Below are 115,343 nucleotides of genomic sequence, written 5' to 3'. Positions count from 1 at the left end.
GGCGGGGCCGGCGAACAGACGATCATCGCCCGCGTCGGGGAGGGCATGGTGAGCACCATCGGCTCGGCGGCCACGCACAAGGAGGTGCTCGAGAACCCCGATCACATCTCGAAGAACATCCTCTCGCGGGGGCTCGACGCGGGGACGGCGTACGAGATCCTCTCCATCGACATCGCGGACGTCGACGTGGGCGCGAACATCGGCGCCAAGCTGCAGATCGACCAGGCCAACGCGGACAAGCAGATCGCCCAGGCCAAGGCGGAGGAGCGGCGCGCGATGGCGGTCGCGCTGGAGCAGGAGATGCGCGCGCGGGTCGTCGAGGCCGAGGCCGAGGTGCCGCGCGCCATGGCCGACGCGTTCCGCCGGGGGAACCTCGGCGTCATGGACTATCTCCGGCTGAAGAACGTCCAGGCGGACACCGACATGCGCGGCGCCATCGCCTCGGACATGAGCAGCGCCGACGGGACCACGGAGGCGCTCCGCGAGCGGAGAGGGCACCCGTGACGCTGGTGGACCTGCTGCTTCTCGCGCTCTTCTTGCTCTTCGCTCTGATCTCATGGCTCGGCGCGGCGCTCGGCAGGACGCGAGTGCGGCGTCAGGAAGGCGGGGCGCTCCCGCGCGCGCCGTATGGCGGGATGCTGCGTGCGCCGTACGACGAGATAGCAACCGGCCGACCCGCGCCCGCCGCGCCGCCGCCAGCGGCGCAGACCGGGGCGCCGTCGCCGACGGGCGTCTCCGACGCGGGCGCCGGGGCGCGCGTGTCGCGGCACGAGAAACTGCGAAGCGCGCTGCGCCATCGGGACAGCTTGCGACAGGCGTTTGCGCTGGCGGAGATCCTGGATCGCAGGCTGGACCGCGACGGCTGAGCGGACGAGCTGCGCTCGCCGCACGTGTCTGCCGTCGCCGCAGCTTCGTGTTGGTGTGGAGGACGGGCGCGCCGCGCCGTAGGTGACTATCCGGCGGAAGCGGCGACACCGCTGGGGACCGTGATCATCATGCTCGAGCTCGGCACATCCAGACCCGCTCATCATGGGCCCGCCCGAGGGGGACGAGATGCGGCTCGCGCCACCGCGGGCTTGCGAGCGGCGTTCCTACGACGTCAGGGCACGTGAAGCGCGGCGCCTGCGCCGTGGCCTGGAAGGGCGCGCGGGCGCCGGGCCGGCCGGCGTTCGAAGCCGCCGACGCGATGCGGGGCCGCTGTCATAATGCCTCCCATGTCCGCGAATCATCAGCGCCCGCCCGACGATGGACAGCCGAGGTCGTGCGCGGAGGCGGGCGGGACGAGCCTCCGATCCATCGTTCGGAGAATGATCGCGCTCATGGCCGTGCTCCTGTTGCTCTCAGCAGCGGGAATGGGCCTGCTCACCACGTTCCTGCACCGGACGTCGCGCCTCATTGACGACAGCGTCGAGAGCGTACGATTGGCGATGGATCTGCAGCAGCAGATGACGCAGTACAACCGCCTCAGCAACCTCGCGCTGGCGTCGGCGGAGGGCGCGCTCACGTCCGCCAAGGACGCCCGGCCTGCGCTGGGGGCGATCGTCGCCGGCGCGGAGCGGCGCCTCGTCGAGGTCCGCAAATACGTCGGCAGCCGGGAGGAGGAGCTGCTGCTGCACGAGGTGGAGCAGGGCATGCACGAATACTTCGCCTCCCAGAGGGCCCTCCTCGAGCGCCGCGTGACGCCGGGCGAAGCCATCCGGACCTCCGCGCCCCTGCTCGACGCCGCGATGACGAGCCTCGAGGACTTCGTCGACCAGAAGCGCCGGCAGGCCCAGGCCGCGATGCGCCAGGCCGCCGCCTGGGATTCGACGGCGAACGTGCTGAGTATCGGGGTCGCCCTGCTCGCCGCGATCGCGATCGTGGCGTCGCTCGTCGCCCTGGAGCGCTTCGTCCATTCCCCGCTGTCGGAGCTCGAGCGGGCCATCGAGCGCTTCGCGCGCGGCGACAAGACCGCGCGCGCCCGGGCCACGGGGCCCGCGGAGCTGCGCTCGATCGCGGGCGTGTTCAACCGCATGGCGGACAGGCTGGTCTGCCAGGAGGAGAATCAGCTCACCTTCATCGCCGGCGTCGCCCACGACCTCCGCAACCCGCTGACGGCGCTCCAGATGAAGGTCGGCAGGTTCGACCCGACCGGCCCGGCGCCGACCGCGGAGCATGCCCGGCGGGCGAACGATCTCGTCGCACGGCAGGTCGCTCGGATGGATCGGCTCGTCGGCGACCTCCTGGACGCCACCCGGATCCACGCCGGCCGGATCGAGCTCAAGCTGGAGGCCTGCGATCTGCGCGAGCTCGCGCGCGAGGCGGCGGAGCTCTTCCGACCTCTCTCATCGGCTCATGAGATCATCGTCTCGAGCGCCGCGGGACCGGTGGTCGCCCGCTGTGATCCGTCGCGCATCGCGCAGGTGCTCAACAACCTCATCAGCAATGCCATCAAGTATTCTCCTCAGCGAGGAGAGATCACCGTCTCCGTGGGAGAGGACCGCGATCGTGCCTTCGTCACGGTCGCCGATCAGGGCATCGGCATCGAGCCGGAGGACGTCGAGCGGATCTTCGAGCCGTTCCGCCGCGTCGGCGGGTGCCGCGAGCTGGTGCCCGGCGTGGGGCTCGGGCTGTGGCTCGCGCGGCGCATCGCCGAGGCGCACGGCGGATCACTCGGCGTGAGCAGCGCGCCGGGCCAGGGATCGGTCTTCCGCCTCGAGCTGCCCCTCGTGGAGGGCGCGGCGTTGCCCAGCGCCCGGGCGGCATCGACGCCGCGAAGCTGAGCGCGCGTACGCGAGAGATCCGCCGCGACGATGACGACGATCCGCTCGACATCGTCAGTTACCGCTGGACGTCCCCAGCCCGGATGTCCAGGGACATGGCTGACGAGACGCAATCACGCCGGCGCACGGGGTGGCTGAATACTCCGGAGCTCGCCGGTCCCGGTGCTGGTCACCGGGGCTCCGATCGCCTGGTCGATTGGCTGCAAGGCGAGCGCTGCTTGCGCGTCCTGGTAGGGCTCGATCCCTCTGACTCTCCTCGAGCCGCTCTGGGCTGGCTCACTGAGCTCGACGGCGCGGGGCCGCTCGAAGCGCTCGTCGCGACCTTTCACCGAGAGCTCGGCCCCGTGAGCTTCTGGACGCGGTTCGTGTCTGCCGCGGCGACCCGAGGCGTCGTGCATCCCTACCGCGACAGGCCCTTGGCCGGAGCTCGCAGCACGGTTGAACCGCGCTCGCTCGACGGGCCGACATCACAGATCGAGATTATCACCCGTCATCCAGCCGCCGAGCTGCTCCGCCTGGCCTGGCGAGAGCAGGTCGATCTCCTGATCCTCGCTCGCGATCCGTCGCAAGGTCGCCTGTGGCGCGCGCCCGTTTGGCGCACCATCCTTCAGCCGAGCCTGCCGTGCAGCGCCGTGTGCGTGCCCGCGACCTATGCGCCGGCAGAAGCCTCGAACTCGCGCAGCGAGCCCGCGGCTCAACGCATGCGGCGCCGACGCCCACGGGCGCGATGGTCTGCGCGGAGCGCGCGCGGAGATCGGAGAGCCCATGGCGGCATGCAGGGCAGAGCGTAGCCACATGCCAGGGGGGGCGTACCCCGTTCGGCAACAAGGGTTCTCGCATGCTACCGACCCTCGCATGGACGGATCACGGCGAATTTGCGCCTGGACCGCCTCGGCGCCTTCTTCGTGCTGCTCGTCGCGGGCGTGGGCCTCGGCGTCGTCCAGTACAGCCGCGCATACCTAGGACCGAAGGGCAAACCCGCCTACTGGGCGACGCTCCTCGCGTTCATGGGGGCCATGATCGGGGTCGTCCTCTCGGACTCGCTCGTGCTCCTCTACGTCTTCTGGGAGCTGACCACCATCGCGTCCGCTCTCCTCATCGGGATGGACTTCACCGATCCGGAGGCACGGAGCGGCGCGGTCCGCGCCTTCCTGGTCACGGGCGCAGGGGGCCTCGCAATGCTCGCCGGCGTGGTGCTGCTCGGGCAGATGGCCGGCACCTACAACCTGTCCGATCTCGCCCCGCGCGCGGGCGAGATCGTGGCGAACCCGGCCCATGTCACCGCGCTCATCCTCCTGCTCGCCGGGGCGTTCACCAAATCGGCGCAGTTCCCGTTTCACTTCTGGCTCCCGGGCGCCATGGCCGCGCCCGCGCCCGTCAGCGCCTATCTTCACTCCGCCACGATGGTGAAGGGCGGTATCTTCTTGATAGGCCGCCTGTTCCCGGTGTTTCATGCGTCCCCCGCCTGGTCTCCCGTCCTCGTCACGGTGGGGCTCACCACCTTCGTTGTGGCCGGATGGGACGCCGTCCGGGCCTGGGACCTGAAGAAGCTCCTCGCTTACAGCACGGTGGCATACCTCGGCGTGCTGACCGCGCTCTACGGCCTGTATGCGAGGACAGGGACGCGCGGTGAGCTGCTCAATATCGCGAACCACGCGCTCCCTCGTGACCGGCGATCTCTTCAATCTGTTCGTCTTCTTCGAGCTCATGCTCCTCTCGTCCTTCGCGCTGCTCGCGCTCGGCACCCGGGCGGCAGCGCAATCGCATGCGTTCGCATACGTGGTGATCAACCTCGTCGCCAGCGCGGTGCTCCTCGGCGGCGTTGGCGCGGTGTACGGCACGGCCGGCACCGTGAACATGGCTGAGCTCGCGCCCGGCGCGCTCCGCCCAGCGCTCCTGGTGATCGCCGCCGTCACGATGGTCATCGGGGTCGTGGGGGCGCTCGGGCGAAGCACGATGCGCGGCATCCTGTCGTTCCACATCGTCAGCCAGGTCGGCTACATGATCTTCGGGCTAGCGCTGTTCACCCCGATCGCCGTGGCAGCGGGGTTGTTCCACACGCTCCACAACATGGTCGCGAAGACAGCGCTCGTCTTCGCAGGAGGGGTCGTGGAGGGCATCGGAGGGCCGGGGGCGCTCGGCCACGCCCGCGGGCTCGCGCGCACGCACCCGTGGGTGGCCGCGGGCTTCGTCGTCCCTGCCATGCCGCTGGCCGGACTGCCCCCGCTCAGCGGGTTCTGGGGCAAGCTGCTCCTCGTCGTCGCTGGCTTCCGGGCCGGAGCCGTCGTCGCCACCACGGTATCGCTCGTCGTCGGCCTCCTCACGCTCGCGTCGATGCTCAAGATATGGACGGCTGTCTTCTGGGGGGAGCCCACCGGCCTGCCCATGCGTGGCGCCGGCGGCGACCGGGGCATGCTGGGCGCGACGCTCGGCCTCGGCGCGCTGACCGTGATCCTGGGCCTCGCGGCGGCGCCGCTCTTCGCGCACCTCGAGCGGACGGCGACCACGCTCCTGGAAGTGACGCCGTACGTGGACGCAGTCCTCGTGCAGCGACGATGAGCCGATGAACCACCTCGCGTTGAACCTGCTCCTCGCGATCGTCTGGGTCCTGCTCCAGGCGGAGTTCTCTCTGGGGCGACTGGTCATGGGCTTCCTCGTGGGCTTCGGCGCGATTGCGCTCACCGAGCGAGCGCTCGGTAGGACCTTCTACGCGCGCGCTGCGGCGGGCGTGCTCGCCCTGGCCTGGAGCTTCGTCAAGGAGCTCGTCCTCTCGAATCTCACGCTCGCGCGCGACATCATCCGCCCGCGGCCCGTGTTCCATCCGGCGTTCGTCCGCCTCGATGTGCGCGCCCTGAGCCCCGTGCAGACGATCCTCCTCGCCAGCCTCATCTCCCTGACCCCGGGCACGCTGACGGTCGACGTGGGCCTGGAGGAGCAGGCGCTCTACGTCCACTCGCTCTACGCGCGCGATCCCGCGGAGCTGCGCGGCCGGCTGCGCCGATTCGTCCGTCTGATCCAGCGCGCCGCAGGCCGCGGGCTGCCGCCATCGCTGGAGGAATGATATGGGAAGCGTCGATCCGCGGTCCGCCGTCCTCTTCGCCTCGCTCCTCGTGCTCGGCGTCGGCATCGGGCTCTGCACGATCCGCGTCGCGCGCGGGCCAACGAACTTCGATCGATTGCTCGCGTTCGATTGCCTGTTGATGAATGTCGTCGGCGTGGCGCTCGTGGCATCGATGCTGCTCGCTACGGACGCGTTCGTCGACATGGTGCTGGTGACCGCGCTGTTCGGGTTCATCGGCACCATCGCGCTGGCCGCCTACCTGGAGGGCTCCCTTGCTCGCTAGCGCGCTCGAGATCGCCGCCGCCGTGGCGGGGACGTTCTTCATGTTCGTGGCGTCGCTCGGCGTCCTGCGCCTACCGGACTTCTATGCGCGCATCCACGCGCCGACCAAGGCTGCGACGCTGGGGCTCGCGTTCCTGCTCGCCGCGCTCGCGCTGCACTTCCAGGAGCTCACGAGCGTGACCAAGGCGGCGCTGGTGCTGCTCTTCGTGGGCGTGACCGCGCCCGTGGGCGCGCACATCCTCGCACGAGCGGCGTACCGGAGGGGCGTGCGGGCGCCCGGCACGCGGGTCGACGAGTACGGGCCTTCCGTGCAGCGCCTGCGCAGCGAACCCGAGCGTGCGGAGGAGGTGAAAGGAAAGGAGGACGGGTGAGCCAACGCCGACCGGAAGACGCTGGTCAAGGCGCGCCCCCGTCGGTATCGCGCCGCTCTCCCCGGCCCGACGGAGCCGCGTCTCGCGGCTCCTGCGCCGTCCACGCTCCGGAGCGCCTCCAGGATGAGCGCCTTGGCGCGCTCGACGTCGTCGCCGTAGCCGATGCCCACGTCGTACTCGACCGATCCAGGTCATGACGCCCACGACGGCCATGGAGGGCAGCCTCCCGAGCAGCCATCGGCGGAGGAGGTGCCCCATGCCATCGAGCACCGTCGACGCCTGGGCCTGCCGCGCGACGGGGACGAGGCGGAGCAGGCCCTTGCGATACGCCGCGGGCTCGGCCGCGAGGAAGAGGCCCAGGAACAGGACGACCGCCGCGCCCGCAAGGGCGCCGAGCGTGGTCGAGAGCAGGCGTGTGGCGCCGAGGAGGGCCTGCCGCGCGTGCGGGAGGAGCTGGACGTCCGAGAGGCGCTCGGCGAGCTCGCGGCCCCACGCGTACCGCCCGCCGTGACGGCGGCGGCGAGCGCGGCGACGGTGACGGCCAGCGCCCAGCCGCTCGAGAGAGGGATATGGCGGCTCAGCCAGTCCCCGATGCCGCGCAGAACGATGGCCAGGAGGACCGCCGCGAAGACGAGGAAGACCACGTCGAACACGGCCCGGAGCACCCAGAGGAGCAGCACGATCACCGCCACGGTCGCGAGCGCGGCGATGGCGCTCGATCGCGCCTGCCCGGGCCCGTCGGCGTCCGAAGCCGGTTTCCGCTCCACCATATCGGCTCCGCGGGCGCGCCGCTGCGCCTCTGCACACGCCCGTTCCGCCGGCAGGGTCGCACGTCAAGCCACCGAGGGCGCGCTCGTGCCAGCCTGGCGTGCGGCGGGCGTGCGCCGGGGCTCTCGAGTCCAGCTCACGACTGCGCATGACGGTGACGGCGCTCGGCCGTGCCCGGCGCCGCTCCGGGAGCACCGTCGCTTGTAGGCTTGCCCGTCGCTGGACGGGCGTGCGGGGCACCGAGGCGCCTGCCGCAGCGCATATCGAGCCTGTGGTGGCGTCGCCGGCCCGGCGTCTCGTGCCGGCCGATCCCTGCCGGCGAAGCGTTCCGCGGTGTCCCTTGCGTGCGATAGCCGAGCTCGGCGTCGGCAGAGGCACGCCAATCGCAAGATGTCGGGGCATGTTGCGAAAAACCAGCACGCGGATGCTCTGGTCGGGGACGGTTCTGATCGTGGCCGTCGCCGGCTGTCGAACCGATGAGCCGCGCGGAGAGGCCCTCGGGGAGAACCTGCAGAAGGAACCTCCGGCGCAACAGCAGCAGCGAGGCGCGCAGGCGCCTCCGGAGAGCGCAGCGCGGCAGGCTCCTCCGGCCGACGTCGAGGTTGGCGGCGTGCTGTCCTGCCGCCCCGAGGCCGAGATCGAGGCCACCATGACCCGCCTCATCGCGCTGGCGGACGCGAACGAGGACCGGGCGCTCTCGAAGGACGAAGCGCTCGGCCTGACGAACGTCGTGGTCGGCGGCTTCTTCTTTCGCGCCGACGAGAACGGCGACGCGGTGGTGACGCCCGAGGAGGGCCGGAAGGTACGAGCGGAGTTCATGGACCAGAACCCCGCGGCCGCCGCGCTCTTCCAGGAGGCGCGCAAGACGACCGGCAAGAGCCCCTTCGCGACGCTGGCCCGGCTGTTCGACGTCGACTACGGCAAGCCGCTCGCCATCGCCGAGGCGCGCGACGCGGCCCGCGGCGCGGTCGAGGACCTGTACCGCGCGGCCGATCAGAACCGCGACGGGGTCCTCTCGCGCGCCGAGGCCAACGGCGTGGCGTGGGAGGGCGCGCGGGCGCTGGGCCGGTCGGCGTTCGAGGCAGCCGACGGCGACCGGAACGGGGGCCTGACGTCGCAGGAGTTCCAGGCAGCGCTCCAGGGGCCGGCCAAGGTGGCCTTCGCCATGGCCGATACCAACAACGACGGACAGCTCACAGAAGAAGAGGCGGCCAGGGCGATGGGGCAACTCGTGCAGCGGCTCGGCGTCCAGCCGCCCGCGGCGCAGTAGCAGGTGACGCGCTCGCCACGGCCGGCGTGCCCTGCTGGCGCCCGCCTGGATCGCGATCGCGCGGCCTGATGACGCCGTCCAATCCGGGATGTCGCCATCGAGGTGGATGTGCTCCGGCCGAGAGGCACCACCATCGCGCGATCGCGGCGCACTGGACAGCGCCCGATCTGCGCGATCGGGCTGGTTGGGGAGGAAGAGATGATGCGAACGAACCATGGGACATCGGTAGTAGGCCTGGTCCTCGCGGCGGCGGCGACCCTGCTCGCGACGGGATGTGATCGAGAAGAAAGGGCGCTCGGGACGACGCGCCCCCCGGAGGGCCCCCAGGCCCTGCCGCGGACGGCGGTCGCCAGCGCGGTCGATAGCATCGTCGCGGCGCGGTGCGACCGCGAGGCGCGGTGCAACAACGTCGGCCAAGGCCGCGAGTATGCGAGCAAGGACGCCTGCGCCATCAGGATCCGAGCCGAGTGGCGCGACGAGCTCAACTTCGCCGAGTGCCCGGGCGGCATCGATTCCAAGGAGCTGAACGAGTGCTTGCAGGAGATCCGCAACGACGACTGCAACAATCCGTTCGATACCCTCGGCCGGATCGTCGCCTGCCGCTCCAGTGATCTCTGCCGAGCCACTCCCTAGCCGCGCTCTCGCGGCACGGCAATCGCAAGGTACGTAAGGCACGTCAAGCGCACGCAACGGAGCGCGATGCGAGCTCATGAGTCGATCCGTGCAACGTGACCCGGAGAGCGAGCGCCGGCCGCGGCCAGGCCCCGGAGCAGATTGCATCGAACTCGACGGCATCCGGCCGGAGGCGGAAGCGGGCCATGCAGGCACCTTCCAGCTCTCGAACCCCGAGCTCCGGATGCGCGATGGTCACCTCCTGTCCCCCCAGGCGGCCGCCGCGCCGAGGTCTGCTCGTCGAATGCGGGCCACGCGCTGTGGGCCGGCATCGCCGAGCCGGCGAGGGCGAGGACGACCGCGGAGAGGCTGCTCTCGGAGAGCATGTATTCGGGCTGGGGTATCCGCACGCTCGCAGCGGACGAGCAGGGCTACAACCCGATATCCTATCACCGCGGGACCGTGTGGCCGCACGACAACGCCCTGATCGTCTCGGGGCTGCGCCGCTACGGCTTCGACCGCGAGGCGCGCTGCGTGTTCGACGGCATCGTGAGGGCTGCCATGGATTTTCGGATGTACCGGCTGCCCGAGCTCTTCTGCGGCTTCGCGCGCGATGAGTACGCTCACGCTCATGCCCACGCGCACGAGCGGGCAAGCGCATGAGTCTTCTTGTTGTCGGCGAGAGCCCGGGCTCTCCGAGCACGAAGCGCAGAGCGCGCTTGCACCTGCGCTCCGCGATCGAGGGGCGGATGCGGTGGGAGGCGCCCGGCCTGAAGAACCATCCCCGCCATGCGGCAGCCGTGGAGATCGCGCTTCAAAAGGAAGCCGGCCTCAAAAACGTTTACGCCAATCCGGTGACAGGGCGGCTGCTGCTGCGCTGCGACCCCGGGCTCACCCGGGCCGCGATCGAGGCGAAGCTCCGTGCCGCCCTCACGTCTCCCCCGCTGGAGCCCGAGGTGTACCGGCGGTGGCGGGAACAGCAGGCGGCCGCGCGCGAGTCGCGGCAGGGAGGGCAACCGCCGGCTCATGCAGCAGTTCGACATCGCGGTATCCGCCGAGGCCGAGGCGCTTTACGCCGAGCACGCGGCCGAGGGCGAGACCGAGATGTACGTGGCCCACCAGGGCCGACTGATCGGGCTCATCGGCGTGCGCGACAAGATCCGTCCGGACGTGGCGTCATCGCTGGCGGAGCTCCGTCGCGAAGGCGTCCAGCGGCTCGCGATGTTGACCGGGGACATGGAGGAATCAGCCCGCGCGGTCGCCGGCGCCGTGGGGCTCACGGAGTGGCGGGCCCAGCTGCTGCCCGAGCAGAAGTATGCGTGGATTCGAGAGCTGAAGGCGAAGGGGCTCCGCGTCGCGATGGTGGGCGACGGCATCAATGACGCGCCGGCGCTCGCGCTGGCCGACGTGGGGATCGCCATGGGCACGGCCGGCTCCGATGTCGCCATCGAGGCGGCGGACATCGCGCTGGCGGCCGACAACATCGGCGGTGTCGTCACAACGCTGCGCCTCAGCCGCCAGGCGCTCAATGTTATCCGCCAGAACTACGGCATCGCGCTGGGCGTCAACGCAGGGGGCCTGGTGGTCGGGGCGATGGGCGCGCTCAACCCGCTCATCGCGGCGGTGCTCCACAACCTGAGCACGCTCCTCGTCGTGTTCAACTCGGCGCGCCTCATCGGCTACGAGCCGAAGCGCCTGGCCCGCGCGAGCGCAGCCGCCGCGAAGCCGAGGCGAGCCCCTCGGGGCGTCGGGCGCCGCGCCCCGCGCGAGATCGTAAGAGCCTGACGGGGGCGCTCCGGCCGAGGATGCGGTCCCGGAAGCCGGGGGCAAAGCGCTCGATCTGGGCCTCGATCGCCGCGGTCATGTCCAGCATCCCCCCGTGAGGAACATGGCAGTACCCGCCGGCAGCTCGTCGACGGACACGACGCGCCGCCCCACCTCGATCTCTCCGCCGAACGAGCGAAAATAGGCGGAGAGCGCTGCCGTGATCGCCTGCGAGCCGCCGCGCGCGCAGGGCCAGCCGCGCGCGTGGCAGCCGCCGTGATCGCCGTGAGGGCCGTGGCGGCGGTGGCGATACGCTCCCGCCGCAAACACCGGCGAATCTGGTGGTGACGCGGCGCCGCTCCCGAGGAGCTCTCCCTTCAGCTCCAAGAGCCGCAGGGTGAGCTCGACCCAGGGACCGCTTGCCTACCGCGCTCGCGTGGTGAACTGAAGGACGCGCGCTCGCCCGCCGGGCCGAGCGCCTCCAGCCACCGTTTTGCCGCGTCCTCTGTCTTTACGGAGATCTCCTGTTCATCGATGGCACGCCGCGCAGTGGGTGAGCCGCGCCTCACTGGATCCGGAGATCGATCGTCATGTCCTTTCCCCCCCGCTGGAGGGAAATCGCGAGGTTGTTCGCCGAGCGCAGCCGGGCGTAGGCTTGAAGCGCGCTCTGCGGATCGGTCATGTCGAAGCCGTTGATCGAGCGGATCGTGTCCCCCTTGCGCAGGCCGACCGCGGTCAGCAGCGAGTCGGGCGCGACGCGGGCGAGGCGGACGCCGACCACGCGCTCCCCCTCCCGCGCAGGCACGATCCGCGCGGAGCGCATGAGCTCCCCCTGCTTCTCCAGGACCAGATCGATCGCCGTCCGGTCGACCACGAACTCGCGGTCGCTCACCTTCCGGATCTTCGACGCGATCTCCGGCGGGAGCGCGCCGCGCTTCGGCCGCGGCGCCGCGGGCGGTGGCGCGGGCGTCGCGCGCGGCGCGCCCCGGTTGTCGCCGATGCGGACCTGACACCGCGCCCCCGGCTCGGCGAGCCAGACACGATCCCAGCCGATCGCGACGACCGAGCGGCCCTCGACCGCGTCGCCCTCCCGGCGCAGGAGCGGCTCCCCTCGCCCGGCTGCGATCGTGGCGAAGGACCAGGAGGGATCCTCCGAGGCGGCGATCAAGAGGACGCGCGCGCCCTCGCAGATCGGATCCAGCAGAGGATCGGCGCCCACGGCGGACGCCTCGTCCTCCTCCTGGCTGGCGGGCTTCGGCGTGAGGGGCCCTGTCACCGAGTCGAACGGGTTCCGCGCCACGATGGCTGCCGCGCTGGTCGTGTGATCGCCGTCGTCCAGGAGGGGCCGCGGCTGTGACCGCGGTTGCGGCCGCGCCGGCGGCAGCCCGGACAGCCACGCTTCTTCCACCAGGTACGAGATCCCGGACGCCTGCTGGTACGCCGCGACGATGATCATCCCGCCGACGAACGCCGGGAAACATCGCTTGATGAGGGAATCCGGGATCACGTCGTTTTCCAGAGCGAGAGCCCCGCGCGCGCCGGTGCGCAGGCGGCGAGCGGCCGTGGATGGATCGCAGGAGCCGTTCCGGGCGCCCTGCGCGGAGAGGCCCTCGGGCGAGGGCAGCCTGGCCGCGGTGGAGCAGCATCCGTGCCCACGTGGCTTGGGAGTTGCTGATTGCCGGCGCATGAAGAAAAAGACGGCTTTCGCGCCGCTCCGCCGCCTCCTCGCCGCCGTCGGCGGCCCTGCAGCCGCGGGCTGCGCGCCGGAGCCGCGCAGCATGCCGGGCTCCACCTGCGAGGCCCCATGAGGTGCGACATCGTGTCGCATCTGGGACAATGGATCGCATGGCCGTGCACAACCTAGGGGAACGGAGCGCGATGGGGCTGACGCTCCAGCTCTGGCTCATGCTGCTCGTGCCGATCGTCCTCGCCGTTGCGCTCTACGGGGCGGCGATCCACACGACGCGGCACCAGTTCCTCCGCAACCAGGCGTCGGCCGAGCTGCGCCACCACGCGAGCCTGGTCGAGGCGGCGATCGGCGGGGCCGTCGAGCGCGGCCAGGTCGCGCTGCTCAAGCAGCGCATCGAGCGGCTCGCGCAGGCCGATCGCATCCTCGGGATCGCGGCGTTCGACGAGCGCGGGGGCCCGATCCTCGTGACGGATCCCATCGCCGGCGAGTCGGCCGAGCTCGCGGCGCTGGCGCGGCGCGCGCTCGCGACGGGCGCGGAGATCGAGGAGGAGCGGACGCTCGGCGGAGGGCCGGCGCTCGTCCGCACGGTCACGTTCTCGCAGCGGGGTCTGTCGGTCGTCGCCGTCGTCGTCCGGGAGCTCCGCTACCTGGACGCCTTCGCGCGGAGCTCGAACCGGGGCCTGGCGCTCGCCGGGGCCGCGCTGCTCGCCGCCGTCGCGTTGATAGCCGCGTTCGCGAGCCGGGCGACGGTCGGGCGCCCGGCCGGCGCGATCGTGGCGGGCGTCGAGCGGGTGGCGCGGGGGGAGCTCGAGGTGACGGTGCCCGAGGCGGGCGCCGAGGAGCTCCGGCGGCTCGCGCGGGCGTTCAACGCGATGACGGCCTCGCTCACCGAGGCGCGCGCCCGCCTGGAGCAGGAGCAGGCCGCCCGCGCCGCCGTCGAGCGGAAGCTGCAGCAGGCGCACGCGCTGTCGGCCGTCGGGCAGGTGGTCGCCTCGATCGGCCACGAGATTGGCTCCCCGCTCAGCGTCATCCTGGCGCGCGCCCGCCGCCTCGCCGACCAGCCCGGGTGGCCCGAGCCGGCCCGCGGCGAGCTGGAGACGATCGCGACGCAATCCGAGCGCATCTCTCGCGTGGTGGCGCGGCTGCTCTCGGTCGCCCGGCCACCGAGGCTCCTCGGCCGCGGGAGCGACGTGGCCCAGGTCGCGCGCGAGGTGCTCGCGTTCCTCGGGCCGGAGTGCCGGCAGCGCGGGGTCGCGACCCGGATCGAGCACGACGGGGCGCCGCTGCACGCGGTGCTCGACGCGGACCACCTGTTCCAGGTGGCGTTCAACCTGTGCCTGAACGCGGCGCAGGCGCAACCTCGCGGGGGCGAGATCACGGTGCGGCTCCAGACTGTCGACGCCCGCAAGGCGGCCATCGAGGTCGAGGACCGCGGGCCCGGGATCCCTCCCGAGGTCGCCGAGCACATCTTCGAGGCGTTCTTCACGTCGAAGGGCGATCGCGGCGGCACCGGCCTCGGCCTGGCGATCGTCGAGGGGATCGTGCGCGAGGCGGGCGGCTCGGTCGAGCTCGTCCCGACGGACCACGGCGGCGCTTGCTTCCGCGTCACCCTGCCGCGCGGCGCGTCCGCGCCGCTGCCCGCGCGCGCGGAGGCTCGATCGTGAGCGCCCGCGCGAAGGTGCTCATCGTCGACGATGAGCTCGAGATGGTGAAGCTCGTGGCCGACATCGCCCGCGACATGGGCCACGAGCCGGCGACGCTGACCGCGCCGCTGCTCGCGCTCCCGCTGCTCGAAGAGCGGGAGTTCGACCTCGTCGTGACCGACGTGCGCATGCCCGAGATGGACGGGATCGAGCTCATCGAGCGGATCGCGCGCTTCGACCCCCGGACGGCGATCATCGCCATGACCGCGTTCGGCTCGATCGACACCGCGGTCCGCGCCATGCGCGCCGGCGCGTTCGACTACCTGCCGAAGCCGTTCCAGCCCGCGGACATGGCGCTCCGCATGGAGCGGGCGCTCGGGCAGCGGGCGATGACTGTCGAGCTGACCGAGCTCCGCTCGGAGGTCGCGCAGCGGTTCTCGATCGCGGGCATGATCGGGCGCAGCCGGGCGATCGAGGAGGTGATCGCGCTCGTGCGGCGCGTGGCCGACAGCCGCGCGACGGTCCTCGTGAGCGGCCCGAGCGGGAGCGGCAAGGAGCTCGTGGCGCGCGCGCTCCACGGCGAGAGCCGGCGTCGCGGGAGGAAGTTCGTGGCGGTCAACTGCGCGGCGATCCCGGAGTCGCTCATCGAGGCGGAGCTCTTCGGGGTGCGCAAGGGCGCCTACACGGACGCGCGCAGCGACCGGCCCGGGATGTTCCAGGAGGCCGACGGCGGGACGTTGTTCCTCGACGAGGTGGGCGAGCTCGCGCTCCCGCTCCAGGCGAAGCTCCTGCGGGTGCTCCAGGAGCGGGAGGTCCGCCCGGTCGGCTCGGCGTCGTCGGAGCCCGTCGACGTGCGCGTCATCGCGGCGACGAACCGCGATCTGCGCGCGGCGGTCGCCGAGCGCAGCTTCCGCGAGGACCTCTTCTACCGGCTCGCGGTGATCGAGATCGCGATCCCGTCGCTCAGGCACCGCACGGACGACATCCTGCCGCTCGCCGAGCACTTCCTGGCCCGCGCGGCCGCGAACGCGGGCAAGCCGATCGCCGGGTTCTCGGGCGCGGCGGTGAAGCGCCTGCTCGCGTACGACTGGCCCGGCAACGTCCGCGAGCTGGAGAACGCGATCGAGCGGGCGGCGGCGCTCTGCGACGGCGCGCGGATCTCCCCGGACGACCTCCCCGAGGGCGTGCGCGCGCGGCGGGGCGCGCCGGATTTCCTCGATGCCGCCGCGGATCGGCTGATGACGCTCGACGAGCTCCAGCGCGAGTACGCGCAGGTCGTCCTGCGGCGCGTGGGCGGCAAGAAGCAGCGGGCGGCGGCCCTGCTCGGCGTCGATCGGCGGACGCTCCAGCGCTGGTTCGGCGGGGGGAGCGACGGCGAGCAGGAGCCCTGAGGGTCGCCCTGGAGCGCTGCGTCCACTCCCCGCTGGCGGCGCTCGAGCGGGCCATCGAGCGCTTCGCGCGCGGCGACAAGACCGCGCGCGCCCCGGCCAGGGCCCGCGGAGCTGCGCTCGATCGCGGGCGTGTTCTCGGGCCCCCGGGGCTGAGCGCGTTGGCCAGACCGGCACGCCCGGCCCAAATTATTTTGATCTCAAACAATGAGCAGGCTAGAAATTCTGTCATGAGCCTGTCCTTCTCCGGGCCGAAGGGGTGGATCGAGCAGCGCTGGATCGTGTATGCGCTGATGCGCGACAGCATCCAGCACCACCTCGAGGACGGGCGGCCGAGCGCGGAGTTCGCGACGATCCACGGCGCCGCCGCGGCGCTGGGCGGGCAACGCGTGGTGCTCCCTGCGCGAAGGCTCCACGACGAGCTCAGGCGCGCGCGGGCCGAGCTCGCGGGCCGCCCGATCGACGACCTGGCGATCAGCGGCCGGACCCGCTCGGTCCTCAGCCTGCGCTGGCCGCCGCCGGAGGAGATCGAGACGATGCTCGTCACGGACTGGGGGGACTCGGTGCCGCTGCTCGGCGCGCCATGCGGCGACAGCCTCGACGACGTCTTCGGCCACCTGCTCGATGGACTCTTGCGCATCACGGAGGAGGCATCCGAGTCGGATCACGTCGAGATCATGGACCTGTAAGCGCCGCCTCGCCGGAGCTCACTCCTTCGACAGATAGGCGATCATGAAGCACATCTCCTGATTCGTCCCTTCCCCCCAGGGCACGTCCTCTGGCGGGAGGGAGAACTGCCCCTCGCTGTCCACCGTGTTGTCCCATGTGCACTCGGTGACGAAGCGATCCCCGGTCCCCCAGCGCATCGGCTCGTCGAACATGTAGAGCGCCTGGTGGTGGAACTCGAACTCGCCGCGCGCTGCGCACTCGCTCGCTCCGCCGTCGCGCTCGATCCAGGCCCGGTAGGAGCGGCCGAGCACGTGCATGTGCGGCATGACGCCGTACACGAGCAGCGGCGGGCCCTCGTTCGGCGCGGAGCTCTGCTCGGTGTGCGCCTCGGCGCCCGCGGGGATCGTGAAGGGGACCGGGCCGAACACATCCATGTAGACCTCGGCGCGAGGCGCCTCGCGCGAGAGCTCCAGGCGGTAGCCGGACCGATCGCGCGCGCTCGAGTTCCTGCGCCCGAAATAGTGCATCTGCATCACGAGCTGCTCGCCGGGCTCGACGCGGACCCCGGCGCCCTCCGGCAGCCGCGTCACCCCGACGCCGGGCGCCCAGCTGTGGAGCAGCTGCCAGTCGAGCTCGATGACCGGATCGCGGCACGGGAATGCGCGCGTCCCCGGCGCGACGCCATAACCGATGCCCGCGTCGCCGCCGAGATCCCGGTACACGGCCATGTGGTGCACCACGGCCGGATTGCCGACCTCCGCCTCGAACGCCGTGATCCAGGCCGGCTCGGAGAAGGGGTTGTCGACGATCGTGCAGAAGTACTCGTTGCCGTCGTCGTCGAGGGAGACGTCGTGCTCCTCGGGCATCTCGAGCGTGGCGTCGGGCACCTCGATGCTGTCCGCCCGGCCCCGCGGCGGCGGCGAATCGACCGGATCGCCGAGCGGAGCGCCGTCGCGCGCCCATGCCTCGAAGAGGAGGCGCTCCTCTTGACTGAGGCTCATCCTCTCCGCGCCTTCGTAGCTGCGGCAGCTCGGGTCCAGCACCGGCGGCGGCATGTCCCCCGCGCTCACCCGCAGCGACATGAGCGCGGCCAGCCGCCGCGCCGTCGCCGCGTCCGTCAGCGCCACCCCGCCGACGCCCGCGCCGTCATGGCAGGAGGCGCACGAGCGCTCCACGAGCGGCTGGATGTCCCGGTACCACGTCACCTCCGGCCCCGGCGACGCGGGCGCCTCCCCGTCGCCCCCACACCCCATCGTCCCCACCGCCCCGAGCACGAACACCACCGCGCTCCGTGCCCTGCGCACAGCTTCGCCCCTCGTCATCCCACGCCTCCTGTCGTCTTGGCCGGCTCAGGAGCCGCATCTCCGCGAGAGCTCCTATCAATCGACCGTTTCAAACGATTGTTTAATAGCCAGTCGGCGGTGTGTCAAGGGCCGAGCTCGACGAGGACGGCGGCGGTCCTCGAGCGGCGGCGACGTGAGAACGGAGAGGCGCGTGTCGGCGCGCGTGCGGATGCCAGCGCACATCCGGCACGGGGGGCCGAGCCGTGCGCGCTCGGCTAGGATCGCCAGCATGCGCAACCCCCGCCTTCTCCTGCCGCTGGCGACGGCCCTGGTCCTGGGATCCTTGCAAGGTGCCGGCTGCTCCGGCGAGTCGCCCGGCCCCGAGGGGTCGCGCTGCGAGCCGTCGGGCGGCGGGCCGCACTGGCTCCTCGAGGGCGAGACCGTGACGTTCCCCGTGGCGTGCGCGACCGGCCTCGCGCTCCCCGACGGCGCGATCGAGGTCGGCCCGCTCCCCGACGGCGCCACCTATGACCCGGTCGCGCGCGAGGTGACGTTCTCACCCGGGCTCGACCAGGCCGCCGTCTACGAGATCGAGATCCGCGTCGCGCAGACGTCCGAGGTCGGGCGCGTCAAGATCGGCGTCGCCGACGACTGGGCCGATCCGTCGAACGTGCCTGTCGTCGATCCGGCCCGTTATCCCGAGGAGTACGGCCTGCCGGTGCTCTTCCTCTCGCCGACCCCCGAGGCGAAGGAGTACGCGCCGGCCACGGTGGTCTACCGCGGCCGCACGTACACCGCCGAGGCGGAGCTCCGCGGCGAGAGCTCGCTCGGGTATCCGAAGAACAGCTTCACCCTCAAGTTCCCCAAGGAAGACAAGTTCAACGAGCCCGACGAGGCCGGCGGGTTCACCGATCGCCGCAAGGTCGTGCTCATCACGACGTTCGACGACAACTCCTATGTCCGGCAGCGCCTTGCGTACGACCTCTGGAACCGCCTCGATCCGGAGCACATCCAGATCAAGACGTACAGCGCTGTGGTGTACCTCGACGGGCAGTACGCGGGGCTCTACACCGTGGCCGATCACGTCAACGGCTACCTGATGGAGGACCACGGGTACTCGCAGGACGGCAACCTCTACAAAGCGGTCAGCCACGACGCGAACTTCGCGCTGACCGCGCACGGCGACGAGCCAAAGGAGACGCTGCACGACGGCTTCGAGAAGAAAGAGGGGACGCCGCCGGAGGGCGAGCCGGAGGCGTTCGCGGACCTGGAGGAGCTCGTGAGCTTCGTCGCCACGTCCGAAGAGGCCGCGTTCGCCGCCGAGATCGGGTCGCGGATCGACCTGCGCGATTACGAGGACTGGTGGATCTTCGTCACGTTCATCATGGCCGACGACTCGGCAGGAAAGAACAGCTACCACTACCACGATCCGACCTCAGGCGGCGTGTTCCGCTATGCGCCGTGGGACTTCAACGCGAGCTTCGGCCAGACGTGGCAGACGGAGCGCCAGACGGCCTCGACGCGCGTCGAGTACCTCGACGCGAATCTCCTCTTCCAGCGCCTCCTGGAGGAGCCCTCGATCGGCGATCCGCTGCGCGCCCGCTACGGAGAGGTCCTGCGCGGCGCGCTCGGAGACGCCGAGATCCAGGCGATCGTGGACGGCTACGTGGCGCGCATCGATGCGAGCGCGCGCCGGGACGAGGCGAAGTGGGGCGAGGCGTACCGGAGCTACGAGGGCTGGAGCGGGCGCGACGACTTCACGACGTACGAGGAGGAGATAGCTTACGTGAAGGCGTGGATCTCGGAGCGGTGGCAGCACCAGGACGCGCTCTACTGAGCGGCTGGCCGCTCGTCGCGCGGCCGGAGCGGACGTTGACATCCCCCAGCGCGGCGGCGTGAATGCTGCGCGTGGATCCATCACCTCCCCCCTCGTCCTGGCCGCGGGCCGACCTGCCCGGCAATCGCGGCGATCGCGCGGAGCCCTCGCTGACGGTCGCCTCGCTGGTCGCGCAGTCCGTGCCGCCGCCGCCCTCCGCGGCCGCCAGCGCGCCCGCGGTCGCGCCCAGGCCGCGCGCCGCGTGGATGCGGCCGGCGCCGCTGCTGGTCGGCAGCGCTATCCTCCTCGGGATCGACCTGGCGCTCGCGATCACCCCGCGCGCCTCGATGGCGCTGACCGCGCTGGAGACGCTGCTCGTTCCAGCGTGGGTCGCGGCCGTGGTTTGGCTCGATCGCCTGCGCAGGGCGCTCCCGGGCGCGAGGATCGAGGCCAGGCGGCCTCGGCTCGCGCTGTTCCTGCTCGCGTTCAGCCTGCTGCTCGCGTGCATCGGCGAGAAGTGGCTCCTCGTCTGGCAGCCGGCCGACGACCCGGGGAACCGCGGCGCCGTGCTCTACCGCGCGTACACCGCGCTCGCGTTCTTCGTGGCCATCGGCGGGCTGCTCGGGCGCCGGCCGATCGAGCGGCTCCTCGCCACCGCCGCGGAGCACCCGGCGCGGCTCATGGCCGTGTCGTTCGGGGTCGCCACGCTGATCGGCAGCTTCCTGCTCACCCTGCCGCAGTCGCTCCGGGACATCGCCGACGCCTCGTTCATCGACGGCCTGTTCATGTCCGCGAGCGCGGTGTGCGTGACCGGGCTCGCCGTGCACAACGTCGCCGAGACGTACACGCCGTTCGGCCAGGCGGTCCTGCTCCTCCTGATCCAGATCGGCGGGCTCGGGATCATGGTGCTCTCGACGTTCTTCGCCATCCTCGCCGGCAGGAGGCTCAGGCTCCGCGACGCGGCCGTGATGGCCGAGATGATCGACGCCGAGTCGTTCGCCCGCCTCCGCCGCAGCATCGCCGCGATCGTCCTGTTCACGCTCGGCATCGAGGCGGTGGGCGCGCTCGCCCTGCTGTTCTGCTTCCTGCCCCACCACGAGATCGTCTCCGGGCCCGTCGCCGGGGAGCCCCTCTCCGGCGCCGGCGATCACCTCTGGGCGGCCGTCTTCCACGCGGTCAGCGCGTTCTGCAACGCGGGCTTCTCGCTGTTCAGCGGGGGGCTCGTCCCGCTGGTCGGCTCGCCCGCGGTCTGCGGCGTGGTGATGGCGCTCGTGATCCTGGGGGGCCTCGGCTTCCCGGTGCACGACGAGCTCCTGCGCCGGCTCAGGCTCCGGCTCCGCGGCGAGCGGCCGCCGCGGCTGTCGCTGCACAGCCGGGTCGTCCTGATCACGACCGCGGTGCTGCTCGTGGCCGGGGCCGCGGGCTTCTTGCTGCTCGAGCGGCGCCGATCGATGGGGGACCTCTCGTGGCCCGTGACGGTGCTGGCGAGCATCTTCCAGTCGGCCATGACGCGGACGGCGGGCTTCAACACGATCGATCTGGGCCTCATGGGCCCGGCGACGTGGATGCTCACCTGCATGCTGATGTTCGTCGGCGGCGCGCCGGGCTCGACCGCGGGCGGGGTCAAGGTCACGACCGTCGCCGCGCTGTTCGCGGTGCTGCGCGCCGAGCTGCGCGGCGAGGAGACGCCGCGCCTGCTCGGCAGGACCCTCCCGGCGGCCACGGCGCGCCGCGCCCTGGGGGTCGCGTTCCTCAGCGTGGTGCTCGTCTCGGGGTTCTTGCTGATCATGCTCGCCCTGGAGCCGCACGACCCGATGGGCCTCGCGCTGGAGACGGTCAGCGCGTTCGCCACGGTCGGGCTGTCGGCGAACGTCACGCCGTCGCTGAGCGCGCCGGGGAAGGTGGTCATCACCTTGGCGATGTTCATCGGCCGCATCGGTCCGCTGACGCTGGCGCTGGCGCTCGCCAACCAGGCGAGGGCGCGGAGCTACCGGCTGCCGGAGGAGCGCGTCGGCATCGGGTGAGCGCCGCGCTGGTCGCCTCCGCCCCGGCCGGGGACGCCTGCTCGATGCCGGGGGTGCTCGCCGGCGTTGGAGATGGGAGCGCTCCGGGCCCGGGGTCCACCGCCCGTTCCTCCGATCTGTGGCGCTGGCCGCGGATCCGTGAGACGTTCGCGGCGCGGCGCCGTCAGGAGGCGGCGCGCGATACCGGACCATGAGATCGAAGAGCGTCCTCGTCATCGGGCTCGGCCGGTTCGGTACGTCGATCGTCGAGACCCTGTGGAAGAGCGGGGCGGAGGTGATCGCGGTCGACAACAACCCCGAGGCGGTCGACGCGGTCAAGGACAAGACCTCGGCCGCCTTCGTCGGCGACGCCACGGTGCACAAGGTGCTCGAGGGGATCGGCGCGCAGTACGCCGAGACCGCGATCGTGACGTTCGGCGAGCACTTCGAGCCGTCGGTGCTCTGCGTGGCCTCCCTGGTCCGGATGCGCGTGCGCGAGGTGATCGCCCGCGCCGCCACCGATCGCCAGGCCGACATCCTGCGCGCCGTGGGCGCCACCCGCGTGATCCAGCTCGAGACCGAGATGGGCCGCCGCGTCGGCGCCGACATCCTCACGCCGCTCGCCCAGGATCTGCTCGACCTGGCCAGCCACTACCGCGTGGTGCCCTGGGACGCGCACGGGCCGCTCGTCGGGCAGACGCTCGCCGGCTCGAAGATCCGGCAGCGGTACCGGATCAACGTGCTCGGCGTGCGGCCGCACAAGAGCAAGCTGCCCGGCGAAAAGCCGCGGCTCGAGGCGCCCACGCCGGACTACGTGATCCGGGACGGAGACACGCTGCTGCTCGTGGGCGACGGCGACGACGTGAGCCGGTTCGTGGCCGAGGTCGGGGGCTGATCGGCCTCCGTGCCCCCGGCGTCGAGGCGCCCCGAACAGGCCACCCGAGCACAATCCCGGCCACGCATTCCGGCTTTTCCCCTCGACCTCGATGTGCGAGAGCGCCAGGCACATGCGTTCTTCCACAGCGTCCTCTGCGATGCGCCTCGCTGTCTCGGAAGCGCTGCTGCTCGCGGTCGCGATGACCGCCAGCGCAGCGCGCGCGCAGCCCGCCGACGAGCCTCCGCCCGAGCCTCCGCCCGAGGGAGACGTGGGCGGGGCCTCCGTGCCTCGCGGCGGAGCCGGCGCGGTCGTCGTCCCCCAGCCGGGCACGGCCCAGCCGGCGCAGCCCACCGCCGTCAGCCCGCCGAAGCTGATCACGTACGCCCCGCCCGTGTATCCGGTCGAGGCCCAGCGCGCGGGCGTCGAGGGGAGCGTCATCCTCAAGCTCGACATCGACAAGACCGGGCGCGTCACCAAGGCCGAGGTCGCGACGCCGGGCGGACACGGCTTCGACGAGGCCGCGCTCGCGGCCGCGCCCGGCCTCGTGTTCGAGCCGGCGCGGCGGCCGGACGGCACGCCGGCGCCGGCGCGCATCCTCTACCGGTACGCGTTCACGCTCACCCCCAAGCCCGCCGACACGGCGGCGCCGGCGCCGCCCGCCGACGTCGAGACGGTCGTCGGGACCGTCCTGTCCGCGAGCACCGGCGAGGGGCTCCCGGACATCTCGGTCAGCCTCCTCCGGCCCGACGGCGGCCGCGAGGACGTGAAGACCGACCAGCGCGGCAAGTTCCGCTTCAAGAACCTCCCTCCAGGCAAGTACCGCGTCGAGGTCGCCGCCGCGGGGTTCGAGCCGTTCACGGCCGACGAAGACATCGCGGAGGGCGAGGCGATCGAGGTGCGCTACCGCATCTCGCTCGCGAAGCCCAAGGACGGTCAGGCGCAGGGCATCGAGGTGACCGTGCAGGGCGAGCGCCCGCCGCGCGAGGTGACCCGGAGGACGCTCGAGCGCCGCGAGATCGACCGCATCCCGGGGACCGGCGGCGACGCGCTGCGCTCGCTGCAGAGCCTGCCCGGCGTCGCGCGCAGCGGGTTCGGGCTGCTCATCGTGCGCGGGTCCGCGCCGCAGGACACGCTCACGTTCATCGATCGCACCCCGGTGCCGATCATCTACCACTTCGGCGGCCTCTCCTCGGTCGTGCCGACCGAGATGCTCGAGAAGATCGACTTCTACCCGGGCAATTTCAGCGCCGTGTACGGCCGCGCCATGGGCGGCATCGTCGACGTCGGGCTCCGCTCGCCGAAGCAGGACGGCAAGTACCACGGCGTCGTCCAGCTCGATCTCATCGACGGGCGCGTGCTCCTCGAGGGGCCCGTCCCGTACCTCAAGGACTGGAAGTTCATCGCGGCGGGCCGGCGGAGCTGGCTCGACGCGTGGCTCGGGCCCGTGCTCAAGGAGGCGGGCTCCAGCGTGACGCAGGCGCCCGTCTACTACGACTACCAGTTCGTCCTCGAGGGCCGCCCCTCCGCGAGCGAGCGCGTGCGCGCGAGCTTCTACGGATCGGACGACGCCTTCAAGATCACCCTGGACAAGCCGCCGGAGGACGAGCCGGCGCTGACGGGCGACTTTGGGCTGCACACCGCCTTCCAGCGCCTCCAGCTCAGCTACGAGAACCGCCTGGGGAACCGGGACAGGATCCTCTGGTCGCTGGCCCTCGGCAGGGACGTCTTCGACTTCGGGGTCGCGCCCTTCGCCTTCAACATCGTCACGAACTCGCTCGACCTGCGGCTGGAGTACTCGCACCGGTTCGCCAGGTTCCTCACGATGAACGTCGGGACCGACCTTACGAGCGGCATCGCGACGGTCAACCTCCACGCGCCGACGAGGCAGCCGGCGGGCCACCCGTCGAACCAGCCGTTCTCGACGCTCCCCGCGCAGGACCAGTCGTTCGACGGCCCGTACTCCCGGCCGGCCGCCTACGCCGAGTTCGAGGTGGTCCCCTCGCCGCGCGCGCGGATCGTCCCCGGGGTGCGCGTCGACTACGCGCTCGACACGCACACGCTCGACGTGAGCCCGCGGATCAACGCGCGCTACGACATCCGGAGCGGCTTCCCGCGGACGACGGCGAAGGGCGGCGTGGGCCTCTACTACCAGGCGCCCCAGTTCCAGGAGAGCGTCGAGCCGTTCGGAACGGCGGATATCAAGTCGAACCGATCCATCCACTATGGCCTCGGGGTGGAGCAGGAGATCACGCCGCAGATCGACGTGACGGTGGACGGGTTCTACAAGCAGCTCGATCGGCAGGTCGTCTTCTCGGCCGAGAAGGACGGATATGCCAACGACGGCACCGGGTACGCGGTGGGCGGCGAGGTGCTCTTGAAGTACAAGCCAGACGATCGCTTCTTCGGCTGGGCGGCGTACACCCTCTCGCGGTCGGTGCGCACGGACGGCCCCGGCGAGGAGGAGCACCCCACGCCATGGGACCAGACGCACGTGCTGACCGTGCTCGGGAACATGCAGCTCGGCCGGGGCTGGGAGGTCGGCGCGCGCTTCCGCCTCGTGTCGGGCAACCTGCAGACCCCCTATGTCTGCGATCCGGAGCAGAAGGGGTGTGATCCGAACCGGGTGAACGCGATCTACCATGCTTCCTCGGGCAAGTACTCGCCCTTCCCGCTCGGGGGCGACTACAGCGAGAGGATGCCGCTGTTCCATCAGCTCGACGTCCGCGTCGACAAGACCTGGCGATTCAAGAGGTGGCAGCTCGGGCTCTACCTGGACGTGCAGAACGTCTACAACTACCAGGCTGCGGAGGGCATCAGCTACAACTTCAACTACACGAAACGGGAGTACGTGACGGGGCTCCCCTTCCTGCCCACGCTCGGGCTGCGAGGAGACTTCTGATGAAACGGACCCGACTGCCCTCTCGCCGCGCGCTGCTCGCCGCGCTCTCGACCCTGGCCCTCGGCATTCCCTGCTGCTCGGGGAGCGACCTGGCTCCGTCGTCCGAGGTGGAGGGGCTCCGCATCCTGGCCGTGACGGCGGACAACCCATACCCGGCACGGGGCACGCCCGTGACGTTCCAGATGACGTACGCCGACGCGCTGGGCGACGCCGACGGCAACCCGCGGAACGTCGAGGTCACGTGGATCGGGGGCTGCGTGAACCCACCTGTCGGGGTGGACGCGCAGATCGGGTGCCTCGGGCAGTGGCTGGGCACCTACATGGCGGCAATGATCCCGCCGCAGGGAGGCGGAGGCGGCGGCGGCAACGGCGGCGGCAACGGCGGCGGCGCCAACGACGGCGGCGGCGGCGGCGGCAACGGCGGCAGCGCCGACGGCGGCAACCCCGGCGGCAACGGCGGCAGCGCCGACGGCGGCGGTGGCGCCAACGGCGACAGCGGACAGGAGGAGCTGACCGCTCTCTTCAAGCGACAGGAGCTCGAGTCGGCGCTGAGCGGCAAGCCCAACGCAGCGTCGTTCACGTGGACGCTATCCGGCGACATCCTCAGGCGCCCGGACGCAGGACACACCGCGACCGGAACGAAGTACTCGTCGGCCTACGTGTTGTTCGCCGTGTGCGCCGGCAAGACGCGGCCGTCTCCTGCGCTGTCCGCAGCGCTGGAGGCGGTGCTGCCGGCGGTGCTGGCAGGCGCTGAGCCGTCCGAGGCGATGGCCGCGGCGATGGCCGCGGCGATGGCAGACGGGATTGGGATTCCACTGGAGTGCGTCGACGAGGACGGGAGGGTGCTCGGTCCGGACAGCTTCGTCGTGGGCTACACGCAGGTGTTTCTCTTCCAGGATTCGGATCAACGAGCCAACACGAACCCGCCCATCGACGCGTTCACGCTGAAGCTGGACGGCAAGGAGGTCGCGCTCGGCGAGAGCGGCCTGCCCGTCGTGGAGCCGTGCATTCAGCCGGAAACGAAGGCGCAGGGATGCGGCCCGGCAGAGCCGGACGCCGACGACTGCACGACCTACGACATCGACGTGATCGTGCCGTCCAACGCCGCCGACGTGGACGTGGAGGCCACGGGGCTCGGGGGGCCGCCCGCGCACGAGGCGCTCTGGGTCGACTACTACACGGACGGGGGCGGATTCGACGGCGCGAGGCGCCTCGTGAGCGACGCGGTGACAGGCCCCGGCGAGCGCCACGGGACCACCTGGACGCCGCCCTCGAAGCCGGGGCGCGTGTCGCTGTGGGCGGTCGTCCACGACACCCGGGGCGGATCGAGCGTGAAGCAGATGGAAGTCGAGGTGCGGGAGAAGGAGTAGTCATGCCGCCGCTCGATCTGCACGTCGCCCTGTTCGGCGCCTCCGGCGCAGGCAAGACGGTCCTCCTGGCGGCCTTCTACCGGGCGCAGACGCAGCCCTCGTTTCAGATCGAGCACGCGTACAAGATCCAGGCGGTCAACAAGGCGCAGGGCAACCAGCTCCTCGGGCGCTTCTACCGCCTCGAAGAGGGCAGGTTCCCGGACGGCAGCACGCGCTTCGACGCGTACGAGTTCGACTTCTTCCCGAGGGACCTGCCGGAGGCGGCGGTCCGCATCCACTGGTACGACTACCCCGGGCGCTGGTGGGAGGACGAGCCGATCGACGCGGAAGAGCGGGAGGCGATGCGCCAGGGCCTGCTCAAGCTCGGCATGAGCCACGTCGGGATCCTCCTTGCGGACGGCGCGAAGTACCGGAGCGAGGGGACCGGCTACATCCGGTGGCTCTTCGAGCACTTCGCCGACGAGTGCGATCGGCTGCGCCGGACCAGCGCCGCAACGGGCGACGAGGTGAGCTTCCCGCGCGAGTGGATCCTCGCCCTCAGCAAGGCCGACCTGTTCCCGCCGGAGTACAGCGCGAGCGACTTCGAGCGCGAGGTCTGCCGGGACGCCGACGATCAGCTCGCCAAGCTCTGCGCCGTGCTCCGCGCCGAGCGCGCGTTCGGCCACCGCTTCATGCTGCTCTCGTCGGTCGCCGCGCCGGTCGACGCCGACGCGCAGGTCGACCCGGGCACCTCGCTCGGCGTGCGCACGCTCGCGCCCGCGGTCCTTGTGAGCACCGTCGAGGGCGCGGTCCGCGAGGCGCAGGCCACGCGGAAGGAGAGATCGGCTGGTGAGACGTTCTTCCAGGGGCTGCGCGATCTGGTGACGTTCGTCGACTCGCTCGACGATTTCCTCCCGAAGCGATACCAGATCGTGAGCAAGATCCTGCGGTTCGTCTCGATCAAGGACTTCGCGACCACGCGGCTCGACAGGCTCCAGAAGACCCGCGAGGGCGCGATCCGGAGGGGCGACGCGTTCACGGCGGTCCTGAGCGCGATGGCCGCGGCCCTGCGCAACGACGAGGGAGCGCGGGCCTACCACCAGAACCAGTAGGACAGCCATGCTCGCGCCCGCGCCAGCGTCCGTCGTCGAGACCTCGCGCCTCCTCTGGAGGACGCGCGGCGAGCACTGGGACTACGAGTTCATCTGCGTGCCCGAGATCCCGGCCCTCCCCGCCTGGCTCACGGCGCTCGAGGCCATGATCGGCGACGCCGACGCGAGCGCCGGAGAGCTCCGTTATGGCCTGCTCGAGATCGACGAGCCCGGGCCGAGAGGCCCTCTCGTGTTTCCCTATGTGGCGATGCGGTTCCTCGATCCGGCGCGGAAGGACTGGACCGGAAGGCAGGTCCAGCACTTCGCCGTGTGGTTCCCGCCGATCCCGGAGGAGGCGATCGAGGCGCTGCCCGGGGCGATCCCCGCCGACTGGCACCTTCGCGTGCTCGATGGCCTCGCGGGGACGTACGGCTCCGGCGAGGTGTTCGGGCTGCCCGAGGCGGCGATCCGCGCGTCGAGGCGGGGTGTTCCTGAGAGCCGGGCGGCGCGCGCGATGGCGATCGTGAAGCGCACGCCCCCGGTGGCGCTGCTCGAAGGCGAAGCCGCGCCCGCGCGGTGGAAGCGAGTGCCCACCGTAAAAAAAAAGTGCCTGGATCCTCCGGACGCGGTGAGCCTGCAGGTGGCAGGAGCAGGCGATAACGGCAAGCGCCCGGGACTCGGCTGCTTCGCGGTCAGTCTGCTGGTGATCCTCGCCGTCAGTCGACTGATGATCGGATGGGTGGCGGGCTGAGGCGGCCTCGCGGCGCGCGCGCCCTGGAGCTGGAGCACGCACGCGGGGAGCGGCCGCCGGGCGCGAGCTCCAGCCGGCGCGACTCGCCCCGTCAAGGGCCGAGAGGGCGGCCGGAGCGCGAGCGCGGGACGGCGGTCATTGACCGTCCATGGCCTGGCGCAGGCTCAGCGGCCGCATGTCGGTCCAGACCTTCTCGATGTGCTGGAGGCACGCTGCGCGCGTCCCCTCGGTGCCCTCGGCACGCCAGCCGAGCGGCAGATCACGGGTCGCCGGCCAGATCGAGTACTGTTCTTCGTGATTGACGACCACCCGGAAGATGGTCTCGCTGTCCTCGGAGTCGCTCATCGTGCACCTGCGCGGCTGTCGGCCAGCGCGCATGGTAGGAGCGGCCGCGGTGACATGCAAGCCATTCCTGGAGGTGGCCACTCACGCCGGAGGATCGTGGCCCGACCCGCCGGCGCCCACTATGCTCGCCCCGATCGCCGCGCCAGAGGCGGCGCGCCATCAACGCATGACGGAGATCTGCTGTGAATGACCATCCCGCATTGACACCTGGCCGCGCCGCCGTGGTGACCGGCGCCGCCAGCGGCATCGGCCTCGCGGCCGCCGAGCGCTTCGCGCGCATGGGCCTGAAGGTCTGTCTCGCCGACCTGGACGGACCGGCGCTGCACGAGGCCGCCGGGCGCGTCGCCGCCGCCGCGCCCGGCGGCCAGGCCGACGTGCGCGCGGTGCCGACCGACGTCGCCAGGCTCGAGGACGTGCATCGGTTGAAGCAGGCCGCCTACGACGCGTTCGGCGAGGTGGCGGTCCTGATGAACAACGCCGGAGTCGGCGGCGGCGGCAAGCCGTGGAAGGACATCGAGCGCTGGCGGCGGCTCATCGAGGTCAATCTGTGGGGCGTGATCCACGGCGTGCAGGCGTTCACCGAGGCGATGATCGCGCAGGGCACCGCCTGCGCCATCGTCAACACGGGCTCGAAGCAGGGCATCACCACCCCGCCCGGCGACGCTGCCTACAACGTCTCGAAGGCCGGCGTGAAGGTGCTGACAGAGCAGCTCGCCCACGAGCTGCGCAACGTGGCGGGTTGCAAGATCACCGCCCACCTGCTGATCCCGGGCTACACGTTCACCGGGATGACCGCGCGAGGTCCGGAGAAGCCCGCGGAGGCATGGACCGCCGATCAGGTGGTAGATCTGATGCTCGAAGGCATGGCCCGTGGCGACTTCTACCTGCTCTGTCCCGACAACGCGGTCACGCGCGAGATGGACGAGCGCCGCGTGCAGTGGGCGGCCGACGACCTGATCCGGAACCGACCTGCGCTGTCGCGCTGGCATCCAGAGTACGCCGAGGCGTTCGCCGCGTTCATGGCGGGCGCTGCGAAGCCCTGACGGGGCAGGCTGCCCGGAGCGCGCGCCGCTCGCAGGCGAGGCGGGATCGGCCCCGGGCAGCATAAAGATCCGTCGCTGTAACAGGAGAACTGCACAAGTTGTTTTCAGCCGCCCGAATTGAATGTTTCATTTCGCGTGATGGTCGGGCCCCTCACAACACAACAGCGCAGCGATCCTGGCCCGTCGCGCTGCTTCTCCTCTGGATGCAGATGGTGCGACGAGGTCCTCGACGAACGGTCGCCCGCGGCCCAGTGTACCCGCCAGCTGCATGGTCCCGCTCCCCGCCCGCCCGCTTCAGACCCACTGGTGTAGCGAGGGCACGGTAAAGATCTGGTGTCCCGCGCCGGCGCTGATGGTCACGTGTGTCACCGGGGTGCTGGTGGAGGCGGGCGCCGCGGCGATCGAGGAGGTGATGTTGCGGCGGGTCGCCGCGGAGGGCCGACTGCTGGTCTTCAATGACTGGGAGGCGATGACCGATTACGAGCACGTGACGCGCACGCGGCTGACCGCGGCGACGATTTCCGTCCTCCATGCGGTCGAGGGATGTCACTTCCTGCTCCAATCCAGGGTGGTCATCTTCGGGGTTCAGATCGCGAATACCGCCATCCGGAAGCTGACCGTCCATCCGTCGCGTGCGGTGTTCGAGCGCGCGCTCGAGGACGCGCTCCGCCAGCGTGCGCCGGAGGGCGCGGGGTAGTCCTCGGGGCGGCCCGCACAGCTGGCGGGAAGCTACGATCCGGATTGATCTTCATCTGTCGGCGTCCACGCGCTCCAGCTCGCGCCACCGCGTCGAGCGCTCGCCGCGGGGATCCCCGTTGATTTGGGGCATATTTTTTGGTAGCCCGACGGATCGGTAGTAGGGTGTCCCGCCATTCACAGCCCACGATAAGATTGTCGGCGTATTGAAATCGCTTTGCGCGGACCATGCTCTCGGGAGACCCACGTGAACATCAACATGACAAGTGGCGTGGTCGACGGCGGCGCCGATGCAGCCCTCGTGGATGTCGGAACGTGAACCCGCGTGTCCGATTCACCGCCGGAGGAGATTGTTCATGAGCACCTGGAAGACGCCCAGCGCAACCCTTGTCGTCTCTCTCTCGCTGGCCGGGGTCGCTGCGCCGGCCACGAGCAACGCGCAGCCGGCGGAGCCGGCTCAGCAGGCTGCGCCGGGCGCGGCCGCGCCGCTGCCCGTGGAGGAGCCGCGTCCCGCTCCTCCTCCGCCTCCGGTCGAGCAGAAGAAGGCCGACGACAAGCCTCTCGTGCGTGTCTACGGCATCGTCAAGCCCACGGTCGTCGTGGGGAACGGCCTCGAGTCCTTCGGCAACCCGAACTACTCCGCCCCGACGGCCGCGGTGAATCCGCTGTTCCTCGCCGATCCGGATGCCGTCGGCCTCACCTTTCAGGCGCAGCAGACGCGCTTTGGCGTGGCCGTCGGGGAGGGCACGCCCGTGAAGGGGCAGATCGAGGTCGATTTCGTCGATTTCGGCAAGTCCTCGCCGGCTCAGGGGATGAGCCTCCGCGTGCGTCAGGCGTTCCTGGATTGGTCTCCTGCCGACGGGCACAAGCTCACGCTCGGCCAGACATGGGATCTGTTCTCGCCGCTGAACACGCACACGTACAACCTCGTGGGTGGCCTGTTTCAGTCCGGAAATTCGGGCTTCATGCGCCACCAGCTCGCCTACGTCGGGAACATCGGCAGCGTCGAGGTGGGCGCCGCGCTCGGTCTGGTCAGCCAGAACGTCACGGCCATCCTCAACAACGTCGAGTACTCGCGCACGCCGACCGTCTCGCTTCGCGCGAGCTATCGCGCCGAGAAGACAGCATGGGTGGGCGCCTCGGTGATCGGCACGCGGCTCGCCTTCGACGCGAACCTGCCGACCGAAGAGGGGCGGCTGGCGCTCGGCGGCAACCTGTTCGGCGAGGTCACGAGCGGTTCGCTGAACGTGCGGGCCGAAGCGTACGGCGGTAAGAACCTCGCCAACCTGGGTCTCCTGACGCTCGGGCAGGGCTATCGCACGGACGACGTCGCCGAGGTGGGCGGCTGGGTGTCGGGGAAGGTCACGTTCGACAAGCACTCTTTGCACCTCGTCGCCGGGACCGCGATGGTGCTCAGCACCGACGAGATGCAGCTCGGCTACACGCCCGGAACCCCTGCGGCGGGCGGCGCGCCGGCCACCGCTCCCGCGCGCGTGGGCGCCAATGGTCCCGGCATCGAGCGCAACGTGACCCTGCGCGCGGGTTATGCCTTCGCGCCCCTGAAGGGGCTCTCGATCGTGCTCGAGCCTTCCCTGTTGCTCACGCGCCACAAGCTCGATCCGGCGGCGGCAGCGCAGCATGACGCCAGCCGCACGGGCTGGGGCGTCGAGGCGGGCGGGCTCTACCAGTTCTGACAGCGCTGACGGTCCCCGCGAGGAGCGCTCAACGTCGCCCGCTCCGCCGGCGCTCTCCCCGGCGCTCGGGCAAGGGTGGAGCGAAGATCTCCGCGAGAAAATCGACGAACACGCGCACCTTCGGCAACAGGTGCCGGTTCTTCGGATACAGCGCGTGAATCGGCCAGGTGGTCGTCGGGAATTCGTCGAGCACGGTCACGAGCGTTCCGGCGGCCAGCGCGTCCTTCGCGAGGAAGTCGAACATCGCGATGATCCCGCTCCCGGCGATCGCGAGGTGCCTCAGGACATCCACGTCATTCGCGTGGAACGGCCCGGAGATGGGCACCTCGAGCACGGCGTCGCCGTCTCCGGTCAGGAAGCGGAACCCTGTGGGCCGCCCGTCGCGCAGGTACCCGACGCACTCGTGGTGCGCGAGATCGGCCGGCGTCGCGGGCGCGCCGCGCCGCGCGATGTACGACGGCGCCGCGCAGTGGACGAGGCGGCTCGCGCCGAGCCGGCGCGCGACGAGGCTCGAGTCGCCGAGCGGGCCGATGCGCACGAGCAGGTCGAGCCCCTCGGCCACGGGGTCGACGTGTTGATCGCGCAGCGTCAGGTTGATCCGGACGTCGGGGTAACGCGCCGCGAAGCGCGGCAGGCTCGGCGCGATCACGTCCCGTCCGAGCGCCACCGGCGCGTCGACGCGCAGGAGCCCCACCGGCTTCTTGCTCGCGCGCGCGATCGCCTCGGTCGCCTCCCCTAGCTCCTCGACGATGCGGACGCAGCGCGCGTAGAAGGCCTGCCCGTCGTCCGTCAGGCGGAGCGACCGCGTCGTGCGCGCCAGCAGCGCCACGCCGAGCTCCTGCTCGAGGCGCATCACGCGCCGGCTCACCGCGGACGGCGTGACGCCGAGCCGGCGCGCGGCGCGCGAGAAGCTACCGGTCTCGACGGTGGCGACGAGCAGCTCGATCGCGGCGAGCGAGATCATGATCTGTGCTGAAATAGCACAGGTGACGTTCCCTCGCGCGGACTACCGCGCCCGGAGGAACGGATCTACGGATCGGGTGTCCAGGGAAGATTGGAGGACACGCCATGAAGACTGTCATCATTCGGAAGAACGCCTCGGAATCGGACGCGTGGACGCTCGCCGAGCGCCCCGCACCCACGCCCGGTCCGGGGCAGGTGCTCGTGCGCGTCCGCGCCGCGTCGATCAACTACCGTGACCTCATGGTCGTGCGCGGGCTGTACGGCGGGGAGCGCAAGGACGGGCTCGTCCCGCTCAGCGACGCGGCGGGCGAGGTGGTCGCGATCGGAGCGGGCGTGCGGCGCTGGAAGGAGGGAGATCGCGTGATCTCGACGTTCTTCCCGACGTGGGATTCGGGGCCGTTCCGCAGGGAGTATCGCACCACGACGCTCGGTGCGGGCGGGAACGACGGGGTGCTCGCGGAGCTGGTGGTGTTCGGGGAGGACGCGATCGTCCGCGCGCCGGCGCACCTTGGGTTCAACGAGGCGGCGACGCTGACGTGCGCTGGGGTGACGGCGTGGACAGCGCTGTTCGAGTCGGGGCCGCGGCCGGCGCCGGGGGCGACGGTGCTTGTCCAGGGGACCGGCGGAGTGTCGCTGTTCGCCGCGCAGCTGGCGCGCGCGGCGGGGCTGCGCGTGATCGCCACGTCGTCCAGCGCGGCGAAGATCGAGCGGCTGCGCGCGCTCGGGGTGACCGAGGCGATCGATTACAGGAAGCAGCCGGAGTGGCACGAGGAGGTGCTGCGGCTGACGGGCGGCGAAGGGGTGGACCGGGTGATCGAGGTGGGCGGCGCGGGGACGCTGCCGCGATCGATGCAGGCGGTGAAGACGGGGGGCGTGGTGAGCTTGATCGGGCTGCTCAGCGGGCTGGGGAGCCAGATCGATCCGATGCCGATCCTGTTCCGGGCGATCCGCGTCGAGGGGACCGTGGTGGGGTCGCGGCAGGCGACCGTGGAGCTCGGGGCGGCGCTCGAGCTGCACGGGATCCGGCCGGTGGTTGATGAGGTCTTTCCGATCGAGCGGGCGAACGAGGCGCTCGCGAAGCTCGCGGCAGGGAAGCACTTCGGCAAGGTGGTGATCGGGATCGACTGAGCGAAGCGACGGCAAGGAGGGAGTGGCAGCAATGGCCGAGCCACCTCACCCTGGCAACGCCACCAGCAGATGCGCAGCGGTCCCGCGTACTCGATCGCCGCGTCCGAGAGCGTCAGCGGATCGCCGGCTCGCAGCGCAGGTGTTCACCGCGGCTCGTGGTGCACCACCTGCCGTCCGCTGCCCCTTCGAGGATGCCGAGCTCGCCCAGCGCACGCAGAAGGCGGCGCGCCCGCTCCTCTGGCAGGCCACAATGCGCTGCCACTTCGGCCTCTGTCGCAGGCAACACCTCGATGACGCCGAGCTCCACCGCTGCCGCCAGGGTCTCGGTCTTCCAGAGACCCACCAGATCCGCAGAGAGCGCCGCGAGCTCGCTCCGCAAAGGGGCCCGCAGCACGTTCACCGTCCGCCCGGTCTCATCGATGATCTCCAGCGATCCATCGAGGCGCTCGACACGCGCCTGGCCATTGTAGAACGGCTCCACCATGGCGAACCGCTGAGCATACGCAGGCTGCCCGCGGCCATCCACGTGCATCCACCCCCGCTCGTCGCGGGCGCGCGCAAAGCCCTTGTGGAACACGTCCAGGTCGAGATAACGGCGACCGTGGACGAGCTCGCCGCGCGCATCGATATGCGTGGAGCGGCCATCCTCGCCCTGTGCGACCGCGGCGCCGTCGCGGTAATCGCCCGCGTAGCGCCACCGCGCCGCATACAGGGGACGCCCGGCCTGATCGATGTGGCTGTAGAGTCCCTCGCTGTCGCGGACCACGCACCGACCGTCCTGGTAGTTGCCGCACCAGGAGTACCGCTCTGGATAGAGCTCGGCGCCATCCGGCAGGATGTGATGCCAGCCCTCGGGAGCCGAGACGGCAGCGCGCCCTTCATAGAAACCGAATGTCCGCTCGAACCTCCGCGCATAGGCGGGCTCCCCGCGCGCATCGATGTGCCAGGCCGTGCTGCCGCACCGCGCGGGCGAGAGGCCCGGGGCGTGGAACGCGAGCACCTCCTCGAAGCGTGCGGAGTACATCGGCTCGCCGTCCACGAGGTGGTGCGTCCTCGCCGGGGCGACCCGGGCACATCGCCAGTCGTTCATGGCTCACCGGCCGGCCGCCGCATGTTGCACCCAAGGCAGAGCGCGCGGCTCCGGTAGGTCTTGAGCATCCGCTGGTAAGGCTCGCCGTTCCATATCTCCATCAGCCCCGCCTCGTGGAGATTGCCGAAATCGCCGAGCGTCCTGCGCTCCGCGTCGGGTGCGCAGCACGGGTCGAAGCGTCCCTCGGCGCTGATCCACACCTCCTGCCCAAGAAACGGGCAGCGACCTCCCGGGGCCAGGTCGTCGGGGGCCGACTCGTCGAGCAGGAAGATGTTCTCCAGCAGCACGTGCTTGCCGTTCGGCAATGCGCGCTCCGACGCCGCCTCTCGCGCGGCCAGCACGGCCTCGTTCCAGCGCCGGATCGCCCCGGCATCGCGGCGCATCGAGAGCGGCTTGATCTCCTCGAAGTGCGCCCACAGGTGATGTCCCTTGACGCGGTCCACGCCGAGGCGGATCGCGAGCCGCACGATGTCGGCGAGCTCGGCGACGTTCGCCTCCAGGAACGTGAGCTGGAACGTGACCCTGCAGCGGTTCCCGCCGTCGGCGGCGTGCGCGTCGCGGACGGCGATGAACGCCTGCACGTTCTCGAGCACGGCTTCCCAGCGGGCTCCAAGCATGATCAGCTCGTGCGTCTGCCGCGTGGCCCCGTTCCAGGAGATCTTCACGTCGGAGGTGATCGGCACGAGCCGTTCGGCCCATTCCCGGGCCCCCCGTCGCGGGAAGGTCCCGTTCGTTGTCAGGTTGAGCTTGACCCCGTGCTCCCGGCAGATGTCGACGATCTCGTCGAAATGGTCGTACAGGAGCGGCTCACCCATGGTGGAAGGGATCACCTCGCGGAGGCCACGGCCGGCCGACTGGGCGATCACGCGACGCACGAGCTCGATCGGCATCAACCGGCGCGGCTTTCCAGCAGCCTTCCGCGCCTCCTGCAGAGGGCTGTAGGGCGAGTGCTCCTCGCACATGATGCAGCGGAGGTTGCAGGTGTCCGGGTTCGTGTCGAACGTGATGCGCCACGGCCCCTGGCCGGGCTCGATCCGAGCGGCGTCGCGGCGGGCGATGACCTCGGCGTAGATGCGCTCCATCGCCTCGACGTGGCCTGCAAGGTCGGGCACGTGTCCGGACTCGGACTGCGCGTACCCGCGCTGGCCGAAGCGGCGGGCGAGCGCCGGATCGTCTGCGAGGCGCTGCATCTGGCGCGCCATCGAGGAAGGGTCGCGGTGCTCGAAGAGGAGGCCGTTGACCTCGTGGTGCACGTACTCGGCCATGCCGCCGGCGTTCGCGGTGATCACCGGCACGCGCGCCTCCAAGGCCTCGTGGATGACGAGCGGCGAGTTCTCGACCCAGATCGATGGCACGACGATGCAATCGACCCTGTCGAAGACGTCGCGCACGATATCCTTGTTGCGGTACTCGGGCAGCCACTCCACACGAGCGCCGGCGTCGCCCGGAAGTCGTTGCGCGATCGCGCGGAGCGCTTCGGTGTCCTGCCCGCGCGGCCGGCCCCAGATGCGGAGCCGAGCGTCTCCCCTCACCTGCCCAAAGGCCTCGAGGAGCTGGTGGATGCCCTTCGCGGGGATGTGCGTCCCGATGTACCCGAAGGTGAACGGCTCCCCCGGGGTTCGGGCGCGCCCGACGAGGCGGGAGAGATCGAAGCCATAGTCCAGGTAGACCAGCTTGCGCTCGGGCAGACCGAACGCCTCCCGGTACCGGCGCTCCAGGTAGCGCGCGGGCGCGATGAACACGTCGACGAGATCGGCCATCTCGCGCACGTGGCGCATCCGGCGCGCGACCCAGCCTGTCCAGTACGCGACGTCTTCCTCACGCTCGTCCGGCGCGCCCGAGAAGAAGCGCGCGTAGCAGCGCTCGGCGCATTTCCGGTCCTCTTGGCCGTCACACGCCGCCCAAAGATCGTCCGGGTTCGCTGGGTGCGTCTGCATGAACTGCCCGCGCGGGCACATCACCCAGTAGTCGTGCAGCGTGTACACGATGGGGATCCCTCGCCCGGCGGCCTCCGTGACGAGCGAGGTCGAGAGGTGATTGAGGTGGCCGATATGGACCACGTCGGGACGGAGTCGGTCGCAGAGCTCGGCGAAGCGCTGGTCGACGCCGGCGTGCCGGTAGCCGTCTCGAACGCGCGGCGTGTTGACGAGGTGGAGCGAGATGCGCGGATCGTCGGTGTCCTTCTCGTGGCGGAGCGCGAAATCCGGCGCGAACGGGTCCTCCTCGCGCGTGAATACGTGGACCTCGTGGCGGCCGGCGAGCCCGCGACAGAGCGTCTGCGTGTAGACCTCCGAGCCTGCGTTGTAGCGCATCGGGTAGCCGTGGATGACCTGTAGGATCTTCATGAGCTCTCCTCGACACGGCCGTAGGATTCCAGCTCTCGCCAGAAGTCGCGCCTCTTCAGCCCCATCTCGCTCGCTTCCTGACGAGCCAGGTCTGCCTGCCGGCGCGCGCCGATCTGGTCTCCTTGTGCGCAGCAGAGCCGTGCGCGAAGGACGTGGAGCCATGCGACACGGACGCGATAGCGCATCTCCAGCAGAAGCGCCTCGGCCGCATCGAGCTGCCTGGCCGCCTCGGGAAGAATGTTCTCGACGAGGGCTACACGGGCCGTGGTGAGCGCCGCGGCGGCTTCGCTGAGGCGGAAGCTACGGCCTTCGGAGATCCGGCGCGCCTCATCGAGATGCTTCCGGGCCAGGTGAGTATCCCTCTCTGCCCAGAACGATGCACAATCGACGAGACAAGAGGCGAGGTGGTCCCAGCGCCCGGCATCTCGGACGAGCGACACGGCTTCCTCGAAGCGCCGGCTCGCCTCGTCCGGCCGCCCAAGCGCAACGAGCGTCCGGGCGAGCACGCGGGCGGACAGACCGCGGTTGAGCAGCGAACCAGCATCGGGATCATCACCGTGGGTCAGCTGGTAGGCCCGCACCGCGCGGTCGTGGGCGAGATCCACCTCATCAAGGTCGAGCAGCAGCGCGGCGTGGCTCGCGAACGGGTAGTGCGCCACACCCATCTGACCCGCCATCTCCCGATCCCGGATCTGCTCGATCGCCTCGTAGGCCGCGCGGGCTTCGTGCAACCGACCGAGCCGGTGCATGAGGTAAGCTCGGAAGTCACGCACATTGAGGCGAGGACGCAGCTCACCAGAAGCATCGGCGTGGCGCACAGCGCTCTCCGCGGACTCGAGCGCCCCCATGAGGTTGCCTCTCAGCGAGTATACGGAGGCCAGGTTGCGCGCAGACTCTGCTGCTCCTGCTGAATGGCCGGCATCAACCGCCGTCCGAACGGCGCGCTCGAGGAGGCGCACGGAGTCGGACGTCTCCCCGTGCACACGGAGGAGCACCCCCGCGCTGTTTTCGAGCCAATATCGCTGCGAGGGGGGAAGGTCCCCCAGAACATGAAAGGTGTTCCGAGCGAAGAAGGCGAAAAAGGCGCGCCGGTCTTCGGCCACTGCGCCGTGCAGCTTGAGGCTGGTGTGGCGCTCCCCCTGTCGAATGCGGTCGTGCAAGACTTCGAACGATTCGGCCCATCGCCGAGCTTGAACGCCGTGCGCGACGGCTGCATAGAGTAAATCGAGTTCCTCGCGGCGGACCGCGCCCCCGACCGCGGGAGATGCCAGGCTGCGAAACCGCTCGAACAGGCGCTCATGTGCGGAACGGACCCCGGCGGGATCGCTCGCCTCGAGCCGGCGTCGCCAGTAGCCGCGCACGAGAGGGTGCTGATCCCAGGCACCCGCTTCGGTCTTCAGGAGGAGCGCAGTTCTCTCGAGACGCGCGCAGGTTCGCCTGAGATGTTCGGGTGAAGCATCGCCGAGCGCCGCCGCAAAGCCCGGGACACTTGGCGGGGCGCCGAGAGCGGCGAGCGTGGCGAGATCGGTGGGCCGCTCGCAGAGCGCGACGATGCCGAGCACGGCGCGCTCCTCGGGCTTCAAGCGCTCTTCATAGAAGGAGAGGATGCGCTGGATCCGGCCGCCGTCGTCGATATCCTCCGCGCCGAGATCAAGACGGTCGGCCACGAGGACGTCGCCTCCGTGCGCCTCGCTCAGGTAGTCGGCCACGAGGGCGAGCGAGAGGGCGTGGCGGCGCAGGCGATCGGCCAGGCGCCCGAGATCCTCGTCGGACCCGCGCACGTCTCGGCTCCGCAGCACCTGGATGGCAGACGCGCGGTCGACGGGGCCGAGTTGGATGCGGCGGACGCCGGCACCTCCGAGCTCGAAGGGGGGACGCGTGGTGATCACGCACAGCCCGCCGTACATCTGAGATGCCAGATCGCGAACGAGGATCCCCATGTGCCTGTCGATCAGCTTTCCTCGGGCGTCCTGCAGCGGCTCTAGCCCATCGATGACCACGATCGTCCGGCGATCGCGCACGCGCCGGACCAGCCGGCTCACGTTCTCCATGGGATCTGCCGAGGGGGTCTCTCCGATCGCAGCGAGCAACACGGACACCGCCGCCGACGCAGACGGCGCTCCCCCGCCGTCCTGATCTTCGATGGAACAAGAGATCACGGCTTCGACCCCGCCATAGACCGGTTGCATGCCGTCGAGCCAGGTTCGGACGAGCTGCGTCTTGCCGGCCCCCCCTTCGCCGATCACGACGACGACTTGGACGGCGTCATTCACGAGCGCGTCATCCAGCGATCGCTTCTCCTGCTCGCGGCCCACGATCGCTCGTTCAGGCGGAGGGAGGCGGCCGAGCGCGACACACCTCGGACCGAGTCGCGCCGCCCGCAGCGCCTCGCCGACGCGACGCGCGATCGCGACGAGAGCTTCGCCGGCGTCGGTGACGGTCGCCACCGCGGGATCGAGGATCGGCCCGAAGCGACGGAGTACCTGGTCTTGGTCGTCGACGCAGGCCCTCCAGCGCACGAGCGAGACTTCGGCGCGCCTCCGGTGAATGAGGGCACGATGGGCGACCCTGCGCCATGCAGACCAGTCGAGCAGCCGCGCGGAGACAAGGATGACGACATGGGTCGCCGCGCGGAGGCGCTCCTCGATCCCGTGCTCCACGTGCTCGCCGCCCACGAGGCAAGAGTCCAGCACCTCGCCACCTTCTCCGCGGCACACCTGCTCGATGTGAGGCCGGAGAGCCCTCGCGCCGTCGTCGTCCTCCGGGCAGTGAAGCAGAAGCAGCTGCATGCGGACGAGAGATTCGCACGGAACACACTCGGCAGGACACCCTGCCGTGCGTTCCGTCCCCTGCGCAAAGACCTCGCCGGCTTCGTTCGAGAAGCGTGCCTGCTCGCTGCACGCCCGCTCGCCTACCTCGCCCACCAGCGCGACGTGATCCTAGCCTAGCGCCAAGGTCCGCCAGCGGAGCGACGACAGGATGTGCTTCGACCAGACGACGGCCGGGCCGCTCGGTCAGGCGCGACAGACCGCGCCGCGTCGAACCGCTGGCGAGGGTCCGATCTCGGAGGCTTCGTGGTACAGGAACGTCTTCTGCCATGCCGACGAGTCCCCTCAGCCCGCTCAGCTGGACCCTGCGCGAGATCGCCCGACTCGAGCGCGGTGGCCCGCGCCCGCCTCGGGAGGGCGGCAACATCGCAATGACCGACCCGCAGGTCGGCGCGCTTCAGGCCCAGCTCGCGGCGCTCGGCAGCTGGCCGGCGGGTCTCGCGGGCACCCCCCGCGCCCCGGTGCGCGACGCGCGGACCGCCAGGGTCACCGTGCTCGGCCAGCCCTCCTTGCTCGGCCCGCTGGGTCTCATGGCCTGGCTCTCCGGCTTCTACGAGCGCGCCCGCGGCGGCAAGCACGGCCTGGCGGTGCTCGCGGTGCCCGGCGGCATCCACGAGGACCGGGTGTGCCTCAACGAGAAGTACAACCTGCCGTACACGCCCGACATGGCGGCCGTGTACCTGGAGACGTCGTGATCACCCGCATCTACATCGACAACTTCCGCACGCTCGTCAATTTCGAATGGAAGCCGGGGAAGCTCGCCCTGCTTCTCGGCGAGAACGGGTCCGGCAAGTCCTCGGTGATCGATGCCTTGTGGGGCATCCGCGCGCTGGTCGCGGAGCAGGGTGAGCTCCGGCGCTGGTTTCCCGGTGTCTCTCGCGCGCGGTGGGAGAAGAGGTTCGACCTGAGCATCGAGCTCGACGTGCAGATCGAGCAGCACGCTTATACCTACAAGCTGACGATCGAACACAGCCCACACGAACCGAACAAGAGCCACGTGAAGCGTGAGACCCTCCAGCTGGGGGACCGGCTGCTCATGGAATTCGCCATGGGGGAACTGCAGCTCTTCCATGACGACGGCGCCCACGGTCCCCGCGTCAGCGGTGACTGGGCCCGCTCCGGGCTGGGCGCCATCGCGGCCGGAAAGGACAACAAGCGCCTCACGGCGTTCAAGCGATGGCTGCGTGACGATCTGTGGTTTCTTCGACCGGATCCGCGCGCGATGTCCTCGCGCACGGACGAAGAGGCGGACGAGCTCACCCCGGACCTGTCCAACTTCGCTTCCTGGCTTCCTCGATGGATAGCACAGGATTTCAGCGGGGCGATGCGCGCCACCCAGGCTCTCCAGCAGGTGCTGGATGGCTTCCAGGCGCTGCAGGTCAGTCGAACGGCGCCGAAGCTCGAGGCGACGTTCCTTCTGGAGGACAGCAGCCCGTACGTGGTGGACTTCTCCGAGCTCTCCGAGGGGCAGCGGCAGCTCTGCAGCCTGTACTTCCTGAGACACGCCGTCCTGCAGCCGGGCAGGCTCGTCATCTTCGATGAGCCCGACAACTACGTCGCGCTTCGCGAGATCCAGCCCTGGTTGAGCGAGGTGCTCGAGCTCTCGTTGTCGGCGAGCGGGCCGCAAGTATGGTTCATCAGCCACCACCCGGAGCTGCTCAACCAGCTCGCTCCGTCGCACGGGACGAGGTTCTTCCGCGGTCGAGGGCCCACGCGCGTCGCGCCGTTCGCTGGCGCCGAAGGATTGACTGCTGCCGAGACGGTCGCGCGCGGGTGGGACGGTGAGTGATCGCGCGCAGTTCGTCGTGCTCTGCGAGGACTTGCAGGCGCAGGTGTTCATCTGCCGGGCGCTCGTCCGGGCGGGCGCGAACCCCCGGCGCATCCGGAAAGTGCCTCTCCCGTCGACCGTCAGCGGGGGAGCCGGTCACGGCTATGTCGTCGCGAGCTACCCTCGCGAAGTGAAGGCGTTTCGCAGGCAGAACGCCAGCGCCTCGACAGGGCTGGTCGCGCACATCGACGCGGACCCTACCCATACGGTCGCCGCGCGCCACGCGCAGCTCGCGGCGGAGCTGAAGGGATCCGGTGAGGCGCCTCGCGGCGAGAAGGAGCCGATCGCGGAGCTGGTGCCGAAGCGCAACATCGAGACATGGATCTACGCGCTGGACATGTCGCGGTCTGTTCCTGAAGGGCAGCCGCTCGATGAGGTGGAGGCGTACCCCAAGCTCCCTTTCGAGAGCGAATGCGCCGGCGCTGCCGAGGCGTTCGCGGACCACGCTCGCCTGAGCACGATTCCGCAGCGGGCGGGTTCGGTCCCGTCGCTGCTCGACGGCATCGCCGAGTTCCGGAGGCTCCCGTGAAACCCGAGACCTACAGCGCGCTGCTGAAGGACCTGCAGAAGCTTCAGAAGGCGATGGTGGCCGCGCAGATCGAGGTGGTGCGGCGCGATCCGGCCGTCTTCGGGAAGCTCGCGCGCCTGCACGCCGAGGCCGAGGCCGGCGGGCGGCTCGACGACTTCGTGGGCACCGCCGTGCGCAAGAGCGCAATCGAGGGCGCCACGGCTCGGGGCGTCGTACACGGGCGACGTCGATCCCGTCGAGCAGCATCGCCAAGCCGGTCGAATCCATCTCGACCGCCGTACCGTCCTTGCTGACCGGCGGCACTCGAAAGCAGCCTCGCTCGAGGCGCTTGTAGTAGAGGGCGCCGCCCTCCACCTCCGCCACCAACTGCTCCCAGAGTTGCTGCTCTCGGTGCTGACCCATGCTCGCCTCCAGCCAGCCAGGTCACGCCGACGCTCAATGCGTCGCCAACTGGACGGTTACGATCATGCAGTTCCACGGCGGCATGGGCGACGACGCCCGCGACGAGGTGCAGCGGGCGTTCAACAGCGCGCCCGACGAGCACCCCGTGCGCATCCTTGTCGACATGAAGGGTCGCGACGCTTCCATCCAATCGCGCCAGCTCCCTCCTCGGCCCCAGCTCAAGGCCCCGGACGTCGGCGCGAGCACCACGGCGTTCTTCCCGTCGAGGATCGCCTCGCCCGCCATTTCCTGGACGGGCCGCAGGCTGGTCCAGCCCAGGCGGGACACGATGGCCTGCTGGAGGCGGGCGGGAACGCGCGCGAACGCCGTCATGTGCGCCCGCGGTCCGCGCCGCCCTCCCGCGTGCGAAGCCGGACCCGGCGGGCGACACGAACGAGATAGTTCTCGAGCCTCGATGGGAGGACGCGAGGGCCGAGTGCGTCGCGCGCGAGGGCCAGTTTGTCCTCCGCCAGGGCTCCTCGGCGCGGGTGAGGGAGGTCGAGTCCCTCGGCGACGGAGCACGCGCGCTTCGCAAGAACCTTCGAGACGCCGGGGTACTCGTGCCGGCCAACGGGAACCCGAACCTGTTCCGGTTCACTCAGGAGTACGCCTTCGATTCACCTTCTGGAGCAGCGGCCGTCGTGTCTGGCACCGGGCTCAATGGGCGTGTTGCCTGGAAGCTAAAGAACGAGGGGATCTCGTACAAGGAATAGCAGGAGAAGCTCGTCGCTTCGGAAGCAAGCGATGCCTCGTAGGCCGGCGAACATGGATGCACCCGAGCGCAGCTTCCTGCGCCTTCCTGTCGTCCCACCAATGGCGGCCCGGAACGACCTGCTTGTGGTTCAGACTCCCGCGGCAGTTCGAGCTCCGAGCAATGCCGAGACGAGAGCCGGCGGGTGGGTCACTTTGCAACGCGCACCGCAGGCAAGCACTTTGTCCGTAGAAGCGGACAAGGTTCCCCTCACGCCACCGCCGCGGCGAACGACGCGAACAGGTCCCCCGGCAGCGCATGCTTCAGCCGCCACGTGATCGCCATAGGCAACTCCGACTCGTGCCGCACATAGCTCGCCGGCCCCAGGAACCAGAAGGCCCGCTCGTCGCTGCGCAGCCGCGCGAACAGCATCACCGCCGTGCCGAGCTCCTCGTGCTGCTGGTAGCGCTGCCCCGTCTCGCTCTCGGCGCGGGTGGTCGACTGGCTCTCCCAGTGGATCAGCTGCCGGTTGATGGCATGGTCGCGGTAGCGCGTCGTCGGCGAGAACTGCCCGTTCGTCTTGTCGAGCGTGAACGCGAGCAGGTCGGCGCGGGCGTCCTTCGCCCAGTACACGCCTGTCTGCCAGGGCGCGACCTTCGCGCTGCCCCCGACGCCGAACGCCGCCAGGATCTCGATGCGCGAGTAGCGCGCGTGCACCTGGAGCGGCACGTCCGGATGGGTCGCGAGCTCCCGGTGAACGTGGTCCACGCGGGCAGCGAGCACGTCCATCACCTCGACGAGCTCCGCGCGCACCTGGGGGTGCGCCCAGACGAGAGCGCACGCCTGCGCAAGGGTGGTCGCCTTGTCGATGGCGCGATCGGCCACGGTGGCGACGAGCATGCGCAAGAGGCGGCGCTCCCGCAGGCTCATCGCCCCCGGATCGGGACACGCGTCGGACGCGAGCAGCCGGCGAACCACCTCGATTCGCACGAAGTCGTCGACGTGGAGCAGCCGCCCGCACGCGCGCCGCAGCACCTGTTCGTGCGGGCCCACGCCCAGCGACGCGAGCCCGGCGTCACCACGGAGGTCTGACCACGAGCGCTGCCCGGCATAGACGTCCTCGAGCTCAAGCCCGGTCTCTTCGAGGAACTGCGCAAGCCTCACGTCGCCGCTGCGGGCGAGCCGCCGCAGCTCGTCGACCTTGGCCGTCCACCCCGACGGCACCGCTTGCCGGATGTTGTCGAGCACGAGCTCCGATGCCTTCTGGTCGAGCTCCATGTGGCAGCCCGCGGGCAAAAACGGGAACCCGCCTTCGATCTGCTGAACGAGCTCCTTCCGGCTCCCGCCGAGCAGGGCTGCGAAGCGGCGATCGAAGCGGAACTCGCGCCGATGGTGCCCGACGAAGTCGAGCACCGTGCAAACGGTCTTGCCGGCGCTGCGCCGCAGGCCGCGCCCGAGCTGCTGCAAGAAGAGCGTGGGGCTGTCGGTCGGGCGCAGGAGGATCAGCGTGTCGACCGCAGGGACATCGATGCCCTCGTTGAACAGATCCACGGAGAAGACAACGTTGACCCGCCGCGCGCCGAGATCCGCGAGGGCCGCGCGCCGCTCGTCATGGGGGCTGTCCCCCCACACCGCGGTCGCCGCGACACCGGCCTCGCGAAAGACGCGCGCCATGAACCGCGCGTGCTCGATGCTGACGCAGAAGCCGAGCGCCCGCATCGTTCGCGTGTCATCAACATGCGCGGCGAGCTGGGCGACCACCTGCCGGGCCCAGACGTCGTTGGCCGTGAGCAGCTTGGAGAGCCCCTCCACGTCGTAGCCGCGCCCGCGACGCCAGGGCACATCGCGCAGGTCCAGCCCGTCGTGGATGCCGTAGTAGACGAACGGAACGAGCCGGTGCTGATCGATCGCGTCCCAGAGCCGCAGCTCTGCGGCGATCCGGTCATCGAACCAGCCGAGGAGCGGGAGCCCATCGCTCCTCTCGGGCGTGGCCGTGAGGCCGAGGAGCTCGACGGGACGCACGCGCTCCAGCAGCGCGCGGTACGACGGCGCGGCGGCGTGGTGAAACTCATCGATGATCACCACGTCGAAATGGGACGGATCCAGCTCATCGAGCCCTGCTGCCGAGAGGCTCTGGATCGACGCAAAGACATGCTCGAAGCGCCGCGGGTGACGGCCGCCGACCCACAGCTCGCCAAAGGCATGATCGCGCAGGCCGTGACGAAACGTCGCGAGGCTCTGCTCCAGGATCTCCCCGCGGTGCGCGACGAAGAGCAGGCGTGCGCGGGGGAGCGCCTCCCGGAGCCGGGCGTAGTCGATGGCGGCCATGACGGTCTTGCCGGTGCCGGTCGCCGATACCAGCAGGTTGCGGTGATGCCCGCGCTCGCGGGAGAGCGCGATCTGCTCGAGCAGACGCTCCTGGAACGGCTCGGCGCGGAGCTCGATCGGGCTGAGCATCACCAATGGCGTCGCGTTCGTCGCCAGATCGACGCGGTCAAGGAACTCCGCGCGGTCGTACGGCACGAAGTCGCCGCTGTTCCAGTAGCTCTCGAAGACGGCGGCGACCTTGGCGATGACATCCGGGTTGCGCGCGCCGGACACGCGAACGTTCCACTCGAGCCCGCTCGTTTGCGCGGTGTGCGTCAGGTTGGAGGAGCCGATATAGGCGGTCGAGAAGCCCGACGCGCGATGAAACAGCCAGGCCTTCGCGTGCAGGCGAGTCGTCCCCGTGTCGTACGACACGCACACGTCGGCGCCGATCTTGCGGAGCGCCTCGAGCGCCGTCGCTTCGGTCGATCCCGTGTACGTGGTCGTCAGCACACGCAGCGCGCGGCCCTCCTGACAGTGCACGCGGAGCGCATCGAGCAGCGGGGCGATGCCGCTCCGGCGGACGAACGCCATGACGACGTCGATGCGGTCCGCCGAGCGAACCTCGGTCAGGAGCTGGTGGCCCACCCTCGGCTCGCCAGGCGCGTTGGTGAGCAGCGCCGTGTCGAGGAGCGGGATGAGCGGCTCGGGGATCGTCTCCGGCCTGCCGTCCGGCTGGCGCCCGACGATGGCGTGGAGCACCGTCGCCGGCTCGACGGGCGCCTCGGGCTGGAGCTCCGCGCCGGCGATCACCTGATCGATCTGCTCGACGAGCCTCCGCGCCAGACCCACGCCGACGGCCACACGCTCTGCATCGGGCACGCCGGAGATGGCGCGCTGCACGAGGCGACCCAGGTGCAGTGCGATACGGTCGGCGGCCTCAGCGGCCCGGAGCGCCGCGGTGTGGACCTCCAGGCTGGCGTCGAGCTCGCGCAGGCCGGACGCCAACGCCTCGGTGATCAGATCCTGGTAGAGACCCCGCCGGCTCGCCGTCATGGCCAGCGAGTCTACGGCAGGCGAGCGCACATCCAAGAGGCATCACAAGGCAAAGGCTCGTCCACCGCCGGGACGAGTGCCGCTCGTCTTTTCTTGGAGGTGCGTCCACCGGGAGACGAGTGCCACTCGTCTTTTGCTGGAGCCACGTCCACCGTGAGACGAGTGCTACTCGTCTTTTGCTGGAGCCACGTCCACCGGGAGACGAGTGCTACTCGTCTTTTCTTGGAGCCACGTCCACCGGGAGACGAGTGCTACTCGTCTTTTGCTGGAGCCACGTCCACCGGGAGACGAGTGCACCTCGTCTCCCACGTGGAGGAGCCGGCTCACCCGGACGGGTTCACGGCGTCCCGCCCGCCCCGAGCGGTGGCGCCGGGACGGCTTCGGGCTTTGTCGCGGAGGCTCTTCGACGGGGCTTCGCGAGGTCGTCGACCATCTCGACGTAGGGCGCCAGCAGGAACGCGGCGAGCGCCTCGCTCCCCGGGATCTCCGGGTCGGCGTGGCTCTCGATCTTCTGGATCAGGCTCCGCAGCGCATCCCGGGCGGCGCTCCACTGCGGCCGGCCATCGGTCGGCCCGCCTTCCTTGGCGAGCACCACGGTCGTGAAGCCGTACGCCTCGCCGAAGCGCGCATGGGCGGCGACGAGCTGCCGGAAGTGCCGGGTCCCGCCGAACTGCTCGATCACCGCCTGGGCGCGCTCCTCCTCCAGCGTCTTCATCCGCTGCACCATCGCGGCCCACTGGACCCGGGGCCGGCGCGTGATGAAGCGAAGCCCCTCGGGCGCCGGAAAGAGCTGCCCGTACAGCCAGCGCGCGTCGGACGGCGACGGCGTCTGCCCATCCTCGGAGAGCCCGGCGGCTCCCGCGTTCCACTGCTCGAGCGCGCGCCATCGGTCGTCGCTGTCGGTGTTCGCCGCGCTCCGCTCGGCCTCGCTCGTCCCAGAATGGCGCTGGTCGGCCTGCGCGCTCGCCCGCAGGCCGCGGAATCCCTGAAGCTCCGTCGCGGCCGCCTCGAACCGCTTCCACGGTCTGTCGATGTGCGGCGGCAGCGCCGCGACGGGCTCGACCCCCTTGGGCAGCGGCGCGTCGCCCTCTTTGCGCTTACCGCCCTTCGGCCGGAGCACCGCCGCGATCCGCGCGCTCATCTGATCTCGGAGACCGATCACGTCGTCCGCGACGAGCTCCTGGGGGAGGACCATGGTCGAAAACATCGGTGATTCACTCACGGGGGAAACCTCCTGGGATGTCTGATGGGTTCTGGCCTGCCGCCGTGGCGACACGCCGTGGTTTCGTTGCGGCGTGGCTGCACGGCAACCCACGTGCCGGCGCGAGATGCGTGAATGTCTCGGCGAAACGTCTCAGACAGCGAGGAGCTGAGCGCAATGCCCCGTCAGGATCCGCAACGGATTGCGCTGTTGCGCAACGCTTCCGTCGGAGCGTGTCAAGCGACAGTATCTTTTTACTGACGCTCTACACAGGGAAGTACTCGGCGAATCGGACGATGGCCTTGACCGCGCGTGTCTCCCTCGGGACGAGCACGTTCATGCGGAGGGATGCGGGCCAGAGGTTCGGGCGCTTGTCCTCGGGCTCCTCGCCGCCGCCCTGGTTCTCCTCCTCGGGCTCGTCGGGCCCCGCACCGAGGCTGTCGTCGGCGGTCTCGTCGTCGGGAGGCGTCCGGGGACGAGAGGACATCATTTGCCGCGCCCGGGGTCGCCGATCCAGAGGCTGGGGGCGCCGGGTCGGCCGTAGACACGGAGCTCACGCCGCGAGAGCCGTCGCGCGTCCTCGTGGAGAGGGGCGCAGAAAGCAGGCAGTTCACTCGGCAAGGGGCGGTCCTCGATGGGCTTGGGAGTCCGAAGGGAGAACGTCGCGCCCGGCGCGGCGCCGAGGACAACACGGAGCGCTTGCACGAGATCGGTGAGCTGCGCCGTGACGACGACCGTGCGCGGCCGCCCTGCCGCATAGAAGATGTCGCTCACCTGCTCGTAGATCTCGAACTCCTCGCGTATCCAGACGGAGGCATAACGGTCCGTACCGGACCCGAGCACGGGCACATGGAACGCCTCCGCCAAGGCTCCGCCGACACGCTCGAACGTCTCGAGGGAGAACGGGCGGGACGGAGAGACCCGCCCAGCGGTGAAGACTCGTTCGAAGTACCTGGACCAGGATGCAGCGACGGGCGAGGGCGGCAGCCCGATCTCTCTCGCGTCCACGTACAACGTGCCTTCTCGATCCAGGTAATAGTTGCTGTCGGTGTCCGTCGCATGGCCGACGTGCACGAGCCGCGTAGCCATCGACCCCTCGATGGCTCGCAAGGCGAAACCGCGCTTGACGTGGGAATAGATCCCCCAGGAGAGCCCAGCGAAGGTCAATCCACCGCACGTCTTCTCGAACGCCGCGATCGGCTCGGACAGCTCCATCCCCGCGGCATGGAACAGCCCGGCGAGCTCTCCAGGCGAGCAGGTATCGCCCGCGTTCCACCGGAGATCGATGGTCGCGTAATAGGCCAGCGTGCGGTCGGAGAGGTACGGGCGCAGCGCCTCGAGCGGGTTCGCATAGTCGAGCACCATGCGGCCGTCGTGGTAGAGCTGCTCCGCCTTGAGGACGCGCCCTGCGTGCTCACGCAACACCTCGATCTCGACGTCACGGCCCGAGCGTTTGGCGTAGACGTATCCGGCCTGCCCCGGCTCCTCCGATAGGGTCCGAATGGCACCGCGCGCGCGCCGCTCCTCCGGAGAGAGCGGCCGGGGTGCCTCCTCCGGCGGGCGAGCATCCACCAGCATTTCGAGCCCCGCCACGTCGACGCCGGCCTCCTCGGAGGCGGCACCGCGAGCCGTCTCGATGCAACATGCCACGTCCGCGAGCGAGCTCGTCCAGACGAAGGTCTCGCCTGCAAGATCGTCACGGAGAGGGTGACCATCGGCGATCACGCCCCCCGGATAGACCCAGAAGGTGTGGGAGGTGTCGCTTGCTTCCACCACCGGCAGCGCGGCCAGCGCCCCCGCGAGCTGTGCGCCGAGGCGCGGGAGAAAGGCGGCACGGATGCGGTGCGCCTCGAGCGGCTCGCGAGCGGCGAGCAACGCGAGCACCTCGATCAAGCCGCGGGCTGACCCGGCCGCAGGCGCGCCGCTCGCGTGCAGCAAGGCGCCTCGCTCATCGGCGAGCAACGGGAAGGTCCGGCCGCCAAGCATCGCCAGGCCGACGGGGACGGCGAGGATCGCGCCGGATCGGGCACGAAGCGGCGGAGCGAGCATCGCCGGATCGTCGGCCCCCGGGAAGAGGCATAGATCTGCCTGTCCGGGCGCGCGCCGGGGACCGATGCCAGCGAGCTGCGCGTGAAGCTCGAAGAGGACGTCCCACGCCGGCAGCCTCGCTCCAGCGAGATGGCGGCGGAGCTCGTCTACGCTCATCGACGCGGGCGCGTCGCGGGGACCGAGATCGAGCGTGGCGAGAGCGCGCGCCGACAGGCTCTTCAGGAACTCGTGCTGTTTGGGCTGGACCATCATGACGCCGCCGTGTGATCCTCGCGGCCACTCCCCCGTTCGTAGTCTATTGCTGCGAGCGCTGATAGGTATTCCCGAAGTCGTCCTGCACCACGACGGCGCTCCCGTCCACCGCCTCCACCTCGAGCCTTTCCTCGATCACCCGCGTTCGAAAGGCCCAGCCGTCGGGAAGCGTCAATGTCTCGCCGAGCTTCGCGAGCGACGCCTCGTCCTGCTGCACCTCCTGCACGCTGTACGACTGCATATCGTAGATCGCGCCCTCCGGATCGACGAGCTCGTAGACGGTTTTGCCCGCGTCGTAGCCCCACGTCGTGTCGCGCCGCACGGTGCGTGTCTCGTAGGGCTTCGCCTTGCCCGCGGCCTCGGCGAGGGCGACGGTGAGCGTGCCAACATCACCTCTCCGCGGCCCGGCGACGCCCCCTCTCGCCGCCCCCCTCGCTCCGGCAGATCCGGCAGCTCCGATGGGCGCCTGTCATCGCGGCGCAACACCCGCTGTCCCGCGCGGCCGTCACCTGTAACGCCGCCGTACCACCTCGCCGGGAGACGCGCCGGCGATCCGCCGCCGCCGCGCCGCTCCCACGCGTGGCACGGCGCATGCTCCTTGTCCCCGGTACGCAGCGCGGCGATCATGGCCGCTTGTGTCCACGCTCGGCGAGCTCGCCGTTGCCGTGAACGAAGGCTCGAAACTCTCTGGACGAGGAGATCGCGATGAAGCGCTCAGTCGGTGCGCACGGGATGGTGATGGGCGTCGGGCTCCTCATGGCGGCTTGCGGGCCGGCGTCGGAGTCGGAGATCGACGTCGAGCTCGCCGGGCCGGGGCTCGAGGCGACGGGGATGAAGCCCGGTATCCCGGACACCAACGGGACCCCGAAGCTCGCGTGGCACACCTGGAAGTACGCGGTGGTCGCGGCGCTGCGGGGCCCGCTGCTCCAGGGGGACCAGATCCACCCGGACATCCTCGACACCAAGATCCTCGACGCGGCGGCCCCCGGGGGCGTGGACGGCAAGGAGGTCTTCGCTCACACCGTCCGCTGCGCCGCCGCCGCCGGCACCGTCGTGCACCACGGCGGGGAGGTCTACCTGGGGCGGGGGATGGTGAGCAGCGCGTCGGCCTGGACGGAGGAGGGGCTCTCCGATGCCGTGATCGGCAACGTGCTGGAGTGCGTGATCGCCTACGTCAACGACGTGACCGACGGCCTCAGCGTCCTGCTCACGGGCACCCACGTGACCGACGACGGGGATCCTCACACCGAGTACATTCACCGCGAGGCGCTCTGGTGCGCGGTCCCCTCGACCGCGTTCGGCGCCATGGTGTTCGTCTATGCGACGGCCCCGTTCATCGCCCACTGCGATGTCGACCCTGAGTCGGCGCTGAAGCAGCGGTACTGCTACAAGGAGGGGGCCTGCGGCCTCAACTACATGGGGCCCCTGGCGGACAGCATCGATGACGGCACCTGCCAGCCCGTCGGGCTCCCGGGGCACGGCCAGTTCATCTGCAACGAAATGCCGTGCACGATGACGTGGCTGACGGACATCGAGCCCGACTGGTGCCGTGAGCCCAGGCGCGAGCGCACGATCGATCCCGCGCTGTTCCTCCGGTGAGCGCCGTGGGCCGCGGGGGCGGTCAGGGCGGCGCGGCGGAGTCGGGCGCCTGGCCCGCGAGCCGCCGCGCCTCCGCGAGGCGGGCGCCCTCGGTCCGGGCGCGCAGCGGGTTCGCCCGGAGGGCCGCCTCCAGGGCCTCGGCCCCGCGCCGGGCGGCCTCCCGCCGGGCCGCCGCGCCGGGCGCGGCCGCGGCGCGCAGCAGCCAGAGCCCGCCCTGGGCCACGAGCGCCCGGTCGAACCGCGGGTGGAGCCCGAGCGCCGCGTCCGCATGCCGGAGCCCCTCCGCGATGTCGGCGGCGGCGTCCCCCCCGCGGTCCGCCCGGTGGGCGGCGCGGGCCTCGTGGATCTCGGCCAGCAGCGCGGGGAGCCGGGGATCGGCGCGCTGCCCGCCGAGCAGGGGGTCGAGCACGGCGAGCGCCGCGTCGAGCCGCGCCGCGTCCGGCCGGCCACGCTGCGCGCTCCACCGGTAGGCGAGCAGCTCCACCTCGGCGCGCTGCAGCCGGTCCGACACGTCCCAGGGCGCCACCGCGATCTGGCGATCGAGCGCCTCGCGCGCGATCCGGATCGAGGGCGACGGGTCCTCACCCCGCGCGACCCCGACGCGCGCCTCGAGCACCGCCAGCATCGCCCGCAGCGACTCCGGGAAGGCGGTCGCGTCCGGCGCCACCGCCAGCGCGCTCTCCCGGACGCGCGCGAGCGCCGGGCCGGGATCCGCGCCCGCGTCGAGCGCGTGCAGCGCGAGCGCATGATCCAGCCAGACCCGCCAGTAGGGCGCCCAGCCCCAGGAAGGGTCCTTTTGATGCATCGTATCAATCACCCGGTGTGTCCGCTGGACCGCCTCCTCGGGGGAGCGGCCGGCGCGGACGAGGTGCTCTGCCTCGTAGACGCCGGTGACGAGCCGCGAGGTGCGCGCGCCGTCGAGGCCCGGGTCGAGCGCGAGGACCTGGTCGCAGCGGGCCCCCGCGCGCTCGAAGGAGCGGCTCGGGTCGCGGCCGTGCAGGGAGTCGTGGCGGCCGAGCTCGGCGTGGACGGAGCAGAGCTCGGCGAGGGCCCAGGCGAAGTCGGGCTCGCGCTGGAGCGCGGCCTCGTAGCCCTGGATGGCGCGCTCCAGGTCCGCGCGCTGGTCGCGGCCGAGCATGTCGGCGTGGTACGCCCGCGCGCGGGCGACCGCGGCGGCGACGTACCGGGCGAAGGCGTCGTCCGGGCTCCTGTCGAGCGCCGCCTCGGCGCGCGCGGTCGCGGCGCGCAGGGCGGCCTCGGCGTCCTCGCCCGGCTGCATGCCGCTCGCGGCCCACCAGGCGAAGCAGTTGTGGACCCAGGCGAGCTTGACCAGCGCCTCGGGGCTCCGCGGGCTCGCCTCGAGCGCCCGCTCGCAGGCCGCCCGCGCGCGCTCGAAGCTCGGGCGCATCGAGTCGCCGCGCTTGCCGGCGGCGTTCATGGTCTGGGTCCAGAGCTCGCACGCGGCGGCGTGGACCGAGGGGTCGGACCGGCCGTGCTCGGCGGCGATCCGGTACGCCTCGGCGGCGCGGTCGAAGTGGCCCTTCATCCGGTCGAAGTCGAAGGCGGCGGCGTCGTGGCGGTGACGGCTCCCGAGGGCGAAGAGCACGTCGCCCTCCAGCTTCTTCGCCTCGTGGAGCCACGGCGCCGCCGCGAACGCCTCCCGGGCCCTCTCCAGCGCCTCGTCGTGCCTGCCCTCGGCGAACGCGAGCAGCCCTTCCACGTAGGCGGGCGCCTCGATGGCGCCGTGCGCCGGCGCCTCGCCGGCGCCGCCCAGCGCCGCGCGGAGGTGCCGGACCGCCGGGGCCTTGTACTCGACCTCGAGCGCCGCGATCCGGGCCTCGCGCTGCGCCGGGTCGCGGATGCGGCGGGTCTCCTCCAGGGCGCGGCGGTAGAGCTCGGAGAGCGCCACGCCGGCAGCGTGGTCGAGCCCCGGCGATCGGTACCCGGCCCGCTCGGCCGCGCGGAGGTGGTCGAGCGCGGCGCGCGGCTCCTGGAGCACGAGCAGGCCGCGGCCGAGCGCGTACTCGCCGGGGCCGCGGCCGACCTCGCCCGCTGTCGCCATCCGGGCCTCGACGGCCGCGAGCCGGGCGCGGACCACGTCGCGCTCCCGCTCGACGTCGTGGAGCGGCATCGCGTGCGCGGCGCGCAGGAAGAGCTCCATCTCCTTCACGGTCTCGCCGAGCTCGCGGGCGAGGTTGGCCTGCTCCGCGGCGGCGCGCCGGCCGCGGACGAGGAGGCCGGCGACGACCAGCGCCGCGAGCAGCAGCGCGGTCACGCCCGCGACGGCCGCCCGGTGCCGCCGCGCAGCCCGGGCCAGGCGGCGGCCGAGGGAGGCGCGGCGCGCGAGCACGGGATCGCCGTCCAGGAAGCGCTGCAGATCCTCGCCGAGCGCGCGCGCCGACTCGTAGCGGGCGCCGGGCTGCTTCTCTAGGCAGCGCATCACCACCGCCTCGAGATCCTGGGGGATGTCGCGGTCCAGGGTCCGGAGCGGCGGCGCGTCCGCCTCCAGCACCTGGCGGAGCACGTCCATCACGGTGCCCCCGGTAAACGGAGGGCGGCCGGCGAGCAGCGCGTAGAGCGTCGCGCCCAGGCCGTAGACGTCGGTCCGCCGATCGAGGGCGTGCACCCGCCCCGCGGCCTGCTCGGGCGCCATGTACGCGGGGGTTCCGAGCAGGGCGCCGGTCAGGGTGGGCCCGCTCTCGCCCGCCTCGCGCGCGATGCCGAAGTCCATGAGGTAGGGGCGGTAGGCGCCGTCCACGCCCCGCTCCAGCATGACGTTGCTCGGCTTCACGTCGCGGTGCACGAGGCCGAGCCGGTGCGCCTCGTGGAGCGCGGCGGCGATGGCCCGGGCCACGCGCACCTTCTCCTCAAGGGTCAGGTCGCCGCGGGCGTCCTGGAGGGAGAGGCCGTCGATGCAGCGCATGACGAGGAAGGGCACGTGATCGGCGACGCCTGCCTCGTAAACCTCGCAGACGTTCTCGTGGCGGAGCCGCGCCTGGGAGCGCGCCTCGCGCAGGAAGCTCCCGTCGATCTGCGCACCCGCCGAGAGGAGCTTGATGGCGACGCGCCGGCCGAGCCGGAGATCCCGGGCCCGGTAGACGACGCCCATGCCGCCGCGGCCGAGGAGGTGGAAGTCCTCGAAGCGGGCGTGGAGCGAGGGCGGTATCGGCGAGGGTGGGATCGACGAGGGCGCGGCGGGCGTGGACCCGCGCGCGTCGGCGGAGCGCCGGCTCTCCTCGCCGAGGCCAAGATCGGACGTGGCCTCGAACGCAGCGGGCGAAGCCCCGGGCGCGGCGGGTGGAGCCCCGGGCGCGTCGGGTGGAGCCCCGGGCGTGGCCGGGCCGGTGACGGTCGCGTCGTCGCGGCCGCGCCGCGGCCACGGCGGGGCGTCGACGCGGGGCTCGTCGCCGTCCACGGGCACGATCATCGGGCGCGGAGGCCGTGGCGCTGGAGCAGCCGGTGGACGAGCTGGCGGGAGACGCCCATCGCGTCGGCCGCCTGCGAGATGTTGCCCCCGTGCTGGCGGAGCTTCTCGGTGACGTAGGCGCGCTCCAGCTCCTCCAGCACGACCTCCCGCGCTTCGGGCAGCGGCAGCTCGAGGAGCCTGCGGAGGCGGGCGTCCCCGGGCCCTGCCGGCGACGCGCCGGAGGGCGCCGCGTCCGACGGAGCCGCTCCGGAGGGCGCCGCGCCCGAGGGATCGGGCCGCATTGCTTCCGCGCTCAGGCTCCCCTGCGGCGCCGGCGGCGCGGCGCCGATGACCTCGTGGAGCAGCTCGGGGAAGAGGACGAGCCGCGCGACGGTGTTCCGGAGCTCGCGCACGTTCCCCGGCCAGTCGTACGCCTCCAGCAGCGGGAGCGCGCCCGGCGGCAGGTCCGCGAGCGCGCGCGGCGGATCCCGCGCGACGAGGAAGCGCTCGACGAGGAGCGGGATGTCGTCCTTGCGCTCCCGGAGCGCGGGGACGTGGACCTCCACCACCGAGAGCCGGAAGTAGAGATCGGCCCGGAACGAGCCGTCCTGGGCCTTCGCGCGCAGGTTCCGGTGCGTGGCCGCCACGATCCGCGCGTCGAAGGGGAGCCACTCGTTCGAGCCGAGCCGCCGGATCTCCCGCCCCTCGATGGCGCGGAGGAGCTTCGGCTGGAGCTCCAGCGGGAGCTCGCCGATCTCGTCGATGAAGAGCGTGCCGCGGCTCGCCTGCTCGAGCAGGCCCGGCCGCGCCGCCGCGGCGCCCGTGAACGCGCCCCGGGCGTGGCCGAAGAGCTCGCTCTCCACGAGGTTCGGGGCGATGGCGCCGCAGTCCACGACCACGAAGGGGCCGTCCTTGCGGCGGCTTTGCGCGTGGATCGCCCGCGCCAGCACCTCCTTGCCGGTGCCGGACTCGCCCAGCAGGAGCAGCGTCTCGTCGGTCGGCGCCGCGCGCTCCAGCCGGGCGAACAGCGCGCGCATGGGGAGGCTCCGCCCCGCCGCCTCGCCGAACGCGTCCGCGCCGGAGAGCGGCAGGACGGCCGCCGGCCCCGCAGGGCCGACGACGATCTCGGAGCCGCCGACCGTGGCGGGGACGCGCGGCGGGAGGAAGGCCTCGCGGATCCGGACGTCGCGGATCAGCGTGCCGTTCTTGCTGCCCAGGTCGCGCAGGAGCACGCCCTGCTCGGTCAGCCGGATCTCGCAGTGCCGGCGCGAGGCGCGTGGATCGGCGAGGACCAGATCGCAGTCGGCGCCCGCGCCCACGAGGAGGGGGCGCAGATCGAGCGGCGCGGTGAGCGTGCGCCGGTCCGGGAGGGTGACGGTCACCGAGACGGCCGGGAGCCGGAGAGAGCGCCCCTCATCGAAGCTCGTGAGCGTGCAGGCCTCCCCGGGATCGTCGCCCATGATCGCCATGGTGCCCCTGGAGGGGGCCGCGTCAACCCGGAACCGGCGCGCCCGCGAGCCGCGCCCGCGCCTGCACCGCACGCGCACGCGCACGGGTGGAGCGCCTGCAGGACGGCTGTCACGCCGCCGCGACAGCGCCCGTCGCGCGCGCGTGACAGCTGTCCCGGCGGCGTGTCGGCGCGGGGCGAAGCGCTCGCCGGAGACGCGCGGATCCGCCTGGAAACGCGGCGATTCGCGCTGCTGACCGATCCCGGCACGTGCGTTGCGATGCGCCCCTCGAACGCGGCGAAACGCGGATTGAGGAGGATGCGGACATGACGTCTCGAAACAGCGGCGCGGGCAACGTGGATCACCAGGGGATCGCCGTCGCGCGCCGATCGGCGCGGCTCGGGCTCGTCGCGCTCGCCGTGCTGGCGAGCGCCGTCTCGGCGAGCCGCCCTGCGGCCGCGGTGAGCGCCGAGCCCGGGCTGCGCGAGATCCCGCTCGACACGACCGGCGCGACCTTCCGCGCCGAGGTGATCGGCGACGAGCACTTCGACTACCTCCGGATGGCGGACGGCACCGCCGTCGTGCTCAACGACCTCTCGGGCGACTACGAGGTCGCCGAGCTCGGCTCGGACGCGCGCGGCGCCCTCAGGCTCGTCCCCTCCGGGGTGCTGGTCCGCGATCTCCGCGGGCAGGGCGGCCCCGTGGATCCGGCGTTGCTCCAGCGCATCGACGACGAGGCGCTCGATACCCTCTGGGAGGCGGAGATCGCACATTCCCGGGGCGCGCTCTCGTTCGCGGCGAATCCGACCGTGATCTCCGGGATCCGGCGCCCCCTGCTGACCATCCTGCTGGAGTTCACCCAGGGGGGCGGGCTCGCCACGCCAGGCGCGTTCACCGGCAACTTCGCCACCGACTTCGCGTACTGGAAGCAGACGATGTACGGGAGCCTCCCGGGCTCGGTGAACCATTATTACGCCGACATGTCGCGCGGGAAGTTCTCCTTCACCCGCGCGAAGGAGACCCAGGGCACCGCCAACGACGGCATCGTCCGGATCAAGCTCCCGTTCGCGCACCCCAACAGCAAGAAGGATTTCTCCCTCCTCCAGCTCTACCTGAAGGAGGCGCTGGTGCTGGCGGATCCTTTCGTCAACTTCGCCTCTTACGACACCAACGCAGACGGCAAGGTCCGCGGCGACGAGCTCAACACGGTCTTCATCGTGGCCGGCTACGAGACCGCGAACACGAGCAAGACGCCCTCGATCTGGGCCCATGCGAAGGGCTTCGAGGACCCGATCACCCTCGACGGGAAGGTCCTCACCGGCTATGCCGCGCTCGGCGAACGGCAGGTCCACTCCGTCGGCGGCGTGCCCACGACGATGCCGGCCACGGTGGGTGTCATCGTCCACGAGCTCGGGCACTCGGCGGTCGGCCTCCCGGATCTCTACAAGGGCCCTACCCCGCTCGGGTCATGGTGCGTGATGGCGAGCGGGAGCTGGGGGAGCACGAGCGGCTCGCCCGCGGGCTCGGTGCCCGTGGCGATGGGCGCCTGGAGCCGGATCAAGGCCGGATTCCTGGCGCCGACGGTGATCGAGCCCGGGTCCCCGCCGCAGGACATTGCCATCGTCCGGACGGCCGGCGCGGAGTTCCTCGGGCAGGGCGTCGCGCCGACGATCTACAAGATCGAGACCTCGGATCCGGACCAGTACTTCCTGATCGACAACCGCCAGAACGAGGGATACGACCGCGGCCTGCAGCGCTGGCTCGACTTCGATGATCTCCCCGGCGGCGTGGCAATCTACCGCGTCGACGAGGCGAAGAAGGCGGGCGCCGGGAAGATCGCGTTCATGGCGAGCAACCCGAGCTCGCCGAGCTCCCTCGCCAACCTCTACAACGAGGAGGGAGGCCGGACCTTCACGCCGTTCACCGACCCGAGCAGCGACGACGCGGACGGGCAGTTCACCGGGCTCTCGGTCACGGACTTCAACATCTCCGGGCCGATCATGCTCGCGCACGTGAGCTACGTCCCCTTCGCCTGCAACGCGATCACCGCGTCCGTGGCGGAGCACGAGATCCACGGCCGCGCCCACAAGCAGATCGTCGACCTCGGGGACGACCAGATCTTCCTTGGATACCGCACAACGGGCGTGCAGCAGGCGCTCGGGTTCGACGAGGACGAGATCGTCACGCTCCACGTGGAGGCGCCCGGGATGTGGAGCGCCGGGGAGTGCGACTGAGCGGCTTGGCCTCCCGCCCGCGGAAGCGAGTGACCGTCTCGGGATGTTGCATCTTCCGTCGTGTGAGGGGCGCAGCGCCCCGGGCAACGAAGAGGAGATCCCCATGGAAACGAGCAAGAACGAGCGGGTGTGGTTCATCACGGGCGCGTCGCGCGGCATCGGCGCGGAGATCGCGAAGGCGGCGCTGGCCGCCGGCGATCGGGTGGTCGCCACCGCGCGTGATCCGAAGAGCATCACGGACCGCTTCGGGCGGCCCGAGGCGCTCCTCCCCGTCGCGCTCGACGTGACGGACGAGGCGTCGGTCGCCGCCGCGGTGGAGGCGGCCGTCGCTCGGTTCGGCCGGATTGACGTTCTCGTGAACAACGCCGGTTACGGCGTCATGGGCGCGATCGAGGAGACCTCGGGCGACGAGGTCCGGCGCATCTTCGAGACGAACGTGTTCGGCCTCCTCGCGGTGACGCGCGCCGTGCTCCCGCAGCTCCGGAAGCAGCGCGCCGGCCAGATCCTGAACATCTCGTCGCTCGGCGGCTACCGGTCGGGCGCCGGGTTCGGCGTGTACTGCTCGACGAAGTTCGCCGTCGAGTGGATCTCGGAGGCCCTCCACGCCGAGCTCGCGCCGCTCGGCGTCGCGGTGACGGTCATCGAGCCGGGCTACTTCCGGACGGAGTTCCTGGAGGCGAAGTCCGTCGTCGAGACGGGCACGGTCATCGCAGATTATGCGGACACCACGGGCAAGGTCCGGCGCCGCGCGAAGGAGGTCAGCCTCCAGCAGCCTGGCGACCCGGCGCGGCTCGCGCGCGTGGTCGTCGAGCTCACCCGCGCGAAGAATCCCCCGCTCCGCCTCCCGCTCGGCAGCGACACCGTCGCTGCGATCGAGGCGAAGAACGCGTTCGTGGCGCAGGAGCTCGCCGCGTGGCGCGCCGTCGCGGAGTCGACGGACTTTCCGAAGTGAAGCGAGGTTGACGCCCCCGGAGGCGCGAGCACGGCCAGAAGCACCCGTCGACGACGAGCATCGCGGCCGACAGCTCGAAGCGCATGTCTGCCCAGCAGAAGCCCATCCCTCCCCTCGCCTCGTCCGGCAGGAGGTCGCGACGCTTCCCGGTGTCGAGCTCCACCACAGTCGGGCCCTGGTAGTCCTCGCCGGCTTGCCCCGGGCGCCAGGATCCGAGCTGTACCAACCGCGCGACTGACACAGTGCTTTCGCGCGGCGCGGCCCCTGTGCCTTCACCGGCGAGCGCCGCCTTCCTACGCTCCGCAGCCGCTCTGGCTCTTCAGCACCTATGAGCGGCTTTCCTTTGGGCTGCCAGGCAGCAGCGACCAACAGCAGGTGAACCTCAGCACTTTCGCGGTCTCACTGACCGCCTTTATCCTCTTGTCGGGGTGCCTGAAACGGCGATCGAGGGGCGCCTGAAACAGCGATCGGCGCGAGCTTTCCCGCGTGACGCCGCTCCAGAAGGAGAAGGATCGCCATGGTGGCGAGCCCAATCGGAACCGCCCAGAAGGCCTTGCTCAGGTCGAAGGCGTCCGCCGGGCGTCCCAGGAGCAGGGGCGCCGAGTCAACTTGCCGTCCCGGCCAGTGTGCACCTGTCGCGGGTGCCCAGCCTGGCGACTACGTTCATCAATGTGGTACGCTCGACGGGCTTGGGGATATGCATCTCGTATCCCGCCGATAAAGCCTGTTCGCGGGCGCGCTGGTCGGCGTAGGCGGTCAGCGCGATCGCGGGCGTTTGACCGCCCTGATTGACGGGCAGCGCCCGAACCGCTCGAATCAGCGCATAACCGCTCTCGTCCGGCAGCCCGATATCGCTCACGAGGACGTCCGGGCGCCACTCTTGGAGCAATTCAAGGCCTTCCCGAGCTGCCGCCGCCACGCGTACCTCCGCCCCTGCCTCTCCCAAGATGCACGTCAAAAGCTCCCGCACGTCGGAGTCGTCGTCCACCACGAGCACGCGCAGTCCGGTCAGCATTGAGGGGAGCAACCCGACGCCGCCTTCCCCTGCGCCAGCCAAAGGCGGCGTTGCGGTCTCCTCGACCACCGGCATCAGAGGCAAGTCGACGGTGAACACCGCGCCCTGACCCTCACCGCCGCTCTCCGCGCGAACCGTGCCGCCGTGCATTCTCACCAAATCCCGCACGATTGCGAGCCCCAGGCCAAGTCCGCCGTGCCGGCGCGTGGTCGAGCTATTGGCCTGGCGAAACTGGTCGAACACATGGGGAAGAATATCTGCGCTTATTCCCTCGCCGGTATCGCTGATGCGGAGTTGAGACATCGCTCCCACCTCCTCCAGCGACACAGCCACGCGCCCGCCTGGGGGCGTGAATTTGATGGCGTTGCTGAGCAGATTTCCCACGATCTGCTCGAGGCGGCCGCGATCGCCCCAGACCCTGCTGGTCGCCCCGCCGAGCGATAGCGAGAGACAGACGCGCTTCGCTTCCGCAACTGGAGTTACAGATTCGAGGACCGCCTGAATGACCTCGGCCATGCTGACCGACTGCGGCTTCAGGTCCATCTTGCCGCGGATGATGCTGGAGACGTCGAGGAGCGTCTCGACGAGCCGCAGCTCGGCCATGCTATTGCGCTCGATAACCTTGAGCCCGCGCTGCACCTTGGACACGTCGCGATTGTCCATGCGGAGGAGAAGCTGCGCCCAGCCGAGGATAGCGGTCAATGGGGTTCGCAGCTCGTGGCTGAGCGTGGAGAGGAATTCGTCTTTCAGCCGGTCGGCGGTCTCGGCCTTGGAGCGCGCCGCCTGCTCACTGGCTAAAAGCCTCTCCCGCTCTCCCTCTGCCCGCTTGCGTTCGGCGATCTCATGCCTCAGAATCTCATTGGCCGCGGCGAGCTCGGCCGTGCGTTCCGCCACTCTCCGCTCCAGCTTATCGTGGGCGCGCCGCAGCGCGGCCTCGAATCGCTCGCGCTTCTTGATTTCCCGCCGCAGCTGCGCGTTCTGCACCTCGAGCTGCGCGCGCAGCGAATACAAGGCCAGGTGTGTCTTGATTCGCGCTAAAACCTCATTGATCTCCAGCGGCTTGACGACGTAATCGACGCCGCCAGCGTCAAACCCGGCCACTTTATGCGCCGTCTCTCCCAGAGAGGTCATGAAGATCACGGGGATGCCTTTGGTGCGCTCAGATGCTTTCAGGCGCCGGCATGTCTCAAAGCCATCCATTCCCGGCATCAATATGTCGAGGAGGATCAGATCGGGCGTACGGAACTCGACCTGCTCCAGCGCATCTTCACCATCCTGGGCGACTGTCACCCGAAAGCCTCGCTCTTCGAGCTGAGCCATGACCTCAGCCACGCTGGCGAGCACATCGTCAACAATCAGGATTGTATACGACTGAGCACAGGGCTTTGAGGTTCTGGTCATCGGGAAACCCACAACAAAGTAGCGGCAGTGTGGACCGGCGCAACAACCGTACACCCCAGCCAGCCGCAGGGGTTTCGGCCTGGGCGCGCCCGCCATTGTCCTCGATCGGGAGGCGCGGTCACGGGAGCCGCCGTGACGCCCTGTCGAGCTGTACCCGGAGCAGGGCGCGGAGCCGCTTGGTCTGGAAGCTCTTCGCCACCGCGCGCACCTGGCCGATCCATGCGCCGAGCCGCGAGCCGTCTGCCTCTTCAAGCCGATCGAGCTCGTTCAGCACCCCGGAGATGTACCCTTCATTGGCCAGCTCAAGGAGCCGCGCCAGCTCCTGGGCCGGTGGGGGCGTGAGCATGCAAATCTCCGCCTCGGTCATGGTGGGAAGGGCCACGGCCATGCCCGGTCCCGCTCGGCGTATCCACTCGAGCTGGAGCGTGGCTCGGAGCAGCTCTAGCAGCGCGCCGGCCTGCACCGGCTTGGGCAGAAAGTCGTCGCATCCGGCGCTGAGGCTCGTTTGCCGCGCGGCCTCCGAGATGCTGGCGGACGAGGCGATGATCGCGGCTCGGACGAGCTCGGACCGTTGCCGCAAGCGCCGTGTCGCCTCGTACCCGTCCATGCCCGGCATGGCCAGGTCCATCACAATCACGTCCGGTGTTCGCTCGACGGCCAGCGCGAGCGCCCGCTCGCCGCTGTCGGCCTCCAGCAGCTCGAAGCCCAGCGGCTGGAGCAGCTCGCGCAAGAGCGCACGGTTCTCGGCCTTGTCGTCCACGACGAGAATCGTGCGGCGCTTGCCCTCATACCCGAGGATCGCCTCCCACGACAGCCCCGCGCGCCCCTTCGCCGCCGTCACCTCGAGCAGGCAGAGAGTCACCGTGAACACGGTGCCTTGGCCGAGCTGGCTTTTGACCTCGATGCTGCCGCCCATCCGCTCGACCAGCTCCCTGGTAATGGTGAGCCCAAGGCCCGTGCCCTCCGCATACCGCTTCTCGTCGCCGACCTGCTCGAAGGGCTCAAAGATGCACGAAAGGTGCTCGGGGGCAATGCCGGGGCCGGTGTCCTCGACCTGGAAGCGCACCGTGCGCCTTTGGTCCTCCGACGGGTCCAGCACCTCCACGCGCAACACCACCCCGCCCTGCTCGGTGAACTTGATGGCATTGCCCAGCAGGTTGAGCAGCAGCTGCATCAGCCGCTTCTCGTCGGCGCGCACCTCCAGCCGCTCGGGGCCGATAGGCTCGTAGGCGAACGAGAGGCCCTTCTGCGCGGCGCGCACCCGGCAGAGGCTGGCCACGGTCCGAAGCAGCGCGGGCAGGTCGACCGCGGTCGGGTGCAGGTCCAGCTTGCCGGCCTCGATCTTGGCCAGATCGAGCACGTCATTGATGAGGCTGAGCAGGTGCGTGCCGGCGGTGTGAATGATGCGGGCCGCGTCGGCGGCTTTCGCAGGCAGCTCGGGCAGCTTGCCGAGCACCTGCGCATAGCCGAGGATGCTGTTGAGCGGCGTGCGCAGCTCGTGGCTCATGCTCGACAAGAAATCGCTTTTGGCGCGGTTGGCATTATCAGCCGACTCCTTGGCGGCCATGAGCTCGGCCGTGCGCTGTGCGACCTCGCGCGCGAGCCGCTCGTTGTAGGCGGAGATCTCGGTATAAAACGTCGCGTTCTCCACGGCCGTCGCCGCGAGCGCGCCGAGCAGCGTGACCAGCTCGACGCGCGCTTCGGGAAAGGCGTCCTTCACGCTCGGATGCTCCAGGTACATCACGCCGGAAAGGCGGCCCTGGTGCAGCAGCGGCACGGCCAGCACCGAGCTGGGCCGGTGGGCGAGCAGGTAGGGGTCCTCGTTGAAGCGGCTGTCGGCCGCGGCCTGCCCGAGCAGCACCGGCTCCTTGCCGCGCGCGACGTACTGCACCAGCGTGGCCGGCAGCCGCGTCGAGCCGGCGACGGGCTCGTGCAGCGAAAGCTCCAGTTGCTGAGGGTTGGCGGTGAGCTGGGCGGCGATGACGAGCTCGCCGCCTTGCACAAGGGCGAGCACGGCGCGCTCGGCGCCGGAGTACTCGGCGAGCAGGCGGAGCATGCGGCCGACGAGCGAGCCGAGGTTTCGGTCGCCGGAGAGCGCCTGCGCGGCGCGCAGCGCGGAGGCGATGTCCAGGTACGCGTTGAGCGTGCGGTTGGTGATGGTCGTGCTCGTCGGCAGGGACGCCCCGTCCGGCAGCTCGCCGGGCGCGCCGTCCGCAAGGGCCGCGCGGCCCGAGGTCGCGATGCTGTCCGGGTAGCGCAGGGCGAGCTGCGCGGCGGCCGCGCGCGCCCCCCAGCGCAGGTAGGCGTCGTGTGAGGCCGTGAGATAGGCCCGGCCGAGGGCGCGGTGCCCGCGGGCAAGGCGATGCTCGCCGGCGAGGCGCAGGCCGAGCGCTTCCGTGTTGACCAGGCCGTCGTCGCGGGCCTGCTCAATGGCACGGTCGTACAGCCGCCCGGCCTCCTCGTGCTCTCCCCGGGCGCGGGCGAGGCCCGCCTCCATCAGCAGGCGCATGGCCTCGAAGGTCTCGGGGCAGCTCTGGGCCCAGAGGGTGAGGCGCGCGCCGTGGAAGGCCAGCCGGTCCTCCAGCAGCGCACGCCGCTCGGCGGCGGCGGTGGGGAGGGCATGCGCTCCGGCCACGCAGAGCGTGAACGTGAAGGCAAGGAGCAGGGCGCCGCCCCACGTTATCTGCCAGTCCGGCTCGACGGCGAGGACCGCCTCGACCGCCCACGCGTCGGCGCCGAGGTGGAGCCCGGTAAAGCCCGCCATCGCGCCGGCCGTGAAGATTGTCGGTTTCGCGTCCCGCGCGAGCCGCGCGATTTCCTCGAGCGTCTGCTCAATGCCGTGTGCGGCTGGAGCCTGTGAAAGCGCGGCGGCCGAGCGGGCGAGGATGTTCCGACTGTCCATGGCTGCGAGATCGCGGTAGACCATGCGGTCGAGGTCGCGCGTGACGCGATCAAGGTCGGCTCCGGCGATCAGCTGGAACGTCGCCCCGCAGACCTCGCTGTAGGCCTCGTAAACCAGGTCGCGCTCCTCGGCGGCGGTGCGCCTGGCGCGCGCGAACAGTTCCCCCACCTTCGAAGGCGACGTCCAGTACTGGGAAGCCAGTGTGGCGGTCAAGAGCGCGGTGGCGCGCGAAGCATCGTACTGATCAATGAGCGCCAGCATGGCCTCCATCAGCTGGCGCCCCAAAGGCAGCTTCTCCAGGGCGTACGAAAGGAGCAAAGCCGTGCTCGCGCACCCCGCGAACGAGCTCTTCGTCAGCCCGTGCCGCAGGGTCTCCAGCACGATCATCGGCCGGCAGCACCAGCTCAGTGAGGGCATCCCGAAGACGGCGCAGGTCGCCAGCACGTCCAGGATGCTGCACCGCAGCGCGTGGGCGCGGTCGGTGCTCCTCGGCAGCGCCTTCCAGTCCTCGACGGTCATGCGCGTGAGGGCGGGCTCGAGCTCGGTGATGAGCGCGCCGAACAGCGCCCGCTGCTCCTCCGGGGTCCTCGGCAGCGGGCGCCCGAGCCACGCCATCGCCTCGAGGCCGAGCTCGATGCCCTGCGCGAAGCGGCCGTCGACCTGAAGATATGCGATAAAGATGCTGACCACGCGCGCGCGAGAGAGCGGATCCGGCGCTCGCGCGAGGCAGCGCAGGAAGAGCCGCTCTCCCTCGTCGACCTGCGCCGCGAGCCAGAGCGCCTCGGCCAGGGCCAGGTGCACCTCGAAGGTCGTCTCCGGGGCCTCGGTCCACCCCTCCTCGCCGAGCAGCGACGCGGCCGTCCCGAGGAACGCCACAGCCTGCGCGTCGGCCGCGCTGGCCCTGGCCCGCTGCCCGGCGTGCAGGTTCTGCTCCGAAAGGTCGCGCTTTTCCTGGGCATCCGTCAGCCGCTCGGCGGCCCGGTTGCGGTGGTAGAGCGTCGCGAACAGCTCCCCGCCGGTGCACGCGACGCCGTAACGTGCCCGCAGCGCTCGGCCGATCGATAGGTGCAGCGAGAGCCGCTCCTCTGCCGTGAGCGCCTCGTAGGCGGTCTGCTGCACCCGGTCGTGCACGAAGGCGTAGGTCTCCTGCGCCTGCTCGCCCTCGTGCATCACGAGCCCCTCGCGCACCGCCTCCGCCAAGAGGGCGCTGACCGTCTCCGCCTGCTGCCCCAAGAGATGCGCCAAAAGCTCCCCGTCGAACCGGTCGCCCACGCACGCCGCGGTCTCGAGCGCGCGCTGCAGCGCGGGCGACAGCCGCTCGAGCCTGCGGGTCAAGATCGAGACGACGTTGTCCGTGATCCCCGCCCGCTCGATCGCCTCCCGCTCCCAGCGCCACCGCCCCGTCTCCGCATCGCGCACGAGCAGCTTCCGCTCGTGCAAGAGCTGTAGAAACTGCCCGACGAAGAACGGGCTGCCGTCGGTCTTGTCCTTGATCCGCCGCGAAAGCTCCTCCACCTCGGCCCCGGGCCGATCGAGCATGTCGGCCACCATCGCCGTGACTGCGTCCGCGCCGAGCGGCGAAAGCGCGATCCGTCCGGTCACGGCGCCCGGAGCTGCGGAGGCCGAAAGCAGCGCGTTCAGCGGGTGCTCGGGGCCCACCGCCTCGTCCCGATAAGCCACCACGACCAGCAGGTGCTGGTCCCCTGGCTCCTTCAGCAGCTCGCCCAGGAGCGAAAGCGACGCCGCATCCGCCCACTGGAGATCATCGATGAACAGCAAAAGCGGCTGCTCGGCCGTGGCCAGCGTCCGCACGAAGCGCAGCACCGTCGTCTGGAAGCGGAGCTTCGCCTGCATCGGCCCCAGCTCCACCAGCGGCTTGGGCTCGCCCAGGATGTGCACCAGCTCGGGCATGAGCTCGACCAGGATCTGCCCATCCGGCCCCGCGGCCTCCTGAAAGGCCTGCCTCCAGCGCTCGAGCACCTCGGCCGGGTCCGCCAGCCGTCGCCGCACCACCGACCGCAGCGCCTGCGCCAGCGCGGCGTACGGCGTGCTGCGCTGGAGCTGGTCGAACTTGCCGGCGGCGAAGAGGCCCCGCCGCGCGCGCACCTCGCCCTGCAGTGCCTGGACCAGCGCCGACTTGCCCACGCCCGACGGCCCCGCCACCAGCGCCAGCACCGTCGCGCCGCCGCACGCCTCGTCGAGCAGCGCCGCGAGCGCGGCGCTCTCGCGCTCCCGACCGAACAGGCGTGAGGGCGCGCGGACCCGATCGTCCCAGTCGCGTTTCGCCAGCGGAAACGGCGCCACGGTCCCCGTCTCGACCCAGGCCCGCGCCGCCCGCTCCAGATCCCAGGCCGCGCCGCTCGCGGTCTGGTAGCGGTCCTCGGGGCTCTTGGCCATCAGCTTGAGCACGATCGCGCTCACGGCCTCGGGGATGCGGAGCTCGGGCGCGCGCTCGTGCGGGGGCACGGGCGCCCGGGCGATGTGCGCGTGGATCAGCTCCAGCGCGTCGGTCGCCTCGAAGGGCAGCGCGCCGGTCAGCATCTGGTAGAGCGTGGCGCCCAGCGCATACAGGTCCGCCCGGGCGTCCGGCGCTCGGTTCATTCGCCCCGTCTGCTCGGGCGCCATATACGCCAATGTCCCGGAGACCGCCTCCAGCGACGTCTGCGCGGCGAGCTGGGGCGTCCAAAACGTCGCGAGCCCGAAGTCGATCAAGCAGGTGCGCGTCCGCTCGGCGTTGACCAGCACGTTCTGCGGCTTGATATCGCGGTGGAGGATGCCTCGCCGGTGCACCTCGCCCAGGCTGCGCGAAAGCGCGGCGCCGAGGCGCAGCGCGACCCCGACGGGCAGCGGGCCCTGCTCGAGCACGCGAGCGAGCAAGGTGCCATCCCAGTGCTCCAGCACGAGCGCCGGCTTCCGATCGTGCTCTTCGAGGCCCAAGGTCCGGATGATCCCGGGGACATCGAGCGCGCGCAGCACGGCGTGCTCATGCTTGAGCTCCTCCCGCGCGCGCGGGCTCGGCGGCTCGCCATGCGGCAGCTTGAGCACCACCTTGCCGCCGGTCGTGCCGTGGGTAGCTCGCACGATGCACATGTCCGCTCCGGAGTGCAGGACCTCGCCGAGAACGTACTTCATGGGGAACGATTCTCGATCATGACCTGACGAGCGTCATGCTCCATCGTGTACGAGCTCGCTCGCGCCAAAGCGCTCGATGGGCTCGCCCGCACCTGATAGATCCCCTCGCTTTCTACGGCATTTTCGTCGATTCGCGCGCCGCAGGCATGATGCTCGCATCGATCGCCGACGTGGGCCAATCGTCCACATTGGGTCACGAATTTCTAGGGCTCCGGGTGAGCCGACGACGGACACGTGCGAATTTCTGGTCGCTGGTCGGAATCGTATCCGTAGGAGGCAATCGGCGGGTTCGGAGGAGCGGCCCTCAGCGCGTTGTTGGTGTCGCGCATCCGCGCGAGCAACTCAATCACCAGATCGATGAGGTCGCAGACGGGCCCTTCTGCCGCGAGTTGCTCGAGCTTGCGCCGTACGTCGCGGAGGTCGTCCGCGAGCTGGGTTTTCGATGGGTCCGTGGGAGTCACAGGCCATTGGACATAACCATTGTCGAAGGGGCCAACCAAGCAGCCGGGCTCGCTCGGCTTGACCTGCTCGGTCCTCTGGACCGGCCGCCAGCGCTTGCGCCGCACCGCGCCTGACAGGAGGTGCGAGAATGCAGGGACAGGCGGCCGTCATGCGCCCGCGGTCCCTGCGTCGCTCGCCATCAAGGATCTCGCGCAGGCGAAGGCGTCGCGCATACCAGCGACCGAGTGCGCGAAGAACCTGTCCTCCGCGCGCTCGCCGTCCCTGTAGACGACGTGCGTCTGGCCAGCTCGATGGCGATGGCGATGGGATCTGCTGGCACGTCGCAGCCGGGAGCTGCGGCCACGTCCGATGCGCACCCCGGGCGCCGGGCCCTTCGCTGTACCGGTCGCGCGACTGACACAGTGCTTTCGTGTGGCGCGTCCCCTGTGCCTTCACCGGCGAACACCGCCTCCTTACGCTCCGGTCCATCCCCGACCGGAGCGATCTGCGATGACCGAGCTGCTGCCCCTCCTGACCTATTGCTTCGTGATGTCGAGCACCCCTGGGCCGAACAACATGATGCTGACCGCCTCGGGCGCCAACTTCGGCTACCGCGGATCGCTGCCGCATCTCCTGGGCATCAGCGTGGGCGGCGGGGTCCAGACCTTCGTCGCCTGCCTGGGCCTGGGCGCGCTGTTCGCCGCCTACCCGGCGCTGCACGGCGTGCTGCGTGTGACCGGCGCGCTGTACCTGCTGGTGCTGGCGTGGAAGCTGACCGGCGGCGCCGCGGTCAAGGGCGCCGAGGTGCCGCGGCCGCTGTCGTTCGCGCAGGGGGCGCTGTTCCAGGCCGTCAACCCGAAGAGCTGGGTCAAGGCGATCACGGTGGCCTCGGTGTTCATGCCGGCGGGCATGGGCGTGGCGAGCGGCGCCCTGCTCGTGTCCGTCGTAAGCCTCGTCATCACCTTTCCGTGCACCTCGGCGTGGGCGCTGTTCGGCGTGGCGATCCGGCGATTTCTGACCGATCCGCGACGGCACCGCCTGTTCAATGGCATCATGGCCGGCGCGCTGGCGGTGCTGGCGCTCCTGTTCCTGCGTTGACCCATGTTCTCGCTCGACCGCGACTCCGCCGTTCCCCTGGCCGACCAGATCGAGGCGCGGCTGCGCGCGCTGATCGAGGGCGCGCAGCTGCCGCCCGGCGCGCGGCTGACGTCGATCCGCCAGCTGGCGGGTCAGCTCGGCGTGAGCCCCAACACCGTGGTGACGGCCTACGATCGGCTGGTGGCGGCCGGGCTGCTCGAGTCGCGCGGCACGGCCGGGTTCTTCGTGTGCGAGGCGGCCTCGGCCGTGCCGAGCGAGGCGTGGCTCGAGGCCGGCGAGGAGCAGGAACCGGTGTGGCTGGCGCAGCAGTCCAACGACCAGCGCGCCGGCGTGCTGCTGGCCAGCAGCGGCGCGTTGCCGGCGAGCTGGCTGAGCGACGCCATCCCTGCGACGGTGCTCCAGCGCGCGCTCGCCCGCAACGACGCCGGCATGGCGGCGCGCTGTCCGCCGCAGGGGCTGCCCGAGCTACGGGAGCGCATCGCGATGCTGATGCGCTCCCAGGGCATCGCGGCCGACGCGGGCCGCGTGCTCACGACCTGGGGCGGCACGCATGCGATCGACCTGATCTGCCGGGGCTACCTCCAGCCAGGCGACGCGGTGCTGGTGGAAGACCCGGGTTATTTCCTGCTGTTCGGCCGCCTGCGGCAGGCGGGTTACCGCCTCGTCCCGGTGGCGCGAAGGCCGGACGGCGTGGATCTGGGGGCGCTGGAAGCTGCGTGCCGCGAGCACCGGCCCAGGCTGATGTTCCTCCAGAGCGTGCTGCACAACCCGACCGGCTGGGGATCGAGCGCCGCCAACCTGCACCGCGTGCTGACGATCGCGCACCAGCACGGTGTCCTCATCGCCGAGGACGACGTGCACGGTCACTTCCACCCCGGGCATCCCACGCGGCTGGCGCAGCTCTCGGGGCTGGACGGGGTCATCTATTACTCCAGCTTCTGCAAGGCGCTGAGCCCGGCGCTGCGCCTCGGCTACATCGCGGCCGAGCCAGGGCGGCTGAAGCCGCTGCTGCGCGAGAAGATCTATTCGGTGCTGACGAGCGGCGCGCTGAACGAGCTCGTGCTCCTGGAGGTGCTGTCGGCCGGCAGGTGGCGCAAGCACATCGATCGGCTGCAGCAGAAGCTCGGCGCGGCCCGGAACGCAGCGGCGCGCCGGCTGCGCGACGCCGGCGTGCTGCTGGACCACCCGGGCGAAGGCGGGCTGTTCCTCTGGGGCGCGGCGCCGCGCGGGGTGGACGTCGACGAGCTGGTGCAGGACGCGTACCTCAACAAGATCCTGCTGGCCCGCGGGGCGACGTTCATGGCGGATGGTGCGGGGGATCCGCATATCCGGTTCAATGTGGTGTTCAGCCAGAATGTGCGGGTGGCGGAGTACCTGGGGCAGCGGTTTGCGGCCGTGGCGAGCGCGCGGGGGGCGATGGAGAGGGCGGTCGTGGGGGTATAGCGGGTGGGGAGGGTCCCCGCCTGCGCACCGCGGCGAGCCCTGTCGAGGCGCGGTAGCGGAGCGGCGCGCCTGACCAGGAGGCTTCCCCGGCCCAGCGACGTCAGGAGCGCTCGGCTCGCCGTCTCAGGTGCTTCGCCAGGAACGCGTAGATCTCCTTGCGTGACGCGACAGCGGCGGGCGTGTCGATCCGGTTGAACGCGTGCCCGCCCGGGGCGTCGACGTAGATCCTGTGCTCGAAGCGCTTGCCCGCTGCCTTGAGCGCCTGGATCAGGTGCTCGACTTCGAGCACATGGACGTCCCGATCGTTGGTCGTGCTGTGGATGAGCAGCGGCGCCGAGATCTTGTCGACATGGTAGATGGGCGACCGCCGCTGGTACTCCGCCACGTCCGCGTGGGGTGTCTTGCCGATGTGATAGGGCGCAGAGAACAGATCCCGATAATCCTGAGTCGAGTAGCCAAGCCGCGCAATGAGATCGGTCACCGGCACGCCGGCATAGACCGCCTTGAACATCTCCGGAAAGCGCTCGGCGGCGAGCAGGGCAATGAGCCCTCCGTGGCTCCAGCCGATGATTCCCACCCGGTCCGGGTCGACGAAGGGCAGCGCGGCGACGGCCCAGTTCCTCCCCTCGACGATGTCGTCCACTTCGAGCCCGCCGTAGTCGATGGCCTTGTGATACGCCTCGCCATATCCTGTGGAACCCCGGTACTCGGGGGCGATGACCACGTATCCCTGCAGCATCAGCTCGCGGACGATGTGCGCGCTCTGCGTGTCGAAGCTTGCGTGCACGCCGCCGTGCGGGAACAGGAGGACCGGGTGCCTCAAGGACCTGTCGAGCCCTCGCGGCACGAATACATAAGCCCAGACCACGAATGGGTGTCGAGCGTTGGCGATTCCGTAGGTCTCCTCGCCCCTCGGGTCGGGCGGACCGGTGTACCTGACCTTGTCGATGACGGCGATGTCCCCCACCTTGTGGAACCAGAGCACGTCATCGGTCTTCTTCTGCTCCACGTCACGCTCGAAGGCGGCGTTCTCCAGCTTGCCGGCGATGGCGTCGATCTTCCTCGAGAGGCACTCCTCGCCCGCGGCAGCGTCGGCGGCCCTGGTCACGGGGGAAACGGAGGAGATCACGGCGAGTGCAACCAGTCGGGCGATCGTGTGGCGAGTCATGACGAGCCTCCGTGGACGTGCAGTGGCGCAGCGGGGTCCTCGGGAAGGGATATAGAGCGCAGGGCGCCTTTTGGGGACTGCGCCGTCGCTCGAGAGCTCCCGGCACGCCTGCCGGGAGATGTCACGTATCGCCAGTGCTGTTTGCGCCGGCGCGCTGGTCCTCGCTCTCTCGCGCCTCACGGAGCTCGTAGTGCTTCGCTCGGGCATCGAAACGCGCGAGGATCTGGCGCGCCTTCGCTGGCACGTACGCGGTCTCATGGTCCTCGCCGGCGAACGCCTTGACGGCCTCGATCGAGTCGAACGACATGATCGTGACGAACTCGACCTCGTCCCCGAGCGGGCGCCGGAGCAGCTCGATGCGGCGGAAGCCTCGCACCTGCTTCGCCAGGATTCCCGGGAAGATCTCTGTCTTCAACAGGGCCTCGTACGTGTCGGCGTTCTCCGGGGTTGTCCAGCCGTGCCAGATCCGTCGGATCATGTGACCTCCTGTGGCAGCGCGAGCGGGGTACAGAGTCCACGCTCGGCATCGCGGAGCATACGAAACGTCAAAGCGCCCGCCCGGTCAAGCGCGCCCCGTTCCAGCTTACACGACCATCTGATATGGTCTTCTGTTGCGCTCCATGGCGCGTCCCCAGCGCGGGACGGCCGCCCCTCCCCCAGCTCCTGACGAGGTCCTACATGCTTACCATCGGTCGTCGCCATCGTGGTCTGGTCCCCTTCCTTTCCCTCGCCGCGCTCGCGGTCGCCGGCTGCGGTGCCGGGGCGGAGCCTGAATCCCTAGCCGCGGATGTGCTCGAGGAGGCGGCGATCGAGGTGAGCTCGGCGCCGCTGGCCAACCACCACGCGAAGAAGCACAAGAAGTGCCGCCGCCACGTCGGTGTCCACGCGGAGTGGTCGTCCGTGGCGCCGCTGCCAGAGGCGCGAGAGCGGCACATCGCCCTGCTCATGCCGGACGGCCAGGTGTTGGTCGCCGGCGGCAGCGGCGATTACCCCTACCCCACGACGGTCGATTTCTACAATCCCGCCGCTGACACGTGGACGACCCGTCACACGCTGCCCTACCCCATGTCCCCCGTGGGCGCGGCGCTCCTTCAGGACGGCAGGGTGCTCTTCAGCCCGGGCGGGCTTGTCTACGATCCGATCACGGGCACGACGGCGAGCGTCCCGCTCACGCCCGGCGAGGCGGCCCGTGGTTGGGAGTTCGCGTATACCGCGCTCACCCTCCTGCCGGACGGGCGGGTATTACGCACGGGCGGCAGCGACGACGACAGCACCCTCAAGGAGGCCGTGCTCTACGATCCTGCCACGAACACGTGGTCCAGCGCAGGGTCGATGTCGGTGACCCGCTACCTGCATACGGCGACGCTGCTCCAGGACGGGCGCGTGCTCGTCGTCGGCGGCTACACGCTGAACGGCAACGAGATGCCCCAGGGCCGCACCAGCGTGGAGATCTACGATCCGGCCACGGGCGCCTGGACGGCGGCGGCGCCGACGAACCTGCCCCGCATGCAGCACACGGCCACGCTGCTGCCGAGCGGGCGCGTGCTGGTGGTCGGCGGCGGCGGCAGGATCTACGGCGGCACCGAGGAGGAGATCGAGATCCTCGTCGATGCCGGCGAGACCGCCGAGATCTACGATCCCGCGAGCGACACGTGGACGTTGACCGCGCCGCCGAACTTCCTCCACACGTGGGCGTCCGCCGTCGCGCCCATGTCCCACGGCCGCGTGATGGCCGTCGGCAGCGACGGCGCGGAGATCTACAAGGAGGCGAACGGCAGCTGGACCCCGATCGACGAGCCGACCCAGAGGGGCTTCCACACCGCGACGACGCTGCAAGACGGCTCGGTCCTCATCACGGGCGGGTATGACGCGACGTACTTCAGCAATCCGCCAACCCTCGCGAGCGTGGAACGCTACGGGGGCTGCAAGAAGAAGCATTGATGCGCACGCGCCGCCGCGCGCTGCTCGCCCTCGCGCGAGGAGCGAGGAGCGAGGCGGCCTATCTCACGCCTCGCGCTCGCGCCCGTCGCGGCCGTGCCAGCAGGAGACCTCCAGCCTGTCCCCTAGCGGGATCTCCACCGATCCGTAGCCGCTGCCCGCGCCACGCACGTACTCCAGGTACGGCCGCAGGTCATCCGGCGCGATGTCGAGATCGTCCGCGACGATGAGCGCGCCCCTCCGCAACCGGGGCTCGAGCATCCGGAGCACCGGCAAATAAAGGTTCTTCCATCCATCCAGCAGAACCAGATCGATCGGCCCCTCCACGTCCCGCAGCGTCACCAGCGCGTCTCCCTCGCGGATCTCGACGAGATCGCCGAGCCCGCTCTCATCGAGGTTCAGGCGCGCTCGCCGCACCTTCTCCGGGTGCAGCTCGCTGCCGATCACCCGCCCGCCGCCGCCATCGCGGATGGCCGCGGCCAGGAACACCGTCGAGATCCCGAACGACGTGCCGAACTCCACCACCGTGCGCGCTCGCGCCGCGAAGGCGAGCAGGTGGAGCAGCCGCCCGACCTCGCGGGAGACCGGCAGATACGCGTCGGCGAGCGTGTGGGCGAGCGTCTCGGGGTCGGGGCTCGGGCCGCGGCGCTCCCAGTCGGCGCGGACGCGGGCGATGATGCCCGGATCGCCGCTGTCGGCGTCCTGGAAGAGGCGGTCGAGGGTCCTTTGAACGCGCGGCGAATCGAGCGTAGTGCTCATGATGGCAAATCTCCTCCGGGCAGGCACAGGCGACGGCTCCCCTGCCCTCGCGGCTGCCCTGTTCGACACCGAACCTGCGCCCGAACAGACATGACTTCCAGTGCATGTACGGTAAGTTATTGCTGCGTCCCATGCACTCCATCGATCTGAACCTGCTCCTCGCGCTCGACGTGCTGCTCGAGGAGGAGAGCGTCCTCCTGGCCGCGAAGCGGATGCACCTCAGCCCCTCGGCGATGAGCCGCACGCTCGCGCGCGTCCGCGAGGCCGTGGGCGACCCGATCCTCGTGCGCGCCGGCCGGCGGCTCGTGCCCACGCCGCGCGCCGCGGAGCTGCGCCCGCGCGTGCGCGCGGTGGTCGCCTCGGCCAGCGCGGTCCTCCGCGAGCGGGGCGCGCTCGACGTCGCCGCGCTCACCCGCAGCTTCGCCGTCCGGACCAGCGACGGCATGCTCGGGCTCGTCGGCGCCCCGCTCCTCGACGCGCTGAGGGCCGAGGCCCCGGGCGTCACCGTCCGCTTCCTCCCCGAGGGCGACGAGGACGTCGCCGCGCTCCGGGAGGGCCGGATCGATCTCGACCTCGGCATCATCGGCGACATGGGCCCGGAGATCCGCGTGCAGGCGCTCGTCAAGGACCGCTTCGTGGGCGTGGTGCGCCGCGGCAGCCCGCTCGCGTCCGGCAAGGTGACGCTGGAGCGGTTCGTCGAGCACGCCCACCTCGGCGTCTCCAGGCTGGGCAAGACCTGGGGCCCCATCGACGAGGCCCTCAAGAAGAAAGGGCTCGCCCGGACCACCGCGGCCGTGGCGTCAGGCCATTACGCGGCGCTGTGCCTCCTCGCCAGCTCCGACCTCGTCGGCGCGTTCCCGTCGAAATGGCTCGCGCACGCCGCCCCGCGCTTCGATCTCGTCACGTTCCCGCTGCCCGTGACCACGCCGGCCATCACCATCTCGCAGGCGTGGCACCCCCGCTTCGACGCCGACCCGGCGCACCGGTGGCTGCGCGACCGGCTCCGCCGCGTCTGCCGGTCGCTCGCGGAGCTCGGGGCGTAGCCGCGCCCGGTCCAGCGGCGCCGCTTCGGGGCGTGTGAACGTCGATCACGGCGACCCGTGAGCGAGCAGCGCTGTGGCGTGAAGACGGCTCCCTTCGACACATGAAAAGATGCTGGGATCACGCGACTTTTCCAGAAGAGCCGGATCGCGGTTGTCACGGTGTCCTCTCACCCCGAGGCAGGCCCGGCAGTTGGGACTTGACGCCTCCGAGCGGTTGGATTTCCTTCTCGCCCACCAGCGTCATTACGTGGACATCGCCCAACGATGTCCACGCCGAGCGCGTCCTCAGAGGATGCGAGCTCGAACACGAGGACAGCGATGAACTTGCGAATGCTAACGTCTCCCGTCGCATCGGCATGGTTTGCGGTCACGGTGATCGCCTGCGCGCCCAGCAACCAAGGCACCCAGGTCGGCTCGCCCGATCCGGCGAGCTCCACGAACCCGGCCGGCAGCGCCGCTCCGGCCAGCACCGCGAGCCCGAGCGCCGCGGCCCAGACGCCCGCCCCGGCGGAGCCCGCGCCCCTCGGTCCGCCGCTCAAGCCCGCTGCCAAGGGAGCGTTCGCCACGGGGGAGTATCGCAACCTGTTCGCCGAGCTGGGACACAAGCCCGCCGAGATCGACGCGAAGATCGCGAAGGCCTACGAGCAGCTGTTCCACGGCGATCCCAAGGAGCAGGCCGTCCTGTTCCCGGCGGGAAAGAACGCGAACGGCCCCAAGGCGTACATCATGGACATCGGCAACAACGACGTCCGCTCCGAGGGGATGTCGTACGGCATGATGATCGCCGTGCAGGTCGATCGCAAAGACGACTTCGACGCCCTGTGGAACTGGGCCAAGTCCCACATGTACCACGCGGATCCGAAGCACCCCGGCTTCGGCTACTTCTCGTGGCAGATGCGCCCGGACGGCACGGCCATGGATGAGAATCCCGCCCCCGACGCGGAGGAGTATTTCGCCACGGCGCTCTTGTTCGCGTCGAACCGCTGGGGGAACGGCAAGGGGATCTACGACTACAAGAAGGAAGCCATCAGCATCCTCGACGCGATGAAGAACCGGAAGCCGATCACCGGGCCGGTCAACAAGGACAAGCGCAAGACGACGCTGCACTCGCTCTTCAACACCGAGCACAAGATGGTGCGGTTCACGCCCGACGCGGACAACTTCGCGAAGAACGGCGATCACACCGATCCGTCGTATCACCTGCCGGCGTTCTACGACCTCTGGGCGGCCTGGGGCCCCGAGGCCGACCGCGCGTTCTGGGCCGAGGCGGCCAAGGTGAGCCGCGATTACTTCGTCAAGACGACCCATCCGAAGACCGGGCTCGCTCCGGATTACGCCAACTTCGATGGCACCCCCAAGGGCGCCTCATGGGACGCGGGGACCGCCAACTTCCGTCAGGACGCGTTCCGCACCGCGATGAACTGGTCGGTGGACGCGGCGTGGTGGGCGAAGGATCCGCGGCAGACCGAGCTGAGCGATCGCCTCCTCGCGTTCTTCGAGGCGCAGGGCCCCAAGTACAAGGGCAACTTCACCCTCGAGGGCAAGCCCACCGTCGACTACGACTCGCTCGGGCTCGTGGCGGCGAACGCCGTCGCGGCGCTTGCCGCTACCCATCCGCGGGCCTGGCGCTTCGTCGAAGAGCTGTATCAGCGCGAGGCGCCTACCGGCAAGTGGCGGTACTACGACGGCATGCTGTACACGATGTCGCTGCTGCACCTGAGCGGGAAATTCCGCATCATCACGCCGCAGGCGCAGGCCGCGGCGCCGGCTGCCGCTCCTGCCGCTCCTGCTGCTGGGAAGGCGCCGGCCGCGGCGCCGGCTGCCGCTCCTGCTGCTGGGAAGGCGCCGGCCGCGGCGCCGGCTGCCGCTGCGAAGAAGTAGCTCGGCAGGCGTGGGGGCGCTCGGATCACTTCGGTGATCGCGGGCGCCCGACGCCGACTCCCCTCGCAAGGCCCGTCCCGCCCGGAGGTAGCGTTCCCGGACCTGCACCGCGTCGCAGCGTGGCTGGCCTGCGCCCACCGGATCACCGCGCGACGCCGCGGAGCTCCAGCTCGCCTCCCGGCGAGCGCGCCGCGACCACGGTGATCGTCGCAGAAGCCGACGGCCCGAACAGCTCGAACGCCGAGAGCCCGGGGACCTCGGCCGCCGGCGCCGAGAGATCGGCCGGCCTCCGCCGCAAGGACGCATTGCCGTCCGCAGGCCGCTCCACCCACTCGATGAGCTCGCCGCGGACCTCGGGAAGCACGTACGGCCGGCCCGACTGCTCGATGCTCGCGGCCAGGGCGTCGCCGTCCGCAGGCGCGGTGATGTCCCCGATCCGCAGATCGAACTGCTCGAACTTGGGCTCCGGATGAAACGGCGCCCATTCGAGATAAGCCACCCCCCTCTCTCCGGCGCCGAGCATCGGGAAGGACTGTTTGCCTTCCCGGGAGCGCGGGATAGCGCGCCTCGTGCGCCGGTCATAGACCACGATGTCCGCGAGATCGCGCGCGTCCTCGTCGAAGCGGCCGTCGGGATCCTCGGAGAAGTCAGCGAAGGCGACGTGCGTCGCCGAGATGTCCGGGAAACGCTGCTGCCCCGGGCCGGACGCGATCTGGACCGCCTCCGCCTGGCCGATCTCGTACAGGAACACGTCCGTGTCGCCGCTCTCGTCCGCGGTCAGCCAGCCCGTCAGCACCACGGCGTCTCCCTCCACGCGCGGCTCGCCCGCGTGATCGAACGGGCCGCGGATCGTCTGCGTCTGGCCACCCCGGCGCACGCGCACCACGCGTGCTCCCTGGTCCGTCGCCTCCCAGACCACGACGTCGCCGGCGAGCGCAGGCCGGCGCGGCGTCTCGGCGGCCGGCGCGAGGAGGAGCTCTTCGCCCGTACCGAGATCACGCAGCCTCAGGGCGCCGCTCACGTCGCCGGCCTCGCGCGGCGCGACGTAGGCCAGCAAGCAGCCGTCGATCGCGTAGGGGGGAGCTCCGGGCGCCTGCGGGGCGCCTGTGTCGACGCTCGAGGCGAAGACGGCGACGCCGTCGGCCGCGGAGGCATCACACGCGGCGGGCGAGGGCGGCGCGGCGGGGGCGCCGCCTCCGCCGTCCGGCAGGAGCGCCGGCGATCCGTCGACGGCCGCAGGCGAGCAGCCCGCGACGAGCAGCGCGAGCGCGAACCGCCCGCTCCACCCACGGCGCGAGCTCGGTCCTCGATGGCAGGGGCGCGGGGAGATCGGAAAGACCGCTTCTCCTGCCGCGCGGCCCTGTCGGTGCTCCTCCTCGAGCCTCGATGTGTTCAGTGCTCCGGAACCGCTGCCCTTCATAAAGAGTCCTCCACTGCTGCGTTTGCTTGCCTCTCTGTCAGCGGCACCTTCGCGAGGGGATTCACTCCGCTTTCCTCTGCGATCCGGAGGGAGCGCGCATGCCGAGGCGCGCCATGCGCTTCTTCAGACCGTGGCGCGTGATGCCGAGGCGCTCGGCCGCGCGGCTGATGTTCCCGCCGGTCTCCGCGAGCGCGCGCCGGATCGGCTCGCGCTCGTCGTCCTCGGCCAGCGCGTGGCGCGCCTCGCCCGGGTTTCCCCGCCCCGCGGCCGGCGGCGGGGCGGGTCCGGCCATCGGCGGCCGGGCCGGTGACGCGGGGCGCTCGGCGGCGTCGGGCGTCCGGCGCGCGCTCGCCCGCAGCGCGCTCGCCCGCATCCCCCGCGGGAGGTGCTCCAGCTCGACGCGGCGCACGCCCAGCGCGGCCAGGCGCTGGACCAGGTGCGCGAGCTCCCGCACGTTGCCGGGCCACGCGTAGGCATCGAGCGCCGCGAGCGCGCGCGGCGCGATCTCGATGGGGGCGCCCGTCCGACCCAGATACCCGGCGAGCAGCAGCGGCACGTCGCCCTCCCGGTCGCGGAGCGGCGGCAGGTGGATCTCGATGGCGTTCACCCGGAAGAGCAGGTCCTGCCGGAACGCCCGCTCGGCGACCGCCTGCGCGAGATCCCGGTTCGTGGCCGCGACGATCCGCACGTCGAACGGCCGCTCGTCGTCGCTGCCCACCGGGCGATAGCGCCGTGACTCCAGCGCCCGCAGCAGCACCGCCTGCCGCGCGAGCGGCAGCTCCCCCAGCTCGTCGAGGAAGAGCGTGCCGCCCTCGGCCCGGGCGAGAAGGCCGGGGCGCGCGCGCTCGGCCCCCGTGAACGAGGCCCGCGCGTGGCCGAAGAGCTCCGCCTCGAAGAGCGCGTCGGGTACGGCGCCGCAGTTGATCGCGACGAGCTCGCGCGAACGGCGCGGGCCGAGATCGTGGAGCGCGCGGGCGAAGAGCTCCTTGCCCGTGCCGGTCTCGCCCGCGAGGAGCACGGGCAGATCGCTGTCGATGGCCGCGTCGAGGCGCGCGAGCGCCCGGCCCAGCGCGGCGCTCTGGCCCAGGATGTCGGGGAAGCTCCTCCGCGGCTGGGCCGCGGGCACGACGGTCGTGTCGGCGCGCCGGAGATCGGGCGCGGGCTCCGCGAGCGAGGCGAGGCAGGGAGGCGCCGGGCCTTCGCGGCGGGGCTCTTCCGGCGCGCCGGGGCGGGCGAAGAGCCGCAGGAAGAGCCCCGCGAGCGACGCCCAGCGAGCGGCCCGCGCCTCCGTGACGGCGTCGAAGCACGCCGGGCGGAACCGGTGCTCGACCACGATGAGCGCGCGCGGAGGCCCGGGGAGCGCCGGACCTGGCGAGGCCGCGCTCGCCGCCAGGGCGCGCCCGCCCATCGAGGCGTGGTCTGCGCCGACGCGCAGCACGAGCCGCGAGCCGCGGCCGCCCGGCGTCTCCACGTCGCGCTGGTAGTGGACGGGCGCGGCCTGGCTCAGCGCGAGCTGCGCCAGGTCGGGCGGGATGCGCCGCGCCGCCTCGGCGATCTCCAGCCCGTCGAGGTCGGCGCCCCAGGCCGCGACCACCCGCCCCTGCTCGTCGACCACGGCGAGCAGCGCGCGCTCGGCCCCCGACTGCTGCACGAGGGCGCGCGCGAGCCCGACCGCGGCCTCCGCGGCGCCGTCCGCGGTCGCCACCGACGCGAGCCACGCCCAGAGCGCGCCGTCCTCTCCGCTCGCCGCCGCCGTCATGCCTGGGCCAGCATACGCGCCGCCCGCCGCCGGCGCGCCCTGCCCCGCCGCCGGTGCCCCCTGCGCCCCATGCGCGCCGCCCCGCGCCGTCGCCGCGGCCGGCGCCCGCCGTGCGCCGGGCCGCGCCGAGCGCAGCACGTCGAGCGCCTGCGCCTCCACCTCCGCGAGCATCGCCGCGCGCGCCCGCCGCGCGGCCCGGATCGCCCCCCGCGCCGCCCGCCGGGGCTCCGCCGGCAGCCTGGTGAGGTACGCCTGCGCCTCCGCCACCTGGGCCCGCGCGTCCACCAGCGGGTCGCTCGCCCGCACGCCCGGGTCCAGCGCCGCGAGCGCCGCGAGCGCCCGCCGCCCGTCGCCGTCGAGCAACGCCACGTTCGCCCGCGCGATCACCAGATCGGCCTGGATCGCCGCAGGGAGCGACGCCGCGAGCGCCCACGCCTCCTCGATGCAGCGCTCCGCCGCGCGCGCGTCGCCGCGGCGCACCTCGATGTCCGCGCGCGCCGACAGGCACCAGCCGCGCCCCGCCACCTGCCCCAGCGACCGCGCGAGGCGCATCGCCTCGTCGAGCGCGCCGAAGGCCTCCTCGTAGCGCGACGCCTTCCCGAGCGCGATCCCGAGGTTCATCAGGCACGAGCGCATGCCGGCGCGGTCCCCGAGGGTCCGCTTGACCGCGAGCGACGCCTCGAACGTCCGCACCGCGCCGTCCACCTGGCCGCGGTACAGGGCGACGATGCCCGCGTTGTGGTGGATCCGCGCCACCTCTTCCACGTCGTCCACGCGCTCGCCTTCCACGTCGTCCACGCGCTCGCCCGCCGAGGGCAGCTTCGCCTGCGCCCCCGCGAGCCACGCCTCCGCCTCGCCCCAGTCGGCGCGCATCAGCGCCACGAGCCCCAGCGTCGACAGCGCGAACGCCTCGGCCGCCCCGCCGCCGAGCCGCCGAGCCGCCGCGAGCGCCGCGAGCGCCTGCTCCTTCGCCGCCGTCGCGTCCCCATCCCGCGCGCGCTTCTCCGCGCGCCGCCGCAGCGCGAGCACGAGCACCCGCTCGTCGCGCTGCGCCGCCTCGTCGAGCCACGCCACGACCTGCGGGTGCGCCGCGCCCACGCCCGCGTCGCGCGTCAGCCGCTCGAGCCTGCAGAGGAGCGCCGGGGTCCTCCGGTCCGCGTCCTCGCCGAGCGCGAGCAGCGCCTCGATCTCCTCCGACCGCAGCCCGGCCTCGCGCGCCTGCGCCGCGGCCCGCTCGTGGAGCTGCGCGCGCCGGGCCTTCGTGCACGGCGCCGCCGCCGCCGAGAGGAGCGCCGACGCAGGCGCGCCGGGATCCGCGAGCAGCGCCGCGGCGACCTCCTCGGCGACCTCCGGCGTGGCGAGCGCCGCGGCGAGATCCCTCGCCAGGGCGGGAGCGGACAGCGTGGTGAGCGCGCCGGCCGCCGCCTCCCGCCTCGCGATCAGCGCGCCCGCGAGCAGCTCGCCGAGGGCTCGCTCGCCGGAGGCGCGCGGCCGCCCGCCGCCCCGCGCGTCCGCCCGGCCGCCGCGCCCGAACCCGAGAGAGCAGCGCGCCTCGGGCAGGGCGCCGCCCGCGATCGCGATCGCGGCGAGCGTCGCGCAGGCGTCGGCCGACAGCCCGCGCACGCGCTCGATCGCCGTGTCCTTCGTGAGCGGCACGCGGCCGAGCGACGCGAAGAGCCACCCCGGGTTCTTCCCCGACGCCACGGCGGCCGCTCGCACGCTCGCCTCGTCGTCCACGCCGAGCGCGCGGCACAGCGCGCCGAAGCTCGCGTCGCTGAGCGGCCCGAGCGCCACGCACGCCGCGCCCTCGGGCGCGCTCCGGGCCGTCGCGACCACCTCGATCGCCGCGCCGCCGGGCGCCGCCGGCCGGCACCGGTACGCGTCGAGCGCGGCGCGGAGCTCGGCCGGGGCCTGGTCCAGGTCGTCCAGCAAGAGCAGGAGCGGGGGCCCGCCGCCGGGCGGCGTCACGAACGGCGGCGCCCGCTCGGCGCCCCGGAAGAACGCGATGAGCCGCAGCAGGAGCGGGTCGGCCTCGCGCGGGAACGCCACGTACCGGGCGCTCCGCCCGGCGAGCAGCGCCCGCGTCACGAGCTCGCGCCCGAGGTGGCTCTTGCCGGCGCCGCTCGGCCCCGTGACGTAGCGCACGCGGCCTGACGGTGACGGCGTCTGCTGCAGCGCCTCGAGCTCGCGCTCCCGCCCGATGGGCGCGGGCGGCGCCCCCACGGCGATGCCCGCCTCCGCGGCCGCGACGCCGAGCTGCCGGAGCACCTCGCGGGCCTCGGCAGGGCGGTCTCGCGGGTGCAGCGCGAGCAGCGCCTCGACCACCTCGGCCACGCTCGGCTGGACCCACGACGCGGCGTCGCGCAGCGGGCGCCGCGCGCGAAAGGGCCCGGGCGGGCGGCCCGCGGCCGAGCACCACGCGAGCGCCCCCAGGCTGTAGAGGTCGGACGCGGCCGACGGCGCGCCCCCGGCGAGCAGCTCGGGCGCGGCGAAAGCCGAGGTGAACGCGACGGCGCCGCCCGGCGCGCGCGCCCTCGAGACCGCCGCCCCGAGGTCGAGGAGCACGGCCTCGGCGCCGCCCCCGCCGAGGGGCCGCATCCGGACGTGCGCCGGCTTGAGATCGCTGTGCACGAACCCCGCGTCGTGCAGGGCGGCGAGCGTCCTCGCGACGCCGGCGAGCACGCCCGCGAGCCGCGCCGGGCGCTCGCCGGCCGGGGCCCCCTGCACCCACGCCGCGGCGTCGTCGCCGGCCACGTACTCCTCCACGAGGAAGGGCGCTCCCGTCCGCTCGTCCCGCCCGAGATCGTGCGCCCGCACCACGCCGGGGACGCGCAGGCGCGCGAGCAGCGCGAACTCGCCGAGCAGGGTGTCCTCGCGGAAGGCGCCCTGACGGAACACCTTCGCGACGAGCTCGCGCCCCCGCGCCTCGCGGTCGATCACGCGCCCCACGACGCCCTGCGCCCCCTGCCCGAGGATCTCGCCCGGCTCGTACCGAGCATGGGCCACGAAGGGCTCGCGCCGCGGGGCGTGCATGGCGGAGAGGTTACTCGCGCGCGGCGCTCGCCGTCGCTCCGGCGGCGATGCGGGCGAGCAGGGGCTCGCCGTACGCGGGCTCGCCGAGGAGCGAGAGCGCGCGGCGGAGGCGCGGCTCGGCGAAGCGCCCGAGATCGTCGAAGTGGCGCGCGGCGTCGCCGGCGATGGACGGATCTGCGAGCCGCCTCGCCGCGCCGACGTCCGCTGCCTCCATCTCGGGCGAGAGCACCTCGACGCGGAGCATCATGACGCGCACGACATCGGCAGGCGTGGGAGCGATGGTGATCGGGATCGAGGCGTCGGTCCACGCCTCCGGAGCGAGGTAGAGCACCCGGACGCCGGGCGTCCGGAACCACTGGCGCTTCCAGGTGTTCACCATGGCGACGGCCTCGTCGTGGTACAGGCCGGTCGCGTCGAGGGCGTCGATCATGCTCGCGCCGAGCGACTCGACGAACTCGTCGAGGGGCGGCGCTCCGTCGAGCGAGGGGGCGCGCTCGACGAGCGTGCCGCCCGTGGCGATGCCCTGGGGGTGCGCGACGAACGCCCCCGTCGAGGCGCCGACGTTGAGGACGAAGACGGCGCCGATCGCCTCGTCGAGGGTGTTCTCGGCGGAGATCGCCCCGCCGGTGCCGGCCGTCACGCGGACGGGCAGGTCGAAGTTGCCGAGCCCTCGATAGAACAGGAAGCGCTCGTGCTGGGGCGCCTCCGTCGCGCCGGGCACGCCTGCGACGCGGAGCGGGTTGGCGCCGACCTGGCGCGCGTGGGCCCACGTGAACCGATCGAGCGGCGCCTCGGGCAGAGGGACGTCGCTGTCGCGCCCGAGGATCTCGAACGTACTCCACTGGAGGAGGCCGTTCGCGTTCAGGCCGTACATCTCCGAGCACCTCGGCGAGCCAAAGGGGAACTCGGGGTCGAACGCCGGGTCCGCGTACGTCGTCACGCCAGCAACGGTGTTGGGCGCGATGATGGGCGGGTAAAACTCGCGGACGGCGGGGTACCACTGCGTGAAGATCCCTTTGCGGAACGCTATCTGGACGTGCGCGGTGAGCGGCTCCTCGGCGTAGAAGTAAGTTACCGGCGTCTCCATCTTCACGTTGACGCTCGTCGAGATCGAGCCATCGAGCGTGCCGGCTTCGAGCCGGTCATAGACGAAGGCGGGGAGGTCCTCCTCTTCGTGGTGCAGCCCCGGTTGAAGCGAGCCGTCGGAGCCGACGACCACGGTGTCGGTGCCCCATTCGTGGACGATGAAACCCTTGCCGGGGTACGCGAGATCCGGCGCCGGAGGCACAGCGGGCGCGGCCTCCTGGTCGGCGGGGACCTCATCGTGAGGCGCTGGACCGGGCGGATCGGCCGGCGCGTCGCCGGTCGAGCTGCCGCCGTCGGACGTTCCGGCGCACGCGGCGATCAGGGTGGCGAGGAGAATGGGAAGCGTGAGGCGGTGGGATGTCGGTTCGGTTACCATGGTAAGGTCTCCTGCCAGCCCCTGAAGCAGCTCTCGGGCCATCGCGCCAAGTCATTGAATTTCAATGGATTGTGCGCATCGCAACGGGGCGGTTACCAGGGTACGTGGTAACCGGAACGGCGGGGTGACCAGGAGCTGGTAACCGTGGACGACCGGCCGAGCGAGGAGCGCTCCAACGAGGTCCCCGAGCTCTCCCCGCTCGAAGCGTGCATGCAACTGTCGCTCTTCGGCGGCACCTCTGTGCGCCTCGACGAGGACGGCGTCCCCCTCGCAGAGGCGGACGACGAGGAACGCTCCCGCCCCCGGTGGTGGCCTAATTTGCCCCGGAGTGATTCACACAAAGGTGGTAAAGCGGGAAGATCATCGATCTTTTCTTCCCGCCTTACCGCCTTCATGTTCAGATTAGGCCACCACCGAAACGCATGGCCACTTTGCCGATCGCCGACCGCTGGTTCGAGATCACGCGCGTCAGCGATGACGTCACGCTGCTGATCGAGCCGCACGTGGTGCCGCTGATGCGCTGCAACATCTGGCATGTGCGCGGTCGCGATCGCGACCTGATGATCGACACGGGTATGGGCATCGTCAGCCTGCGGGAGGCCATAAAGCACCTGATCGACAAGCCGGTGACGGCGGTCGCGACACACACCCACACCGATCATGTGGGCAGCCACCATGAATTCGAGCACGCCTTGGTGCATGATCTCGAGGCGGAGAACCTGCGCTCGCCGACCGACCGCGGCACCTTGCTGGCCTCGGTGATGGGCGCCGAGGAGATCCGCAAGCTGGGCGACGCTGGCTATCCGATCGAGGGCGATTTGATCACCGCCCTGCCCCACGCGGAGTACGACATGGCAAGCTACGCCCTGCATGACGCGCCGGTCACGGAGGTCGTCGCCGAAGGCGACGTCGTGGATCTCGGCGACCGTCACTTCGAGGTGCTGCACCTGCCCGGTCACTCGCCGGGCAGCATCGGTCTGTGGGAGGCGGCGACCGGAACCTTGTTCTCGGGCGATGCGATCTACGACGGGCCGCTGCTGGATGAGATCGAGGGCGCAGACATTCCCGCCTACGTCCGCACCATGAAGCGGTTGCGGGAGCTCCCAGTGCAGATCGTGCATGCAGGCCACGACCCCAGCTTCGGCCGGGCACGGCTGATCGAGCTGGTCGATGCCTACCTGGCGAAGCGCGCGTAGCGTGCGCCGGCAATGCAGGCGATCGTCGAGGAGACCGGCTCGCGGCCAGCCGAGGCGGTGATCGGCGCCCCGGCCCGCGCCCCGCTCATGGTATGCTCGCGTCGAACACGACGAACCGAGCGGCGGGCAGCCTCAATCGGGGCTGCCGGCGGCGGCCGCACGGGCGCGCGCGGCGGCCCGCTCGTCGGCCGGGCGAAGAGGCGCTGATGCTTATCAATCAATCGACTCGTCGTATCCTCTCGCTGCTCATCCTCTCCTCGGCCTTGGGGTGCGGTCAAGAACGCCCGCCGGGCCGCGTGGTTTATATGGGCGGCCCCCATGCGGGCGGCCCCGACGCCGGTGAGAGCGCCGGAGCGTCTGCGCCGGAAGAGCCGCCGGAGCCCTACGCGCCTCCGGCCCTGCCGGTCATCCCGGTCATGATCGATCCGGGCGGCGCGCACGGGTTTCGATGCGCGGTGAGGCTCCGCCTGGACGTCTCGCCGGTCGCCGGCGAGCGACGGCTGCTCCGCGTGGTGGCCGAGAACGCGACCGGGCAGCCGCTCGCGCTCGAGCTGCCCGACCGATGCCCGAACGGGCTCGTCGAGCTCGAGGGGCTCGGGCCGGGCTACGACTATTATGGGACGTGCAACGCGGGGCCGTGCCTGGGCGTGAGCTCGGCGCGTCGTATCGAGCTTGGCCCCGGCGAGGCGCGGCCGATCGCGGAAGCGACGATCGCGCTCCGAGGCGCGCCTCCGTGCACCTCGGCGCTGCCGCCAGGCCAGCACGTGGTGCGCGCCGGCGTGCGCACCGCGAACGTGCCCGTCTGCACCGCGGAGGCCGTCCTCGATGTGCCTGGGGCTGCGCGCCCTCAGTCGCCGCCGAGCCCCCCGCCGCCCTCCGTCCCCTCGCGGAGCACGCCCGCGTCGAGCGACCCTTATGCTTGCCAGAGCCCCACCGACTGCGTGCTGTCGTGCCCGGAGCCCGCGGGTTGTTGCGGGTGGCCGTGCGGGTGCCAGCACGCGATCCACCGCGACCATCGCGCCGTGTTCGAGGCGAATTTCGAGAAGACCTGCACGCGCCCGCCGCGCTGCCCGGTCGTCGGCTGCGCCTTCGAGCGCGCCGTGGGCGCGACGTGCAGGAACGGTCGGTGCGTGGCGACGACCACGCTCGGAGGGCTCTGATCGGGCGGGCGCCCCTCGCGGGGAGCAGGCGCTGCATGAACGGCCGTCGGCCCCAACCTGGGTCGGCTGCCCCGTCAGCCCCAACCTGGGTCGGCTGCCCCGTCGCTTGACAAAATAGAACGGTCGTTCTATCCAATCGAGGTGGCGAAAGGCGAAGATACCCGGCAGGCCATCCTGGCCGAGGCGCTGGCGCTGGCGAGCGAGGTCGGGCTCTCGGGCGTGACCGTCGGCGCCCTGGCCGAGCGCGTGAAGATGTCGAAGAGCGGCCTCTTCGCGCACTTCAGCTCCAAGGAAAACCTGGACGTCGCCATCCTCGAAGAGGCCAAGCGCCGCTTCGTCGACGTCGTGGTCGCGCCCGCGCTGCGCGAGCCGCGCGGCGAGCCGCGCGTGCGCGCGCTCATCGATCGGTGGTTCGTCTGGACAGAGCAGGACTTCATGCCAGGCGGCTGCGTCTTCCACGCCGCCGCGGCCGAGTTGGACGACAAGCCCGGTCCGGCGCGCGACGCGCTCGTCGCGTCGCAGAAAGACTGGCTGGCCACGCTCGCCACCGCCGCGCGCATCGCCGTCGAAGAGGGCCACTTCCGCTCGGACCTCGACCTGGCGCAGTTCGCCTTCGAGGCCTATGCCATCGCGTCCGGCTCCCACGCGCTCAGCCGCTTGATGCGCGACAAGGCGTCGGAGCACCGGGCCCGCGCCGCCTTCGAGAGGCTCGTGACCGACGCCCGACGTTCGCCCCGCCGCTCTGCCTGATCCGTCTCGCAATCCCCCGAGGAGGTCCGCCATGCAGGAAGCCAATCAGGTCCATTCGTCGCCCAAGAATAGAACGATCGTTCGTGCTGATCCGCGGCAGGTCCTCCTGCGCGGTGGGATCCGGTTCGGGTTCAAGCTCCTCAACAAGGCCGCGCCGGATCTGGCCTCCCTGGCGGCCGAACGGCTGTTCCGCTCTCCGCGCCGGCACGCGCGCCCGGCCTGGGAGGAGGAGATCCTCGCCGGCGCGGCGCGCTTCTCGCTGCCGTGGGGCGCGGAGGCGCTGCCCGCGTGGTCGTGGGGGCACGGGCCGACCGTGCTGCTCGTGCACGGCTGGGAGGGGCGGGGGAGCCAGCTCGGCGCGTTCGTGAGGCCGCTCGTGGAGCTGGGCTTTCGCGCGGTGACGTTCGACGCGCCGGGGCACGGCGATGGGCCGAGCCGGTCGGCCACGCTCGTGGAGCTGGCCCGCGCGGTCACCGTCGCGATGGACGAGGTCGGGCCCGTCCACGCCATCGTCGCGCACTCGATCGGGGGCGCCGCGACGACGTATGCCCTGTCCCGCGCGGCGTCCGTCCGGCGCGCGGGCGCTCCGGCGCCGAGGCTCGTGTTCATCGCGCCGCCGATCAGCGCGGTCCGCTACACCCAGCATTTCGCGAAGCTCCTCGGCATCGACGAGGCCGTCCGGCGCCGCATGGTCGCCCGCCTCGAGGCGCGCTACGGCGTGCCGCTCGCGGACCTCGACGCGCTCTCTGCGGCCCCGCGGATGAACGCGCCGCTGTTCGTCGTGCACGACCGCGACGATCGCGAGGTGTCGTTCGAGGCAGGCGCGGCGCTCGCCGATCGCTGGCCGGGCGCGCGGCTCATGTCGACCCGCGGCCTCGGCCACCGGCGCGTCCTGCGCGCGCCGGAGGTGATCGCCGAGGTCGTCGAGGTCGTGACCGGCACCCCATGGCCGGTCCGGACAGGGCTCGAGACGTTCGAGCTGGAGCGCGAGCTATTCGAGCGCGACCGCCGGCGCGCGGTCGCCGGCACGCCTCGGGAGCATACACCTTGCAATGAGCCCGAGGTGCGCGCTCGCGCGTCACGAGGTCGAAGATGCTGTTTCGAAAAAGGCTGAAAGGGTTGCACGTCGCGGTGCTCGCGACCGATGGATTCGAGCAGGTCGAGCTGACGATCCCGACGAAGGCGCTCCGCGCCGAGGGGGCCCACGTCGAGGTGCTCTCGCTCCGACGCGGGAAGATCCGCGGCCTGAACCTGTACTGGCCCGGCCGTACGGTGCGCGTCGATCGGACGGTGGAGCAAGCGGCTCCGGCCGACTACGACGCCCTGCTCTTGCCGGGCGGCTTCATCAACCCCGACCTCCTCAGGCAGAGCCGAGCGGCGCGGGAGTTCGTCAGGGCCATCGACGAGGCGGGGAAGCCGATCGCCACGCTCTGCCACGGCCCGTGGGTGCTCGCGTCGGCGGGGCGCCTGAACGGGCGGCAGCTCACGTCATGGCCTGGCATTCGGGACGATCTCGTGAATGCCGGCGCCGTCTGGCGCGACGAGGCCATCGTGCGCGACGGGAACTGGGTTTCTAGCCGCGGTCCGCACGATCTGGCCGCTTTCACGCGCGCGATGATCGAGCTCTTCGCGGAGCGCGATTCGGCAGCGCCGAAGGGATCGGCGTCACACGCGATCTCGGCCCCGCAGCAAAGCGCGCCTCCCCCGTGGGCCGTGGCCGGGATGGAGGCCCTGTCGAGGGCCTACACCGTGCGCCGGCTCCTCGGAGCGGCGGCGGTGCTCGGAGCCGGGATCCTCGCGCTCCGGCGGCTCGCCAGGCAGGCGTGACGACCCCGCGCCATGGCACCTCGGCACCTGCTTCCTGGAAGGACCGACATCGAACCTTCACGGCACGGGCTCTTCCTCCGGCACGAGGCAGGGCGGCGTCGGTCCGAGCCAGAGTCCCGCCGGCGGGACGGGCAGCTCCGGCGGCCAGGGCGCCAGGTCGGGGGCGTCGCAAGGCCAGAACATGTGCGAGTGCGCGTGCCGTCCACGCCGAGCGAGGCAGCGCCGGCCCGGCCACGGGGTTGCGGGATTGATGCCCGGCACCAGATCTCATGAACGTGATCAGCTCTCGGGGATGGGACCAGGAGCCGGCCGAGCTGCGCGAGGTGTCCAAGGCGGCTTGAGCCGCGCCGGATCACGGTCGCACTTTGCCGGCGGCCCGCTCGAGAACAAACGCCTATGTCGGAGCGCCGGAGGAGCGCCAGCGCGGTGATGGGGACGCCGCGTGGCTGTGCCCCATTGCCCTGCGTGTCACCGCCCGCCGTCATGCGGCAGAGCGCCCCTCTTCGTGCGCGCACCGCCCTGGCACAATGGTGCTGGCCGGCCCGGCGGCGTAGAGCCGCCCGCACCATCCATCCGCGTCTCGCCCAGCAAGATCCCGGCGATGCGTCATCTGTTCCCGTGTGGTGCGTCATCGCGTACAATCGATCCCACGATGAAATCTCCTGGCTCGTTCCGGTTGTTCGGATTGCTATTGGGCGCCGCAGCCGCTTGCGGCGGGGGCTCGAATCAGCCAATCGAGTCCGGGACCGGCGGTGCGGGCGGCAGCGAGCCCGATGGGTCCGGTGGAGCGAGCAGCGCGGGTGGAGCGGCCGCCCAACCCGGCGCCGGCGGCGCGGGCGGCCAGGCCGAGGCCACCTGGCCGACCGGTTGCGCAGAGCAGCCGGCGTCCATCAGGACCGAGGGCACACTCGTCGAGCTCGCGTTCGAGCTCGTCCTCGGCGGTGAGCCGTTCCTGTTCGGCGAGCCGAACGTCGCGCCGGACGGCAGCACGGTCACGCCGCTCAATGTTCGCTTCTACGTCTCGCACGCGGCGCTGATCGGGGCGGACGGCGACCTCGTGCCGGTCGATATCGTCGGCCCGGACGGCGCCCCCACCCCTTACGGGGTCCACTTCTACAACGCCGAGGACCCGGGTTCGGCCGCGCTCCGGCTGCGCGCTCCGGCTGGCAGCTACGAAGGCGTCAGCTTCATCTGGGGCTTGCACCAGACCTGCAACGTCTCCCGGCCCGAAGCGAACGTCGCGCCTCTGTCGGAAGCCTCCCAGATGACGTGGCCGCACACCGGCTACCTCTTCCTGCGCTACGAGGGCAGCGTGGCTCCGCCGGCCGAGGGTGAGGGTGGTTCCGACGATCCGGACGGAGAGACGGCCACGGTTCCGCCGGCGGTCCACATGGGAGGCAACCTGTTCGAGGATCTAGCCCCCAGGGTCGAGGTACGAGGCGCGCTGTCCGTGCCCGCGAGCGGCTCGACGGGCAAGGTCGTCCGGATCGTCATGGACGAGGTCTTCGGGGGCGCCACGGCGGACGTCGACATGACCGGGTTCGTCCCGCCGCCCGGGCCCGTGGGAGACGAGCTCCTCGCGGGTGAGCGCCTGCGGCGCGGCCTCCCCGATCTGACGGTGTTCACCTTCGGTCCGTGACGCCGAGCTCCAACCGTGGGGGGGCCATCGGCCTGGCGGCGCTGCTCCTCGCGGGCGGATGCGGCGACGACGGGCCGGGGGCCCCTGGACCTTTGCCGCCGCTCGTCACGGGCGCCATCCCCGCCGGGTTTCCCGCGCGCACCGCGGCGGCCAGAGCGCCGGCCGACAACGCGCTCACCGAGGCGAGGGCCCAGCTCGGTAAAAGGCTCTTCTTCGACAAGCGCCTCTCTCGCACCGGCGAGATCGCGTGCGCGAGCTGCCACCACCAGGAGTACGCCTTCGCCGATCCGGACCCCGTCTCCCGGGGGGTCGACGGCCGCCTGGGACAGCGGAACGGGCCCGCGCTGGTGAACCTGGCCTGGGGCGAGAGCTTCTTCTGGGATGGCCGCGCGGCCACCCTGGAAGAGCAGGTGGGAAAGCCCATCGAGAACCCCGACGAGATGGATCTACCGCTCGCCGAGGCCGTGGCTCGTGTCGCCGCCGATGACGTCTACGTGAAGGCGTTCAAGGATGCCTATGGCGGGCCTCCCGGCGAGGAGTCCTTGCGCAAGGCCATCGCCAGCTTCCTCCGTTCGATCGTCAGCGCCGACAGCCCTTACGACCGGCACCGGCGCGGGGACGACACGAGCTTCGGAGACGCCGAGCGCCGCGGCGAGGCGCTGTTCCTGACCGAGCGGACAGGCTGCTTCCATTGCCACCCGTCCGGAATGCTCACCAACGAAGGCTTCTTCAACAACGGCACTTACCTCGACGGCGGCGACGTCGGGCGGCAAGGGATCACCGGACGGACGGGGGATCTCGGCAAATTCAAGGTGCCCGGTTTGCGGAACATCGCGGCGAGCGCCCCCTACATGCACGACGGATCGCTGGCGACGCTGGAGGAGGTGGTCGACCATTACGATCGCGGCGGGCTGGGCCATGTCTCCACCGATCCGCAGATCGATGAGCTGGGGCTCTCTCCGGACGAGAAGGCCGATCTGGTGGCGTTCCTGCGGTCGCTGAGCGATCGCGCCTTCCTCGACGATCCGCGGTACCGCCCCTGAGCGGCAGGGCGAGCGCGAGGTACACGCGCTCGATCGCCGCGAACACCGCGCTCATGTCGGGAGTCGTCGACCAGATCCATCGTCTCGATGATCACGGTCATCGCCGCCCGATGTAGCGCGAGGCGCTCCAGATCCGAGGCTGCCATCGCTCCGAGGAGGTCGACCTGGCGCTGGCTGCGGCAGGCGCCTCACTCGGCCATCGTCTTTTCTTACCATCGCCTCGGCTCGTTCTCCCGCTTCCAGCGCTCGAAGAAGCCCCGGCGCCGCGACTGTCGCTTCCGCATCGCCTTGAACCTCTCCGTGAACGCTGCGCTCGTCCCGACGCGGGCGGCAAGGTCGCGAAGGTCGATCGCCAGCTTCAGCGCCTCGTCGTAGGCGCTCTTCGCGACCAGGGCCTCCAGCTCGCTCCACGCTGCGTCGAGCCGCTTGGCGAGCGCGTCGAGCTGCTTCGTCCGGGCAGCCTCTGCGGCCTTGCGCGACCGGTCGGCGCGGAGCGCCTCGGCGCGCTCTCTCTTCTCGCGACGCTCCTCGGCCGCGGCACGCAGCTCCGCGACGGTTCGTGGAGCCCTGGTTGTTTTCGCCTTCACCCGAGCACGGAACGCGCGGCGCAGCTCGGCTCCGAGCGCGAGCTCCGGTTCGTCCACCGCGCGCCGTAGCCACTGATCCTTGGTGCGCGCGGGGAGCGCGCCGACCCACGCGCGGAGCGCGTCGGCATCCTCCGGCTCCGCGCCGCTCGGCTCCGCCGCGGCCGACAGGAGGTCGCCGTCGAGGCGAAGGAAGCCGACCATCGCCTCGAGCGGCGCGGAGAGCTCCCGGAGCCCCGGCGGCAGCGGCGGCTCTGTCTCGTCGTCCTCGACGTCGCCCGCCTCGACGGCGAGGAGCCAGGCGAGATACGCGGCGCGCAGATCTCCGCGCAGGAGCTCGCTCCGCACGGGTGCCAGCGACGCGAGCGACACGCCGCTCGTGAAGTCGTCCTCGGGCTCCTCGGTCTCGCTCACCAGCTCGATCACGACGTGCTCGCCGGCCTTGGTCATGCACGCTGCGCCGCCGGGGAAGTACGGGTGGAGCTGCTTCTCGTCGACGCGTGCCGCCGGCAGCCGGAACATCAGCCGCCGCGTACCCCAGTTGGCGAAGTAGAGGTGCGCGTCGAAATAGCGCTCGAGGAGCTTCGCCGGGTCGGCCTTGAGGTTACCCCACTGGTACTCGTTCCAGAAGCGCGTGGGCGTGATGTCGGCGCGCGTCGAGATGTCCCTGAGCTCCGCCATCTGCTTCGGCGTGAGGGGACGATCGAGCGCGACGAACTCGTACCACTGGTACTCGCTCATGTGTGCCAGGTCGTCTCAGCGAGGAGAGTCTCGATGTTGTGCAGCGTCACGTGCTTACCTGTGCGGAGGTCGTGAGCGACCTGGGTTTCGATGTTCGCGTTCATGAAGCCGTTTCAGCCACTCCTACCCCACGGGCCAACGCGATGGGCACCAAAAATCGTCCGCATAGAGCGAGCGCGACGTAAAAATAGGATGGCTACAACGAGAAAATTAGTCGACTTCTCGCAATGCTTTGTGAGCCGCAGGCGGGGTGGGCAGCTCACCCGGGTTTGGGCAGTTGACCCGTGTTGCCGAGGAGCACCTCGGGAAGGCCGGCCCGGCGACGCGTAGATTGCGGCGCTGGATGCGTCGAAGCCTCGATTGTACAGAGCACGTCGCGCAGATCTTCCCATCGAATCGTGAGCCCCCTCGAGGCCACAGCCTCGTTGCGCCGCCTGTCATCCATGGCGGCCTGTTCGCTACGTACGCGGCGTCGGGACGCGTGCCCTCAAGGCCTGTCAGCGACTATGGCGCGGTGGCAGCTGCGAATACGCCGCGGAGATCAGGCCTGAAGGGCTCGGCGCGCGACATCTCCACGCGGACGCTCAGGGCAGCCACCGGCAAACGTCGACGATCTCCCGGGCCACCGCGACGACGCCCTGCGGTCCAGCGACGCGGGCGAACAACGGCGCCAGGTGCCCGAGGTCGTCCTTCGTCCAGTCGTCGAGGAGATCGGGCCGCGGCTTCCAGCCGAGCTCGTTCAGGAGTCTCTGGCAGACGCGGCGCGCGTGCGGCTCGGTCATCGAGGCGGCCAGCGGGATTAGCGCGAAGAGCGCCTCGTCCTCGTCGCTCGGCTGCTCCAGAGCGCGCTCGACCAGATCGCGCGCAATCGCCGGCGCGTCGTCCGACGAGGCCACGGCGATCGCGACCAGGGCTGGCCAGTTGGCGCCGATCCCGCGTGACAGGTCGAGGACCGCATCGGCCCCGAGAGCCCGGGTCCACGCAGCGGCGTTCCGCTCGAAGAGCAGGCGCGCGCCGTCGCTCGCCCGCAGATCGCCCGACAGCTGGGCCCAGGCTGCCTCGCGGACCGCGGCGGGCAGGTGCGCGAGCAGCGCGGATCGCGCCTCGATCCGGTCCGACGGCTGAGGCAGCGTGTCCACCAGCGCGAGCGCATCCTCCACGCGCCCCAGATCGCAGAGGCGCGCGGCGACGGCCTTCACCACCGGGAGGTGGAGGCCGGCCGCAGCCGCGCACGCCTGGACCAGCGCGGACGCGGCGCCGGCAGGTGCGTGCGGCGCGAGCGCGCAGATGCTCCAGCACGCGTCCGGCGGAAGCGCGTCGCCCGCGAGCAGCGACAGCGCGAGCCCCAGCGCCTCCGACGCGCCCGCTTCCCGCTCCTCCGCGGGCAGCCCTGAAGCGAGGCGAGCGAGGACCATGTGCCGCTCCGAGGGGGGCAGCGCCTCGGACCATGCCCAGAGCCCGCGCACCGCCGCGGGAGACCATCGCGCGGCGGCCTCCGAGAGCCGCGGCAGCTCGTCGCTCCTCGCGTCGGCCGGGACCTCGGCGAACGCCTCGCGACCGAGGTCGAGCGCCTCGGCCTCGGGCAGCAGCGCCGCCAGGGACACGCGCGCGCTCCGGCTCTCCTCGGTCCGCTCGCGACCAAGCCGCGCCGCCGCCTCGCGCGCCGTCATCAGGCGCGCCTGCCCGTCGAGCGCCCACGCCACGGCGGCGAGCGCGCCCCCGCCGGCGTGCTCCTCGCTGGCGGCCTCGAGCGCCCAGCCGAGCACGACGGCGCGCTCGGCGTCGGGCAGCTCGTTCGCCAGCCGGATCAGGGCATTGGCGCGCTCCGCGGCGTCGGCGATCGGCCGTCCAGCCTCGAGGATGTCCTCGCCCACACGCGGCATCTCGATGTGGGGTCCGGCGGAGCCCTCGCCTCCCTGGGCCCCTTCCTCTTCCTCCTCGTCGTCCTGCGCCGCCAGCGCGGCCAACGCGCGCCGCGACTCCTCGAAGCCAAGGATCGTCCGCACCGAGCTCGTGACGAGCAAGCAGCGGACCCGCGCGGCCAGCGCCGCCACGACATCGCCTCCAGCCGCGGCATCGACCAGAAGGCTCGCCGCGCACGCCGCCGTCGCGTCCACGTCGGCGATGAACCCGGACGAGCCATCCGGGCGCGTCCTCCACACGTCGAGCCACGCCCTCGAGACCAGCTCGATCCGCTCTGCGAGGCTCGCGCCGACCCGCTCCAGGTGAGCGCGCCAGTTCCGGCATACGTAGTCAGAGACCGTGCCCGAGGCGAACGCACGCTTCCCGTGGTCGGCGAACCGGCGATCGACCGCCGCGCGCTCGTGCGGCGCGAGCCGCGCTTCGATGGCCTCCGCCCAGGCCGGGTGACGGAGCGCGAGGCCCGGCTCTCCGGCGTCGACGAGCGGTCCGCTCAGCTCGTTCCAGGCGCCACCGCGCACCGTCGATATCGCGAGGAGCTCCTCCGTCTCGATCGGCCCGAGCGCGCCTGCAAGCCATGGCAATACGGGGCGGATCGCGCCGCCGGCGCAGAGATCGAGGACCCCCGGAGCTCCGGCGGGAGCGCTCGCGAGCGCCGACGCCACAGCCGCGGGATCCTGCGCGAAGGCCTCGACGAGCGCCTCCACGAGGAGCGGCTCCCCGCCGCTCACCCGTGCGACCTCGTCCTTCACGCTGGCCGGCAGCTGGCCGAGCCTCCGCCCGATCGCCTCCGCGACCTCGTCGACCGCGATCGGCGGCAGCGAGACCACCTCCGTCCCCTCCCGGAGCCCTCCGAGCGCCTCGATCGAGCGCGCCGACAGCACGGCGCGCACGCCGGGGCCGAGGTCTCGCAGGAATCGCTGCGCTGCATCGAGGGTCCAGGAGGCGCCCTCGTCGAACCCGTCGAGAATGACGACGAGCGGCCTGCTTCCGGGCGGGCGGCCCTCCTCGATCATGGTCGCGAGGACGCGCCGCATCTCCTCGACCCCGTGCGGCCGTTTGCCGGTGCGCCACCGCGACCTGAGGAACAGAGCCACGCGCGCATAGAGGAGGTTCAGCGCCGTAGGCTCCAGCGCCGTACCGAACCGGCGGCTCACGGGGACGAACGCGATCTCGTACCGGCCCGCGCGGGCCAGCTCCAGCGCCCACGCGCCCAGCAGCATCGACTTGCCGCGCCCGCTCGGCCCGAGCAGCGCCGCGCGCGCACCGCCACGCTCCAGCCACCCTTCGAGGCCCGCCACGGCCCCAGCGCGGGCCTTCCCGCCGAGGGGGGCGCAGCGGCAGCGCTCGACCTCGCGCCAGAAGGCGAGGACGCCGCGCTCCGCCGCCGCCGGGCCAGCGGCCGGCGCATCCGGTGCTCGCGAAGGAGGGATCATGTGCCTGCGAAGGGCGGTGTGCTCGAGGGAGCGGTCCTGAACGGCATGGAGCGTCCCTTGTGCCAGACATTGCCGTTCCACGCCTTGCCGTCCGAGCCGATGACACCGTTCTTCTTGCCAGTGCCCCCGTTGTTCGCCGGGTGAAGGCCGAGCTCACGCATGACCTGCGCGCAGAACTTGCACGGATCCATGAGCAGACCGTCCTTGTCCGTCTTGGTCGTCATCTTGCCCTCCTTCACCTGTTTCTGCATCTCCTTCCTGATCTCGGTGTCTTCGGCCGCGGGGTCTTTCAATGTCTTACCGTTCTTCTGGCGGTCCTGCCGTATGTCTTTCGCCAGGTTGTTCAGCGCCTCGATCTCGGCACACTGTCCGGCGCTCGATGGCTTCGGCCCCGCCACCTGGCCCTCATCGAACTTCTTGTGGGCATTGTCGACCGCGGTCTGGAGCGCGGGGTCGAGCGGCCCCCCGAACGCGCTCGATCCGCGGTGCCTCTTGCCGCCGGCGGTCTCGATCTCGCTCGAGGCCTTGGCCATGAGCCCGTCCGGATCGATGAGCCGCGTCGGCTGGTTTTCCGCGTACGCGAATCCATTGAGACCGCCGAGGATCCCGATTGGATCCGCGCTGATATAGCGACCCGCCTCGGGATCGTAATAGCGGTTACGGTTGTAGCAGAGGCCGATCTCATCGTCCCAGTACTGCCCACGAAAGCGGATCGGCGTCGACACCGGCGCCAACGCGTCGCGCGCGGGCTCGACCTTTCCCCAGGCGCTCCGCCGCAGCTCGCACGCGACGGCGCCGTCGGGGCCGACGAGCCGCTCCGGCGTACCGATCTCGTCGTTCAGGTAATGATACCATTCGCCCTCCCCGGCGCGCTGCGCCCACGGCGCGCCGCCCTCGAAGACGTACGTGCGCGCATCCACGGTTGGCACGGCGTGGGCAGCCGCGTCGCCCGTGACCTGCCGGATCTCGTGCACGAGCTCGGCGCCATCCCAGACGAACCTCGTCGCGCTCTCCGGCCGCAGCTCGCCGGTCGAGAGCCGCCGGGAGACCCGCTTGGCGACGCGCCGGGCGTCCGGATCGTACGAGAACTCCACGACCGTGCCGTCGGCGCGCTCGACCGACTGCAAGAGCCCACGCGCGTCCCACGCGTATTGGGTGACCTCGAGCGCTCCGGCGGGGGTCCTGGCCCGCGTCTCCTTGAGGCGCGCGTCGTCGTCCCAGAGGAGCTCGGTGTCTCCCTTCCTGAGCAAACGATTTCCAGGACCGTACGAGCGATCCTTCTTGCCAGCGGCGACGTCGAACACGTTCCCGCAGGCGTCGTAGCGAAAGAGCTCGGCGCGCTCGTGCTCCGGGACGTTCGCCAGGATCTGGCTCGCAGGGTCGTACTCGAAGCGGCGCGTGCCGTACGCCTGGTCCCACGCCTCGACGAGCTCCGACGCAGGCGAGTATCGGTACGCCTGGTGCACCGTCACCGACGCCGGGGCCGGGCCCACCCATTCCGGTTCGCTCGGCCCGACGTGCACGCGGCTCGACGGCGAGCAGACGCGCCGTTCGACGAGGCGATCCATCAGGTCCCACGCGCTCTCGATCCGGCCGCCTCGCGGGAGCGCGCGGCAGACCTCACGCCCCGCGGCGTCGTAAGCGATCCGGACCTCGTCTCTTCCGTCGAGGATCACCCTCTCCGCGAGCCCGCCGACGTTGCGAATCCACCTGGCGGAGTGGCCGAACGACGTGGTGCGTTCGACGACATCACCCATGAGATCGAAGGTGCGCCGGACGGTCGCGGCCTCGCCTCCCACGATCTGGGTCTCGGACACGACCCAGCCGACGGCGTTGCGCTCATACGTGAACGAACCGGCGGGGCTCTCGGCGGCGATCACGTCGCCGCGGTCGTCGTACGTGAACCTCTCGACGCTGCCGTCATCGAAGGTGCGCGCCACGAGCTGCCCGGCGAGGTCGTACGTGTACTCCGTCCTCTCGCCCGCGGCGTTCTGGAAGGAGATGACCCGGCCATTGTAATCGTACTTGGTTCGAGACACGCGCCCGTCGAACCCACGCTCGCTGGTCACCATCCCCGCGGCGTCGAGCTCGATCCTGTGGCGCTCCCCGAGCGCGTTCTGGATCTCGACGAGGCGCCCCTCACGGTTGTACCGGAACCGTGTGATCTCTCCGTTCGGCTTGTGCACCTCGCAGAGCTTGTGGAAGCCGCCTCGCACGAACCGGGTCACCTGCTGGTTTGGCTGGAGGACCGCGGTGCAGTCCCCCATACCGTCGTATTCATAGCGAGTCGTCCCGCCGTCGGGCCGGTAGACGCCGGTGAGGTTGCCGCGATTGTCATAGGTGTACGACAGCACCGCGCCGCTCGTATCCCGGATCGAGCGGCACCGACCCCAGTAGTCATAGGCGAGCTGCGTCTTGCCCCCGAGCGCGTCGGTCTTCTCGACCATGTTCCCGAGATCGTCATAGAGGTACGTCGTGCGGCCGCCGTTCGGCGCCACCGTCTCGATAAGCCGCCCGCGCGCGTCCTGGCGTACCTGGAACACCGCCCCGAGGGGGTCGGTCCAGATGAGCCCGTCGGGCGTCCGCGCGATCTCGGTGACGCCGCCCGCCGGATCGATCGCTCGGCGGATATGCCCGTCCGGATCGCGCTCGATTTTCGTCATTCGACCGAGCGGATCGGTGATGGACAGCTCACGGCCGAGGCGATCCCGCTGCCAGACGGTCATGGCGCCGACCGGATCGACGAACGTCCGGAGGTGCCCGTGCTCGTCGTACGTCCGGCTGAACACGGCCCCGGCGCTCACGGCCTTGTCGAGCTTGCCGAAGCGGTTCCCGAAGTAGCGATGAACCGTGATGGAGTCCGCGACTTCGACGTATCCGTCCTCTCCGAACTCCAGCTTGCAGTGATAGATACCTCTGGCGACGGTCCTCCCATCGGCCAGGTGCGTCGGCACGTCGTCCGCCAGGCTGCGGTCACGCCCATCGCCGTAAGCGCCCCACGTCTCGACGCAGCGGCGCCGATCGTCGTAGCGGAATGAGAACGTGAGCCCGGTAGGGCTCGTATGGGAGGTGAGGAGGTGTTCCTGGTACGTATAGCGCGTCGTGTATCCGTCCGCGTCGGTCGCGGACGTGAGATCCCCGGCCGCGTCGTAGCTGTACTGCGCGAGAGGCACCCAGACACCGCGCTCCCGCGCGTTCTTGATCTCGAAGGCGCCGATGCGCCCGTCGGGCGCCCGCCGGACCCGGACGATCCGGCCGACGCTGTCGGTGATCTCGGCGAGCACGCCCTCGCGGTACGAGAGCCTGATCTCGTTGTTGAATCGGTCCTTGATCGCGGTGAGCCGGAACCGCTTCCCGGCCGCTTCGGCGAACACGTACCAGCGGCCATCGCCGGTATCGAGGACGAAGCCGCGCTCCTCCCGGGCGAGGACCCATCCGTGGGGGCCCGCCGCGCCGGCGCCCACGGGGATCGCGTCGAGATCGACCGGCCCATCGTCGGTCCAGACGCGGAGGATGCGCTGCCGCACCTCGATCTCCCACGCCAGCGAGTGGCTCCACCCGAACCCCAGCCCGACGTCGCGCTCGAACGCCGCGGTGGTGTAGGACCGCACGATCGAGAGCGGCAGCGGCCCCGGAAGCTCGAGATCGACGGCGGGAATCGTGAACACCCGGCCCGTCACCACGTCGACCGGGTCGCCCTTCGCAGCCATTCCCGATTTCTTGCCGCCATGGTGGTTCGGGCAGCCGGCGCCGTCGCCGCCTGCGCTGCCACACCCGGACTTCCCGCCGCCGCTGGCGTCCTTGCCGCCGTTGGATCCATTGCCGCCCTGTTTACCGCCAGAGCCGTTTCCTCCAGCGCCACCGCCCCCGCCGCCGGCCCCGCCCCCTCCCATGATGAAGACGCCCGGGTTCATTCCAGGGATGGCGGGGATGTTCGGTACAGGCGCAGTGCGGGCCATGGTCTTCTCCCGGGTCTCGTGCGGTCTTGCTGCCGTGCGATCCAGACGAACGTACACCTGCTGGCCCCCGGATGCACCCACACGCTCGCAGCCCGGGGCAATGCGCATCGACGAGGAGGATACCCATGAAGCTCAAGACGACGAGCGGGGCCGGCGGCCATTTCCTGTCGACTCGATAGCGTCTCGCCGCGATGGGAACGAGGACGCCGCCATCACCTGCCGAGACGGGTACCACGACCTGTTCGCGACCAACTTCGGAGCTCGGCCAGGTCGACGAGACATCACGTGCGGTTGGTGCGTCGATGATCAGAGCAGCCCTACCGCACAGCAGCACGGGGACGACGCGGCCGAGCAGCAGCCCACCGGAGGCCGCGAACTCGCATCCTTGTTCGCGTACCACCTCGTCAGCGAGCGCGACCCCGAGAGCGAGAAGGCGAACGCACCGACGGCGACTTCGTGGAGGACGTCCCGACGTAGCGCGCACCGCGGATCGTCGCGCTCGAGCGTGCGGCTCGGCTCGCCTCGCCTCGCCTCGCCTCGGGCGTCGGCTCACGCCGGCCGCTCGCGCGCGAGGAGCGGGCCCCACGTATCAGCTCGCTGATCGCCGGCTGGGGCCGTCGCAGGACGCTCGGAGGAAGTCCGCGAGCACCTCGGCCACACGTCGATCGCCTCGACGCACCGCTACGCGCACCTGAGCGAGACGGCCATCAAGGGCGCCGTCCACCGGACGCCCGGGTGGGCAGCGCAGCTGCCCACCTCCGCCTCGATTCCACCTGAGGTTTCGCGTCTAACCTCTCGGAATCATTCAGTGGGTCGACAGGGACTCGAACCCTGGACCTACGGATTAAAAGTCCGCAGCTCTACCGACTGAGCTATCGACCCGATTCAGCGGCCGCGGAAGCTAGCAGAAGCCCCCGCCAGGTTCCACCTTTCCGTTCCCGCCGCCTCCCCGCTCTCCGCCCTCCCCGTCCTCTCCCCAGTCCCGTCCCCCTCCCCCGTCTCCCCCTCCTTCCGCTTCCGCCCCCTCCCTCTCCCTCCCCCCTCCTCCCGCCTCTCCCCTCGCTTCCCGCTCACCGCCGCCTTCCTCGCGCCCTCGCCTCGCGCTATGAGGTCGCGCCATGTCGTCGTCACGCCCTTCCGCCGCCTCCAAGGAATCGTTCGCTTCGCTCTTCGAGCAGTCCGAAGGAGCTGGCAAGCAGCGTCGCCGCCAGTACCACACGGGTGAGACCGTCGAGGTGACCGTGGTCGCGATCGCTCGCGAGGCGGTCTTCGCGGATCTTGGCGGCAAGCAGGAGGGCATGTTCGAGCGCCCGGCGCTCACCGATGGTGACGGCAACCTCCGGGTCGCGGTCGGCTCGCGCATCTCGGCCGTGGTATCCGGCGTCGACGCTGGCACCGGCCAGGTGCGCCTCACGCCGGTCGTCGTGCGCGCGAAAGACGACGGCGACGGCGGAACGTCGCTCGCGGTCTCCGCGCCTGCCGCGGGCGGCGCGCCGCTGCTCGTCGAGGGAGCGCGGGTCAAGGGCAAGGTGACGGGCATCGAGCGTTACGGCGTCTTCGTCCAGATCGCGGGCACGTCGGGCCGCTCGGGCCGCGGCCTCGTCCCGACGGCCGAGACGGCGACGCCTCGCTCCGCCGACCTGAAGAAGCACTTCACGGTGGGGCAGGACGTCGAGGCGAAGATCCTCAACGTGGACGAGTCCGGCAAGATCCGCCTCTCGATCTCCGCGCTCCGCGTCGACGAGGAGCGCGGCCAGTTCGAGTCGTACGCCAAGGGCGAGCGCTCCGGCGGCGGCAACGACAAGGGCGCCAAGCCTGCGCCTCGCAACTTCGGCACGCTGGGTGACCTGCTCGCGAAGAAGGTCAAGCGCTAGCGCTTCTTACCCCTCGTCCCGTCTCCAGCTCTCCCTCCCGTCCCCCTCTCCCTCCTCTCCTTCCCCGTCCTCACGCCGCCGGCAGGAGATTGCATCTCCCCCTCGGTTCAGCATACACCTCGCCCGCTCAGCCCCTTGCGGCTCCAGCTTCGGCTTCTCGTCGCCCGCCGGCTCGCTGGCCCCGCGCGCCTTCGCACCTCGGGCCTGGGTGTCCCTGCCTCCGCCTTCGCGTTGATGCCTTCCCTCGCTCGAGCCTCCGCCCCCGCGTCACTGCCCGCACCGCAGCGCTCTCCGCGCGCTCGCGCTCGCCCCCGCATCGGATCACGCGCCACGGCGCCCTCCCGCTCGCTCTCCGGCGCCCTGCTCCGCGCTCGCGCTCTCGCCGTCGCCTTCGCCGGCGCCTCCCCGCTCGTCCTTACGGCCGCGGCCTGCTCTCCGTCCCAGGATCCGCCCGGCAGGGCCACCGACGATCACCGCTCCGGCGCCGCTCACGCGCCCGCCCCGCTCGCCACCGGTGCCGCCCTCGCGGCCCCGGGTCTCCCCTCGCCCGAAGCGCTGGCCCCCTCTCCTGGATCCGCCGCGCCGGACGCCGTGTCCCCTGCGTCGCTCGCGTCGCCGGCTGCCGCATCACCCTCCTCGAAGGAAGCCACGCTCCCGGGCCGGGGCGCGAAGATCGCCAGCATCGCGATGCGCACCTGGATCTACGTCGCTCCCGACGAGCGCTCGACGAAGCTGGGTTACCTGCGCGCCGGCGCGGTCGTCGATCGGGCCGAGCTCCCTGCGGGCACCGGCGGATGTGCTGGCGGCTGGTACCGGATCGCGCCGCGCGGTTACGTCTGCGTCGGCAAGGGCGCGTCGCTCGCGCTCGAGCACCAGGTGGTCGCCGCCGCCGTGCGCGGCCCGCGCCGTGGTGCGCCGGTGCCTTACTACTACGTCATGTCGGGCTCGCCCCCGCCGCACCTCTACTTCCGGCTCCCGACCGTCGAGGATCAGCGCCGCGTCGAGGGGTCCACGCTCGGCGTCCACCTCGCCCGTGCCGCTGTCGCGCCCTCGTCGTTGCCGCTCGATCCCGTGCCGGAGTTCCTCCTCGCCGGCCGGGATCTCCCCAAGCCGTACGGCGCCGAGGAGAAGCTCCACTACTCGGTGCATACGGGCCGCACCAAGGAGAGCTCCGCCTTCGGCCTGATCACGACCTTCGAGTGGGCCAACCGCCGCTTCGGCCTCACGACCGAGCTCGACCTCATCCCGCTCGATCGCACCCGCCCCGCGCGCCTCAGCGCGATGCGCGGCGTGATCATCAAGGATCTCGACGCCGAGGGCGCCGAGGTCCCCGCGAGCGCCTCCGACACGGCATCCCCGGCCGCCGCGGCGTCGTCGGCATCCCCAACGTCCTCGGCCGCCCCGACGCCCGCCGCCGCTCCACCGGCCGACACCGCGAGCTTCTCCATCGCCGAGCTGCCTGCCGACGAGCTGTCTCCCCCGCCGCCCGGCACCGATCCCCGCCCCGATCCCGCCTTGAAGGGCGCCCCTGCCTTCGTCCGCGTCCACGGCACCACGCGGCAGCGCCCCTCCGCGTCGGGCCGCGCGCTCGTCGACGCGGGCCTCGCGCCGCACCGCTCGGGCTGGGTGCTCACCGGCCGCACGCGTGGCGGCGCCAAGGCGCTGCTCGAGACCACCGAGGGCTCATGGCTCGCCGCCGACCACCTCGTCATCGCCGAGCTGCGCAAGGACCCTCAGGGGTTCGCGCGCGACGGCAAGAAGTGGATCGACATTTCGATCCGCCGCCAGATGCTCGTCGCTTACGAGGGCACGCGCCCCGTGTTCGCGGCGCTCATCTCCAGCGGTCGCAGCGGCATGGCCGATCCCGAGGAGACCGACGCCACCGTCCGTGGCTCGTTCTACATCCACGCGAAGCACGTCTCGACCACGATGGACGGCGATGACGAGGCGTCCGAGGCGGCGTTCGACCTGCGTGACGTGCCGTACACCCAGTACTTCCACGGGGGTTACGCGCTGCATGGCGCGTACTGGCACGACGAGTTCGGCAAGGCGCGCAGCCACGGCTGCATCAACCTGGCCCCTGCCGACGCGGCCTGGCTCTTCGAGTGGACCGAGCCCGCCGTCCCGCCCGAGTGGCACGGAGCGATGAACATCGAGGGCGGCGGTACGCTCGTCTATGTGCACGGCTGACGGCTCCGTGCACGGCTGACGGCTCCGTGCACGGTTGACGGCTCCGCGCACGGCAGATGGCTCCGGCTGCCCCGGCCCCCTCACGACAGCCGGACGACCGGCCCAGCTCGCCAGGTGCATCTGGCAAGCTGGGCGGGGGGCCGCTCACCCGACCGCTGCTGGCCCTCCCGTCCGTCCCGTTACTGGCAGGACGCCGGCATCTGCGCGCCGACCAGGAGGCCGCGCAGGGTCGAGAGCGCTTGCCGCCCCTGCGGCGAGTTCGCCAGGCCGTCGCACGCCGAGGCGGCCGCGAGATAGCCGCCCTGCTGCTCGGGCGGGGCCGACTTTGCGTTCTGGCGCAGCGCCGCGCAGCACTTGCGGATCCCGCTGGAATCGCCCGTGCCGACCACCTTCTTTCCAGCGTCCGCGTCCGCCGTGTCGGCGTCCGCCGCATCCGCCCCGGCGTCCTCTTCGGGCACGATCTGCGTCGTGGGGGTCGGCGTCGGGGCCGGCGTCGGCACGACGGGCGCCGAGGGCACCGGCGGAACATCGTCCTCTTCCTTCTTGGGGCACCCGCTGGTGACCAGAGCCACTGCAAGGGGGAACATCAGCGCCCCCAGAACCGTGAAGAGCCGTGTAGGTTTCATCTCACCTCAAGTATCCGATTCGCGTTTGCGTGGGAACTTCTGTTCGACGAGGAACGCCCCGATCGCAACCAACTTCCCCGAGCGCTCGCGGTCATGAGGCCCGCCGGCTGCACGCCCTCGGCGATCCGAGCGGCCAGAGTATGGGCGTCACGAGCCCGCTCGCAAGATCGCGAACGCCGCCGACGGGCGCGCTTCAGGTGCTCCCCGACCTCGGTAGCAGGCGCGTGCGTCGCGGCGAACACGGCGAGCGCGACGGACGCGAGGCACGCGGCGAACGCCGGCGCGCGCGCGGGGCGGAATCGCTCGCAGCGCTCGGTGACCGCCGCCGATCAGCGTGGGCCTTGGCGCGCGGCGGGCCCAAGCACGCGCGCGTGTGCATGTCCAAATCTCGAAAGGACACGCCGACCGGCCGGCGCAGGCGCGCGACTCCAGCGCTCGACCGATACGGCTGAAGCGGGAGCAACCATGAAGTACACGCAGCACGAGGAGTGGACGAACGAACCGCGAGCCGCCGCCACCAGCCCCGGAGAAGACACATCGGTATCGTTCTCGGTGGACGCGCCCTCGCTGGACGCGCCCTCGCTGGATACGCCGGCGATCACGGAGGATGCCGCCGTCACGACCCCGCCCGCGGCGCGCGCCGCGAGCGAGGAGTGTGACGCGTCCTCGGGGCAGATCGATCTCACCGCGCTGAAGGCCGGCAAGGAGGGCACCCGCCCCCAGGTCCTCGACCTCTTGCCGATCTTCCCGTTCGGCGAGCCGCCCGCGTCCGCACCCGTTCCTGAGGCGCCGGCGCTCGACGTGCCGGCGCGCGCGTGGCGCGCCCGCTCGATCGCCGTCCTGCTCGCAGGCGCCGCCGCGATCGCGGCCCTCACGGCGGGCATCTCTGCCCCGGATGCCGCCGCCACCGGCCCTCGCGCGGCGGCCGGCCTCGCCACCGCGGCCCGCGCGGTCGAGGCGCGGCTCCCGCACATCGAGGCGCCCGCCCAGCGCGCGCCGGTAGCGCCTCCTGCCGAGCGCGACAGCTCTGGCGACGCGCCCGACGGCGTCGCCGCCTCGCAGCGCGCGCCGGAGAACCGCGTACGGGCCACGGGCGCAGCCGCGCCGACGCGCGCCAGGCCGGGCCCTGCGGCGCCGAACACGACCGACCGCCGCGCTCCCACCGACCCGTGCCGCGGCGACCTCCTCTGCGCGATGCGCCGCGCCACGGGCGGCTGATCCGCCGCCGAGCCCATCGGCAGATCCGCCGCGGCCTCGGTCGGGCTCATGCCGAGGATGCACCCGCTCAGACAGCGCGCCGGGCCCGCGCCCGGCCCGGACCTGCTCAGGCCGAGGCCGGGCTCGGGCCGGACGGGCACCCCGCGTGCGCCGCGATCGAATCGAGCAAGCGGTTCAGATCGAACGGCTTTGCGACCGACGCGCACGCGCCCACCTCGCGGGCCCAGGTGCCGGCGTCCACCGCGGCCGTCATCACGAGGATGGGCGCGCGCGGACCAGGACACGACGCGTACGCGCGGGCGAACCCCCAACCGTCCATCACCGGCATGCGCATGTCGAGCAGGATGAGATTCGGCCGGTTGCGCTCCAGCAGCGCGAGCGCGGCCTCGCCGTCGCTCGCCGAGAGGACGTCATAGCCCTCCTCCTCCAGCGTGATCTCGAGCATTTCCCGGATCTCCTGGTCGTCGTCCACGATCAGGATCTGCTTGCGCCGTGTCACGCGGCTCCTTTCGGTTTGCAGCTTGGCCCGAGGCTCGGCGCTCGCCGTCCCCTCCACTCCGGTTCCACAGTACCCGTCTGCCACGATATCCCCCCACACGGGCGCTTCCCATGCGCGAACACCACTCAGGCAAACGATGTCACGCCCGCGTCCCATGTCGCACGCGACGAGCGCAATATCGACTGCGGAGCCCGTTCGGGTCAGACGCTCACGGCCGCGAACGCGCCCCGGACGGCGAGGGCGGCGCGACATCGCCCGCGATCTCCATCCTGGGCAGAAGCGAGGCGTCGATCTCGGTTCTCTCTCCGCTCGCGAGCTGCTCGATCACGGCTGCTGCGCGGGTAATGTCGTCGACGAGCAGCGGGATCGCCAGCCCGCCCATGCCATCCGGCGTGCCCGCGAGCCGAACGCGCGCCTTGTCGAGCAGGCGCAACGCCCCCGGTGGGCTCTGCATCCTCGTGAGCTTGTGAAGGGCCGCGGCGACGAGGATGAGCCCCTGGAGAAACGTCTTCCTCACGGGATCCGGCTCGTCTCGCCACCCGGACTCCCACAGCTCGTGCGCCTCGAAGAACCGCCCCGCGCGGTAGGCTTCCAGCCCGCGTTGGACGATCGCTTCGAGCGCTGCGTCGGTGGAGGAGCTCATGGCGCGGAGCGACAGCGGACAGCGGAGCGTACCACGCGCCCCGGACGCCCGCGCTCCGGTGCTCCGGTGCTACGCTCGGCGCGTGCAGCGGTGGATCCTCGTCGCGGTGATTGCTGGGCTCCACCTCCTGGCGTTCGCGATCGGCATCCTCCTGCGCCGCCGCAGGCGACGGCGGCGCCTGCAGGCCGACGAGGCGCGCGCCATCGCCGCGCACGCTGACGCGGCGCGCGCCCGAGCCGCCCGCCCGCGCTGACCCCGCTCGCCCGCGCCGGCCACCGCCCCTCAGCGCGCGAGCAGGCTGCGCAGCCGATCGAGCGCCGCCGCGTGCGCCCGCACCGAGAGCCGGCCGCCGACGTCGTCGTACTCCTCCGAGAGCACGCGCGCGTTCTCGTAGATCTCCCCGATGAGGCCCTGCTTCGCGTACGGCAAGAGCAGCTCGGCCTCCACCATCGACTGCTCGAAGAACGCGATGATCGCCTCCCGCAGCGCCGCCACGTCGTCCGGGATCTTCGCCGACAGCTGCGTCGCCTCGGGGAACTCGAGGCGCAGCGCCTCCCGCTCCTCCTCGGAGAGCCGGTCCACCTTGTTCAGCAGGAGCCGGCTCGGCACCTCGCTGGCGCCGATCTCGGAGAGCACGCCGCGCGTCACCGCGAGCTGATCGCGGAACGTCGGATCCGATGCGTCGGCCACGTACAGCAGGAGCGACGCCTCGAGCGCCTCGTCCAGCGTCGAGCGGAAGCTCGCCACGAGATCGTGCGGCAGCTTCTTGATGAAGCCGACCGTGTCCGAGACGAGGATCCGCGGGCGCACCTCCGGGTGGAGCGCGCGCACCGTCGTGTCGAGCGTCGCGAAGAGCTTGTCGGCGACGAGCACCTCGCTGCCCGTCAGCGCCCGCATCAGCGACGACTTCCCCGCGTTCGTGTAGCCGACCAGCGCGACGCGGCGCTGCCCTTGCCGGAGCGCGCGGCGCGTCGACTGCTCGCGCTGGACCGCGGCGAGCTCGTCCTTCAGCTCCGCGATGCGATCGCGGATCTTGCGCCGATCGAGCTCGAGCGCGCTCTCGCCGGCGCCCTTGCCGCCGATCCCGCCGCGCTGCCGGTCCCCGCCGCCGCCCGTCTCCCGGAGCCGCGGCGCGACGTAGTTGAGCCGCGCGATCTCGACCTCGAGCTTCGCCTCCCGGCTCCGCGCGTGGCGGTGGAAGATCTCGATGATCACGCCCGCCCGGTCGAGCACCTGCGCGCCCGTCGCCCGCTCCAGGTTGCGCGCCTGGCTCGGCGAGATGTCGTGGTCGACCGCCACGACCGTCGCCAGGCGCGCCGCCTGCCCGGCGCCGCCCGCGCGCGGCTCCGTGCCGCCGTCGTCGCCCGCGTCGTCGCCGTCGTCTCCGCCGAGCTCGACGTCGTCCTCGTCGCCCTCGCCGCTCTCTGCGGCCCGGCGCGCGCGCGCCTTGTTCTTCCGCTCCGGCGCGCTCGAGGGCACGACGCCGCTGCCGCCCGTGAGCTCGGCGAGCTCCCTGAGCTTGCCCTCCCCGAGCACCGCGGCCGCCGCGAGCGCGCCGCGCCGCTGCGACACGGTCGCGATCACATCGAAGCCGAGCGTGTGCACGAGGCGGCCGAGCTCGGCCAGATCGGCGGCGTGCTCTACATCGTCGACGCCGGGGAGCTGCACCCCGACGAGCACAGCGAGGGGACGTTCTTGGTTGGTGGTGGTCATACGGTCGTGTGCGAGGGCGGGAGCTTCGCCTCATCCACCCCCGCGACGCAAGCCGCCGCGCGCTCGCCCGCGCCTCGCTGCGTCGCCTCGGACGAACCCGCGGGGCTCGCTCCGGTGAACCGCCGAGCTCGCCCCGACGCGGACCACGAGGGCGGGCAGGGACAGCCCGACGCCGGCGGCGGGCGTCGCCTTCCGAGCACGCCCGAGGCACGCGCGCCACATCCCGAGGCGCACGAGCGGCGTCACCTCGCTCGCGCCGCCTCGCCGTGCAGCCGCGCGCTCTCGATGGCCAGCGACGCGAAGCGCCCGAGCTCCGCGGCCACGCCCGTGTCGTCTTGCCGGAGCTCGCGCTCCACGGTCCAGAGGCTCAGCAGGCCGAGCTTGCGGCCGCGCGCCGCGAGCGGCACGAGGATCGCCGAGCGGGCGCCGAGCTCTCGCAGCGCCGAGAGGTGCTCCGGCCCGCGGGCGATCCGCTGCAGCCACGGATCGGTGACCAGCGGGATCAGCGTGGCCGCCCTGCGGGCCGTCGCCTCGGCCAGCGAGGCGGCGTCGCCGAGCAGCAGCGGCGGGTGCTTGAGGAGCCTCGGCAGGAGCGCCCGCGCCTCGGGCAGGCGCGCGGACGCGACGAGCCGCGGGGCGCCTCCGCCGTCGTCGAGATCGAGCGCGCAGAGGTCCGCGAAGCGCTCGCCGCCGAGGCGCACCACCTGCTCGATCGTCCCGTCGTGGTCGATCGACTCCGCCATCAGCGCGCTCGCGTCGATCAGGATCTGCCGCGCGCGCTCGGCCTTCCTGAGCTCGGTCACGTCCTCGACCGTCATCACGGCCGCGGTGATGCGCCCGTCGGCGTCACGCACGGGGGCCACGCTGAAGCTCCCGAGGCGGCGCTCTCCGTCCGCGCGGACGAACTCCATCTCGTCGCGGGAGACCGTCTCGCCGCCGTGCAGCGCACGGTGGAGCAGCCAGCGCGCGCGCTGGTCGTCGTCGGTCTCGCTGAGCAGCGTCCGCAGCGGCGCGTTGCTCGGGGTCTCCTCGGGGCCGCGGACGATCTCCGCGAACCGCCGGTTGTTGAGCGCGACGGCGCCCGACGTCCCCTCCGCGACGACCACGCCGACCGGGAGCCGCTGGATCGTCGCCTCGAACCGGCCGCGCTCCGCGGCGAGCTGCTCGCGCAGCTGGGCCTGGGTCGCGAGCGCGGCCGCGCGCTCGGCCGCCTTCTTGAAGAGCAGCCGGTCCCCCTCGGAGAACTCCGCCACGCGGCGGGAGCTCACGACCGTGACGCCGACGAGGCGGCCCTCCGAGAGCATCGGCACGCCGTAGAGCGCGTGGAGCGCGTCGCTCGGGCGCTCGCTCTGCGCCCCCGACTCCGGCCCCGCCGCGCCGCCCCCGGCGTCGGTGGCCAGCGGATCCGGCGCCGCCGAGCGCAGCGCCACCGGGCGCCGCTCGCGGACCACGCGCCCGACGAAGCCCTCCGCCAGCCTGTAGGCGCGCAGGCCCCACAGCGCCTCATCGACGCCGATGCCGGCGCGGATCCGCAGCACCTCGCCCTCGAGCAGCAGCATCACCGCCCAGTCGACCGACCGCGCCGACTCGACGAGCACCTCGACCAGCCGCCGCAGCAGCCGATCGATGTGGACGTTGCCCATGCCCTCGGCCGAGACGCGATCGAGCGCGCCGAGCGCGCGCTCGCGGAGCGCGGCGCTCCGCGTCGCCGGATCGATGATCACCTGATCGAGCACCTCGTGCAGGATCGTCATCTCGACCCACGACGGCTGCGTGCCTGTCCGCTCGAGCATCCGGAGCACGCAGCGGCGCAGCACCGAGTACTGGGCGGCCACGTCCTCCAGCTCGAACCCGTCGCGGAGCTTGTCGAGCACGCGGAAGCCGAGCAGCGGCTCGGGGAACTCGACCGACACCGACTCGACGCCGCTCCACGCGTCCTGCTCCTGGTCGCCCGGCGGCGCAGCCGCGGCGGACACTGCCGCCTCGAGGCGCTCGGCGAGGCGCGCGAAGATGGAGGGCAGCTCCTCGCGCAGCGCGATGTAGCCGGGGGACTGCTCGCCCGGCGCTCGGCGACGCTCGGCGCGCTCCCACGCCTCCAGGATCTCCGCGCTGTGGGCGCGCAGGAAGACGGCGAGCGGCGATCTGGGAAGGTCTCTAGGGGCCATTCACGCGCTGGCCGGAGCCGCGGCACCCTCAGTCTACGCCAGCCCACGAGGACGTAGATCCAGAAACGAACCGGCGGCGGCTTGCCCGTCCGGCGCCCCAGCGGACGCCGCCGGGTCGCTCCGCCCTCTCCGTCCGTACCCTTCTGCCTGCGCCATGCGAGCGCCCTTCCATAAGCGGTTATGTTGCGCTCGCCTGCACGCCTGAGCCATCGCGCTCGCCTGCGTCGCCGCGCTAGCGTGCGCGCCTGCGCCGCCGCGCGCTCGCGAGGCCCGCCGCGAGCGCGAACCAGATCGCGCCGCTGGCGGGCGGCGCGGCGCCCTCGCCCCGCCCCGCGCCTGCCGCGCCGATCTTGCACCCGCACCCGTCCGGCGCCTCCGCTGGCGGCGGCTCGGATCCCCCGCCGCCGCTGCCGGTCGCTGCGGCGCCGTCGCACTGCTGCGAGCCGATGGTGAGCGCCGTCGCGCCCCACAGCGGAGCGCAGGTCGAGGTCGCGCCGCTCTCCGGCGCGCACTCGATCGGCCCGCAGAGCCCGTCGAGGTGCAGCAGCGCGGAGAAGCTCTCGCCGTCGTCGACCGATCGGCCCACCGTGAAGCCGTCGGCGAACTCGTCGCCGCAGGCGAAGAGCGCCGCGGCGGTCCAGGTCAAGCACCGCGCGCCGACGTCCGAGATCTTCTCGAACTCGAGCGACGCGGCCTGCGCGCGCCAGATTCCGTCCTGGGGCCCGCCCACGATCACGGTCGCGCCGTCCGGCGAGAGCGCGAAACCGAGGAGATCGCCGGCGCTCTCGAAGGCGGTGGTGAAGCTGCGCCCTCCGTCCTTCGAGACGAGCAGCGCGTCGGTCGGATCGCCGTCGAGCCGCACGTAGACGATGTCGGGGTCGACGGGATCGATCGCGCCCAGGAACGGCAGGCGCATGTCGTCGCTCCCCGGGATGTCGAGCCGCTCCCAGGTCGCGCCGCGATCGTCGGTGCGCTGGAGGGCCCCGGCGTAGTCGGGCGCGCCGTAGCGGCCGCTCACGTAGACGCGCGCGCGGTCCGAGGGGGCAGCGTCGACCGTGTGGGCGAGGAAGTCCTCGGGCAGATCGACGCCGGCCTTCGTCCAGCTGTCCGCGTTGTCGCTCGTCTCCCAGAGCTGGGTCAGGAACTGACCCGCCCCGAGCCCCGCGCTGACGACGAGCACGGCACGGGAGGGGTCCTCGCGATCGGCCGAGAGGTCGATGACATAGCGGTTCATCAGATCGCCCTGGGCGAACGACCAGTCGCAGCCGCCGTTCTTCGACGCGCTGAGGCCGTCGAAGACCCCGGCGATGATCGTCCCGTCGGCGAGGAAGGCGAGCATCGGATCCTCGTTCCCGCCGAAGCCGACGACCGGCTCGCAGATCCAGCGCCAGCGCTCGCCGCCGTCGTGCGTGGCGAGCAGGCCGTAGGTCGCGCGGACCATGAGGCGCGACGGGTCGCTCGGGTGCGACGCGATCAAGCCTGCGGCCGGGAAGCGGCCGTTGGCCGAGGCCGGCGCGGAGAGCGCCGCGACCGAGAGCAGCGCCGCGACCGAGAGCAGCGGCGCCGCGCAGGACGAGAGGGGGCCACGCCGCCGCGCGCCTGGTCCGCTGCGGGAGTGACGCGTCGGCGCTGGGAGGGCTCGCACGGAGCGTTCTGTAGGGGCTCGCACGAGGGGTGAGCCTAGTGGACGTCGAACTCGAATGCCGCCTCGTCGATGAGGGACGACGTCAGGGCCCGGCATTGCACGTCCCAGAGGCCCCCCATCCCGAAGGGCACGTCGGCGACCTCGTA

Annotated in this window: 84 protein-coding genes, 1 tRNA gene and 2 pseudogenes (2 of these 87 cut by a window edge); 51 read left to right on the top strand and 36 right to left on the bottom strand. The window is 71.3% G+C overall.

The window, feature by feature from the left end; all coding sequences use genetic code 11:
* From floA to WMF39_RS17965, 12 genes and pseudogenes are all read left to right on the top strand, one after another.
* A protein-coding gene (floA, locus tag WMF39_RS18020) for a flotillin-like protein FloA (RefSeq protein ID WP_437746719.1) crosses the window boundary here: on the top strand, positions 1-504 show its 3' portion. Its footprint begins 489 nt before the window's first position; the window shows 504 of its 993 coding nt (coding positions 490-993); its start codon lies beyond the left edge, outside the window; it ends in the stop codon at positions 502-504.
* On the top strand, positions 501-866 hold the full coding sequence (locus WMF39_RS18015) for a hypothetical protein (RefSeq protein WP_437746718.1): 366 nt from the start codon (positions 501-503) through the stop codon (positions 864-866). The genes floA and WMF39_RS18015 overlap by 4 nt, the downstream gene beginning before the upstream one ends.
* 453 nt (positions 867-1,319) lie before the next feature.
* On the top strand, positions 1,320-2,762 hold the full coding sequence (locus WMF39_RS18010) for an ATP-binding protein (protein WP_437746717.1): 1,443 nt from the start codon (positions 1,320-1,322) through the stop codon (positions 2,760-2,762).
* 1,007 nt (positions 2,763-3,769) lie between these two features.
* A pseudogene (locus WMF39_RS18005) lies at positions 3,770-4,411 on the top strand (NADH-quinone oxidoreductase subunit 5 family protein); the annotation flags it as partial.
* Complete coding sequence (locus WMF39_RS18000) at positions 4,371-5,321, top strand: proton-conducting transporter transmembrane domain-containing protein (protein ID WP_437746716.1); 951 nt, start codon at positions 4,371-4,373, stop codon at positions 5,319-5,321. The pseudogene WMF39_RS18005 and the gene WMF39_RS18000, both read left to right, overlap by 41 nt.
* Positions 5,322-5,325: 4 nt before the next feature.
* Positions 5,326-5,823: a Na+/H+ antiporter subunit E gene (locus tag WMF39_RS17995; protein ID WP_437746715.1), complete on the top strand. Its 498-nt coding sequence runs from the start codon at positions 5,326-5,328 to the stop codon at positions 5,821-5,823.
* Between the two features lies 1 nt (position 5,824).
* Positions 5,825-6,106 (top strand): monovalent cation/H+ antiporter complex subunit F, encoded by a 282-nt coding sequence (locus tag WMF39_RS17990; protein WP_437746714.1) that lies wholly within the window; start codon positions 5,825-5,827, stop codon positions 6,104-6,106.
* Entirely contained in the window at positions 6,096-6,476 is a 381-nt protein-coding gene (mnhG, locus tag WMF39_RS17985) for a monovalent cation/H(+) antiporter subunit G (RefSeq protein WP_437746713.1), read from the top strand. Before WMF39_RS17990 ends, mnhG begins: the two co-directional genes overlap by 11 nt.
* 1,168 nt (positions 6,477-7,644) lie before the next feature.
* Positions 7,645-8,514 carry a hypothetical protein gene (locus tag WMF39_RS17980; protein ID WP_437746712.1) on the top strand — a complete coding sequence of 290 codons (870 nt, stop codon included), beginning with the start codon at positions 7,645-7,647 and terminating at the stop codon, positions 8,512-8,514.
* Positions 8,515-8,712: 198 nt separating this feature from the next.
* Complete coding sequence (locus tag WMF39_RS17975; protein ID WP_437746711.1) at positions 8,713-9,147, top strand: DUF6184 family natural product biosynthesis lipoprotein; 435 nt, start codon at positions 8,713-8,715, stop codon at positions 9,145-9,147.
* 141 nt (positions 9,148-9,288) lie between these two features.
* Positions 9,289-9,789, top strand: coding sequence for an amylo-alpha-1,6-glucosidase (locus tag WMF39_RS17970; protein WP_437746710.1), 501 nt, complete (start codon positions 9,289-9,291; stop codon positions 9,787-9,789).
* Positions 9,790-10,047: 258 nt separating this feature from the next.
* On the top strand, positions 10,048-10,911 hold the full coding sequence (locus WMF39_RS17965) for a heavy metal translocating P-type ATPase (RefSeq protein WP_437746709.1): 864 nt from the start codon (positions 10,048-10,050) through the stop codon (positions 10,909-10,911).
* A gap of 75 nt (positions 10,912-10,986) precedes the next feature.
* Here the strand turns inward: WMF39_RS17965 and WMF39_RS17960 are convergent, their stop codons facing one another.
* Both WMF39_RS17960 and gspC read right to left on the bottom strand, forming a co-directional pair.
* Entirely contained in the window at positions 10,987-11,277 is a 291-nt protein-coding gene (locus WMF39_RS17960) for a hypothetical protein (RefSeq protein ID WP_437746708.1), read from the bottom strand.
* 178 nt (positions 11,278-11,455) lie between these two features.
* The gene (gene gspC / locus WMF39_RS17955) at positions 11,456-12,397 is read right to left on the bottom strand and encodes a type II secretion system protein GspC (RefSeq protein WP_437746707.1); all 942 of its coding nucleotides are present in this window, start codon (positions 12,395-12,397) and stop codon (positions 11,456-11,458) included.
* A gap of 338 nt (positions 12,398-12,735) precedes the next feature.
* Here gspC and WMF39_RS17950 point away from each other — a divergent pair, with 338 nt between their 5' ends.
* The 3 genes from WMF39_RS17950 to WMF39_RS17940 all read left to right on the top strand — a co-directional run bounded on the left by WMF39_RS17950 (position 12,736) and on the right by WMF39_RS17940 (position 16,300).
* Positions 12,736-14,244 (top strand): sensor histidine kinase, encoded by a 1,509-nt coding sequence (locus WMF39_RS17950; protein WP_437746706.1) that lies wholly within the window; start codon positions 12,736-12,738, stop codon positions 14,242-14,244.
* Positions 14,241-15,614 carry a sigma-54-dependent transcriptional regulator gene (locus WMF39_RS17945; RefSeq protein ID WP_437746705.1) on the top strand — a complete coding sequence of 458 codons (1,374 nt, stop codon included), beginning with the start codon at positions 14,241-14,243 and terminating at the stop codon, positions 15,612-15,614. The genes WMF39_RS17950 and WMF39_RS17945 overlap by 4 nt, the downstream gene beginning before the upstream one ends.
* A 227-nt stretch (positions 15,615-15,841) precedes the next feature.
* On the top strand, positions 15,842-16,300 hold the full coding sequence (locus WMF39_RS17940) for a hypothetical protein (protein WP_437746704.1): 459 nt from the start codon (positions 15,842-15,844) through the stop codon (positions 16,298-16,300).
* Positions 16,301-16,318: 18 nt separating this feature from the next.
* Here WMF39_RS17940 and WMF39_RS17935 read toward each other — a convergent pair whose 3' ends face one another.
* Positions 16,319-17,602 carry a hypothetical protein gene (locus tag WMF39_RS17935; protein WP_437746703.1) on the bottom strand — a complete coding sequence of 428 codons (1,284 nt, stop codon included), beginning with the start codon at positions 17,600-17,602 and terminating at the stop codon, positions 16,319-16,321.
* A 250-nt stretch (positions 17,603-17,852) separates the two neighbouring features.
* Between WMF39_RS17935 and WMF39_RS17930 the strand changes: the two genes are divergently transcribed.
* The 7 genes from WMF39_RS17930 to WMF39_RS17900 all read left to right on the top strand — a co-directional run bounded on the left by WMF39_RS17930 (position 17,853) and on the right by WMF39_RS17900 (position 28,349).
* On the top strand, positions 17,853-19,400 hold the full coding sequence (locus WMF39_RS17930) for a CotH kinase family protein (protein WP_437746702.1): 1,548 nt from the start codon (positions 17,853-17,855) through the stop codon (positions 19,398-19,400).
* Between the two features lie 62 nt (positions 19,401-19,462).
* Entirely contained in the window at positions 19,463-21,403 is a 1,941-nt protein-coding gene (locus WMF39_RS17925) for a TrkH family potassium uptake protein (protein WP_437746701.1), read from the top strand.
* A gap of 190 nt (positions 21,404-21,593) precedes the next feature.
* Positions 21,594-22,277, top strand: a complete 684-nt coding sequence (locus WMF39_RS17920; RefSeq protein WP_437746700.1) for a potassium channel family protein — start codon at positions 21,594-21,596, stop codon at positions 22,275-22,277.
* 139 nt (positions 22,278-22,416) lie between these two features.
* Positions 22,417-25,158 carry a TonB-dependent receptor domain-containing protein gene (locus tag WMF39_RS17915; RefSeq protein ID WP_437746699.1) on the top strand — a complete coding sequence of 914 codons (2,742 nt, stop codon included), beginning with the start codon at positions 22,417-22,419 and terminating at the stop codon, positions 25,156-25,158.
* Positions 25,158-26,528 carry a hypothetical protein gene (locus WMF39_RS17910; protein WP_437746698.1) on the top strand — a complete coding sequence of 457 codons (1,371 nt, stop codon included), beginning with the start codon at positions 25,158-25,160 and terminating at the stop codon, positions 26,526-26,528. Before WMF39_RS17915 ends, WMF39_RS17910 begins: the two co-directional genes overlap by 1 nt.
* Positions 26,529-26,530: 2 nt before the next feature.
* Positions 26,531-27,619, top strand: a complete 1,089-nt coding sequence (locus WMF39_RS17905) for a hypothetical protein (RefSeq protein WP_437746697.1) — start codon at positions 26,531-26,533, stop codon at positions 27,617-27,619.
* A 7-nt stretch (positions 27,620-27,626) separates the two neighbouring features.
* Positions 27,627-28,349, top strand: a complete 723-nt coding sequence (locus WMF39_RS17900) for a hypothetical protein (protein WP_437746696.1) — start codon at positions 27,627-27,629, stop codon at positions 28,347-28,349.
* Between the two features lie 135 nt (positions 28,350-28,484).
* Here the strand turns inward: WMF39_RS17900 and WMF39_RS17895 are convergent, their stop codons facing one another.
* Entirely contained in the window at positions 28,485-28,694 is a 210-nt protein-coding gene (locus WMF39_RS17895; RefSeq protein WP_437300257.1) for an MbtH family protein, read from the bottom strand.
* Between the two features lie 182 nt (positions 28,695-28,876).
* Here WMF39_RS17895 and WMF39_RS17890 point away from each other — a divergent pair, with 182 nt between their 5' ends.
* The 3 genes from WMF39_RS17890 (at position 28,877) to WMF39_RS17880 (ending at position 32,127) form a co-directional block, all read left to right on the top strand.
* A complete protein-coding gene (locus tag WMF39_RS17890; protein WP_437746695.1) occupies positions 28,877-29,737 on the top strand; it encodes an SDR family NAD(P)-dependent oxidoreductase in 861 nt (286 codons plus the stop codon).
* Positions 29,738-30,005: 268 nt separating this feature from the next.
* Entirely contained in the window at positions 30,006-30,434 is a 429-nt protein-coding gene (locus WMF39_RS17885; protein WP_437746694.1) for a hypothetical protein, read from the top strand.
* 355 nt (positions 30,435-30,789) lie between these two features.
* Positions 30,790-32,127 (top strand): hypothetical protein, encoded by a 1,338-nt coding sequence (locus WMF39_RS17880; protein ID WP_437746693.1) that lies wholly within the window; start codon positions 30,790-30,792, stop codon positions 32,125-32,127.
* Between the two features lie 28 nt (positions 32,128-32,155).
* Here the strand turns inward: WMF39_RS17880 and WMF39_RS17875 are convergent, their stop codons facing one another.
* Complete coding sequence (locus WMF39_RS17875) at positions 32,156-33,091, bottom strand: LysR family transcriptional regulator (protein WP_437746692.1); 936 nt, start codon at positions 33,089-33,091, stop codon at positions 32,156-32,158.
* Positions 33,092-33,195: 104 nt separating this feature from the next.
* On the opposite strand from WMF39_RS17875, the gene WMF39_RS17870 reads away from it, so the two are divergent.
* Positions 33,196-34,218, top strand: coding sequence for a zinc-dependent alcohol dehydrogenase family protein (locus WMF39_RS17870; protein ID WP_437746691.1), 1,023 nt, complete (start codon positions 33,196-33,198; stop codon positions 34,216-34,218).
* A gap of 112 nt (positions 34,219-34,330) precedes the next feature.
* Here WMF39_RS17870 and WMF39_RS17865 read toward each other — a convergent pair whose 3' ends face one another.
* The 3 genes from WMF39_RS17865 to WMF39_RS17855 are packed head-to-tail and all read right to left on the bottom strand — an operon-like array spanning position 34,331 to position 40,328.
* Entirely contained in the window at positions 34,331-35,308 is a 978-nt protein-coding gene (locus WMF39_RS17865) for a methyltransferase family protein (RefSeq protein ID WP_437746690.1), read from the bottom strand.
* Entirely contained in the window at positions 35,305-37,653 is a 2,349-nt protein-coding gene (locus tag WMF39_RS17860) for a glycosyltransferase (RefSeq protein WP_437746689.1), read from the bottom strand. The genes WMF39_RS17865 and WMF39_RS17860 overlap by 4 nt, the downstream gene beginning before the upstream one ends.
* Positions 37,650-40,328: a hypothetical protein gene (locus tag WMF39_RS17855; RefSeq protein ID WP_437746688.1), complete on the bottom strand. Its 2,679-nt coding sequence runs from the start codon at positions 40,326-40,328 to the stop codon at positions 37,650-37,652. Before WMF39_RS17855 ends, WMF39_RS17860 begins: the two co-directional genes overlap by 4 nt.
* Between WMF39_RS17855 and WMF39_RS17850 the strand changes: the two genes are divergently transcribed.
* From WMF39_RS17850 to WMF39_RS17830, 5 genes are all read left to right on the top strand, one after another.
* Entirely contained in the window at positions 40,305-40,601 is a 297-nt protein-coding gene (locus tag WMF39_RS17850; RefSeq protein ID WP_437746687.1) for a hypothetical protein, read from the top strand. The genes WMF39_RS17855 and WMF39_RS17850 overlap by 24 nt on opposite strands.
* Before the next feature lie 149 nt (positions 40,602-40,750).
* Positions 40,751-41,176, top strand: a complete 426-nt coding sequence (locus WMF39_RS17845; RefSeq protein WP_437746686.1) for a hypothetical protein — start codon at positions 40,751-40,753, stop codon at positions 41,174-41,176.
* The gene (locus WMF39_RS17840; RefSeq protein WP_437746685.1) at positions 41,173-42,270 is read left to right on the top strand and encodes an AAA family ATPase; all 1,098 of its coding nucleotides are present in this window, start codon (positions 41,173-41,175) and stop codon (positions 42,268-42,270) included. The genes WMF39_RS17845 and WMF39_RS17840 overlap by 4 nt, the downstream gene beginning before the upstream one ends.
* Positions 42,263-42,838, top strand: a complete 576-nt coding sequence (locus WMF39_RS17835) for a hypothetical protein (protein WP_437748169.1) — start codon at positions 42,263-42,265, stop codon at positions 42,836-42,838. Before WMF39_RS17840 ends, WMF39_RS17835 begins: the two co-directional genes overlap by 8 nt.
* A complete protein-coding gene (locus WMF39_RS17830; protein WP_437748168.1) occupies positions 42,835-43,131 on the top strand; it encodes a hypothetical protein in 297 nt (98 codons plus the stop codon). The genes WMF39_RS17835 and WMF39_RS17830 overlap by 4 nt, the downstream gene beginning before the upstream one ends.
* On the opposite strand, the pseudogene WMF39_RS17825 reads toward WMF39_RS17830, so the two are convergent.
* Positions 43,109-43,240: pseudogene (locus WMF39_RS17825) on the bottom strand (hypothetical protein); the annotation flags it as partial. The gene WMF39_RS17830 and the pseudogene WMF39_RS17825 overlap by 23 nt on opposite strands.
* 33 nt (positions 43,241-43,273) lie before the next feature.
* Positions 43,274-43,612, bottom strand: a complete 339-nt coding sequence (locus WMF39_RS17820) for a hypothetical protein (protein WP_437748167.1) — start codon at positions 43,610-43,612, stop codon at positions 43,274-43,276.
* Positions 43,613-43,767: 155 nt separating this feature from the next.
* Here WMF39_RS17820 and WMF39_RS17815 point away from each other — a divergent pair, with 155 nt between their 5' ends.
* Positions 43,768-43,992: a DUF4357 domain-containing protein gene (locus WMF39_RS17815; RefSeq protein ID WP_437746684.1), complete on the top strand. Its 225-nt coding sequence runs from the start codon at positions 43,768-43,770 to the stop codon at positions 43,990-43,992.
* A gap of 248 nt (positions 43,993-44,240) precedes the next feature.
* Here the strand turns inward: WMF39_RS17815 and WMF39_RS17810 are convergent, their stop codons facing one another.
* From WMF39_RS17810 to WMF39_RS17790, 5 genes are all read right to left on the bottom strand, one after another.
* Positions 44,241-47,333 carry a DUF3427 domain-containing protein gene (locus WMF39_RS17810; RefSeq protein ID WP_437746683.1) on the bottom strand — a complete coding sequence of 1,031 codons (3,093 nt, stop codon included), beginning with the start codon at positions 47,331-47,333 and terminating at the stop codon, positions 44,241-44,243.
* A 337-nt stretch (positions 47,334-47,670) separates the two neighbouring features.
* Complete coding sequence (locus WMF39_RS17805; protein WP_437746682.1) at positions 47,671-48,540, bottom strand: hypothetical protein; 870 nt, start codon at positions 48,538-48,540, stop codon at positions 47,671-47,673.
* 259 nt (positions 48,541-48,799) lie between these two features.
* Positions 48,800-49,024: a hypothetical protein gene (locus WMF39_RS17800; RefSeq protein WP_437746681.1), complete on the bottom strand. Its 225-nt coding sequence runs from the start codon at positions 49,022-49,024 to the stop codon at positions 48,800-48,802.
* Complete coding sequence (locus tag WMF39_RS17795) at positions 49,021-50,832, bottom strand: hypothetical protein (protein WP_437746680.1); 1,812 nt, start codon at positions 50,830-50,832, stop codon at positions 49,021-49,023. The genes WMF39_RS17800 and WMF39_RS17795 overlap by 4 nt, the downstream gene beginning before the upstream one ends.
* 46 nt (positions 50,833-50,878) lie before the next feature.
* Positions 50,879-51,157 carry a hypothetical protein gene (locus WMF39_RS17790; RefSeq protein WP_437746679.1) on the bottom strand — a complete coding sequence of 93 codons (279 nt, stop codon included), beginning with the start codon at positions 51,155-51,157 and terminating at the stop codon, positions 50,879-50,881.
* 383 nt (positions 51,158-51,540) lie between these two features.
* On the opposite strand from WMF39_RS17790, the gene WMF39_RS17785 reads away from it, so the two are divergent.
* The gene (locus WMF39_RS17785; protein ID WP_437746678.1) at positions 51,541-52,434 is read left to right on the top strand and encodes a hypothetical protein; all 894 of its coding nucleotides are present in this window, start codon (positions 51,541-51,543) and stop codon (positions 52,432-52,434) included.
* Between the two features lie 22 nt (positions 52,435-52,456).
* On the opposite strand, the gene WMF39_RS17780 is transcribed toward WMF39_RS17785, so the two are convergent.
* Both WMF39_RS17780 and WMF39_RS17775 read right to left on the bottom strand, forming a co-directional pair.
* Positions 52,457-55,861 carry a protein kinase domain-containing protein gene (locus WMF39_RS17780; RefSeq protein ID WP_437746677.1) on the bottom strand — a complete coding sequence of 1,135 codons (3,405 nt, stop codon included), beginning with the start codon at positions 55,859-55,861 and terminating at the stop codon, positions 52,457-52,459.
* Entirely contained in the window at positions 55,858-57,309 is a 1,452-nt protein-coding gene (locus WMF39_RS17775; RefSeq protein WP_437746676.1) for a sigma 54-interacting transcriptional regulator, read from the bottom strand. Before WMF39_RS17775 ends, WMF39_RS17780 begins: the two co-directional genes overlap by 4 nt.
* Before the next feature lie 305 nt (positions 57,310-57,614).
* Between WMF39_RS17775 and WMF39_RS17770 the strand changes: the two genes are divergently transcribed.
* Together WMF39_RS17770 and WMF39_RS17765 are read left to right on the top strand one after the other, a co-directional pair.
* Positions 57,615-59,522 carry a M6 family metalloprotease domain-containing protein gene (locus WMF39_RS17770; RefSeq protein ID WP_437746675.1) on the top strand — a complete coding sequence of 636 codons (1,908 nt, stop codon included), beginning with the start codon at positions 57,615-57,617 and terminating at the stop codon, positions 59,520-59,522.
* A gap of 103 nt (positions 59,523-59,625) precedes the next feature.
* Positions 59,626-60,474: an oxidoreductase gene (locus tag WMF39_RS17765; RefSeq protein ID WP_437746674.1), complete on the top strand. Its 849-nt coding sequence runs from the start codon at positions 59,626-59,628 to the stop codon at positions 60,472-60,474.
* Between the two features lie 604 nt (positions 60,475-61,078).
* Here the strand turns inward: WMF39_RS17765 and WMF39_RS17760 are convergent.
* Together WMF39_RS17760 and WMF39_RS17755 are read right to left on the bottom strand one after the other, a co-directional pair.
* A complete protein-coding gene (locus tag WMF39_RS17760; RefSeq protein WP_437746673.1) occupies positions 61,079-62,890 on the bottom strand; it encodes a response regulator in 1,812 nt (603 codons plus the stop codon).
* A 118-nt stretch (positions 62,891-63,008) separates the two neighbouring features.
* On the bottom strand, positions 63,009-68,924 hold the full coding sequence (locus WMF39_RS17755; RefSeq protein ID WP_437746672.1) for an AAA family ATPase: 5,916 nt from the start codon (positions 68,922-68,924) through the stop codon (positions 63,009-63,011).
* 951 nt (positions 68,925-69,875) lie between these two features.
* On the opposite strand from WMF39_RS17755, the gene WMF39_RS17750 reads away from it, so the two are divergent.
* Together WMF39_RS17750 and WMF39_RS17745 are read left to right on the top strand one after the other, a co-directional pair.
* Positions 69,876-70,463, top strand: coding sequence for a LysE family translocator (locus WMF39_RS17750; protein WP_437746671.1), 588 nt, complete (start codon positions 69,876-69,878; stop codon positions 70,461-70,463).
* A 3-nt stretch (positions 70,464-70,466) separates the two neighbouring features.
* Complete coding sequence (locus WMF39_RS17745; protein ID WP_437746670.1) at positions 70,467-71,906, top strand: PLP-dependent aminotransferase family protein; 1,440 nt, start codon at positions 70,467-70,469, stop codon at positions 71,904-71,906.
* Between the two features lie 100 nt (positions 71,907-72,006).
* Here WMF39_RS17745 and WMF39_RS17740 read toward each other — a convergent pair whose 3' ends face one another.
* Complete coding sequence (locus WMF39_RS17740) at positions 72,007-73,035, bottom strand: alpha/beta hydrolase family protein (RefSeq protein ID WP_437746669.1); 1,029 nt, start codon at positions 73,033-73,035, stop codon at positions 72,007-72,009.
* Positions 73,036-73,195: 160 nt separating this feature from the next.
* Complete coding sequence (locus tag WMF39_RS17735) at positions 73,196-73,552, bottom strand: antibiotic biosynthesis monooxygenase family protein (RefSeq protein WP_437746668.1); 357 nt, start codon at positions 73,550-73,552, stop codon at positions 73,196-73,198.
* 200 nt (positions 73,553-73,752) lie between these two features.
* Between WMF39_RS17735 and WMF39_RS17730 the strand changes: the two genes are divergently transcribed.
* Entirely contained in the window at positions 73,753-75,015 is a 1,263-nt protein-coding gene (locus WMF39_RS17730) for a Kelch repeat-containing protein (protein ID WP_437746667.1), read from the top strand.
* Positions 75,016-75,078: 63 nt separating this feature from the next.
* Here WMF39_RS17730 and WMF39_RS17725 read toward each other — a convergent pair whose 3' ends face one another.
* Entirely contained in the window at positions 75,079-75,771 is a 693-nt protein-coding gene (locus tag WMF39_RS17725; RefSeq protein WP_437746666.1) for an O-methyltransferase, read from the bottom strand.
* A gap of 131 nt (positions 75,772-75,902) precedes the next feature.
* Here WMF39_RS17725 and WMF39_RS17720 point away from each other — a divergent pair, with 131 nt between their 5' ends.
* On the top strand, positions 75,903-76,814 hold the full coding sequence (locus WMF39_RS17720; RefSeq protein ID WP_437746665.1) for a LysR family transcriptional regulator: 912 nt from the start codon (positions 75,903-75,905) through the stop codon (positions 76,812-76,814).
* 330 nt (positions 76,815-77,144) lie between these two features.
* A complete protein-coding gene (locus WMF39_RS17715; RefSeq protein ID WP_437746664.1) occupies positions 77,145-78,695 on the top strand; it encodes a glycosyl hydrolase family 8 in 1,551 nt (516 codons plus the stop codon).
* Positions 78,696-78,837: 142 nt separating this feature from the next.
* On the opposite strand, the gene WMF39_RS17710 is transcribed toward WMF39_RS17715, so the two are convergent.
* From WMF39_RS17710 to WMF39_RS17700, 3 genes are all read right to left on the bottom strand, one after another.
* Positions 78,838-80,115 (bottom strand): hypothetical protein, encoded by a 1,278-nt coding sequence (locus WMF39_RS17710; RefSeq protein ID WP_437746663.1) that lies wholly within the window; start codon positions 80,113-80,115, stop codon positions 78,838-78,840.
* 61 nt (positions 80,116-80,176) lie between these two features.
* A complete protein-coding gene (locus WMF39_RS17705) occupies positions 80,177-84,907 on the bottom strand; it encodes a sigma 54-interacting transcriptional regulator (RefSeq protein ID WP_437746662.1) in 4,731 nt (1,576 codons plus the stop codon).
* Positions 84,908-84,917: 10 nt separating this feature from the next.
* Entirely contained in the window at positions 84,918-86,369 is a 1,452-nt protein-coding gene (locus WMF39_RS17700; protein WP_437746661.1) for a hypothetical protein, read from the bottom strand.
* 422 nt (positions 86,370-86,791) lie between these two features.
* Between WMF39_RS17700 and WMF39_RS17695 the strand changes: the two genes are divergently transcribed.
* The 7 genes from WMF39_RS17695 to WMF39_RS17665 all read left to right on the top strand — a co-directional run bounded on the left by WMF39_RS17695 (position 86,792) and on the right by WMF39_RS17665 (position 93,984).
* Positions 86,792-87,565 (top strand): MBL fold metallo-hydrolase, encoded by a 774-nt coding sequence (locus WMF39_RS17695; protein ID WP_437746660.1) that lies wholly within the window; start codon positions 86,792-86,794, stop codon positions 87,563-87,565.
* Between the two features lie 206 nt (positions 87,566-87,771).
* Positions 87,772-88,725 (top strand): hypothetical protein, encoded by a 954-nt coding sequence (locus WMF39_RS17690; protein ID WP_437746659.1) that lies wholly within the window; start codon positions 87,772-87,774, stop codon positions 88,723-88,725.
* 141 nt (positions 88,726-88,866) lie between these two features.
* Positions 88,867-89,475, top strand: a complete 609-nt coding sequence (locus WMF39_RS17685) for a TetR/AcrR family transcriptional regulator (protein WP_437746658.1) — start codon at positions 88,867-88,869, stop codon at positions 89,473-89,475.
* A 31-nt stretch (positions 89,476-89,506) separates the two neighbouring features.
* Complete coding sequence (locus WMF39_RS17680) at positions 89,507-90,589, top strand: alpha/beta fold hydrolase (protein WP_437746657.1); 1,083 nt, start codon at positions 89,507-89,509, stop codon at positions 90,587-90,589.
* Positions 90,568-91,302: a type 1 glutamine amidotransferase domain-containing protein gene (locus tag WMF39_RS17675; RefSeq protein ID WP_437746656.1), complete on the top strand. Its 735-nt coding sequence runs from the start codon at positions 90,568-90,570 to the stop codon at positions 91,300-91,302. Before WMF39_RS17680 ends, WMF39_RS17675 begins: the two co-directional genes overlap by 22 nt.
* A gap of 652 nt (positions 91,303-91,954) precedes the next feature.
* Positions 91,955-92,941 (top strand): MbnP family protein, encoded by a 987-nt coding sequence (locus WMF39_RS17670; RefSeq protein WP_437746655.1) that lies wholly within the window; start codon positions 91,955-91,957, stop codon positions 92,939-92,941.
* On the top strand, positions 92,938-93,984 hold the full coding sequence (locus WMF39_RS17665; RefSeq protein WP_437746654.1) for a cytochrome-c peroxidase: 1,047 nt from the start codon (positions 92,938-92,940) through the stop codon (positions 93,982-93,984). The genes WMF39_RS17670 and WMF39_RS17665 overlap by 4 nt, the downstream gene beginning before the upstream one ends.
* Positions 93,985-94,193: 209 nt before the next feature.
* On the opposite strand, the gene WMF39_RS17660 is transcribed toward WMF39_RS17665, so the two are convergent.
* From WMF39_RS17660 to WMF39_RS17645, 4 genes are all read right to left on the bottom strand, one after another.
* A complete protein-coding gene (locus WMF39_RS17660; protein WP_437746653.1) occupies positions 94,194-95,309 on the bottom strand; it encodes a hypothetical protein in 1,116 nt (371 codons plus the stop codon).
* A gap of 584 nt (positions 95,310-95,893) precedes the next feature.
* Complete coding sequence (locus WMF39_RS17655) at positions 95,894-98,665, bottom strand: hypothetical protein (protein WP_437746652.1); 2,772 nt, start codon at positions 98,663-98,665, stop codon at positions 95,894-95,896.
* Complete coding sequence (locus tag WMF39_RS17650; RefSeq protein ID WP_437746651.1) at positions 98,662-102,624, bottom strand: RHS repeat-associated core domain-containing protein; 3,963 nt, start codon at positions 102,622-102,624, stop codon at positions 98,662-98,664. The genes WMF39_RS17655 and WMF39_RS17650 overlap by 4 nt, the downstream gene beginning before the upstream one ends.
* Positions 102,625-103,433: 809 nt before the next feature.
* A tRNA-Lys gene (locus WMF39_RS17645) sits at positions 103,434-103,506 on the bottom strand.
* A 236-nt stretch (positions 103,507-103,742) separates the two neighbouring features.
* On the opposite strand from WMF39_RS17645, the gene WMF39_RS17640 reads away from it, so the two are divergent.
* Both WMF39_RS17640 and WMF39_RS17635 read left to right on the top strand, forming a co-directional pair.
* A complete protein-coding gene (locus tag WMF39_RS17640) occupies positions 103,743-104,498 on the top strand; it encodes a S1 RNA-binding domain-containing protein (RefSeq protein ID WP_437746650.1) in 756 nt (251 codons plus the stop codon).
* A 591-nt stretch (positions 104,499-105,089) separates the two neighbouring features.
* A complete protein-coding gene (locus tag WMF39_RS17635) occupies positions 105,090-106,688 on the top strand; it encodes a L,D-transpeptidase (RefSeq protein ID WP_437746649.1) in 1,599 nt (532 codons plus the stop codon).
* Between the two features lie 179 nt (positions 106,689-106,867).
* On the opposite strand, the gene WMF39_RS17630 is transcribed toward WMF39_RS17635, so the two are convergent.
* Positions 106,868-107,314, bottom strand: coding sequence for an acyltransferase (locus tag WMF39_RS17630; RefSeq protein WP_437746648.1), 447 nt, complete (start codon positions 107,312-107,314; stop codon positions 106,868-106,870).
* A 465-nt stretch (positions 107,315-107,779) separates the two neighbouring features.
* Between WMF39_RS17630 and WMF39_RS17625 the strand changes: the two genes are divergently transcribed.
* Positions 107,780-108,532, top strand: a complete 753-nt coding sequence (locus WMF39_RS17625; protein WP_437746647.1) for a hypothetical protein — start codon at positions 107,780-107,782, stop codon at positions 108,530-108,532.
* A 106-nt stretch (positions 108,533-108,638) separates the two neighbouring features.
* On the opposite strand, the gene WMF39_RS17620 is transcribed toward WMF39_RS17625, so the two are convergent.
* Together WMF39_RS17620 and WMF39_RS17615 are read right to left on the bottom strand one after the other, a co-directional pair.
* Positions 108,639-109,031: a response regulator gene (locus tag WMF39_RS17620; protein ID WP_231864879.1), complete on the bottom strand. Its 393-nt coding sequence runs from the start codon at positions 109,029-109,031 to the stop codon at positions 108,639-108,641.
* A 208-nt stretch (positions 109,032-109,239) separates the two neighbouring features.
* A complete protein-coding gene (locus tag WMF39_RS17615) occupies positions 109,240-109,674 on the bottom strand; it encodes a DUF309 domain-containing protein (RefSeq protein WP_437746646.1) in 435 nt (144 codons plus the stop codon).
* Between the two features lie 82 nt (positions 109,675-109,756).
* On the opposite strand from WMF39_RS17615, the gene WMF39_RS17610 reads away from it, so the two are divergent.
* The gene (locus tag WMF39_RS17610; RefSeq protein WP_437718119.1) at positions 109,757-109,927 is read left to right on the top strand and encodes a hypothetical protein; all 171 of its coding nucleotides are present in this window, start codon (positions 109,757-109,759) and stop codon (positions 109,925-109,927) included.
* A 29-nt stretch (positions 109,928-109,956) separates the two neighbouring features.
* Here WMF39_RS17610 and hflX read toward each other — a convergent pair whose 3' ends face one another.
* The 4 genes from hflX to WMF39_RS17590 form a co-directional block, all read right to left on the bottom strand.
* Positions 109,957-111,387, bottom strand: coding sequence for a GTPase HflX (hflX, locus tag WMF39_RS17605; RefSeq protein ID WP_437746645.1), 1,431 nt, complete (start codon positions 111,385-111,387; stop codon positions 109,957-109,959).
* Between the two features lie 242 nt (positions 111,388-111,629).
* Complete coding sequence (locus WMF39_RS17600) at positions 111,630-113,552, bottom strand: GAF domain-containing protein (protein ID WP_437746644.1); 1,923 nt, start codon at positions 113,550-113,552, stop codon at positions 111,630-111,632.
* A 232-nt stretch (positions 113,553-113,784) separates the two neighbouring features.
* Positions 113,785-115,197: a WD40/YVTN/BNR-like repeat-containing protein gene (locus WMF39_RS17595; RefSeq protein WP_437746643.1), complete on the bottom strand. Its 1,413-nt coding sequence runs from the start codon at positions 115,195-115,197 to the stop codon at positions 113,785-113,787.
* Between the two features lie 35 nt (positions 115,198-115,232).
* Positions 115,233-115,343: the end of a FixH family protein gene (locus WMF39_RS17590; RefSeq protein ID WP_437746642.1), read on the bottom strand. Its footprint extends 351 nt past the window's final position; the window shows 111 of its 462 coding nt (coding positions 352-462); its start codon lies beyond the right edge, outside the window — the gene reads right to left on this strand; it ends in the stop codon at positions 115,233-115,235.

This window comes from Sorangium sp. So ce1504, assembly GCF_051521635.1.
Lineage (GTDB): Bacteria > Myxococcota_A > Polyangia > Polyangiales > Polyangiaceae > Sorangium > Sorangium cellulosum_B.
Note: the sequence above shows the minus strand (reverse complement) of the source record. Positions and strands in the feature narration are given on the sequence as shown.

Bases quoted from the DNA above. Each gene is read 5' to 3' on its own strand.
- WMF39_RS17895 (WP_437300257.1), bottom strand. From the start codon at position 28,694: ATGAGCGACTCCGAGGACAGCGAGACCATCTTCCGGGTGGTCGTCAAT.
- WMF39_RS17995 (WP_437746715.1), top strand. From the start codon at position 5,326: ATGAACCACCTCGCGTTGAACCTGCTCCTCGCGATCGTCTGGGTCCTG.
- WMF39_RS17845 (WP_437746686.1), top strand. From the start codon at position 40,751: ATGCCGACGAGTCCCCTCAGCCCGCTCAGCTGGACCCTGCGCGAGATC.
- WMF39_RS17695 (WP_437746660.1), top strand. From the start codon at position 86,792: ATGGCCACTTTGCCGATCGCCGACCGCTGGTTCGAGATCACGCGCGTC.
- WMF39_RS17750 (WP_437746671.1), top strand. From the start codon at position 69,876: ATGACCGAGCTGCTGCCCCTCCTGACCTATTGCTTCGTGATGTCGAGC.
- WMF39_RS17820 (WP_437748167.1), bottom strand. From the start codon at position 43,612: ATGACGGCGTTCGCGCGCGTTCCCGCCCGCCTCCAGCAGGCCATCGTG.
- WMF39_RS18000 (WP_437746716.1), top strand. From the start codon at position 4,371: ATGCGAGGACAGGGACGCGCGGTGAGCTGCTCAATATCGCGAACCACG.
- WMF39_RS17905 (WP_437746697.1), top strand. From the start codon at position 26,531: ATGCCGCCGCTCGATCTGCACGTCGCCCTGTTCGGCGCCTCCGGCGCA.
- WMF39_RS17655 (WP_437746652.1), bottom strand. From the start codon at position 98,665: ATGATCCCTCCTTCGCGAGCACCGGATGCGCCGGCCGCTGGCCCGGCG.
- WMF39_RS17675 (WP_437746656.1), top strand. From the start codon at position 90,568: ATGCTGTTTCGAAAAAGGCTGAAAGGGTTGCACGTCGCGGTGCTCGCG.
- WMF39_RS17710 (WP_437746663.1), bottom strand. From the start codon at position 80,115: ATGAAGGGCAGCGGTTCCGGAGCACTGAACACATCGAGGCTCGAGGAG.
- WMF39_RS17615 (WP_437746646.1), bottom strand. From the start codon at position 109,674: ATGAGCTCCTCCACCGACGCAGCGCTCGAAGCGATCGTCCAACGCGGG.
- WMF39_RS17930 (WP_437746702.1), top strand. From the start codon at position 17,853: ATGCGCAACCCCCGCCTTCTCCTGCCGCTGGCGACGGCCCTGGTCCTG.
- WMF39_RS17705 (WP_437746662.1), bottom strand. From the start codon at position 84,907: ATGCACGCCCCGCGGCGCGAGCCCTTCGTGGCCCATGCTCGGTACGAG.
- WMF39_RS17765 (WP_437746674.1), top strand. From the start codon at position 59,626: ATGGAAACGAGCAAGAACGAGCGGGTGTGGTTCATCACGGGCGCGTCG.
- WMF39_RS17925 (WP_437746701.1), top strand. From the start codon at position 19,463: ATGCTGCGCGTGGATCCATCACCTCCCCCCTCGTCCTGGCCGCGGGCC.
- WMF39_RS17805 (WP_437746682.1), bottom strand. From the start codon at position 48,540: ATGTTTTCGACCATGGTCCTCCCCCAGGAGCTCGTCGCGGACGACGTG.
- WMF39_RS17915 (WP_437746699.1), top strand. From the start codon at position 22,417: ATGCGCCTCGCTGTCTCGGAAGCGCTGCTGCTCGCGGTCGCGATGACC.
- WMF39_RS17770 (WP_437746675.1), top strand. From the start codon at position 57,615: ATGACGTCTCGAAACAGCGGCGCGGGCAACGTGGATCACCAGGGGATC.
- WMF39_RS17650 (WP_437746651.1), bottom strand. From the start codon at position 102,624: ATGGCCCGCACTGCGCCTGTACCGAACATCCCCGCCATCCCTGGAATG.
- WMF39_RS17975 (WP_437746711.1), top strand. From the start codon at position 8,713: ATGATGCGAACGAACCATGGGACATCGGTAGTAGGCCTGGTCCTCGCG.
- WMF39_RS17875 (WP_437746692.1), bottom strand. From the start codon at position 33,091: ATGATCTCGCTCGCCGCGATCGAGCTGCTCGTCGCCACCGTCGAGACC.
- WMF39_RS17735 (WP_437746668.1), bottom strand. From the start codon at position 73,552: ATGATCCGACGGATCTGGCACGGCTGGACAACCCCGGAGAACGCCGAC.
- WMF39_RS17860 (WP_437746689.1), bottom strand. From the start codon at position 37,653: ATGAAGATCCTACAGGTCATCCACGGCTACCCGATGCGCTACAACGCA.
- WMF39_RS17980 (WP_437746712.1), top strand. From the start codon at position 7,645: ATGTTGCGAAAAACCAGCACGCGGATGCTCTGGTCGGGGACGGTTCTG.
- hflX (WP_437746645.1), bottom strand. From the start codon at position 111,387: ATGACCACCACCAACCAAGAACGTCCCCTCGCTGTGCTCGTCGGGGTG.
- WMF39_RS17920 (WP_437746700.1), top strand. From the start codon at position 21,594: ATGAGATCGAAGAGCGTCCTCGTCATCGGGCTCGGCCGGTTCGGTACG.
- WMF39_RS17730 (WP_437746667.1), top strand. From the start codon at position 73,753: ATGCTTACCATCGGTCGTCGCCATCGTGGTCTGGTCCCCTTCCTTTCC.
- WMF39_RS17760 (WP_437746673.1), bottom strand. From the start codon at position 62,890: ATGACCAGAACCTCAAAGCCCTGTGCTCAGTCGTATACAATCCTGATT.
- WMF39_RS17600 (WP_437746644.1), bottom strand. From the start codon at position 113,552: ATGGCCCCTAGAGACCTTCCCAGATCGCCGCTCGCCGTCTTCCTGCGC.
- WMF39_RS17900 (WP_437746696.1), top strand. From the start codon at position 27,627: ATGCTCGCGCCCGCGCCAGCGTCCGTCGTCGAGACCTCGCGCCTCCTC.
- WMF39_RS17795 (WP_437746680.1), bottom strand. From the start codon at position 50,832: ATGGTCCAGCCCAAACAGCACGAGTTCCTGAAGAGCCTGTCGGCGCGC.
- WMF39_RS17715 (WP_437746664.1), top strand. From the start codon at position 77,145: ATGCTAACGTCTCCCGTCGCATCGGCATGGTTTGCGGTCACGGTGATC.
- WMF39_RS17640 (WP_437746650.1), top strand. From the start codon at position 103,743: ATGTCGTCGTCACGCCCTTCCGCCGCCTCCAAGGAATCGTTCGCTTCG.
- WMF39_RS17755 (WP_437746672.1), bottom strand. From the start codon at position 68,924: ATGAAGTACGTTCTCGGCGAGGTCCTGCACTCCGGAGCGGACATGTGC.
- WMF39_RS17950 (WP_437746706.1), top strand. From the start codon at position 12,736: ATGGCCGTGCACAACCTAGGGGAACGGAGCGCGATGGGGCTGACGCTC.
- WMF39_RS17865 (WP_437746690.1), bottom strand. From the start codon at position 35,308: ATGAACGACTGGCGATGTGCCCGGGTCGCCCCGGCGAGGACGCACCAC.
- WMF39_RS17630 (WP_437746648.1), bottom strand. From the start codon at position 107,314: ATGAAACCTACACGGCTCTTCACGGTTCTGGGGGCGCTGATGTTCCCC.
- WMF39_RS17870 (WP_437746691.1), top strand. From the start codon at position 33,196: ATGAAGACTGTCATCATTCGGAAGAACGCCTCGGAATCGGACGCGTGG.
- WMF39_RS17885 (WP_437746694.1), top strand. From the start codon at position 30,006: ATGGTCCCGCTCCCCGCCCGCCCGCTTCAGACCCACTGGTGTAGCGAG.
- WMF39_RS17910 (WP_437746698.1), top strand. From the start codon at position 25,158: ATGAAACGGACCCGACTGCCCTCTCGCCGCGCGCTGCTCGCCGCGCTC.
- WMF39_RS17625 (WP_437746647.1), top strand. From the start codon at position 107,780: ATGAAGTACACGCAGCACGAGGAGTGGACGAACGAACCGCGAGCCGCC.
- WMF39_RS17935 (WP_437746703.1), bottom strand. From the start codon at position 17,602: ATGACGAGGGGCGAAGCTGTGCGCAGGGCACGGAGCGCGGTGGTGTTC.
- WMF39_RS17800 (WP_437746681.1), bottom strand. From the start codon at position 49,024: ATGATGTCCTCTCGTCCCCGGACGCCTCCCGACGACGAGACCGCCGAC.
- WMF39_RS17745 (WP_437746670.1), top strand. From the start codon at position 70,467: ATGTTCTCGCTCGACCGCGACTCCGCCGTTCCCCTGGCCGACCAGATC.
- WMF39_RS17940 (WP_437746704.1), top strand. From the start codon at position 15,842: ATGAGCCTGTCCTTCTCCGGGCCGAAGGGGTGGATCGAGCAGCGCTGG.
- WMF39_RS17680 (WP_437746657.1), top strand. From the start codon at position 89,507: ATGCAGGAAGCCAATCAGGTCCATTCGTCGCCCAAGAATAGAACGATC.
- WMF39_RS17775 (WP_437746676.1), bottom strand. From the start codon at position 57,309: ATGGCGATCATGGGCGACGATCCCGGGGAGGCCTGCACGCTCACGAGC.
- WMF39_RS17990 (WP_437746714.1), top strand. From the start codon at position 5,825: ATGGGAAGCGTCGATCCGCGGTCCGCCGTCCTCTTCGCCTCGCTCCTC.
- WMF39_RS18010 (WP_437746717.1), top strand. From the start codon at position 1,320: ATGGCCGTGCTCCTGTTGCTCTCAGCAGCGGGAATGGGCCTGCTCACC.
- WMF39_RS17780 (WP_437746677.1), bottom strand. From the start codon at position 55,861: ATGATCGTGCCCGTGGACGGCGACGAGCCCCGCGTCGACGCCCCGCCG.
- WMF39_RS17725 (WP_437746666.1), bottom strand. From the start codon at position 75,771: ATGAGCACTACGCTCGATTCGCCGCGCGTTCAAAGGACCCTCGACCGC.
- WMF39_RS17690 (WP_437746659.1), top strand. From the start codon at position 87,772: ATGCTTATCAATCAATCGACTCGTCGTATCCTCTCGCTGCTCATCCTC.
- WMF39_RS17810 (WP_437746683.1), bottom strand. From the start codon at position 47,333: ATGACGGCGAGCCGGCGGGGTCTCTACCAGGATCTGATCACCGAGGCG.
- WMF39_RS17880 (WP_437746693.1), top strand. From the start codon at position 30,790: ATGAGCACCTGGAAGACGCCCAGCGCAACCCTTGTCGTCTCTCTCTCG.
- WMF39_RS17720 (WP_437746665.1), top strand. From the start codon at position 75,903: ATGCACTCCATCGATCTGAACCTGCTCCTCGCGCTCGACGTGCTGCTC.
- WMF39_RS17785 (WP_437746678.1), top strand. From the start codon at position 51,541: ATGAAGCGCTCAGTCGGTGCGCACGGGATGGTGATGGGCGTCGGGCTC.
- WMF39_RS17660 (WP_437746653.1), bottom strand. From the start codon at position 95,309: ATGAGCGAGTACCAGTGGTACGAGTTCGTCGCGCTCGATCGTCCCCTC.
- WMF39_RS17700 (WP_437746661.1), bottom strand. From the start codon at position 86,369: ATGGTAACCGAACCGACATCCCACCGCCTCACGCTTCCCATTCTCCTC.
- WMF39_RS17670 (WP_437746655.1), top strand. From the start codon at position 91,955: ATGAAATCTCCTGGCTCGTTCCGGTTGTTCGGATTGCTATTGGGCGCC.